This window comes from Pseudophaeobacter sp. 1A09344 (assembly GCF_041008745.1).
GTDB classification, from domain to species: Bacteria; Pseudomonadota; Alphaproteobacteria; order Rhodobacterales; family Rhodobacteraceae; genus Phycobacter; species Phycobacter gallaeciensis_A.
This window is the reverse complement of sequence record NZ_JAXGFS010000014.1, coordinates 1-115343: the sequence shown is the minus strand read 5'-3', so window position 1 is coordinate 115343 and position 115343 is coordinate 1. Positions and strand designations below refer to the sequence as shown.

Here is a 115343-nt window from a genome sequence, read left to right as displayed (position 1 = left end):
TCGATTCAGCCGCCTGACGGAACGCCGGGCTAAAAGGACGCCGCCACCGACGACAATGAGCGTGGTCGGGATCAGGCTGAACAGGAAGACCGACAGGAAAGCTTCCTGAATGTCTTTGATAGGCTCGGCGCTGAGCGCGATCATCATCTGCCCACTGTGCACATTCGCACTCAAGGCAAAGTAGTCTCCGTCTATGTCCGCGGCATCGTCGTCAAACGACACGGCCGCGTATCCATCTCCATCAGACACGAGAGCCGCATTGCCGACATGCAGCCCTCCAGGCAGCACATAACTGAGAATACGATCTTCTGGGGAGGCTGTTTGAGATTGTGACCGGACAAATGCGATCACAGCCGCAGCATTCGGCAATGTCCTGAAACTCGCCATTTCCTGTTCAAGCGTCGCGCGCAGGGACTGCTCTGTATTGTCGCGCACGATCACGTAAGTCGCAGCAAGGCTAACAAGACTTACCAACGCGAACAGCGCCGCCATCGCCAGGGATTGACGCAAAGGCGTCGACGTCCATATGCCGCGGGCAGTTGCCAAGGCTCAGGCCTCGATCCGGTAGCCGGAGCCGCGAACGGTTTCGATCAGCTCTTTATCGAAAGGCTTATCGACCTTGGCGCGCAGTCGGCTGATATGTGTCTCAACGACATTGGTCTGGGGATCAAAGCTGATATCCCACACAGCCTCCAGCAACATCGTACGGGTCTGCACTCTACCCTTTCGCCGCAGAAGATGTTCAAGAAGAGCGAATTCACGCGGCAGCAGGTCAATGCTCTGTCCGGCCCGAGTGACCTTCCTGCGCACAAGATCCATTTCGAGATCGGCCGCACGCAGAATCGTCTCCTCTTGCGTTGCACGCGGACGACGCGCCAGGGCCGCAACGCGGGCCGAAAGCTCCCCAAAAGCAAAGGGCTTGGTCAGATAATCGTCGCCACCCGCATTCAATCCATCGATGCGGTCGTCGACGCCGCCAAGTGAGGTCAGAAACAAAACGGGCGTCTGGTTCTTTGCACCGCGCAGCGTTTTCACCAGGGCCATGCCGTCAAGACCTGGCAACATGCGATCGACGATCATGACGTCGTAGTCGGCAGCACTCGCCTGCAAGAGCGCATCGCGACCGTTTTCCATGAGGTCGACGACATGGCCTTCTTCGCGCAGCCCTTCGGCGACATACGCGCCTGTCGTCTTGTCGTCCTCGATCACCAGAATCTTCATCTTCCGCTCCGTCACGTGCCGGCGGCCCCGGGAGGGGCCACCAGTGTTTTGCCATGGATTTCAGAACTTTGCGACTTACTTGTCGTCGTCGGCTTCGTTCTCGCCATCCTCATCAGCTTCGTCGTTGTCGTTTTCATGGTCGCCATCCATGTCGCCGTCCTCATCGGCAGCAACCGTCATCGAACCATCTGCCAGAGTGTAGAGCACTTCCTGCTCGGATCCATCAGCCATCATGATCTCGAATTCCACGATGCCATTGCCAGCGGTTTCATCATCGAATTCGGCTTCGACGACCTTGCCGCCCGTCTTGGTTTCGACGTCTGCCACGACAGCGGCCACGTTGGGATTCGCACTGAGGAACTGCGCCAGTTCTTCTGCCGACTTGGCGTCCGAGCCGGTCGAGGCGTAGGCCAGCGAACCGGCGAGAACCGACAGGCCAACCAGGCCGGACGTTGCAGCGAGTGCGATCTTGTTGCGTTTCATGGTGTAGTCTCCTTGGTTTCTGGCCGGGACCATCCCGTCCGATGAGACTGATTTATGGAGTGCATATTCATCTCGCCTGTCGCGCGGATTACATCTGTGTTATCTTTGCAAAATACTGATTTTACGAAAAAAAACGGCGGGTCAACCCGCCGTTGCCGTGCATTTTTTTGGTGGTCTTCAGGCCGTCGCAGGCTCGGCCTCAGCAGTGTCCACGCGCACTTCAGCGGCGCGTTTCTCAGCTTCTTCCATCAAGCGCGGACCTGCAAGCCGCAATGCCAGGGCGAAAGCTCCGCCCAGAACGATGGCAAAGCCGACGGCCATGATGCCGAAGCCGAAGCCAGCAAATACGATCAGAGCGATCAGGGCGCTGGCGAGAAAAGATTTGATCCGTTCCATGTGAAGTCTCCTTGTTCCTTCTGAAACGGAATATGGGCAGGCATGAACACGGCCGCCTGACGCAAGAATTACATCTCTGTAATGTCGGGATTTCTCCGCCGAACGCGCCAGTATAGCAGCGCGATCATCAAGAGCAGCGCGGGAATGACCACCATCGCCACCAAGGACAAATGATGCCAAACCCAGGGAACGATCGAGGCATCATGACCAAGCTTGTAAGCCAGCGTAGACCACAAACCGACCCAAAACGCTGCGCCGATCAGATTGGCGATCAGAAACTTTGCCCAGTGCATGCCCGTCGATCCCGCCACAAGGCCGTTCAACTGTCGCAGGAGCACGATGAATCGCGCGGCGATGACCATGAAAGGCCCGTACTTTGCCGTGATCTCCTCCGCGCGCGCGTATTTGTCATGTGTAATGCCAATACGTTCTCCGTGGCGCAGAATTACGACTTTGCCGTATCTGCGCCCTATGAGATAGCCGACATTGTCGCCAAGAACGGCCGCGAAATAGGCCGCGGTCACCACATGCCAAATGCTGAGCTTGCCTGCCCCCGCAGCGGCAGAGGACGCGATCAAAGCACTTTCTCCCGGCAAGGGGAGTCCAAGCGTCTCCAGCGTGATCGAGAAGAAAAGTGCAATCACGCCATATTGCTCGACCAGTGCGAGCAGATGATCCTTGATCCAAAGCATCAGGTTTTCAGGCCTTCCAGTCTTTTTTCTATCGCACGGGTCAGGCCGCCCTGCCCTTCCTCTGGCATGAGCGCCCCCATCGAAAAATAAATCTTCATCAGATCGTCCGCATCCACGCCCGGCACCGCGCTGACCGCATCTTCAGCGACAAAGACCAGCCCGCCGGACATTGGTATCGGTGAGGTTGGAAGATACACGAGCTGCCGCCTGTTACCGTCCACGACATAGACTTCCGGGGAGGTCAGGAGCGCCAGAACCTCGGCGCCCTGCTCTCCACCGAAACGGCACATGACAACCGACATGCCCTTGAATTCATCACCCTTGTCCGCATTCAACATGCGCACGACTTGGCTGACGGGTTTGTAGATTGAGCGCACCAGCGGCACACGCGAAAACAGGGCGTCAATCCAGTTCGCGAGCTGGCGTTTAGCCTGCGCCTTCACCAATACGCCAAGCGCCCAGACGCCCACAAGCGCAATCGCGAGGCCCAGCCAGAATGCCAGAATTGCGTGACCGGGTCCCAGCAGGCTGGAGCCGCCCGACGTAAGGACGTCTCCCAGAATGCTGCCCGGCCCCAAGGCGCCACGCAGTTTGACAACGATCCATTCGATGATCAGGAAAGTCAGGATCACGGGCAAGAGTACGAAGAGCCCCGTTAGGAACGCGCTCGCAATCCCTTTTTCCCAAACATAACGTAATGGGTTCATGTCTTTCCCCATATTTCGTGGCCTTGCTCTCGCTGGATGAGCCTTTTTATCAAATAGCTTGCTGCATACGGCAATACAATTCACGGGCGGCGCGATGCGCCGCCCGTGAAATGAGTGCTGGTATTCCCTTACTTGCTGTCTTCTAGGATAGGGAGTGCGCCGGTTCCGGTCTTGTACTGGGCGACGAAATAGTGCTCGAGCAGGTCAACCACGTCGAGCTCCATATGCGCCCCGAAGGCCAGCTGCGAGGCATCCTTTTCCGCCAGCGCAGTGTTCAGCCCCGCGTGGATCGAATTGAGCGTGTCACGCAGCCCCTTGTCGTTCACTTGCGATTCAAGCGCAGCCCACTGCTTTGCGGACTGATCGATCGTCGCGGACACTGTGCTCCAGTCGATGGTCTTGGATCCGGCCAGGGCACTCAGTTTGAAGCCGGTATAGTCGAGCATCGATACGTCGATCGGCACCGTCAACTTCGAAGTGTCCAGCGTGCCTTCGAGTTGACCGAACCCGTCGACTGCGCGCAATGCGACCGTTTGCCAATCCTGCGCTTCGGCGGCTGCTTCGATCACCTTGAGGTTCGCCGCGACCGTTTCGGCAGCCTTGGCGTTCAGGAGCGGGTGGATGTCGGTCAGTCCCTTCGCAATCATGCCGATTGCTTCTTGCGCGGCACTGCGATCACCGGCCAGCGCGAATTCGGTCAAGTCTTCATGCAACGACGCTACATTGCTGATCGCCTCGTTGCGCGGGTCCGGCGTTTCAGGACGATAGCTCTGGGTCTCCATCACCTGGGTGATCTTTCCCTTGCCGTCCACGACGATCTGGTACCCGACGTTCGCCCGTGTGAATTCGGCAAGTGTCTTGCCTCCGGACAGCTTGTGGGTCGTCACATCCGTGGCGGTCACGTCCGCCGCAAATCCCGCGACTGCGTTCAAAACAGCCGGGTCGACGGGTTTGGTGTCGGCCATTAGAACTGCCGGTGTAAGCATCGCAATGGCGGCAGTGGCCAGAAGAGTACGTTTCATTTGTCTATCCTTTTCGATGTGAGGCAAGTGTTCCTGCCGCAATGCAAATTCGGAATTTAACCTGCATAGAACATGTCGCTTGGATTAAACCTGTGTAATGATGTTTCCGAGTACGGGGATACCGGGGTGGAAATGCGTAATGATCGAACGACTTCAGGAACATACAGCAAACGAGCGAACTTATCTCGCATGGATCAGGACCGCGATCGCGATTGCTGGGTTCGGCGTGCTCATAGAGAAGCTTCCATCAACGCCCAACAATACTTGGGCCGGTCTGGCGCTGGTTTTTCTTAGCGCGGCCCTGGTGCTGATGGCGTCCTTGCGATCCCTTGTGATCCGGAAGCAGATCGAAGGGGATCGGTTAGACCGCGCTTCTTTTGGTCGGATAGAGGTCCTCTTCTCGGCGATGTTGGCCCTGCTCTTATTGACTGTCTTCGTCTTTCTGCTCGGACTTGTCAGAACCGGGTGATACCGGCAGGGATTTCACGATGACATTCTGATAGGCATAGGGAATTTCGATGCCTTCGGCGTCAAACCGTTTCTTGATCCGCTCCGTCAGATCGTATTTGACCCCAGCGGCTATCGCCGGGTCAGCGCACCAGACCCTTAGACTCATGTCCACGCTTGACGCGCCCAGCTGCATGACCGGGCACGCGACGGTCTCTTCCACCTGCTCATGGGCCTCGGCCAACTCCAATGCAACTGCCCGTGCCTTATCGATGTCCGAATCATAGCTGATCGAGAACGGCACGATAGCCATGACACGCGGATGCACGGCCGTCAGGTTGACCATCACCGTGTTCGAAATCACCGAGTTGGAAATAACCACGCGACGGTTGTCGAAAGTCTGCAGAACCGTGTAGCCAAGCGACACATCCTCGACGACCCCGGTCTCCAAACCCGAGGGCGCATTGATCTGTACACGGTCGCCGAGACTGAAAGGGCGATAGAATATGAGGCTCAGGCCAGCGACGAAATTGGCAAGCGTCGATTGCGCGGCAAGACCAATGACGATCGAAGCGACCGACACACTCGCCAGAAGTGCGGTGCCGAGCCGGTCCAGCGCCGGGATCATGTGCGCGTAGAGCATCAGAATCACGATCCAGACGAAAACGCTCGCGACCTTGGACAGGAATGATGCCGCCATGCGGTCAATCCGCTGATCCCGGTCACGCTCCATGATCAATCGGATGGCCCTACGCATAACCCAAGACAGAATGAGCCCGCCCATCCAGAACAGGACAGCCAGCGTCAACGCGCCCGACCAAGTGTCCGGATGAAGTTTTGACAACCAGGATTGCAGCGTCTGCCAATTCATGAGGTACCCCCGGTGCGTACTATTGACGATGAGCACGCTTTTGAAAACACTGACGAAATGAAAAGAACAATTGACAGAAGCTCGCTCTTGAATGCTTTACGCACGGTTCAGGATCGGAGAGCGAGGCGGCAATTCCGCAGTGTTGGAACTTCGCCGGTTGCGATCGAGCCGCCCAAGGATGCGCATGAAACACAGGTGACCTGGTATCGCTATGGACCGGACGGCTACGCCGTGGAGACCTCTCGGCCCGGCACACATGACGGCGAATTGCTTTGGATCGACATCTGCGGGTTGAAGGACCATTTGGCGATCGCAGAACTGGCCGGAGGCGTCGGCCTGAGCGAGCTTGCCATTGCCGATCTGTTCCATCTAGATCAAAGGGCCCACACCGATTTCGATGGTGATCTTGTTCTAACAGTCCTGCGCATGCCCGTGTCCGGGCCTCCCTTCGTTGCCGACCAGATCACACTGCTCCTGGGACCTGATTTCGTCGTGACCCTACGTGAGGGCCCGCGCGACTGTTTCGAGGGTGTCCGCAAGCGCCTTGCAGGCGGGGCCGGGCGCATCCGAGGATCGAGCGCCTATCTCTTCTATGCACTGATCGATGCCATCGTAGATACCTATTTCCCGATCCTGGAACGGTATGGCGATTTGGTCGAAGGGCTGGAGGAACGCATTTTGCAGGAGCCCGGAGACGGTGCTGTACGCGATATCCATCTCCTGAAGCGTGAACTTCTTGATCTGCGGCACGCGCTCTGGCCGATGCGCGAGGCGCTTGCCGCACTGCAACGCGATGACACGCCGCAGGTCGACGATTCGCTTCTACCTTATCTCCGAGATTGTTCCGATCACGCCTTCCAGTTGCTCGACATGGTCGAAGTTTACCGGGAAACGGCCCAAGGCCTTGTGGACCTACAGCTGTCGTCAATCTCAAACCGGATGAACGAGGTGATGAAGGTCCTTACGATGATCGCGACGGTATTCATACCGATGACATTCATTGCCGGACTCTATGGCATGAATTTCGACCGAACTTCGCCTTATAATCTGCCCGAGCTGGGATGGAAGTTCGGGTATGTCTACGCTCTCTGCCTGATGGTCGGCTCCGCCTGCCTCATGCTCTTGGTATTCTTTCGCCTCGGGTGGATAGGACGGCGGTCGCATCGAAGAGATGATATTGACAATGGCTCGGAGAAAGACCCATGACTTCATTTTTTGGCTCCTGGCAGCTGTGGGCAATCCTCGCTGCAGTTTTCGCATCTCTGACGGCGATTTTCGCGAAGGTGGGCGTTTCGGATATAGGATCGGATTTTGCCACCTTCTTGCGCACACTTGTTGTCATGGCGGTTCTTGGCATGATCCTGTGGGCGACAGATCAATACGAACCGCTCGGCTCGATTTCACCCAAGAGCGCGCTCTTTCTCGTTCTCTCCGGCCTCGCGACCGGCGCCTCCTGGGTCTGCTACTTCCGTGCGCTTAAACTCGGACAGGCGTCTCAGGTTGCCCCTGTCGACAAGCTTAGTGTGGTCCTCGTGGCGATCTTCGGGGCGGTGTTTCTGGGTGAGCACCTCTCGCCGACGGGCTGGTTCGGCGTGTCGCTGGTGGGTGCAGGCGCGATCCTGATCGCGGTGAGCTGATTACACATCGGGAACAAAAACGTGACGTTACAAATCTGTATAGCTTTCGTCAGGCAAGCCTGAGGTCGAACCGCCATTTGCATCTCCATCACACCCGAGATGGAGGTTTACATGTCTCGTATCAAATCATTGGGTCGCGCAAGCACTGCGGCCGCTCTCGTTGCCGCTCTCGGCACGACAAGTCTTGTCGCCTTGGCGCCCACGACCGCTCTCGCCGTTCCCGCTGGCGGATATGCCGACCTGATCGAACAGTTCAGCCCGGCGGTCGTTCTCGTAGAAGTCAGCGCGAAAGTTACGCCCGCAGATGCGGAAGGCGGGATGCCGAACGAAGAATTCTTCAAGGAATTCCAACGCCGTTTCGGCGACCAGATGCCTCAAATGCCGGACATGCCAGGTTCGCCTGAACGCCAAGGCCTTGGATCGGGCTTCATCATCTCCAGCGACGGTCTGATCGTCACCAACAACCACGTCATCGACGGTGCGACGACCGTGACCGTCAAGTTTGCTGATGGGTCCGAGCATGAGGCCACTGTTGTCGGGACTGATCCCCTGACCGATATTGCACTTCTGGATATCGAAGGCACCGGCCTGCCGACTGTGGCATTCGGGTCTTCCGACGCCATGCGCGTCGGTGACGAGGTGATCGCCATGGGCAATCCCTTCGGCCTTGGTGGAACGGTCACGACAGGGATCGTTTCGGCCAAAGATCGCAACATCAATTCCGGACCTTTTGATGAATTCATCCAGACCGATGCTGCCATCAACCGCGGCAACTCGGGCGGACCGCTCTTCAATGACCAGGGCGAAGTGATCGGGGTCAACACGGCGATCTTTTCGCCGAATGGCGGCAGCGCGGGGATCGGCTTCGCCGTTCCGTCCGACCTTGTCTCAAAGATTGTCGCAGACCTGCAGGATGACGGTCAGATCGACCGCGGCTGGCTCGGCGTGCAGATCAAGCCTGTGAGCGAGGAAGTCGCTGAGGTTCTCGGTCTCGATGTCGGCCAGGGCACCCAGGTCGAAGAAGTGATCGCGGGCACACCGGCAGAGTCGGCCGGGCTGAAAGCGGGCGATATCGTGCTCAGCTTCGATGGAAGCGACATCAAAGAGGCCCGCGATCTGACCCGTGCCGTGGCAAGCACCGCGCCGGACACCGCTTCAACGATCGTAGTCCTGCGCAAGGGCGAGCGGATGACACTTGACGTCACGCTTGCCAACCGGGCGACCGCACAGGACGCCTGACCTCCGCTTTGCGCCGTCGGGATTCCCCCCTCGGCAGCGTAAAGGTCCCCACTCACGGAGGGCGGCCTGCCCCGGTGCATTTATCGCCGGGGCAGGCTAAAAAGATCAATAAAGACAAACGATTCGAGGGACAGACGTGACGGTTTCAGAAGATATTTCCACCGAAGGGCTATGGGCCCGCATCAAACCGCTGCTGCCCTATCTGCTGACGGCGGCTCTATTCGCGGGCGGTGCATGGGCGCTTTACCACCTTCTGAAACCCGTCAATTTCCATGATGTGGCCGCCCAGATACGGGGCACGCCCTGGCACATCATTGCCATCGCATTATTGTGCACGGCCGGCGGATATACGGCGCTCGTCGGCTATGACTGGTCAGCCTTGCGTTATCTCGACAAGAAGCTACCCCTGCCCGTCATCTTCACCGGCGGGTTTCTCGGATATGCCCTGGGAAATACAATTGGGGCGGGGCCTGTCACGGGCGGTGCAGTGCGATACCGCATTTATTCCGCGCTCGGATTGTCCGCCTACGACATCGCAGGGATCGCTGTATTCGGGTCGCTTGCCTTCGGGTTCGGGGCAACACTGATCGGGTTCGGCGCGCTTGCCTATCACCCGCACGCGCTGGATTCGCTGACCGCCCTCAACGCCACGACAATCCGCTGGGGCTCAGTCGCAATCGTCGCACTCTGCCTGATACTTCTGTCTTTCCTTGCTCTTCGCAAATCCGAGATCATGATCCGAGGGGTTTCCTTGCGGGCACCTTCGCTCAACATCATGTTGGGGCAGATCGTCTTCACCGGTATCGACATTCTCCTGGCCGGGACAACACTCTACCTGTTGCTGCCAGCCAGCGACTTGGGTTTCGCAACCTTCCTCGCCGTGTTTGCCGCCGCCATCTTTGCAGGCGTGCTCAGCCATGTGCCCGGCGGCGTGGGCGTATTCGAGACGGTTATCATTGCCGCCCTGCCCGCCTCAGTTCCAGTCGACCAGGCGGCGGCGGGCCTGCTGCTCTACCGGCTTATCTACTATCTCGTCCCGTTCGTTGCCGCGCTGATCCTGCTCGCCTTCACCGAGGCCCGAATGGCAAGCGGGCGCACCCTCGGACCGGTGATGCAAAGCCTCGCACCAGTCTTCAAGTCGGTCAGCGCCGTCACGCCGCTTGCGATCTCCGCGATGGTCTTTGGGTCTGGTGCCTTCATGCTGGCATCGACCCTCATCCCACCCACCAGCGATCTTGCTCAGGAGTACGAAGATCTATTGCCCTTGGCATTTGTCGAAGGCGGCGCGCTTTTGTCCAGTATCCTGGGTGCGGCTCTCGTGATCATCGCTCACGGCCTGCTCCGCCGCGTCGAAGGGGCCTGGTGGTTGGCGATCGGGGTCCTTGGTGGCGGCATTGCGGCAAGCCTTGCCCATGGTCTCGATTACGAACGGGCACTGGTACTTGGCCTGGCACTCCTCATTCTCGTGCCGACGCGCCGCGAGTTTTACAGGACGACCAGATTGACCCGAAACGTCCTGAGCCCGCGCTGGATCATCATGATGGCCAGCCTTTCCATCGCCGTCATGGCCGTCCTGTTCTTTGCACACAAGGCCACACCTTATGCACACGAACTCTGGTGGCAGTTTGCGGCGGATCAATCGGCACCGCGCGCCCTTCGTGCAGCACTGGTTGGCGTCCTAGCGCTCGCTTTGATGACTCTTGTTTTTGCGCTCAGGCCAGGAGCCTTCTCGCATGATCTCGCGACGGCGGAGGATCTGGAACGCGCACGGGAGATCATCAAGGGGCAGGACGATCCAGAAGCGAACATCGTGCTGACCGGAGACAAGTCGCTGTTGTTTTCCGAAAGCGGGAAGTCGTTTCTCATGTATCGCATACAAGGACGCACCTGGATCGCTCTGCACGATCCCTTCGGCGATCCCGATGAGTTCGCCCAACTCGTCTGGGAATTCCACGATGCCGCCTACGCTGCGAATGCTCGCCCCGTTTTCTATTCCGTCTCGGCGACATCCGTGCCGCTCTGGCTCGACATGGGACTCTCGCTGATCAAGATGGGCGAAGAGGCGGTCGTAAGGCTGCCCGACTTCGGGTTGGAAGGATCGCACCGCAAGAAGTTGCGCACCGCGCATAACCGCGCGCTTCGGGATGGGCTGAGCTTTGACGTCATCCCTGCCCCGATCCCGGCTGAGACGATGGCAACGCTAAAGGCCATCTCCGACGAATGGCTCACATCCAAATCCGGCGGCGAAAAAGGGTTCTCCGTCGGCGCCTTCGATGCCGAGCGTCTGGCGCAATTCCCTATTGCGACCGTTTCGTTCGAAGGCCGGATTGTCGCCTTTGCCAACCTCTGGCTGACCGAGACGAAAGATAAAGCCACGATCGATCTCATGCGCCAGGTCGATGACGCGCCATCGGGACTGATGGATTTTCTGTTCACCGAACTGATGCTGCATTTCAAGGCCGAGGGCTATCGCGAGTTCAGCCTCGGCAATGCCCCGCTTTCGGGCCTCGAGGCACGCCGCGGCGCCAAGCTCACGACACGGCTTGGCGCCTTCGTCTATCGCCACGGACGGCAGTTCTATAATTTTGAGGGCCTACGCAATTTCAAGGAGAAATTCGATCCCGACTGGCGGCCTGTCTACATCGCGCTGCCCCCCCGCGCGAATGTCCTCGGCGTGGCGACGGACGTGGTGTCGTTGATCGGCGGTGGTCTTCGCAGCACGATAGGGAAGAAGAAAGCAGATGTTTGACTGGAGCCGGTCGACAATGCCGTCGGACAATTATGTTCTGCAATGTGAATTTGTTTTGAATTACCCGATACGGCGAAAACTGGAGAAACCTCTTGTCGTCGAATGAGTCCGACTGCCCCGACCAGGGAATTGACCGCCGCGAAGTCCTCTTGGGAGGATTTTCGCTGATCGCGGCGCCCTTTCTTCTGACCGGGCGCGCCTTCGCCGCTGAAGGTGGCGCCCCGCTGCCGATCCCACCGCTGGTCGATGCGGATGGGTCTCAGCCGGTGACGCTGACGGCACGGGCGGGCAGCCACGCCTTCGTGCCGGGAACGCAGACGCCGACGCTTGGATACGAGCTGGATTACCTTGGGCCCACCTTGCGCGTGCGGCGCGGGCGAAGCGCGCAGATCGACGTGGTCAACCGTACCGACGACCAGATCACTGCCCACTGGCACGGCGCCCATGTTCCCGGCACCATGGACGGCGGTCCGCAGCTGGCCTTTGACCCCGGGCAATCCTGGGCGGCTCGGTTCGACGTGCATCACCCGGCGGCGACGCTGTGGTACCACAGCCATGTCCATGGCAAGACAGGCCCGCAGGTCTATCACGGCCTGGCCGGTTTCCTGCTTGTCGAAGACCCCGCGGCACCCAATGGCCTGCCCTCGGACTATGGTGTCAACGACCTGCCTCTGGTGGTGCAGGACCGCAGTTTCGACCGGGCCGGGCGGCTGGTCTACGACACTTCGGGCATGGCGCTGATGGGCGGCGTTCTTGGTGACACGATCTGCGTGAATGGTGCCGTGCAGCCGGTGGCCGACGTGCCAAGAGGCCTGGTGCGCCTGCGCCTGCTCAATGGTTCGAATGCGCGGTTCTACGATTTCGCCTTTGCCGATGGGCGCCGGTTTCACCAGGTCGCCAGCGACGGCGGCCTGTTGCCCGCGCCGGTTGCGCGCAGCCACATCGCGCTGGCCCCGGCCGAACGCGCCGAGATCGTCGTCGATTTCAGCGCGGACACCGCGCCCGTCCGCTTGGTCAGTGCCGACATCGCCCAGGGTGGCATGATGGGCGGCGGCATGATGGGTGGGGGCGGCATGATGGGCGGCGATGCAAGGCCCGGCGGCGCGATCGAGATCATGACGTTCGCGCCCGGTGTCTCGCCCGCAACCGGGCCGGCCATCCTTCCCGCTAGCCTGCCCGCGCCGCCGATAGATTTTGGCGCCCCCGTCCGAACCCGCGACTTCCGGCTGGACATGCACGCGGGCTCGACGATCGGGTCCATGTTCAGCAAGTTGATCGGCAATTCCGGCGCGATCATGGGCATCAACGGCAATTCCTATGACATGGGCCGGATCGATGCCGAGTTGCGTGCCGGCGAAACCGAGCTTTGGCGGATTTCGGCACCGATGATGATCCACCCCTTCCATGTCCACGGGACCTCGTTCCAGGTCGTCTCTCGCGGCGGGCAACGCGTGGACCCGGCGACTGAAGGGTTGAAGGACGTCGTGGTGGTCGATGGACGTGGCGCCGAGATTCTGGTGCGGGTCGACCAGAAGGCCGACGCTGCGACGCCTTTCATGCTGCATTGTCACATTCTCGAACACGAAGACGCGGGAATGATGGCGCAGTTCACGGTCGCCTGATCCTGAAGGCCCCGAGTGTGTGAAAATATCCGTTCCACCTCTTGAGGCTCCAGTAGCTGGAATTACCAGGTAACGAAAAGAACCACAGCAATCCGAATTGCCGTGAAATCACAAAGGAATAGCAAGATGGGTACTGGAATGGGCTTTGGCATGGGGTTCGGCGGCATCTGGATGCTGCTGATCATTGTCCTCGTGGTGTTGGCGATTGCCGCACTGATGAATTACCTGCGCAAGTGACGCAGAAAGAAGGAGATTGGAAATGAGCTATACGATGGATCGAAAACTCGACGGCGCGACCATGGACGCAGCTGACGAGCGCGTGCGCGCGGCGCTGACCGAGGCCGGTTTCGGCGTGCTGACCGAGATCGACGTTCAGGCGACGATGAAGAAGAAGCTGGGCGAGGACATGGCCGACTATCGCATCCTTGGCGCCTGCAACCCGAAGATGGCGCACCAGGCGTTGGGGATGGAGCCGCGCGTCGGTGCGATGCTGCCCTGCAACGTGATCCTGCGCGAAGTCGACGGCGGCGTCGAGGTCTCGGCCATCGACCCGGTTGCCTCGATGCAGGCGATCGACAACCCGGACCTGACCCGCGTCGCCGGGCAGGTGCGCGACATGCTGGCGCGCGTGGTGAATAATGCCTGAAGACGGCGGGAGCCTGTTCGAAGGCCTGCGCGCCTTCAAGAACAAGTTTGACCCCGAATGGCGGTCGCGCTTCGTCGCGGTCCCGCGCGGGGTCACGGCACTGACCGCGCTCAAGGACGCCGCCCTGCTGATCGCCAGCGGCACCCGCGGTATCATCGGAAAGTAGGTAAGAGATATGCACAAGTCAGGACAACGGGTATCTTTCTGGTCCGCCGTCGCGATGGGGATCGGCGCGATGGTGGGGGCGGGCATCTTCGCGCTTCTTGGCGCTGCCGGTGCCATTGTCGGCAGCGCGGTGTGGGTTTCCTTCGTGATCGGCGGCCTGATCGCGCTGCTGTCGGGCTATTCCTTCGGTCGGCTCGGCGCCCGCTACCCTGCCGCCGGCGGGTTGGTCGAATACCTGGTGCAAGCCTACGGAGTGGGCCGGTTTTCCGGCACCATGAGCGTAACGATGTATCTGGGCGCGCTGGTGGCTGTGTCGCTGGTGGCGCGCACCTTCGGCACTTATGCGGTGGCGCTCATGCCTGTCGGCACACCGCAGATCATGGTGTCCGTTCTGGCGGCCCTTGTGATTCTCGCCTTCATGGTCATCAATCTCGGCGGTGCGAAGGCCATGGCGCGGGCAGAAAACATCGTCGTTCTGATCAAGATGTCGGTTCTTGTTGCTTTCGCAGCCATCGGGCTGATTTTTGTCGATCCGGCGCAACTGGCGCCGGCGAGCTATCCACCTGCCCCGATGATCCTCTATAGTGTCGCCATCACTTTCTTTGCCTACGAGGGCTTCCGCGTCATCACCAACGCCGCCGAGGACATGGCAGATCCGGCGCGTACCCTGCCGCGCGCGATCATGACGGCGATCGGACTGGTCATGGTGATCTATGTAGCGCTCGCCATTGCCGTCTTCGGCAACCTGCCACCAGAAAAGGTGGTCGCTGCGCGGGACTATGCGCTGGCAGAGGCAGCGCGACCGGTCTTTGGTCAAGCCGGGTTCACCATCGTCGCTGTCGCCGCTCTATTCTCGACCGCCTCGGCAATCAACGCCGCGCTATATGCCGTGACCAACGTGACCTACGAAATGGCTCGCAAGGGAGAGCTTCCTGCGATCTTCGGCGAGCCCATCGGGCACAGTCGCGAGGGATTGATCGTCAGCTCCGCCACCATCGTTCTGCTAGTCGTGCTTTTCGACCTGTCGGCCATTGCGGTGATCGGCGCGCTGACGATGCTTTTCATCCACATGGTGACCCATATCGGGCATCTGCGGCTTCTGGATCAGACCGGCGCATCGCGCGGCCTCATCTGGCTGGCGGTGCTGGCCAACGCGGTGGCGGTGACGCTTGGCGGCTGGCATCTTAGCACCACAAATCCGGGATTGCTGTTGTGGATTGTCGGCTTTATTACGCTGTCTTTCATCGTTGAAACGGGACTGCACGCCGTGACCGGCCGCAAGGTTACCGCGCGGACACCGGGCCAGCAGACGACCGGGAATTAACGAAAGAAGGCCTATCCGGGATGCCCCACACGCTTGATCAGATCCTGCCCTCGCTGGAAGCGCTTGGACTGTGGTCCTACTGGATCATCGGGCTGGCCTCGATGCTGGAGGCGTTCTTTGCCACCGGCGTCTTCGTGCCCGGCACGCTCGTCGTCGATTCTGGCGGGATCCTGGTGCAGCAGGGCGCGATCGACTTCTTCGATCTTGCCTGGTTCGTGGCCATCGGCTCGATCCTGGGCGGTGAAATCAGCTATTGGGCGGGCGTCTGGGCGCGGCGCGGGATGAACACCCGCTGGAAGCCCGAGAATTCGCCGAGCTATCTGAAGGCGGAGCGGCTGTTTCGGCGCCATGGTGGGCTGGCGCTGGTGCTTGGGCGTTTCGCGGGGCCTGTCTCAGGCTTAGTGCCTTTCGCGGCGGCAGTCGCGGGCATGGAGCGGCGGAAGTTCCTGATCTGGAACATTTTCTCGGGCTTTCCTTATGCGCTGGGGCACGTCGCGTTCGGCTATTTTCTCGGCGACGTCATCACCCGGATCGGCCCCATCGCCACGCGACTGGCGATCTTCGCCGGCGCGGTTCTGCTGCTGTTGGCCGTGCTGTGGTGGCTCATCATCCGTATCGAGCGGATGCTGCCTTTCGTGCTGTCGATCCTGCGTTCCATCGCGCAGGCCGTCGCCACGAACCCCGACGTGGCGGCCTGGAGCGCGCGGCACCCCAAGCTCGCCGGTTTGATTGCCCATCGCTTTGATGCCTCGCGCGCCTCGGGGTTGACGGCGACGCTTCTGGGCGGCGCAATCCTGTACATCCTGGTGATTTGGGCAGGATCGGCGCTGGACTTCCTGATGGCCGAGCCGATCGTGCTGGCCGACACGCGGCTGGCCAACCTGATCCACGCCTTCTGGACGCCCTGGCTTCTGAAGACCGCCGCCCATGTCACCGCGCTCGGCGACTGGCGGGTGGTAGCCAGCCTGATGGTCGCGGCGCTGGCGGGCCTGTGGCTGCGCCGCCGCCCGGACCTGATGCTGGGGCTCACAGCCTCGGTCGCCGGCAACGTGGTGACCGTGGCGCTGCTGAAACGCATATTCGATCGCCCCCGCCCGGAGCTGGCATATTTCGTCGAGACATCCGGCAGCTTCCCCTCGGGCCATGCCGCAATCTCGGTCGCCCTTTACGGGATGCTTTTCTTCGCCGTCTGGCGGTTGGGGCGGTTGGGGCCGATCATGGCGGCGCTTCTGGCCGCAACGCTGGCCTTCGTGATCGGGCTCAGCCGGCTCTACCTCATCGAGCATTACCTCACGGATGTGCTGAACGGCTGGCTGGTCGGTACACTGTGGCTCCTGATCGGGATCGCCCTTGGCGAATGGTGGCGCGAGACGCGCGGCAGCGCAGCCTCACCCGATCCGGGCGCAATGCGCGCCGGGGGCATTGGCCTAGCGGTCGTGCTCGTCCTCTTCGCCGGCTGGCAGATCGCCACCTATGACAAGGCGCGCAACGTGGTGGTGGCGCAGGCTGCCGAAGAGACCGTCGCTGACATCGCCGACCTGTTCGCCTCGGGCAAGGCGCCGAATACGACCGAGTCGATCATCCGCACGCCGCTTGAGCCGGTGAACGCGATCCTGCTCGCCCGCGACGAGGCAGCGCTCACGGCCGCGATGACTAGGACGGGATGGAAGCAGGCCGAAAAGCCAACACTCGGCACGCTTGCCCGCGCCGGCTGGGCGCTCGTGACGGGGCTCGAGGACGACACCGCCCCCGTCACGCCCTACTTCTGGCGCGGCCAGCCCAATGACATCGCGTTTCAGAAGCCCACCCCCGACAAGACCATCCGCAAGCGCCACCACGTCCGCTTCTGGCGCTCGAACTTCGTCACGCCCGGGGGCCTGCGCCTGTTCATCGGGGCCGCGAGTTTCGACGACGGGCTCGACTGGCTGCTTCTGCATCACATCGACCCCAACGTGGATGCGGAACGCGACACGCTTGTAACCGACCTTCGGAACGCCGGCGTCGTCGCACCGCTTGAGATGCTGCAACTCTCGAAGGCGCGGCTGGGCATATCAGTCGCCGGAGACCCCTGGTTCACCGATGGCAAGACGGCCGTGGTCACGCTGAAATGACCTCGGATCGACGCCTCAGTCACCCGACTCTTGCCCCACAGCTTGTTCCGCCATCGGGTGCGTGCCGTCCGCGAGCCGGGGCACCAGATTCGGCGGAACGCGCAGAAACGCAAGAACCGCGTCGGTCAGCCCAAGAATGACCTGATCGAATTTGGCCATCACCGGGTATCGGGCGATGCCCCGCAGCACAACAATGGCGACCGCCGCGACCCCGGCCGAGCCGACCATGTCAAGCGGCCAGTGAACGCCGAGCCAGACCCGCGCCCAGGCGACCGCAAGGGCAGAGCACAGGGCAAGCGACCACCAGATGCGCCGTGCGCCGAAGGCCATCAGCCCGAAGGTCACGGCGAAGAGCACCGTCGCGTGGTCAGAAGGAAACGACGTCTCCGCTGCGTGCGGCAAGAGCTGATGGCCCACGCCCAACTCGAAGGGTCGTGGGTGATACCAGAGCGCCGCGATGGTGAAGTTGACCGCCAACGCAACCACCGCTGCCATCCCGGTGCGTATGATCGCAACCCTCCCGGCGCGGCCGCTCCGCAGATAGCCGAGCGCAAGGCCGATCGCGACTAGCCAGATCAGCCATTCGGCGGCGAGGCGGGCAACGCCCAGTTCCAGAAATCCCGGGGTGGCGGGCCCATTGAGATAGGAAAACAGGATGAGATTGAGATGATCCATGAAGGGTTCATATTTCGGATATGTGGGCGCGACAAACAAGAAATGTTGCAAAGGATCGCCGCCGTTTTTCCGGCGACGACACTTGCCCCCGACGCCGAGATCGTTGCCTATTGCCGAGGCCCTTACTACGTCTATACGCACCAGGCCGTTGCCGCCCTGCGCCGGAAGGGGCTCATCGCCCGCTGTCTCGACGGGGGCTTGCCCGAATGGGGCAAGGACGGAAGGCCGGTGCACCTCGGTGCAAACTGAAGAAACCGCTTCTGGCCGCTTTCAAAACGCTGCCAAAGTCACTTGCGCCTCCGAGCCTCGCGCAGGACCGCTTCGCCGAGCACCAGCACGCACCCGGCAGCGAGCGCCAGACCTCCGCCAATGGGTCCGAGTACCCCCCTGTCCATGAGGATGGCCACCAGAACCACACCGCCGAGGACCGCCAGCGTGAGCCGCAGGTCGGCCACGAACATCTTGAGAAGTTCCTTGAAGACGTCGCCGAGGATGGTCATGCGAGGCTGCTTCCGTAAGTGGTGCGTGCAAGACGCGAAAGGCTGATGCCAGACAGCAGGAACAGCGCCGCCAGAGGCAAGAGCGCAAGATCGGCCCCGGGCCATTCCGCGCCCAGCCCTTCGCCGGTCCAGAAGACACCGAAGGCGGACAGCATGACGCCCACACCGAACTTCAGCGTGTTCTCTGGTACATTCGACAACGGCTTATGAACGGCTGCGCCCACGATCAGGACGAGAGCGCAAGCCGCCAGAGCGCCGAGCGAAGCCTCCCACAAGAGACCCTTGCCGGCGCCGACGGCGACGACGATGAAGGCGACCTCAAGCCCTTCCAGCAGCACCGCCTTGAAAGCGGCGATCCCAGCGATCCACTGCAATGTCTGCGGCGACCCCGTCTGCGCGCGAAGCTCCGCGGTTTCCTCGTCATAGGCCAGGGTTTCATCATGCAAGGCGATGACACCGGCCGAGCGAAGGACGGCTTTCCTGAGCCAGCCCATGCCGAACAGGAGCAGCAGGATGCCGACGACCAGTTGCAGGGCCTGGATCGGGATGAATCGCAGCGCCGGCCCGAGGATCAGGACGACGAGGCCAAGGACCGCGAGCGCCGCCGCGGTCCCGACGATGGCCGGTCGCCATCCCCGCGTGGTGCCGACGGCCAGCACGATGGTGAACGCTTCCACCACCTCGACGATCGAGGCGAGGAAGGCCGCCGTGACGGCGGGAAACAGGACAGTCCAGAAATCCGGCGGCATGAGATCCTCCCCATCTTGCGCTTGACTGCGATCCGGTTGCGACTCGCTTGTGGTAATCACTACATCTTGCTTGTAGCGTTTACAACAGGTATGTAGTGAACATGAGCAAGGCCACATTCTCCGACCGGATCTCCACCCTCGACGCGGCGGTTTCGCCTGTCGAATCGCGCCTCATCGACTGGCTCGCCCGCAATCGCGAGACCGCCCTGCATGCCTCGGCCGCCGAGATCGCCGAAGCAGCGGGGACCAGCGACGCCACCGTGATCCGAACCGCGCGCAAGCTCGGCTATGCCGGGCTGGCCGATCTGCGCCACGCCCTGGCCGAGGATCTGCGCCGCGACCTGACGCTGGCGGACCGCATGGCGAGCGAACTGGCGCAGCCTGGCACGGTCCCGGGCCTGCAGACATCGGCACATGCCTTGCGCGCATCGCTGGACGCCATCGAGGCGCTGGAGGACGCGGTGGTTTCGGACATTGTCGGGACGCTCATGGCCGCGCGCCGGATCCACGTCTTCGGAATCGGGCCGTCGGGTTTCATCGCCGGGTATTTCGCGGCGCAGCTGGGGCGACTCGGCTTCGACGCGCGAGCCCTGTCGCGCACCGGCCTGCAGTTTGCCGACGATCTCGTGGGGATTGGCGTCGGCGACGCAGTCGTGGCCCTGGCCTATGATCGCCCCTATCTCGAGGTGCGGGCTCTCTTCGACCGGGCCTCACGCCTGAACCTTCGCTCCCTCCTGATCACCTCGAACGGGCCGCGCCTTCCCGACCCGCGCGCGAGCATCCTCGTGCGCGTGCCCCGCGGCCGCACAGGCGGTTTCGGCCTGCACGCGGGTACGCTCGCCTTGCTCGAGGGGCTCCTCCTCGCGATTTCGGCGGCCGAACCCGACAGGATGAAGGCGGCGCTTGAGGATCTGAATGCCGCCCGCGAGGCGCTTTCGGGGTCAGGCATGGGATTGTGAAATCTTCGGGCGCCTACTGAAAAGTTACGCTTGAGAGAGGCTTTTGAAGCCTGTCGCTTCTACATGGCAACTGGGCAGTTGATGTTAGCGCACAATAGTTCGAAGCCTTGGCGCCTCTATGCCGACGAAATGGAACGTTGGCCTATTTTGACGCACGGAACGGTGTCAGATAGCGGCCCGCCACATCCGAAAGCGGCCCTGACCTGTGACTTCCCGGACCAAGCCTTTGTTTTCTAGCCACGTCAGGTTGCGCTGAACTGCGGCCCGGCTCGTGCCGGTCATTGCCTCGATCATTGGCGCGGAGACAAGTGGCCACTCCGTCAGCACCTGGCGTAATGCTGGCGGCGTTTTCCCCGAAAGCGTGGCAGTCATTGCCTCCGCCCGCGCCGCCCAAGCTTCGATATCGTCCAAGTGACGCATCGCCGTTAGAATTGCGCTGTCCATCCCATCCAACCAGCGGACCAAACGTTCGGGTGGCAAGCCCGAAACACGCAGCCCCCCTGCCCCGCCCATGGCTAGCGGTGCGAAGGTGGCGCCGCTTCCATCGCTGGCCGCGATCCTGGACGCGGTGACGGCGGCTTCGATCTGTTCGCCGTGCTGTCCGAAGCCGACCAGGCTCCAGAGATGAAAGCCCATGCATGCCCGCGTGATTGGGTGGAGATCGACCGCGGCTGTCATTACGTCCAGCCATCCACCCGCGCGATCTTCGAAACGCTCGGTGCTGTCTTCAATGTTTTCGGGGTCGCGGCGATCCAGGAATGCGGCCAAGTCGACTTTTGGTCCGGGACCGCCTGTCAGGCGCCGAACAGCCTGTCAGGCGCCGAACAGCCCATCCAACCCTTGCCAGGGCATTTGGGTCATCCTGTGCGCCCGAGAGCCGCATCGACACCCAGAGCGCCAGACGATCAGAACTCACCCGATCCCCTGCGAACCAGCTGAGGTCCGCTGCCTCGATAAGAGCGAGGCGATGCCGCCAGCCTTCCGGGCCACGCAGCAGCCGGTCATCCAGAGCACCCAGGCGTCCAGCGACCCGTGCCAGTCGCGCAGCGTGAACGCCTTCTGCCTTTGCCCAGTATTCGATGACAGCAGTGTCGGGCGGTTCCGCCCGTGGCCCAGGAGGCAAATCATCTGGTTCTTCTTCAAGTGGTCCCGGCAGAAACCAGAGATCCTCTTCGTGGGCCTCTTCATCCTCCTCGATGTTGATGAGGGGGTCATTGAAATCATCATTTAAAGCGGATGCTTGGATAATGTGCAAAATACTGTTCTTTTGCACATTATCCAAGTGATTTTGTGGCGGTTGCCTTCGCTCTTTATATAGTCTGCGCGCGCGACTGCCGGTGAAACCTCTCAGATCGCGCTCAGCACAAGGAAACCAAGGGGTTTTGGACGAGCGCGACGAGAGAGCACCTACTTGCATTCGTTTAAAAGCGGTCTTTTAGTAACGGTATATGAAATTGCAAACGGCCCCGTTTTCATGCCCCTGATAGGCTATGCCCGCGTATCGACAGAGGATCAGACCCCCCTGCCCCAGTCTGAGGCCCTGCAAACTGCGGGATGCGTCGAGATCTTCGAAGAGCACGCCTCAGGCGGCAATCGCGCGCGTCCTGTGCTCGCGCGGGTGCTCGAACGCGTCCAGAGCGGCGATACGCTGGTCGTCGTGCGGATCGACCGGCTTGCGCGGTCTCTGTCGCACTTACTGGAGGTGATCGAACGTCTGGAGGCCAAGGGAGCTTTCTTCCGCTCGCTGCAGGATCCAATCGACACCGCCTCCCCTCAAGGAAAATTCACATTGCAGGTTCTGGGCGCCGCGGCTGAGTTCGAGCGCGCGCTAATACGTGAGCGCACAAAGGCCGGGCTTGCCTCTGCGCGCGCCAAAGGGCGCGTTGGTGGCAATCCTGGGCTTCGCACCAAAGACCCCGCCGCGCTGCGCAAGGTGCGGCTGGCACGACAGGACGGCTACATGGAGCGCCTGAACGAAACCGCGCAGGATTGGGTGCCCCACGTGCGACGCCTACGGCCGGATATGGCCTGGGAAGATGTCTTGCGAATCATTAATGGCCCCCTGCCCCACGACCGGCACTGGACCCGAAGCCGCCTACTCCGTGCTGTGAAAGCCTATGTCCGCGACGGGTTTCTGCTAGATGAAGTGCTTGGCCGCGCCGGACGCCGCGAAACCGATGACCGCCTGCCAGCTATCGTGGCTGCCATCAAAGGCTCGGACCCGGAAATCACACTGCAGGCGATCTGCGACCGGCTGGAATCGATGCGTGAGCGCACCCCTCGAGGCCGCACTAGCTGGCAGCCGTCTTCGGTCAAAATGCTGCTTGAGCGTGCGGAAAAGTTGGGGCTCCTCTGAACACGACACTTGTGTTGGCCTGACGGATTGCCACTAAATCTAGAAAGTGCTTGCACGAATCTGGTTGGTCGGGCAATAGTCTCGAAAAATAACGCGCGGTCACATAAAAAACGCGCCCACGGATCGGGGCAGACATGAGCGAAGCAGAACAGGATCTAGATATCGCCATCGGGCACTACGCGGAACTTCTCGCGTCGAACCTGCATGCTCAGCGCGCTGCACACTTCCCACCGGATGCAAAGAAGGTGATGCGCACTTTGACCAGCGGCGAAGCTGCTGAACTCCTTGGTGTCGACCATACCTATCTTCGGAAGCTTCATCGAGAAGGAAAGATCGTTGACGTCGAGACGACGGCTGGAAGTCATCGCCGCTATACGCTCGACGATATCTGGGAAATCCGGCAGACGCTTGAAGGAAACGCAAAAAAGTCTGGAACTTACGTGCCTGGGCGTCGCGACGGTGACGAGCTTCAAGTCATTTCAGTGGTGAACTTCAAGGGCGGAAGCGGCAAAACGACGACGTCTGCTCACCTCGCTCAGCGCTTGGCGCTCAAGGGGTACAGAGTTCTTGCGATCGATCTCGACCCCCAAGCATCTCTTTCGGCTCTTCACGGAATCCAGCCAGAACTCGACCTCATGGAGGGCGGAACCCTCTATGATGCCGTTCGCTACGACGATCCGGTTCCGATCTCCGAAGTGATCCGCAAGACTTACATTCGCGGCCTTGATCTCATCCCAGGCAACCTTGAACTCATGGAGTTCGAGCACGAGACGCCTGCTGCTATCCAGCGAGGCGGAGCGAAAGCGTTCTTCGCGAGAGTTCATGACGCACTCGATAGTGTTGAAGCGAACTACGACGTTGTTGTGATCGACTGCCCGCCGCAGCTTGGTTTCTTGACGATGTCAGCACTTTCCGCGTCCTCGGGCGTCCTCGTGACGGTTCACCCGCAGATGCTTGACCTTATGTCGATGTCCCAATTCCTGCGAATGACGGCGGATCTCCTTGGAGTAATCAGGGATGCAGGCGCAAATCTGCGCTTCGATTGGCTGCGCTTCTTGCCAACGCGATACAAAGTCGGCGACGCGCCACAAACCGAAGTCATCGCCTTCATTCGCGGGCTGTTTGGGAGGTCGGTCCTGACCAATCACATGGTTGAATCGACTGCAATTTCTGATGCCGGCTTGACCAAGCAAACGCTCTACGAAGCTGACAAGAGGGACTTCACGCGTCAGACGTTTGATCGTGCGATCGAATCTATGAACGCAGTGAACGATGAGATCGCTGAAATCATCCAGAACACATGGGGGCGGAATGGCAAGAAAGCCTAAACTTGGCCTGCCGCTGCAGACCCTTCGCAACGCTCCTGACGCTCTTGAAGGGCGCCGACTGCGTGGCGGTGTTTTTGAGATCGATCCGGCGCAGATTGTTACCGAAGGACGGTTGGATGACAGGCTTCAGATTGAAGTTGAGGGCCTGAAGAACTCTATTTCCAAGAACGGTCAGCGTGTGCCTGTCTTGGTCCGCCCACTGGAAGGCGATCGCTACAACCTGATCTATGGCCGCAGACGCTTAGAAGCATGTCGCGAACTCGGTATCAAAGTTCGAGCCATCGTCACAGAGGTTGAGGGTGATCAAGCGCTTCGAGATCAGCTTCTCGAGAACCAAGAGCGTCGTGATCTGAGCTTTATTGAGCGTGCGCTCGTTGCGACGGCACTTCTGGACGGTGATCATTTGGAAGGGGCTGAGCGCACCAATCGAGGTGTCGCCGAAGTCCTTAACCTCCACGAAGCTGGGGTTTCACAACTCTTGAGTGTCGTTCGGACGGTCGGCGAGGAACTCATCCAGGCAATTGGTGCGGCTCCCGGGATTGGTCGCCCGAGATGGGAAGAGCTCAAAAAGGCTTTAGGTGCCTACGACGGTGATCGAGACCAACTGCAAGCCGTAGCTCATGCAGCCAAGTCCGAAAGTTCCGGCTCGGTCGATGAGGTTTCTGAGCGTGCGTTTCTCGCAGTTCTGGCAGCTGCGAAAAGAGCAGAGAAGAAAGCAAGCCCGTCTAGAAAGGGTGTGCCTGCTTTGGCGATCCCCGGTGTTGGAGCTGCGACGGTCAAGACCGGCCGCCAAGGCAAGCAGCTCAAACTTGATCTAACTACGGATGAACCTGATTTTATCAGCTGGTTGGAGGGCAACGCCCCAAAGCTGATTACCGAGCTTCATGAGCGCTGGAAGCGTTCAGGAGACTGAGGAAGAGCAACCAACAAGAAGGAGGCACGATACAGGCAAAAAGAAAAAGGCCCCGAGAAGCTAGCTTCACGAGACCTTTGTAAGGTTTCGCACCGGGATCAGCCCGCTACAAAATCTCAGTTTTCGCACTTCTGAATGTAGCGTTCTGGCCCCTACCCCGCAAGCGCAAAGCGATTCGCGGGCCCTGGAATTTTTGTCTTCGTGGACATTTTCATGGAGTACACACCAATCTCGCCGTTTATGCGGCCGATTTCGCACGCCCATTTGCGCGTCATTGAGCGACCCGAGGCATCTGTTCCAGCCAGACCCGTTAACAAGTGGGAACTCCTGCGCGAGCTCTCCAAGGCGCAAGCGGCCTTTGGGGTCTCGGAACGTGATCTGACGGTTTTGCAGGGGCTCCTCAGCTTCTTTCCGGACGATGCGCTTGGCGGGAACGCCGAGATGGTCGTCTTCCCCTCGAACAAGGCGATCTGTGAGCGCCTGAATGGTATGCCCTGCTCCACGATGCGTCGTCACCTCGCGCGTCTTGTCGAGGCTGGCTTGCTCCAGCGGCGCGATAGCCCCAATGGGAAGCGTTACGTCCGCAAGCACGGCGAAGATCGCGTTGCCTTTGGCTTCGATCTTTCCCCGCTCTACTGTCAGTCAGAGGAGATAGCACGGGCCGCAGAGGCCGTACGTGAGGCTGAGGAGCGCGTCAGGCGCCTGAGAGAGGTCGTAAGCCTCATGCGACGCGACCTCGCGGCCCTCGCCGAGTTCGGAGACGAGATACAGCCCGGCCTAGGCTTCTGGGATCAGCTTCGCGACAAGGCTGCACTCACAGCCCGCGCGCTTCGCCGCAAGCTTTCAATTGAGGACCTCGCGGCCTATCGAGCCGACCTTGAAGCTCTCCTTGACCAGGCACGCAACATCATTGATGGCCCTGAAACAGAAGAAATGAACACCAATGATGCCCATTCTGAGCGTCACCATCATAATTCAAATAAAGAATCTATAGATCTTGAACCTGCTTTAGAAAAAAGCGGGGTGGTGGCGGGTGTGCCAGATATGGACACGGATGAGCCTGTGGCTGACGTCGATGAACAGGACACAAGACACCTGCCAAAGATCCCGCTGCACCTAGTGATCGCGGCATGTCCCTCGCTTAAGACCTTCTACCAAGGTGAGATCCGGCATTGGCATCAGCTCTTCGATGCGGCGTGCCATGTGCGGCCAGCCATGGGAATCAGTGCGTCTGCATGGGAAGAAGCACAGCGGTTCATGGGTCCGGAGCAAGCGTCGATCGTCGTTGCTGCCATGCTGGAACGCTTCGCCGATATAAGATCGCCTGGTGGATACTTGCGAGCTCTGACTGCCAAAGCTGCGGCAGGCGAGTTTTCCTGTGGCCCAATGGTCATGGCATTGATTGGCCGGCGGAACGCGGCTTAACAGCTGTTAAACTCCGATCTCGTGCGGCTGGCATGGCATAACTTAACAGCTGTTAAGTGGGCTCTCGGCACACAAACGGTGTTCGAGAGAGAAAAGTTAGGGGGTTGAGGTGTGGCGGTATTTGAGATCGTGAAAGTGGCTTTCGCCTTCGTCCCGGCGAAGCTCTGATGACGAGGGCATCCCGATCATCATGGCAAAACCTCAGCTGGTGACCATCGCTGCTAGTAGCGCAAAGGCGGCTAGCGAAGAACATACAGAGCGTTGCGCTGCAGCCAACCTAGCAGTTGCGCGCCTCCGCGGCCCCCTGCCCTTTTCGATGTCTGAGATCTGATGATGAATACCCTCAACAATTGGCTCTACGCTATCCGGCGCCTGCTGACGGCGATTTGGGTCCTGGCCTCGGATATTCGCTTGGCCTTCATCGGTGCTAATGCCTGAGAGGTAGGTTGTGGATGTCTGTTGCATGATATCGTGGCTACGGGCCGTAGCGCACAAGGAGCAGACGATCGATGGTTGCCAAAACCGTTTGACCAAGGGCTCGATCCTCGAATTCCCGCGCGCGGGGAAGGGGGAGCCGGTAACTTCTCAGTCACTTCGATAATGGCGACATGGCCAACGAGGCAATCGGTTCCTCAAGCGCAGCAGCTGGTTGCCAGCGGTCCCGCGTTCCGCTGATTTGGTTGTAGTGGACGACGAGGACATCGCAGAACAGCGGTTGCAACGCAATCTCTTGATTTCATGACACCCGAACTCTTTAAAAGAGTGCATTGATGTTGGCTGCGGAATGATCTGATCCGTCATATGGAGGAAAATGATTTAATAACAATAGGTTATTGCGTTTTTTGGTATTCGCGATGAGAAATCATGCCCATAACAGCCTTCATCGACATGATTTCCCTTTCCAGGGTGCCGATCCGCTACATCGACGGGAAGCCAAAGCATCAGCACGCTTTACGAAGAAGTTGGCAGTTGCGGGCCGATTGAGCGGTCTGGGCTATCTCGTGAAGAAGGAACCGCCACAGGTCTAGCCGATGGGCCCTGTGGAAGTTCTGATCCCGTCGTACCAGTACAGTTCGGTGGCGGTTGGGTGTTTCATGGGTTTGGTCCACGAAAAGTAAAAGTGTTCTTCGGGTTTTGTGACTGACGGATGCGGGCCTTTGGGGTCCCTCAGATGGGTCCGGGCCGGATTCCGGTCTGTCTTTCCTGATGAAGGGCATTCCGATGCAAACAGGTGTCTTGCGCGTGTTGCGCGCGACCGCTGCCTCGTGGTGGCGACACAAGAAACCACGCCGAACCGGCCAGACGAGGCAGGCACAGCGGCGCGAGCGGGAGACTGTCCTGCGTGATCTCGGCTATCTGAAGCAGGCGGCGTCATTGCCAAACGCGCATGTGATCTGCGGAGAGGGCGGGACATTCATCCATCTCGGCTGGACCACCGTTTCGACCTTCGCGCCGATCGAGCGCTTTCCCTTGGCCACTCTTGCGGTCGCACGAGGGACCCCGTTCATCGATATCCGACCCGTCACCGATGTCATCGCCTTCGCTAACTTGCCGCGGGTGGCGCGGGACGGATCGGGCGACCCTGAACCTTCGGGTTCCGGCAAGTCCGTCTCGCTGACCACCTACATCGACATGGTCGAAGGGCTCGGCGCGAGGATCCTCAACGATCCGCGGTCCCATCAGTCAGCCTGATCACCATTTCCTCTCACCAAAACTCGAAAGGAGGCCAGCCATGGCCCGATCCCGCACGCCCAAATTCGATGCCTCCGAGGTCATCACAAACGAAATCATCCGCATCATCGAGCGCGGCGTCCTGCCGTGGCGCAAGCCCTGGACCGCAGGTAGCAACTCTCGTCCCCTACGCGTGGGCGGTGAACCCTACCAGGGGGTCAACAACTTTCTGCTGACGATGCGGACCGTGATGGCGGGCCACAGCTCTCCTTTCTGGATGACGTTGCCGCAGGCCAATGCATTGGGCGCAAAGGTCCGCAAGGGCGAGAAATCCTCTGTCGTCGTCTATTACGGCCAAAGCCGGAAAGACGCGGGCGGCGAGGACGACCGCAGCGATGGCGATGATCGCTCCGAGGAAGCCCACATCTTCCGCTTCCAGAAATCCTACCGCGTGTTCAATGCCTGCCAAATCGAGGGCTTGCCCGACAGCTTCTTCCCCGATCCGGAGCCCGTGCCCGAGCATCCTCCGTCCGAGCCAATCCCGCACATGCAGGCGTTTTTCGATGCCATCGACATCACGACCGTCTTCACGGGCACGGAGGCGTACTATTTGCCGCCCGTGGACAAGGTCTACATGCCGTCCATCACGCGGTTCCAGGACCCGCGCAATTTCTACGGGGTGTGGGCCCATGAGCTGGCCCATGCCACGAAAGCCCCCCATCGACTGAACCGTAATTTCGGATTCTCGAAGTATGGCAACACGTCCTATGCGCGCGAGGAGATCGTCGCGGAATTGACCTCGGTGTTCCTGGGTCAGACACTCGGCTTCACGGCGCATACGCTCGAGATGAATGCCGCCTACCTCCACAACTGGTTGCGCGTTCTTCGGTCGGACAAGGGTGCGATCTTCAAGCACGCCGCGGATGCGCAGCGCGCCTGTGACTATCTGATCGCACAATCTGAGGCGGGTAGGGCTGGGCGCAGTGCCGAGGCCGCCTGACCACACGGAGAACGGAGACTCGCATGTCACGCAAGGAACCCAAGACGCTGCGGGTGGCCTGCTTCGAAGACGGCCGCCGCAAGATCATCACCTTCAAACGCGGTGCCTATTGGTGGAGCCCGTCCGAGGGCGCTTACCCGCTCTCGGCGGCACTCGAGAGCATCAAGGAGCAGGGCGGCTGGATCGAAACCATCCCCAACCCGAACTACAGAGCCAGAGGGCTGTTCGGGTAAGGCGCCTTCTGCTTCGGTCCTTCCGCCAAGCAGAAAAGTGAAAGCGGGCTTTGGGAAGGGTGTTTCAACTTCTCAAAGGAGATCCCATGTCCATGACCGTTCAATCCCAGCCAGACCGTCCGGATCAGACCGTGATGGCGGCGCAAAACGACGCGTTTCGCAAGCTCGCGTGCCTTGGAGTGGCGCCCGCGCAGCCCACCCAGGGCCGAATGCATGTCACCCGCTCGCTTATGGAGGCCGGTGACGGCTTCATGGCCGAGGCGGTGAAGGCCACCGGTGCGTTCGATACATTCGAGCCTGAGAATGATCCCGAGGGATGGCACGATTTTGGCGCGGTCGAGATCCGGGGCGAGACCGTGTTCTGGAAAATCGATCTCTATGAGGCAGATTCGGATTTCCGCTACGGGGCCGAGACCCCGGACAATCCTGCCACGACCATGCGCGTGCTGACCATCATGCTGGCGCGCGACTGGTAGGCGAGGGGACACCCCCCAAACCTTACACGTCAAGCAATGAAGGCCCACTGACCCCTCAAAGGGAGAGTGGGCCTTTTGTCGTGGTGATCCCTGAAGCCGGGGATTGGTCACGTGCGTGAGTGCGTCGGCCACACCTCACCAACCTGGAAGGATATCCCATGACCACAAGCTTTGCCCCTCTCACCATCGCCATCGGCGATCTGGTCCCGCATCCCGCCAATGTGCGCAGCAACTCTCCGGAAACCTATGACCCCGAGAACATCGCCCATCTGAAGGCCAGTATCGCTATTCTGGGCCTGCTCCAGCCTCTCCTGGTCCAGAAGCTCGACGGCAAATACGCTGTCCTCGCCGGTGGCCGACGCCATGCCGCGCTGAAGGAGCTGATCGCAGACAAGGCCACCAAGGGGTTCACGGCGAAAACCAAGGTCGACTGCCGCCTCGTGCCGGAAGACTGCGACGTCACCACGGCACTGTCGCTCGCCGAGAACATCACTCAGGCACCGATGAACGCAATCGACGAGTTCGAGGCTTTCGCCCGGATGATGGAGGTCGACGGCCAGACGCCCGAGACCATCGCAAAGACCTTCGGCACCACGGTGGCCGCCGTGAAAGGCCGGTTGCGCTATGGCCTTATCCACCCCGACATCCGCGCCGCGGCCCGGGCCAAGGTGATCACGCTCGACACGATGAAGGCCTTCGCCGAGCACCCGAGCCAGGAGGCGCAGCGCGAGGTCTTCGAGGCGCTCACGAAAGACGGCGGCTATCTGCAGGCCTATACCGTCCGGCAGGCGCTCAAATCCCGCGGGGTGCAAGTCAAAGATGATATTGGGGCTTTCGTGCGCGAAGACTACGAGGCGCGTGGCGGCGCCGTCGCGGCTGACCTTCTTGAAGAGCATTCCGTGCTTGAGGATGCGGCGCTGGTCGAGACCATCTTGCTCGAAAAGCTCGGTGCCGCTGCCGAAGAGGCCCGTATGAGGCTGGGTTTTACCTGGGCCGATGCGATGGTGCGCTGTGACTACGCGACCATGGCCGACTATGGCCGCGTCTATCCCGGCCCGATCGAGCCGGATGAGGCTGCCCAAAAGCGCATCGATGAGATCACCGCCGAGCTTGAGAAATTGCAGCTCGAGATGGAGGATGAGGGGCTCGAGGAGGACGCCTACAACGCCCTTTACGACCGCGTTGACGCTCTGGAAGACGAAGCGCGCAATCTGCAGGAGGCCTACAGCGCCGGGGACCTGGCGCGGTCTGGGGTGATCGCGTCGTGGCAGGGTGGGCAGATCACGCTCCATATGGGCCTCGTGCGCCCGGAGGACACCGTGAAAGAGGAGGGCGCGCGCGGCTCCGCGAGCAATCCGACAGGGGAGGAGGCCCCGGACGCCGGCGAAATCACCTACCCGGCCTCGCTGGCTGAGGACCTCAAGACCGAGCGGGCCATGGCCCTTGGCGCCGCGATGGCGCTGCATCCGGAGGCCACTCTCGATCTGACGCTCTTCAAGCTGGTCAGTGACGTTCTGGCCAGCGGCATGAGTGTCACGCAGGCGATCAAGATCGATGCCCGCAAGGAATACCGCAGCCATGCCAAGATGGACGAGATCGACGAGACCTCGCTCGAGCAAGTGGCGGCGGCCCATGATGCGCTCGACCTTTCTTGGCTCGATGACGCCCGGTCTCCCGCCGATCAGTTCGTGGCGTTTCGCGCGCTGGAGGCAGGGGAGAAGGTCAAGCTCGTCGCCTGTGCCACCGCCAGCACCACGCAGTCCTGCTTTGCCCGGGTCCGCCAGCGCGACAGCCTGATGCATGCGTTCGAGATCGAGATCATGCCCGACATCCGGGCGCATTGGACGCCGAATGCGGCGCTCTTCAACCGCTTCAAGAAGGCTTGGCTCCTGAAGATCCTCGGCGAGGATTTGGGCCTGGCCCAGGAGGCGGTGACGCTGGCCTCGTCGAGCAAGAAGGAGATCGTCGCCTTTTGTGACAAGCTCTTCGCCGAACCCTTCGCCACACTCACGGACGCGCAGCGCGCTGCCGTGGCCGCCTGGTGCCCGCCGATGATGCAGACCGCGGGTGTCGCCTGTGATGAGGCGGAGCCCACTGCGGACACCACGGAGCCTGACAGCGAGGTCGCGCAAGCGGCCTGAGCCATCACGCGACCCGCGCGGGTCGACCATTCCAAACCGAACAGAAAGACATCCCCATGGCTATTCTCAAGTTCTCTGCCTCCGCTGTTGCGGCGCAAATCGCACATGCGCGCGCCTGCAAAACCTTCCTGCCCAACTGGAACGGGCCCGTGGACAGGCCGGCCCTGATCCTCATCGTCGGCAATGGCGTGCATCTGCGCTCAAACGGCATCGATGGCACGACCACCCGCATCGTCACCACCGAGCAGGCCGATCCGTCCTTCGCCTTCGCCGACGGCATGAACCCGTTTCGGGATACCGACTGGATGGCGCAGCGCCGCATGGCATTTCGCGATCTGACCGGCCAGTTCTACACCGACATCCTGGATGACGTGCAGGTGCTCATCGACCGGGGGCGGGGGGCGATACGGCTCGCAACCGATGGCCACAGTATCCGCGTCTTTGTGCGCCGGGCCTCGGACTATCTCATCGGCGGGACCTACGAGGTGCCCTCGGGCCTCGGCGGCACCTTCCGGGTCATCCTCAAGGATGCCTGCGACACCTTCGCGATCGTGCAGAACTGCGGCAATTGCGAGGATTTCGACGCCATGCAGCCCTACCGCGTGCCGCTCGATGCGCTGATGGAAATCGATGACCGGAGGGCGGCGTGATGGGTTGGCTCTTCTACACCGACGGCCGCGTCCAGACCTACGCGGATGAGAAAGCGGAAATCGCCCGGCTCTGCACCTTCGAGAGCGACATGCGCAAGACGGAACTGGTCAAAGCCTGCAAGGTGGGTTCGACTTGGTACGCGGCGGCAAAGGTCACAAATATCGACGGCACCCCTGTCGAAGACACGACCTATGTCACCGATGCGGATGGCTCCATCACTTTCGCCGCCGTATTCCTTACCCGATATGATGACGGCTGCTGGGGCTACAAGGACATGGAGGAAAGCGCGGGACCGGTCGAATCCCGCGCGCCACTGAGCCTATTGGCCCTGCTGTCCGAGCTGAAAGACCCAGACAGCTATGCTCATGCCTGGCGCCAGCGCTGCCAGGACTGGGCTGCGATCCCGGACTACGAGGAAGGCGACAAGATCAAGCTCGCAGCACCTGTGACGCTCACCGATGGCAGTACCTGCCAGATTGTCACCGCGACCCACTACAGGCGCGGGCGGCAAAAGCGCCGCTGCTACCGCATCGAGGAAACTGGTGGGCTCGTACGCCTGTCGAAGGCCTCGCTTGCGGGCTCGGAGCTGCTCAGCTCTGCAAAGGGCGCGGCCAGTCCTGTGCTGGCCGAGTTTATGGCGGGGCGAAATTAGGTCCTGCGCCGGACGGTTCATCGGCCTGCCCGGCGACAGCAGATCCTGCGGCTTATCTTGACATGGCAATGCAAATGCATTACCTATCGCAGGCAGCAAAGACCCCCATTCTTTCAGGAGACTGCCATGACAGCCCTCGCACAAGATGTCTCGAAACTCACGGATCGGTATCAGACGACCGTGCCGGCGGGTGTGCGCAAGCAGCTCAAGCTGGGCAAGGGCGACCAGATTCGCTACTGCACCGAGCCGAGTGGCAGGGTCTATATTGAGCCCGTGCGCAGCGACGAGGAAGATCCTGTGCTCGGCGCCTTTCTCGATTTTGTCGAGGCCGATATCAAGGCGCATCCGGACCGCATTCGGGCGTTCGATGGGGCTTTGCATGACCGTCTTGCAGCACTGGTCGGAGACGTTGACGTCGATCTCGATGCGCCGCTGTCGCTCGAGGATGAATGAGCGGCGATAGCGTGCCCGCTCAAGCGCCCCTTGTCGTAAACGGATGGTCGATTTATGCGCATCCGCTCTTTCTGGACCAACTCGAAGGGCTGATCCTGGAGGTCGAGGCGCGTAAGGCACGCGATCCCAAGACCTGGCGCAAGAAAAATTCCACGAAACGGCTGGCCGCCATCTTCAAGCTGGTCACCGAGGCCATACCGGCAGATCCGGGTGCCGCCGCCTTCCGGCAAGGCGGCACACTCGGCGATCACCGCAAGCACTGGTTCCGGGCGAAATTCTTCCAGCAGTATCGGCTGTTCTATCGGTTCAACAGCGATGCGAAGGTCATCGTGGTGGCTTGGGTGAACGACGACAAGACCCTGCGCGCCTACGGCAGCAAGACGGACGCCTATGCGACGTTCAAAGGGATGCTCGAAGATGGCAATCCACCTGACAATTTCGACGCGCTCTTGAAAGAAGCTGCAGCGGCGGGCAAGCGGTTCGAAACTTCCCTTGAAGCGGTGCCCGATCGGTAAGTGGGCCAGCTTGCTGTGACCCTTTGGCATTATCGTTTACGACGCCCCGCTGGAAGATGTAGCATCGGCTGATAATACGGTCGGAGAAAGCACAATGATTGAGGCGGAAAAGGATAGGCAGCACCTCGGGCTAGAGGAGCAATGCGCGCCTGACCTGACGGGGCACCGTTTCCCAATTGCTGTGCACGTTGCAGACATGCCCCATGGCCTTGGCAAGCTTCTGGATAAAGCTCTCGAGGAGCATTTCCATGGCCGCTGAAGCGAATTCTTATGACGCCTGGTTTTGCGCGCAGGTGCAGGCCGCGCTGGAGGATGCACGCTCGGGAACATCTCAGGTTCAGGTGATGCAGGCCGCACAGGCATTGATTGATGCGAAGCGGCAGGTCGAACCCAAGTCCTGACCAAGCCTTGGAGGTCGGCGCGGTCTGACCCCCGTCACCCTGAAAAGCGAAAGCGGGCTTTTTGTCCTTTGGAACTCAGACCCTGATCCAAAGGAACCCCCATGTCCAAGCCCAAACCGGCAAATCCGGCTCTCTCAATCTCCGACACTGACCTCACCTCTGCCCTCGTGCAGATCGGTGCGGAGGTCGACCACCAACCCCTGCGCAGTTCAGCGCTGGCGCGCATCATGCGCGAGACGTTTCATGGCAGCGATGCCGGCGGCGCCTGGGATTGGCGGATGGCCTACGACCTGATGCAGGCCGCGGCTGTCCAAGTGCTGCTGCGTGGGAACGGCGCGGCAGGTGACATCGCCGCTGCAAAGCTGCTTGCCTCGCGGCTGCTGACGGAAACCCGCCGGTCAGAGCAGCAGATCCGGTTACAGCAGTTTTTCACGCCGCTGCCATTTGCGGCGCTGGTCTTGCGAGCGGCGGCGATCCGCAAGGGCGAGACCGTGCTGGAGCCCTCGGCTGGCACCGGTGCCCTGGCTGCTTTCGCCGCCCGGGCCGGTGCCACGCTTGTGCTCAATGAAATCGACCCCTTTCGCCAGCGCCTCCTGCGGGCGCTCTTCGGCGGCGAGGTCACAGGCCATGACGGCGAGCATATCGATGATCTGCTGCAGACGCCGGTTCTACCCGACGTCGTGGTGATGAACCCGCCCTTCGCCTCCTCGGTCGATCGCTCCCGAGACAAGCACATCGCCGCCAAACATCTCATCGCGGCTGCCAAGCGCCTGGCACCCGGTGGACGGCTGGTGGCGATCATGCCGCCGGGATTCACGCCCGAACGCGATTCCGCGCATTGGTCACGCGCCTGCGGCCCCCTCACGCCGCGCTTGGCACTCACGATGCCGGGACAGATTTATCGCAAGCTCGGCACGTCTGTGGAAACCCAGCTCATGGTCTTCGACAAGGTGTATGAGGACGGCGAGATGATCCGCGCCAGTGTCCGGGACTTGGATGAAGCCCTTCCTTTTGTCGACGCCGTGGCCGCAACCCGGCCCGAGATGCGCCCCGCCCAACGGGCGGCAGCGGTTACTCCTGCGCGACCGACCGTTGCATCATCTGCCCCGCGCAAGACCGCCGCTGCGCCTGTCGCCCCCTCCAAACCCCGGGCCAATGCCGTTGTCCCGCTAACTTTCACGAGACTTGAGACCCCGCGCGACAACACGCCCATCTCGGAAATCTATGCGCGCTACCGTCCGCAGCGGATCGAGATCGCGGGTGCGCTGGAACATCCGACGCCACTGGTCGAAAGCATCGCCATGGCATCGGTCGCGCCGCCGGTGCCCTCAAACACGGGCCGTGATGACTTGCGCCTGCCCGCACGGTTGATCGAGGAGGGACATCTCTCCGAGGCGCAGCTCGAGACCATCGTCATGGCACATGATGCCCATGGGCGCGACCTGCCCGGTCGGTTCACCATCGATGACGACCAGACCAAGCTGACGCGCGCCGATGATGACCCTAATGCACGGGCCGATCGCCTCGGCTATTTCCTCGGCGACGGCACCGGTTGCGGCAAGGGGCGCGAATGCGCGGGGCTCATCCTTGTCAACTGGCTGGCCGGGCGCAGAAAGGCGATCTGGGTCTCCAAATCCGCCACGCTTATCGAGGACGCGATCCGCGACTGGACCGATCTCGGCGGCTCGCCTGCCGACATTCAGCCGCTTTCCAAATGGAAACCGGACCAGCCCGTCCCGATGGGCGACGGTATCCTCTTCGTCACCTACGCCACGCTGCGGTCCGCGGGCAAATGCGGCACCACGCGACTGAGCCAGATCCTCGACTGGATGGGCGAAGATTTTGAAGGCGTCCTCGCTTTTGATGAGGCCCATGCCATGCAGAACGCGGCAGGGTCTGAGCAGGGCAGGGGGGTCAAACCCTCCCAGCAGGGCCTTGCTGGCCTGCGGCTGCAACTGGCCGCGCCGCGCGCCCGCGTCTTCTACATCTCGGCCACGGGTGCCACGAGCGTGCACAACCTCGCCTATGCCGCGCGGCTGGGGCTCTAGGGGCAGGGCCCCGAATACCCCTTCCCAAGCCGCGAGAGCTTCGTTTCTGCGATGGAAGCCGGCGGTGTCGCCGCCATGGAGGTGGTTGCCCGCGATCTCAAGACGCTCGGGCTCTAAACGGCCCGCGCCCTCAGCTTCGACGGCGTGGAGTATGACGTGCTCGAGCACGCGCTCACCCCGGCCCAGATCGAGATCTACGACGCCTATGCGGGTGCGTTTCGCACGATCCACCACAATCTCGAAGCGGCGCTGACAGCGACCGGCGTCAACGACGCCTCGGGAGAGACCAATGCCTCGGCCGCTCGCGCCTCTGCCAAGTCCCGCTTCGAGAGCACGAAGCAGCGCTTCTTCAACCATCTCCTGATGGGCATGAAAGCCCCCACCATCATCCGCGCGATCAAGGAAGATCTGGCGGCGGGCAAGGCTTGCGTCATCCAGGTGGTCTCGACGGGTGAGAGCCTGCTGAAACGTCGACTTGAGACGATGGATCCCGAGGGTGAACTCGTCGAGGGTGCCTTGACGCCGCGCGACTATGTTCTGGGATACCTCGAACAGGCCTTCCCGATTCATGCGCAAAAGCTGGTCGAGATCGATGGCAATATGGTGGCCGAACCGCTCCGCGATGAAACTGGCGCGCTGGTCGTCTCGCGCGAGGCGCTCGCTCTGCGTGACGCGGCCATGATGGAGTTGATGACGCTGGCCCCGATCCCCTCGGCGCTCGACCAGATCCTCTGGGCCTTTGGCGACGAGGCCGTCGCTGAAGTCACGGGCCGGTCCATCCGGCCCCTCAAGGCCGAGGATGGCCACCTCTTCATCGAGAAACGCGCCGCCAGCAGCAATTCGTCTGAGACCCAAGCCTTCATGGACGGCGAGAAGGATATCCTGATCTTCTCCGACGCGGGCGGTACGGGCCGGTCCTATCACGCGGCGCAAACGGCGAAGAACCAGAAACGGCGGCGGCACTATCTTCTGGAGCCCGGCTGGCGCGCGGATGCGGCCATCCAGGGGCTGGGCCGCACGCATCGCTCTGCCCAGGTCAGCGCGCCGTTCTTCCGTGTCTGCACCTCCGATGTGCATGGCGAGAAACGCTTCACGTCGACGATTGCCAAACGCCTCGACCAGCTGGGGGCCTTGACCAAGGGTCAGCGCGAGACCGGCTCGCAGGGCATGTTCCGCGAGGAGGACAATCTCGAAAGCCCGATCGCACGGGCGGCGCTGCGTGGGTATTTCGCCGATCTTGCCGCCGGACGCGCTGAGGCGATGAGCTACGAGAGCTTCACCGACTGGACGGCCCTGCGGCTGATCGACAAGGACTGGGTGCTCCTTGAGGAGCTTCCCCCGATCCAGCGGTTTCTGAACCGGGTTCTGGCCCTTCCCATCCACATGCAGAACGCGCTCTTTGCCGAGTTCATGCGCCGGATCGCTGATCAGTCTGAGCGCGCGCGCGCGGCCGGCACGCTCGATCTCGGCGTGGAAACTCTGCGTGGCGAAAAGATCGAACAGGTATCCACAGAGGATCTCTGGACCTGCCCGAAATCCGGCGCCGTGACGCGGATCATTGGACTTGAAGTCACCGACCCGGTCCATGTGCTTTCGGCGGATGACGCCCTGTCGCGCAATTTCGATAAGCTGCCGATGGTCAACCGCGCGTCGGGTCGCGCGGCGCTCATCTCGGCGCGGCCAATGCAGATGTATGACGAGGACACTGTCACGCTGATGCGCAAGGCGGTGCGGCCAAACGGGTCGAGCTATCTCGAAGAGGCACGGTTTGAGTCCTCGGCTTGGGAAGAGATCGGCAAGCCTGAGTTTGCAAGGCTTTGGGATGAAGAGGCCGCGTCCCTGCCGAAAACCACCACGACCAAGCTCTACCTGCTGACCGGGCTGCTGTTGCCGATCTGGAAGGACATTCCGACCACGAATGAACGCATCTACAGGGTCACGCCTGACGGGGCGACGGCCATGATCGGGCGCACGTTGAGCGAAGAAGGGGCGGCCGCGCTCCGCGCCCGCTTCCTTGTCTCCAACCCGCAAACGCCACAGGAGATGTTGACCGCCGCCCTCGGCACCACCGCACCTGTTGATCTGGGCCGGGGTCTGACCCTGACCCGTCGCCGGGTCGCAGGCGAGATGCGCCTTGAGTTGTGCGGCGTTGACAGGGGCATGATTGATGGCCTCAAGGCCCTCGGCTGCTTCACCGAGATCATCGCCTTCCAGCTACGGGTGTTCCTGCCGCATGGGGACGGGATCGACACGGGAAGCATTCTGGCCCGGATCGTGGGGCAGGAAGCCGCCATGACGTCAGAACAAGCCGCCTGAAAAGTCAAAGCGGGCTTCCGGTCGGGCGGCGTGGATCGGGATTTGGCCGATCTGCGCTTTCCGGGCGCGCGCTGACCAATGCCAGGCCCGGCCCCCCAAATTCAGATAAGAGGACAGACCCATGACCAATCCCCAGATCGACTATGCCGCAATGGCGGCTCAGTGGCGTGCAGAGCGCGAAACCACTCTGAAGGCATCCCGAGCGGAGCTGCTTGCGCAACTACGCGCGCTTGGCATCAGCGAGGTCACCGCCGAATACGAAGGCTATGGCGATTCCGGCAATGTCGAGGATGTGACGGTGCAGCCTGCAGAGGTCCAACTGCCGGAGCCGCTTGCCACCGAGGTGGGCGACTTCGCCTGGTCGCTCGCCTATCACCATCACCCGGGGTTCGAAAACAACGAGGGCGGCTACGGCACGCTGACCTGGGACATAGCAGCCGACAGCATCACGCTCGATCATGCGGACCGCTACGTTGAATGCTCGCATAGCTATGACGAGGGGCTGTGAGATGGCGCATCCGCTTCATCATGCCGAAAGCTCGGCCCGGAAATTCGGCGGGGTGCCGTCTGACTATCAGGCTGTGCACGATTGGTTTGACGCCTCGAAAGAGCATCTCGCGCTCTTCACGCACCGAGCCATGCGCCACCACGCTCAAGGCCTGTTCGAGGCCGAACGTGTCTTCGGCCTGACCCTGACCAATAGCGCAGGTCGAGAGATCCCCGTGCGCTGGATCGGCGAGCAGCATGTCCGCGAAGACTGTCAGGGACGCATTCCGAGCATGGCGGACTGGCTTCGACGGATCCAGCCTGAGCCATGGATGGCAAATGGCCACATCGACCGGCATGTCGGCAATGAGCCCTGCGGCGACCCAAGGGTTGCCTGGGCCTCCGAGGTCGCCGCCGGAAGAACGGTTCTTGGCCTGAAGGATTGGATGGCGGCGCGCGCGACGCAAGCCACGCAAAGCGCCTGACAGCTCTTGGCCGTTTGCCAAACGAATACTGCATGGAAGCCCGGTTGGAAGATCGGGCTTCTTGCGTCGTTTCCCCACCATTCTTCTTGAGGAGGATCGCATGACACTCGAAGACATCAAGGCGGCCGTCGATGCCGGCCAGACCGTGCATTGGGCCAATACCGGCTACGTTGTCCACAAGGACCGGCTTGGGCAGTACCTGATCACCTATGTGCCGAACGGCAGCTGCATCGGTCTGACCGACCGGAGCGGGCACCGGTTGAACGGCAAAGAAGCGGAGTTCTTCATCGCGCGATCGGAGGACGGCGCGGAAAATCCGGGCAGCCAATCAAGACCAGACGGGCAGGAGGGGGGCGTAGCATCCGGAGGCGCGGGGGCACTCCCACTCGGACGGCAGATCTGACCCGTGGGCGGGACTGAAAGGAAAGCAGGCTTTCTGATTTGTGATCCCTCAAGGGGTCGAGAAAGCAATCCCGGATGCGTTGGCAAAAACGTCAGGCACCGGCCAATCCAAAAGGAACCATCCCATGTTCGCAGGAACCCTTACCCGCAATGTCGAGACCGCAGCCGCCGAATACACCGGCATGATCCATTCGACGCGCTTTGACATCGCCATCCAGCTCGAGGCACGGGCCAAGATGTCCGAACGCAGCCCGGATTACGACGTGACGGCGGTCAACAAGTCTGGCCGCAAGGTGCGCATCGGTACGGCCTGGAACGAGACCGGCACGACCAGCGGCAATCCCTACATCTCGATGCAGATCGATGTCGGTTTGGGCCCGTTCCGCGTCAATGCCGTGCAGACGAAGGAAGCGCGCACAGCCCAGAGCGGCGAATTCGAGATCATCCCGCTGGTCTCGAACGGCCTGATGAAATCCGGCTCGATCTCGGGCGAGCTCACCGCCATGGACGCCGACAACGCCTTCACCGGCTACATCGCCAACATGATGTTCGATCTGGAGTTCATGCTGATCGAGAACGATTACAAGACCGAAGACACGCATCCGGACTACCGGATCGAGGTCAGTTCGCCGCGTGGCAAGCCGATCCGCGTTGGCTCGGCCTGGATGGCCAAAAGCAGCCGCACGGGCAATGACTACCTGTCGCTGCTGATCAACACGCCTGATGGCGACCTGCGCGTCAACGCTGTGCAAAACGAGGAGCAGCGCGGTGGCCAGACCTTCTCGATCATCCCGTTCATCGACAGCGGTGAGCAGCCTCAGGACGCGGGGTTGTCATTGGTCGCATGACCAGCGCGCGAGAGAAGACGATCTGAACCGAAAGGGGAGCCGTGAGACCACGGTTCCCCTTTTTCTGTACTGGTGTGGTTGAATGAACCCGGCGTGCATTGCAGACGTTCGTGTCGCCCGCAGCTAGTGCAACCGAAGAGCCCAAACTACCTGATGCTGCGATTTGCAGGAACGGACGCAAAACAGATCAAAGCCGCCATTCGAAAAGAATCTGGCCTGTCCGGTGATGGATGGGAAAGATTTTGCACTTTCTTCAGGTGCTTAAGTGAGAGCGTGTGCACAATGTGTTCATTGTTTGATCGCACTCGATCGTGGTTCGTCGTGCGCTTTTCAGCTCAGTGTCTTCAGGTGTAGGTTACCCAGGGTCGCGATCGCCGCTATTTGTCCATCTCGTGACCGGACGAAACTCGTCCGAAATCTGAAGCGGAATGAACGTCCGCTCGACAATTTGCTTAGCTCTCTGCCAGTCCCAATTGCTTTTGTTTATTGAGGAGGCGGGGTGGGGTCAGCGACCTTCTGTAACGGCAGCATGGCCCTGTTTCCTTGGCCGAATGTCCTCGAGCGCTGCATAGAATGCGGGCAACACCAAAAGGATCAGAACCGTTGCCGCCAAGAGCCCGAAGACGACCGAGATAACGAGTGGCTTGAGCGTCTGGGCCTGGGTCGAAGATTCCAAGAGTAACGGTGCCATCCCCATGATGGTGGTCGAAACCGAGACGAAGATCGGGCGGAACCGCGACCGCACAGCCTCTCCTGCGGCCAGCGCGGCGGAAAGCCCCTCGGCGCGGCGGGCGTTGATAACGCCGACCAGTAGGATGGCGTTGTTCACCACGATGCCCGCGAGCGACGCCGCCCCTACCAGCGACGGCATGGAAATGTTGTAGCCCATCAACACATGGCCCCAGATCACGCCCAGAAACGCCAGCGGGATGGTGATCATCACGATCAGCGGCTCAACATAGCTGCGAAACTGGAAGCTGAGCACGAGGTAGATGCCCACCAGCCCGATCAGGAAGCCGCGCAGGATCGAGGCGACGGTTTCGGCCGAATTGGCGGCCTGCCCCCCGATCTCGAAGGTGAGGCCGGGGGTGGCGGCGGTCCGATCGGGCAGAAAGCCCTCGGACAGCCGCGCGGTGATCGCGTCGGCATTGCCGATCCGGCCGTCCACATCGGCCGCGACGGTCAGCGTGCGCAGTCCGTTGCGCCGCGTGACGGTTCCCCAGCCGCGCGCCTCGTCGATGGTGGCGATGCTGGAGAGCGGCACGGTGCCGCCACCGGGCAGGGCGACTTCGAAAAGGCTCAGGTCGGCGCGGGTGGTGCGGTCCTCATCGGACAGCCGCACCTCAAGATCCCATGCCAGATCACCGCGCCGGATTTCCGCAAGCTGCGTACCGAGGAAAGCCGCGCGAAGTTGGCTTGCCACATCCGTGGCGGTCAGCCCCAAGGCCTCGGCGCCCTGCGACAGGCTCAGCCGCAGCTCGGGTGCGCCGGGGCGCAGGTCGAGGATCGCGTTGCGCACACCGGCATAGGTTTCCAACTCGGCCAGCGTTGCGCGCCCTGCCGCTTCCAGCGTGGCGAGGTCATGGTGGCTCAGGCGCAGTTCCACCGCGATGCCCTGCGGGCCTATCCCCGGCTCGGTCAGGATCATTGAGGACACACCGGGCAGGGCGCCGATTTCTTCGCGCCAGAGCGTAACGATCTCGTCCAGCGTGTTGTTACGCGTCTCGGCGCTCAGAAGGTCGACCGCGACGGTGGCGACATGGGCACCGCTCTCGCCCGCCGACAGGTTGCGGCCCAGCCGGGTGATGCGGCGGATCACCAGCGGTTGCGCCTCGGGCTGTTCGGGGGTCAGGCGGGCACTCACACGGTCAAGCGCGGCCTCCACCTGCGCGACTGCCTCCGTCGTGCGCGTCAGCGTGGTGCCTGCGGGCAGCATCAGCCGCGCCTCCAGCACATCGCCGTCAATCTCGGGCATCGCCTCGCGCTTGACCACACCGCCGCCCAGGGCACCGACGGTCAGGATCAAGGCCCCGATGGCCAGCCCCGCGACCAGCCAGCGGCCTCGGATCGCGGCATCGGCCAGACGACCCACACCACGCTCGCGCAAGCTGTCGAAGCCCGCGTCGAAGCGTTTGCGGAAGCGGGAGGGGGCGGTGTCCTTCATGCCCCCCTTCAGGTGGTGGGGCAGGATCAGGAAGGCCTCGACCAGCGAGGCGGCGAGTGCTGCCAGCAGGACCACCGGCAAAACCTCGAGCACGGCGCCCAACTCTCCTGCGAGGAAGGCCAGGGGCAGGAACACGGCCAGCGTCGTCAGGAAGGACGAGATCACGCCGGGCGCCACGGCCGCAACGCCTGCGGCCACGTTTTCCACCGTGGCTCCCCTAGCCGAGTGAACCGCGATGGAGTCCGCGATCACGATGGAATCGTCCATCACGATCCCGATCGCCATTAGAAGCGCCACCAGTGTCATCATGTTCAGGCTGAGTCCGGTCAGCGCCATCCACATGAAGGCCCCCGCAAAAGCCACGGGCAGGCCCATCGCGGCCCAGATCGCGAAACCGGGGCGGAAGAACAGGCTCATCACGATGACGACCAGCACAAGCCCGATCACCCCGTTCTGAACCAGCATCACCAACCGGTCGCGGATGATGGATGTCACGTCCTGCACCACCTCGACCGAAATCGTTGTGGGCAGACGGGCGCTTTCCTCGGCGACTAGCGCGGCGACCCCGTCGAGCACACGCAGCGCGTCGGCATCGAGTGCCTTGGCCACGTCGATCACGATGGCGGGAGTGCCATCGACAAAGGCGCGCTCCTGTGGCGGCTCGAAGCGTTCCTCAATCACCGCAACATCGCCCAGCGTAAGCGTCCCGCCATTCGGCAAAACCAGCACCGGGATTGTGGCAAGGGCAGTGGCCGTGTCGCGTTCGGCGGTGAAGCGCAAGGTCAGGTCCGCGCCCGGCCCTTCGAGCGTACCGGCGGGCAGGTCGATATTCTGCGCGGCGATGGCGGCGGCCAATGTGGCAGGTGTCAGGCCGTGGCTGTCGAGTACGGCGCGGGTGGCGGCGATGGTGAGTGTCCGGGTGCCGAGGCCCCCGCGTGTCACGCGGGCGACGCCGGGCAGGGCCGTCAGTCGGTCGGACAAGCCGTAGGCATAGAGATCCAATTCGCCCAACGGCAGATCGCCCGAGATGGCGACCGATGTCACAGGATCGGAGCGGTGCAATTCGCGCACCACCGCAGGATCGGCGCGGTCGGGAAAGCTGTCGATGGCCGAAACCTCTGTGCGCAGGGAATTGAGGAAGCGCAGCGCGTCATTGCCCGGCGCCATAGTAGCCACGGCGCGGGCGCGTCCGGTCTGCGCGGTACAGGTGAAGGTTTCCAGCCCTTCCACACCCTGCACCCCGTCCCAGAGCGGCGCACAGATCGCGGTCTCCACATCCTCGGCGGCGGCCCCGCGATAGGGCACGGTGATCTCGGCCTCAACCGCGCGGAAATCTGGGAAGGTTTCGCGCAAGAGACCCGGCGCGGCAAAGGCACCGGCAGCGAGAAACAGGAGCAGCAGCAGGTTGCCCGCCGTTGGGTGGCCGGTGAACCATCGGATCATTGCAGGGCCTCGACAGGCGTCAAGGACATGCCGGGAATGGCCGGCGCGATGTCGTCGATCACGACGCGGTCGCCGGGGGCGATGCCTTGGGCAATGACGATGCGACCGTCTTGCGCAAAGGCTGCGGTGACGGGGCGCAATTCCAGCAGATTATCGGGACTGAGGATCCGCACCATGCCCATATGAAACGCTGCCTCGGGGATTGCTATGACGTCGGTGAGGGATGCGCCCGAAAAGGAAAGCTGCACCTGCATGTTGGGCACCAGCGGCAGGCGCCGGGGCGGGTCCGCGCCTTCATAGGGATCATCGACCCTCACCACGACCGGCACGGTGCGCGCGCGGGCATCCAGCGCGCCCTCGATCCGGACAACACGGGCGGTCCAGACTTGGTTCGGGTCTGACAGCGGGCTGAGCGTCACGTCGATCTGCGTCGCGGGCAAGTCGCGCATCATGTCGGCAAGGGTGGTGCTTTCAGGCGCATTTCCCACGAGGCGGCGAAAGCTGTCGATTGGCAGATGCGCCACGACCTCGGCCGCCGCAATCCCGTCGGCACGGATCACCACCTGGCCGGGGGCGACTGTCTGAAACAGCTCCGCATTCACCTCGGTCACGCGCAAGTCGAACGGCGTCGTCAGGGTCGTGCGGACGAGCGCTCGGCGTGCTCGGTCGATGGCGGCCCCGCTGCGCGCGACCTGTGCCGCGATCCGTGCCTGGCGGGACGGGATAAGCGCTATCGCGTTTTCTAGTTCCGCGACCGTGCGGCGGGCCAGTAGCGTGGCACGCTCGGCCTCATCGACGCGCGATTGCGGGACTGTGCCCTGTTGGGCCAGGGTCCGCGTGCGCGTAAGATCTGCCTCAGCAAGCGTCAGTCGCGCACGTTCCAGATCGAGGATGCGGCGTGTGTTGTCGGTCTCCGTTGCAAGCTGCGCCTGTTCGGCGTGCAGCGCCGCAAGGTCTGCCTGCGACTGCGCCAACGCGAGCTCGTAGTCCGCAGGGTCGATCCGCAGCACCTCGGTTCCCGCCGGGATCAGGCGGCCGGGTTCCAAGTCGGAGTGCCGCCAGATCACTTCGCCTTGGACTTCGGCCACGGCGACCCAGGTGTCGGCTGCCCGCAGGTTGCCCCACGCCGTGGCGGTCGGGCGTAGGTCAGCTGCCGCGACAGTCATTACGCGGACCGGCAGGGCGGATCCGCTGCCCTCGATCTGGGCCGGTCCGGGTGCCGACGAGATCATCCAGACCGCCGCGGCAATGCCGAGCGCAATGGGCGGCAGGGCGAGGAGAGGGGCGAGTCTCATGGGATCAGCCTTGCGCCCGGCGCATCCGCGCCAGCGTGCCGTCGCGCAGCAAGAACTGGTGGTAGAGCGCGCCGACGACATGCAGCGCGATCAGCGCCAGCAGGGCAATCTTCAAAACGTTGTGGCCTTGCGCCGCGGTCTCGACCCGGCCAAACCACGCGACCGAGCCGCTGAGCGGCATCAGGATCATCAGTGCGTATAGGCCGACATGGGTGAGCTTGGCGAGGATGCCTTGCAGCTTGTTGGCCTCGATCGCCGGAGGCACGCCGTGCCGGGCGCGCAGCGTCAGCCGCCACAGCGCGAAGATCAGCACCAGCGCGCCGCCCGCTACATGGGCCAGCACGAGCGGGTCGAACCCAGCTTCGAGCCCGTCGGTGACGCGGTCCCAGGCGGCCGACATCGCGTCCTTGAAAAGGTATTGCTGCGCAATCAGCGCGAAGACGAGCCAGTGCAGCGCGATCTGCGGTCGGGAATAGCCGGTCGGGGCGGTTGTGACGGGCATGGCGGGGGTCCTTTCGGTCTGAGCGCGCGACTCGGGATAGAGGTTGCGGTTGCCAATAGTGTATGTTAGTGAGTTATAACTAACAAGAGGTGTTGCATGTCCGGTCGTCAGAGCGCGGAAGAGCGAAAGACACAGATCGTGGCCGAGGTGCTGCGACTGGCCGATGAGATCGGACCGGACCGGCTCAGCACCACTGATGTCGCGCGTGCCGTAGGCCTCAGCCAGCCCGCGATCTTCCGGCATTTTCCGACGAAGGGCGCGCTCTGGCTGGCGGTGGCCGAGGATATCGCGGACCGCTTGCAGGAGTCCTGGGCTGCATCCGAGGCTCAGGCCGCCGGGCCAAAGGCGCGCCTGCGGGGACTCATCGGTGCGCAGTTGTCAGCCATTTCCGCAACGCCCGCCCTGCCGTCGATCCTGTTCTCGCGCGAGTTGCAGGTGGACAATCCAGCCCTGCGCGACGTGTTTCGCGGGCTGCTGGGCGCATTTCAGGGCCGCCTTGTTGCAGTGATCCAAGATAGCCAAGCGACCGGGGATCTGCGCCGCGACGTCAGTCCTGAGGATGTCGCGGTCCTTCTGACCTCGCTGGTGCAGGGTGTCGCGATCCGCTGGACGCTTGGCGCGCGGGGCTTTGCGCTCGTGCCTGAGGGGTTGCGGCTGTTTGACGTAAAGATGGAACTTCTACGCGCGAAGGAGGGCTCTTGCGATGCCTAGAACCAGTCTGACGCTCCACATTGCGGGCGGTGTTGCGGTTGCCTTTGGTATGCTGACCGTCTTTTCTGGCGTCAGAACATTGCTCGGATCAGCCGACATGGGGGTAGTCGTACCCTTCGTGCTGTGGTTCAACACGCTGGCCGGGCTCGCCTATGCCGTCGCGGGCCTTGGCCTGTGGCAGGGGCGGCGATGGGCCTGGCCCCTGTCGCTGGCGATCTTCGCGGCAACGCTGTTGGTCTTCGCGGCGTTCGGTTTGCATGTGGCGCAGGGTGGAGCTTTCGAGATGCGAACCGTTTTCGCCATGGCCCTGCGCAGCACGGTATGGTGCGGCATCGCGCTGGTGGCGCTTCAGGCGCTTTCCGGGCGGTAGACGCAATCGGCAAGGGTGCTGCGGTTGAGATCAGCCACGAAGGCCGCTTCGGCATGGGCCAGTCGCGCCTTCAACCGGCAGTGCGGGGTCAGGGTGCAGGTGTTGGTGTCGGAGGCGAAGCACTCCACCAGCGCCTGATCGGCCTCGAGCACCGCCACCACATCGCCCAGCCGGATGTCCTCGGGCGCGCGGGCCAGCATCGCGCCGCCGCCGCCGCCGCGCCGGGTTTCCAGAAGAGCTGCCGCGGCAAGCGCTGAGATCACCTTGGCCAGATGGTTGCGCGAGATACGGAACTCGGCGGCTAGGTCGGCGACCGTGAAGGCGCGATCGGGGGTGTCCGCCATGCGCATCAGCACGCGAAGTCCGTAATCTGTGAAGGACGTGAGGCGCATGGTCGCGCTCCTGATTTGGTATTTACAATGCGTATTACTGTGGGCTAATCGGTAAATCAAATGCCAATTCATTTTTTTCCGACGATTCATCACAGAAGGGATGTGCCATGCACGACAATGCCACCGCCGCAGTGCCGCAGGAAAACGGCGCCCTGATCGACCACATCCTGACCAATTATCACGAGATGCACCGGGCGGACCTTGCCTCGCTCGTGCCCTTGGCCGAGCGCGTCGAACAGGTTCACGCCGATGATCCAGACGCCCCGAAGGGTCTTGCCCGTACCCTGGCCACGCTGGCGCACGAGATGGAAGACCACATGACCAAGGAAGAGACGATCCTGTTCCCTGCCATGCGCGTGGGCGGCGGTGCGGGCATCGAGCACCCAATTGCGGTCATGCGCGCCGACCATAACGATCACGCCGAGACCATCGCGCGGATCCGCAAGCTGACAGGTGTTCTGACACCGCCAGAGCATGCCTGCGGCTTCTGGCGGTCGCTTTATGGCGGCACGGCGACGTTGCTTGACGAACTGGCCGCGCATATCGCGCTGGAGAACAATGTGCTTTTCCCCCGGTTCGAGCCGGCAAGATGACCAAAGGCGGGACATATGCCTCGCCGCCTTGCACGGCTGCCGAGGTCTATCCCTCGGTTTTCCATTCGCTGGACGTTGACCTTGGAAAGGGGCGTGATGTGTCGTGCGTGGGCGGGATGGAACAGGCGCAGCCAAGCCAGCAAAGGCCATGTTGCATTGTGCGGCCGTCAGGATCATCTAGCCCGTTGCCGGATGCGCCCGCTACGCCTTTTTTGCCCGCCATATCCGACACCTGATGGATGTAGCCGACAGGACGCAAAAGACATGAAAATCGAGATGAAAGATGGTCAGCCGATTGTGGATGCGAAAGACGTGGCAGACCTGCTGGGCCTAAGTGCCGCTGAGGTTCAAGCCAAGATGCGCGCTGAAGAGATCACAACCCGGTTCGAGACCGGAGTGGACGAGGATGAAGGCCGCATCCGTCTGACATTCCTTTACAAAACCAAGACAGTGCGCCTGATCTGTTCGGAGGACGGAACGGTTCTCAAGACGCTGCGCACGGATATCGGAGGCCGCTGATGGCACAGACATCGGCAGAGCAAATGCGCGCATGGCGAGGGCCTGCGCTCTTTAGCTACGGGTTTCGCCCCTTCTTTCTGTTCGGGGCGATCTGGGTCGTGGTGGCGATGCTGGTCTGGTTGGCGGCTTTGACGGGCGCTATCGACCTGCCGACACGATTTGACCATGTCTCGTGGCACGCGCATGAGTTCCTGTTCGGCTATCTGGGGGCAGTGTTGGCTGGCTTTCTGCTGACAGCGGTTCCGAACTGGACCGGGCGCCTGCCGATCGTGGGATGGCGCTTGGCTGCGTTGTTCGGCCTATGGGTCGCAGGCCGGATCGCGGTGTTCTATTCCGCCCATTTTTCCATCATGGTTGCACTGGTTGTCGATCTGGCCTTCCCCCTGGTTCTGGGGGGATTGATCCTGCGTGAGATCGTGGCAGGCAAGAACTGGCGGAACCTGATCGTGCTGGCGATGCTTGCGGTGTTCACGCTGGCCAATGGTCTGTTCCACTTTGAGGCGCTAAGCGGCGATTATGCGGCGCAGGGGCTTGGCCTTCGTTTGGGGCTTGCGACAGCTGTGATGATGATCGCGGTGATTGGTGGCCGGATCATCCCGTCTTTCACCCGCAACTGGCTGGCCAGAACCGACAACCCTGCGCGTCCGGCACCGCCGATGCAGCGGTTTGACAAGCTGGTTTTGCTGTCGAGCATCGTGGTTCTGGCCCTCTGGGTCGTTCAACCGTTCGAGAGAGTGACGGGCATCGCCCTTATCCTCCTTGGCGTTCTGCACCTTGCGCGCTTGCTGCGCTGGCAGGGGCATCACACACTCAGCGAACCCCTCGTTTGGGTGCTGCATGTCGCGTACGTCTTCATCCCGATGGGCGCTTTTGCCTTGGGGCTTGACCAACTGGCGGGCAATCCCGGTACGGCGGGCGCGCAGCATCTGTGGATGGCGGGGGCTGTTGGTGCCATGACATTGGCGGTGATGACACGCGCCACGCTGGGGCATACCGGGCAAAAGCTGACGGCAAACAGGGCCACCGTCGCGATCTACCTGTGCCTGTTCGGGGCCGCCCTGGCGCGGCTTTGGACATCGGTTTGGCTGGAAATGAGCTACGTTTCCGGCACCCTGTGGCTTTTGGCCTTCGCAGGATTTGCCCTCAAGTATGGACCTGCGCTCTTGCGCCAGAAACCAGAGAAAGCGGCATGACCTGGGCAGGGTTTGCCTGGATATTCGCGCTGTTCTTCGCAACGCATTCCGTCCCGGTTCGGCCGTCCATCAAGTCGCGCATCACGGCGAAGATTGGCCCTCGAGGATTTGGGATCAGCTATTCGATCCTGTCTATCGGAATGCTGACCCCGCTCATCTGGTCAGCCGGGAAAGCGCCATATGTGGAGCTTTGGCCTCAGGCGGTGTGGCAACGGCATGTTGTGCATCTGGGAATGCTGATCGTCTGCCTGATCCTTGCATTCAGCATTGGACGGCCCAATCCGTTTTCCTTTGGTGGCGCGAGAAACGACCGTTTTGACCCAACACGTCCCGGTATCGTGCGTATCACGCGGCATCCGATTTTGCTTGCTTTGGCATTGTGGGCGGGGCTGCATCTGTTGCCAAATGGCGATCTGGCACATGTGCTTCTGTTCGGTGTGCTGGGCAGCTTCGCAATTGTGGGGCGCGCGTTGATCAATCGTCGCAAACGGCGCGAGATGGGGGCAGGGCGGTGGAGCGATCTGAATGCCGCCGTTGGAAACGCCCGTGTGATCAACAGCCCTTTGTCTTGGGCCGGTGTCGCCGTGCGGATCATTTCGGCGATCGCCGGTTTTGCCGCTTTGCTGGCCTTGCATCCCGTTGTGATCGGGGTTCCCGCCCTTTGAACAGATAACGCCGCGCCTTGAATAAGCGCGACGCTTTTACTGCGCCTGTTCTCACGAAGCGCGAGAGTAGCGGACGCCCTCTGGAATGTGTTGATCGAGGACGGACGCAATGATCCGTGTCAGCGGGCGACCCTCCGGTGAAATACTGATCCGGTGCCCCTCCAGCTGTGCCAAGGGTGAAAATCGCGCCGTCATGTCGTCGAGATACGGCAAAAGCCCGAAGGCTTTCGGCCCAAGTTCGGCAGCCAGATCATCCAAGTCCAACGCGAACGTACACATAAGCTCTTCTATCGCCCGCGCGTGCAGGTGATCGTTTTGCGTCATCGCATACCCGCGCGCGCCGGGAAACACGGCTTCAGCGATCCTTTGTTTGTAGGCCGCTGTTGCCGGGGCATTCTGGACATATCCGCCTGGAAATCGCGAGATCGAGGATGCGCCAAGCCCGATCAGGGTTTGGCATGTGTCGGCTGTATACCCCTGAAAGTTCCGACGCAGGCTACCGGTGTCCAAAGCCAATGCAAGCGCATCGCCGGGACGCGCGAAGTGATCGATACCGATAGCTGTCAGACCAGCTTCGACAAATCGTTCGCTTGCGCGCGTTGCAAGCGTAAAGCGGGCCAGATCGTCGGGCAGAGCCTCTTCCTTGATAAGCTTTTGCCGCTTCGACACCCACGGCACATGCGCATAGCCAAACAGGGCTACGCGATCAGGGGCAAAGGTCAACACCTTGCCGATGGTGTCCTCGATCCGCGCCAGGGTTTGATGCGGAAGACCGTAAACCAGATCGGTGTTCAGCGACGTGATGCCCGCTGCACGCAGGTCATCGACACAGGCGCGCGTCACATCAAAGGGCTGCAATCGACCAATGGCTTGCTGCACCTCTGGATCGAAATCCTGAATCCCGATGGAGGCTCTTGTCATCCCTTTGGCTGCCAGAGCATCGATTTTCGCAAGGTCCACCATAGTCGGATCAATCTCGACCGAGAATTCAAAATCATCGGCTGGCGGAAACACAGCTCTGATTGCCTTGGCCAGACGGTGAATCAGCGCTGGGGACAGAATGGTCGGCGTTCCCCCACCCCAATGCAAACGCCCCATGCGGAGACCATCTGGCACTGTACAGCGCACCATCTCAAGTTCCGCTTCAAGCGTCTCGATATAGCTTTCGACCGGCCCAAGCGTTTGGGTGCCCTGCGTGTGACAGGCACAGAACCAGCACAATCGCTCGCAGAAGGGGATATGAATATACACCGACACCGGATCGTCCGGATCCAATGTCTCAAGCGCAGTTTTTTGAAAGGCAGCGCCGGTGTTGGGTGAAAACACCGCGGCCGTCGGATAAGACGTGTACCGGGGCACGCGCGCGTCGAAAAGGCCAAGCGCCTTGAGTGTATCGATATGTTCCATGCACCGATCTTGCGGCATATGCAGATCAGGCTCTTTGCCGTAGATCAAACTTCTCGCTGAAACAAATGGGCTTTTCGCAAGTTCGGTCTGGTGCGTGCACAAGCACCGCTTGGTTTTTTCATCGAGCCATGAGGGTCATTTGTCTTTATCTTCGATCCAAGTTTTTGCCGCAACGGCGCGCGGAAGGCCCAAGGGACCAATGGCGAGCAGGGCGACTTGCTGAATCGCTGCAACCTCAATGCCTTCGGAAACTGCACGACGCGTATGCGAATGCACAGCACCTTCCGAGCCCGCACCGACCGCAAGGGCAAGCTTGACCAGTCGCTTTTCGCGATCAGTCAACGGGCCGGCATCCGCGCAGGCTTTGCCGAGGTCGGAATATGCAGCCCAAATGTCGGGGTGTTGTTCGGCAAGGTCGCCAGCGGCACCGGGCATGGATTTGGTCATGTCTTTTTCCTCATGTTGAATGGTCATCGATCAAGGGATCGGGTTTCGCGAATAGCTCCAGGTCAGCCTGATCACCGATCTTCACACGTGTCCCGGTTACTGTGACGCTGTAGGGCTGAAGGCCTTTGATCGCACGGCTCAAGTTTTCGGGTGTCATTCCCAGAAAAGACGCCAGTCGACGTTTTTCGAAGGGCAGTTCGAATTCGGCACCTTCGCCCGCTCGTTTCTGTTGCCTTAGCAGGAAATTTGCCAGGCGCTCGAGCGATGTTCGGAGCTTGAGATCCTTTTGAGATTTGACGACTGACCGGTAGCATTGGGCAAGCTCGGCCACTATCGCTCGCGCGAAGGCGTTATCGGCGTCAAATACCTCGCGCACATCCTGACTGGGGATCAAGGCAACCCGGCTTTTCTCAAGTGTGCGGGCCGACATCAGGTAAGGTGCGTCCCGGATTGTTGCCGCAAGAATGAACGTTGAGATCGGACGCACAGTTGCCATACTGGTTTCGCGACCGCTCCAGCTGGAAAAGAGGTCGATGGATCCCGACAGAACAATGTGAAGGAAATCGCTGGGATCCCCTTCGCTGATGAGTTCAATTTGCGGCGGAAAATTCTGCACGTATGCACCGCGCATGAGCAACAGGAAATGCTCATCCGCCATGTCTTCGAAAAGATGGAGCTCCCGGATGTCCGGGTAGTCCGACTCGGGCATCCCTAAACGCACCTATTTATTCCTCTTGATATTTATCAAGCGTGCGATTGACAAAAGTCAATACTTGACTTGATTTGCGTTTTCTTTGTTCTTGATAACCCGCGGAGCCGATCATGACAAATTTCCGCAAGTAATTTATATTGCTGCACTTTTCCCGGTATTTTGATCTGGATCAAGCATGAACCGTGCCTCGCTCATGCATTTTTGCATCCAAGGCTGACATTGGCGAAGAGCCGATGCAGAGTTTTGGAGGGACAGCACATGCACACACTCGATGGCGTCTCACGCTCGGACCAATACCGAGCCTTGGGGCTAAGCACTTTCGCATTCACGGTCTGCTTTGCCGTGTGGACGATTTTTTCCATTATCGGGGTGCAGATCAAACAGGATTTGGGTCTGAGCGATACCCAGTTCGGTTTGCTCGTCGCTACGCCGATTCTGACCGGATCGATCAGCCGGATTTTCCTTGGCGTTTGGACCGAACAATTCGGCGGGCGGATCATGTTTCCGCTGCAAATGTTGATCACGGCCGTGGCCGTCTGGTTGCTGACCAGCGTTCAGACCTACGAGATCTTCCTTCTTGCGGCCCTCGGCCTTGGCCTTGCCGGTGGTTCTTTCATTGTCGGCGTCGCCTATACCTCGCGCTGGTTCGAGAAAGAGCACCAAGGCACGGCTCTCGGCATCTTCGGGGCCGGTAACGTGGGTGCGGCCGTGACCAACTTTGCGGCACCCTTTCTTGTTGTTGCCCTTGGTTGGGAAGGGACGGCACGCGTCTATGCAATCGTCCTCGCGGTTGTGGCTGTGCTTTTCTACCTGCTCGCCAAGACCGACCCGGTCCAGACGGAGCGCAAACGCACCGGTGCAGGCCCGATTTCCGCTGGTTCCATGCTGGAACCGCTGAAGAACATCCAGGTTTGGCGTTTTGCCACCTACTACTTCTTTGTCTTTGGCGCCTTCGTCGCGCTCGCGAGTTTCCTTCCGCGCTACTACGTCGGCGCTTACGGGCTAGAGTTGACCACGGCAGGTGTTTTTGCCGGTCTCTACTCCCTTCCCGGTTCGGTCTTCCGCGCCCTCGGAGGCTGGATGTCCGACAAATGGGGCGCGCGCTTTGTGATGTACCTGACCTTTATCGGCTCGCTCGTGATCTTGTTCGTGATGAGCTACCCCGAGACCAGCTACGTCGTGCAGGGCATCACGGGACCGATTGAGTTTAACTTCGGGCTTTCCGTTGGGTTCTTTGTCGCGATGACCATCATACTCGGTTTCCTGATGAGCCTCGGAAAAGCTGCTGTCTACAAGCACATTCCTGTCTACTACCCGCACCACGTGGGTTCAGTCGGTGGCCTTGTCGGCATGATCGGGGGTCTTGGCGGCTTCTTCCTTCCCATCTCGTTCGGCATCTTGCTCGACTTGACCGGGGTCTGGACCGCGCCGTTCATGCTGCTCTTCATTATCGTCGCAGTGTCCACAATCTGGATGCATATTGCCATCCGTCGCATGGAACGAGCCCGGCACCCCGGCCTCGCCGAAGAGAAGTACCTCTCGGATGTCCCGCACGAACCTCACCCCGCACCGCAGCCAAAAGCGGCACATGCCGGACGATCCACCACGCAACCTGCGGAATGAATTGAAACGTCAACGGGCCGCCTGAGCGGCGGCCCGGCACAGCAACCCTGCGCCTGAAAGGACCGATCCCATGGCGATTACAGATACAAATGCCGGTCAGAAGGGCCATACTCTGATCGACTGGCGCCCCGAGGACGAGACCTTCTGGAAAGAAAAGGGTCACGCCATCGCGACCCGGAACCTTTGGATTTCGATTCCCAACCTGCTCTTGGCCTTCTCGGTTTGGATGGTCTGGTCCGTGGTTGTGGCCAAGATGCCCGCGATTGGTTTCGACTTTTCTGTCAGCGAACGCTTTTGGCTGGCATCACTGCCTGGACTGTCCGGGGCAACGCTTCGCATTTTCTACAGCTTTATGGTGCCGATTTTCGGTGGCCGGAAATGGACAGCAATATCAACCGCCTCATTACTACTTCCGGCAATCGGCATCGGTTTTGCCGTCCAGGACCCAGAAACCAGCTATATGACGTTTCTGATCCTTGCGCTGATGTGCGGTTTCGGCGGCGGCAACTTTGCGTCCTCAATGGCGAATATCGCTTACTTCTACCCCAAGAAGTCGAAGGGCAACGCACTCGCTTTGAATGCGGGCCTCGGCAACCTCGGTGTATCAGTCATGCAGTTCCTCGTGCCGGTCGTCATTACCATGGGCGTCTTCGGTGCCATTGGCGGAGAACCGCAGCAACTGTCCGATGGTGGTCAGCTGTTCATTCAGAACGCCGGGTTCATCTGGGTGCCGTTCCTCGTCGTCAGTGCAATCGCCGCATGGTTTGGGATGAACGATATTGCAGATGCGAAATCATCCTTTTCTGATCAGTCTGTGATTTTCAGCCGCAAGCACAACTGGATCATGTGTGTGCTCTATACGGGTACATTCGGCAGCTTCATCGGCTATGCCGCTGGCTTCCCACTGTTGATGCGCACACAGTTCCCTGAAGTTGATGTGCTGAAATATGCCTTTCTCGGGCCGCTTGTCGGAGCGTTGAGCCGCGCAGCAACGGGCTGGATTTCCGACAAGTTCGGTGGCGGGCGTGTGACCTTCTGGACATTCCTGGCCATGATTATTGCCGTCTTTGGTGTCATCAGCTTCCTGCCCACCACGCCTGAGGCGGCGGATGGCAGCTTCTGGGGCTTCTTTGCTTGCTTCATGGCGCTGTTCTTCCTGACCGGTGTCGGCAACGCATCCACCTTCCAGATGATCCCGTCGATCATGAAACAGGAAGTGCCGCGGCTCATGTCGAACCTCGATGCAGGCGCGCTCCAGAAGCAAACCGAAATGGAAAGCGCGGCGATCATCGCCTTTACCTCGGCGATTGCAGCCTATGGCGCGTTCTTCATTCCGAAGATGTACGGCACCTCGATTGCCATGACCGGAGCACCGAACGGTGCGCTCTGGGCCTTCCTCGGCTTTTACGCGGTCTGCGCTGTGATCTGCTGGATCTTCTACAGCCGCAAATCCGCGCCGGTTCCTTGCTGAGCCATTAACCCCTTGCCGCGCCGCAATGGCGGCGCGGACCACCGCTTTTAGGAGACAGCAAAATGAGCCATCTGCTCGACAGATTGAACTTCCTCCAGTCCAAGGAACTCGAACAGTTTTCCGACGGATTTGGGAAAGCCACGAATGAAAGCCGCGATTGGGAAGACACCTATCGCAACCGCTGGCGGCACGACAAAATTGTGCGGTCTACCCACGGAGTGAATTGCACGGGGTCCTGCAGTTGGAAGATCTACGTCAAATCCGGGATCGTTACCTGGGAGACGCAGCAGACCGACTACCCGCGCACCCGCGCCGATCTGCCAAACCACGAACCACGCGGTTGCGCACGTGGTGCGAGCTACAGCTGGTATCTCTACTCTGCGAACCGGGTCAAAAACCCTCTCGTGCGCGGTCGGTTGATGAAAATCTGGCGCAAGATGCGCGAGACGATGGAGCCGATCGAGGCCTGGACCAAACTGCAGGCTGATCCGATCCTGCGCGCCTCTTACGTGGAAACACGCGGCAAGGGCGGCTTCGTGCGCGCCACTTGGGACGAGGCGACCGAAATCACGGCGGCCGCAAACGCGTATACGGCCAAGACCTATGGCCCCGACCGCGTCTTTGGCTTCTCGCCGATTCCTGCAATGTCGATGGTCAGTTATGCGGCCGGGTCACGCTATCTCAGTCTGATGGGCGGCGTCTGCATGTCGTTCTATGATTGGTACTGCGACCTGCCGCCTGCCTCGCCCATGACCTGGGGCGAACAGACAGACGTGCCGGAAAGTGCCGACTGGTACAATTCGGGCTATTTGCTGCTTTGGGGCTCCAACGTGCCGCAAACGCGGACACCTGACGCCCATTTCTATACTGAGGCACGCTACAAGGGCACCAAGTCCGCCGTCATTTGCCCCGATTATTCCGAGGCCGCCAAGTTCGGCGACGTCTGGCTAAACGCCAAGCAGGGCACGGATGCTGCCCTGGCGATGGCCTTTGGCCACGTCATCTTGCGTGAATTCCACTTGGACCGTCAGGCCGAATACTTCGAGGATTACACCCGCAAATACTCGGACTTCCCAATGCTGGTGAAGCTGGACGAAAAGGACGGCAAGCTGGTGCCGGGCCGCTTCCTGAGAGCCGACGATCTGGACGGCAAATTGGGTGAAAACAACAACCCGGAATGGAAAACTGTTGCGTTTGATGAGGCCTCCAAAGCCTTTGTCGCACCCAACGGGTCTGTCGGGTATCGCTGGGGCGAAGACGGTGAATGGAACCTCGAAGAAAAGGCGAAAGAGGCCGAGACCAAGCTCAAGATGAGCTTCGTTCTGGAAGAAGACCATGACGATGTTCTGGGCGTCGACTTTCCCTACTTTGGTGGCGAGGCGTTCGGCCAATTCAAGACAGATGCCGATCACCCTGACGTTCTGACCCGCAACATCCCGGTGAAAAAGATCAAAACCGAAGATGGCGAGATTGCGGTCGCGACCGTGTTCGACCTGTTCTGTGCCAACTACGGCTTGGACCGTGGTCTCGGCGGTGACTGGGTCACATCGGACTATGCCAATGACATGCCTGGTACGCCTGCTTGGGCCGAGAAGATCACTGGCGTCCCGGCTGACAAGATCATCCACGTGGCCCGCGGATTTGCTGACAACGCAGAGAAGACGAACGGCAAGTCGATGATCATCATCGGGGCCGCGATGAACCACTGGTTCCACATGGATATGAACTATCGCGGTGTCATCAACATGCTGGTGATGTGTGGCTGTGTTGGGCAATCCGGCGGTGGCTGGGCACACTATGTGGGGCAGGAAAAACTGCGCCCGCAGACCGGCTGGCAACCTCTGGCCTTTGCGCTGGATTGGAACCGTCCTCCGCGGCACATGAACTCGACTTCAGCATGGTATGCGCACACGGATCAGTGGCGCTATGAGACCCTTAAAGCAGACGAGATCCTGTCACCCACAGCGCCCGAGGGCGACTGGGACATTTCCCTGATCGACTACAACATCCGCGCCGAACGCATGGGCTGGTTGCCGTCTGCTCCGCAGCTCAAGACCAACCCGTTCGAAGTAGCCAAGGCGGCCAAGGCGGTGGGCAAGGAAATCCCGGCCTATGTGGCCGAGAACCTGAAGTCCGGGGATCTGGAAATGTCCTGTGAGGACCCGGATAACCCTGCCAACTGGCCGCGCAACTTGTTCGTGTGGCGTTCCAACCTGCTCGGGTCTTCGGGCAAGGGGCACGAATACTTCCTCAAGCACCTGCTTGGCACCGATCATGGTGTGATGGGCAAGGATCTTGGCGAAGACGGCGGACAATTGCCCAAGGAGGCTAAGTGGCATGAAGATGCGCCGCGGGGCAAGCTGGACCTGCTTGTGACCATCGACTTTAGGATGAGCACGACCTGCGTCTATTCCGACATCGTTCTACCAACGGCCAGTTGGTACGAAAAGGACGACATGAACACGTCGGACATGCACCCGTTCATCCACCCGCTGCAAGCGGCGGTCGATCCGGCCTATGAGTCCAAATCCGATTGGGAAATCTTCAAGGCAATCGCCAAGAAATTCCAGCAGATCGCGCCGGGCTATCTGGACAAAGAGACAGATATCGTCGCCCTGCCGATCCTGCACGACACCCCTGCGGAGATCGCGCAGGACCAGGTGAAGGACTGGAAGAAAGGCGAATGCGACCTGATCCCGGGCAAGACCGCCCCTGCTTTCGTAGCGGTCGAGCGGGACTATACCGCGATCTATGACCGCTTCACGGCGCTTGGCCCGATGCTCGATGAACTCGGCAATGGCGGCAAGGGCATCACTTGGAACACCGAGGACGAGATCGACAACCTGTCGGCTCTCAATGGCGTGCAACTGGACGGCGCGGCAGCGGGACGCCCAAAGATCGAAACGGCCATTGACGCTTGCGAAGTCATCCTGATGCTCGCACCTGAGACGAACGGCAACGTCGCCGTGAAGGCTTGGGAGGCTCTGGAAAAAGCCACGGGGCGCGAACATGCGCATCTGGCTGAAGGCGAACATGGCAACAAAATCCGTTTCCATGATATCGCAGCTCAACCGCGCAAGATCATCTCCAGCCCCACATGGTCGGGCATCGAGTCGGAGAAAGTCAGCTACAACGCGGGCTACACAAACGTCCACGAGCTGATCCCGTGGCGGACCCTGACAGGGCGGCAACAGCTTTACCAGGATCACCTCTGGATGCGTGCATTCGGCGAAGGCTTCATGTCCTACCGCCCGCCCGTCGATCTGAAGACCATTACGGCGGATGTGCAGGATGAGGGCGACAACCTCGTTTTGAACTTCATCACGCCACACCAGAAGTGGGGCATCCACTCCACCTATACCGACAACCTGTTGATGCTGACGCTGAACAGGGGCGGTCCGGTGATCTGGATCAGCGAGAATGACGCCAAGAGCGCCGGGATTGTCGATAACGACTGGGTGGAGCTTTACAACACCAACGGTGCCCTGACGGCGCGCGCGGTTGTCTCGCAGCGGATCAAGGACGGCACAACGTTCATGTATCACGCTCAAGAGAAGATCGTGAACACGCCGGGCTCTGAGAAGACCGGGAACCGCGGGGGTATCCACAACTCTGTGACCCGCGCTGTTCTCAAACCCACACACATGATCGGCGGCTATGCCCAGCAGTCCTACGGCTTCAATTACTACGGCACCGTGGGATCGAACCGGGACGAGTTCGTCGTTGTCCGCAAGATGAAGAAAGTGGACTGGCTCGACAAAGAAAAGAGCTGGGAAGCACCTGCACAGGAGGCAGCAGAATGAGAATCCGCGCACAAATCGGCATGGTGCTGAACCTCGATAAATGCATCGGGTGCCACACATGCTCTGTCACTTGCAAGAACGTCTGGACGAGCCGGGACGGCGTTGAATACGCTTGGTTCAACAATGTCGAAACCAAGCCCGGCACGGGATATCCGACCGACTGGGAAAATCAGGATCGCTGGAAAGGCGGCTGGGAACGCACCAAGGCAGGCAAGTTGCAGCCCAAGCAGGGCAGCAAATGGCGCATCCTGTCCAACATCTTCGCCAACCCGTCCATGCCCGAGATCGATGACTATTACGAGCCGTTCGATTTCGATTATGACCACCTGAAATCAGCCCCGGAAATGGAGGCGTTCCCGACGGCGCGCCCCCGTTCCAAGATCACCGGTGAGCGGATCGAGAAGATCGAGAAAGGTCCGAACTGGGAAGAAATCCTGGGCGGTGAATTCTCCAAGCGCTCGCAGGACTACAACTTCGAGGGAATCCAGAAGGAGATCTACGGGGAATACGAGAATACCTTCATGATGTATCTCCCTCGGCTCTGCGAACACTGCCTGAACCCGGCATGTGCTTCGTCCTGCCCATCGGGCGCGATCTACAAGCGCGAAGAAGACGGCATCGTACTGATCGACCAGGAAAAATGCCGTGGTTGGCGGATGTGTGTATCGGGCTGCCCGTACAAGAAGATCTATTACAACTGGGAAAGCGGCAAATCCGAGAAATGCACCCTGTGCTACCCCCGGATTGAAAGTGGTAACCCAACCGTCTGTTCTGAAACTTGTGTCGGACGCATCCGGTATCTGGGCGTCATGCTCTATGACGCCGACAAGATCGAAGATGCGGCGAACATGGAGGACGAACAGGATCTCTATGATGCGCAACTGGGCGTGTTTCTTGACCCCAGCGACCCTTTCGTGATTGAGACAGCCCGCGCCGACGGCATACCGGAGGACTGGATCAAGGCGGCACAGGAAAGCCCGATCTGGAAGATGGCGATGGAGTGGAAGGTCGCCTTCCCGCTGCACCCTGAATACCGGACGCTGCCGATGGTGTGGTACATTCCGCCACTCAGCCCGATCCAGAATGCCGCCGAAGCCGGTGCCATCGGGACGGACGCCGGCATGCCGGACGTCAAGAACCTGCGTATCCCGGTCAAATACCTCGCCAACATGCTGACCGCAGGAGATGAAGAACCTGTTGTCACGGCGCTCGAGCGTATGCTGGCGATGCGATCCTATATGCGCTCCAAGACGATCGAAGGGGTGGTTGACGAAGCCATCGCTGCGCGCGTCGGCCTTTCTGGCCGCGTGATTGAGGACATGTACAAGATCATGGCTCTTGCCGATTACGAAGACCGCTTCGTCATCCCGACAACACACCGTGAACAGGTGGAAGAAGCCTATGACCTGCGTGGCGGCTGTGGATTCACTGACACCAACGGATGTGGCGGTGGCTCAACGAAGGGCTCGCTTTTCGGCGGCTCCAAAAAACCCCTCAAGATGCCAACGGAGGCGATGTGATATGGACCGGACCTTAAAAGCACTATCACTCATCCTGAGCTACCCGACGCGTGAGTTGCAGCAGGCGATGCCCGAAATCGGCGCCGTTCTGGCCTCGGACATACGTCTCACAGCAGCAGCCCGTCGGGCGTTGCGCCCGCTGGTGGAGGAGCTGACCGGACGCGACATCTATGACCTCGAAGAGCAGTTCGTCCTGCTTTTCGACAGATCGCGCACCTTGTCGCTCAACCTGTTCGAGCACGTGCACGGAGAAAGCCGGGATCGTGGCGGCGCCATGGTCTCGTTGGTCGAGACGTATCGGGAGGGCGGGTTTGATCCCGTCACCTCGGAACTCCCGGATCACTTGCCTGTTTTGCTGGAATTCCTGTCGACGCGTCCCTTCGCAGAAGCACAGGATACTCTGGCGGATGCAGCCCATATCTTTGAGGCGCTGAACGCCCGGCTTGTCCGGAGGGAAAGCCCTTATGGCGCTGTATTCGCCAGCCTTTTGCAATTGGCCGGGGTGAAAGCCGATCAGGACGCTGTTGCCGAGATGCTCGCGCAGCCTGACGATGATCCGACCGATCTGGAGGCTCTCGATGAGGTTTGGGAAGATAGCGAAGTGCTCTTCGGCCCCGATCCCAATGCTGGATGTCCCCAAGCGCGCGAAATGCTCGCGCAGATGGATCTGCCCGTTAACCCCGCACCGCGACACGCGGCTGAATAGGGAGACAAGACATGTTCTCGAACTTTGATATCAACTTCATCATCTTCGGCATATTGCCCTATGCAGCGCTGACCATCCTCGTTGTGGGATCAATCGCCCGCTATGACCGCGACCAATACACGTGGAAAAGCTCCTCTAGTCAGCTACTAAAGCGCAAACAACTGATCTGGGGCTCGATCCTGTTTCATGTTGGGATCATCACGATCTTTTTTGGGCACCTCGTTGGCCTGTTCACACCGGTCTGGGTGCTTGACGCACTAGGCGTGCCATATTCGCTCAAACAATGGATGGCCGTGATTATTGGCGGCCCTGCGGGTATCGCGGCCTTGATCGGTGCATCCCTGCTTATGCATCGTCGTCTGACTGAGCCACGGATCCGTGCAACGTCCAGCCGGATGGATATCACCATCATGGCATTGATCTGGTTGCAACTGGCCATTGGCCTGCTGACAATCACGCAGACCCTGCAACACATGGACGGCTCCGAGATGGTGCGTTTCATGAACTGGTCGCAGAGCATCGTCACTTGGAACATAAATGCATGGGTCACAGTGGTAGACGTGCATTGGCTCTACAAGTTGCACATCTTCCTTGGCTTGATCATCACGGCGCTCTTCCCCTTCTCGCGGTTGGTTCATATGGTTTCGGGCTTTGCAGCACCGTTCCGGTACCTTTTGCGGCCTGGCTATCAGATTGTGCGCTCGCGCCGTCAGAAAGCGTTGCCAAAGCGTGCCGATACCAAAGCGACACCGGCGGAGTAAAGCAAATGAACGCAGCACTCTTTCCTGATCTGGTCGTCAACGGCGAGCTTGTTCCCCACTCCCTGATTGCTGCGGAGACGCAGAACCAGGACGCGCCGAAAGGCAAACCTGGTATTGCTTGGCGCAAAGCGGTCAATGCCGTGGCGATCCGCACCTTGTTGTTGCAAGAAGCGCGGTCCCGCAGCGTCGAGGCAAAACCCAATGAGGTCGGCCCAGGGCGGTTTGAAACTGATGAGGAGGCCCTGATCAGGGGCCTCCTAGAGGAGGCGATCGATGTTGTTCCCCCAACCGAGGAAGATATCGCATCCGAATGGAAAAAAGATCCGACGCGCTTTCGAACACCGCCGCTTTGGGAAGTGTCCCATATCCTGTGCGCCTGCGATCCGCGGGACGAAGCAGCAAGCGCCAAAGCGCTCGCCCGAGCCAAGGAGCTGCTTGCCTTGGTGCTGGGTGAACCAAAGAGCTTCGCGGCACTGGCCGCGCGCGAGAGCGATTGCGGGTCCAAGACCTCAGGCGGGACGCTCGGCCAACTTGGCCCGAACGACACCGTTCCTGAGTTCGAGGCTGCCCTGCGTCACCTTGCTGAAGGCGAGATTTCGACAGAGCCGGTTCTGACCCGCCATGGCTATCATATCATCCGAATGGATGCGGTTGCGTTGGGGCAAGTCCTGCCATTCGAAGCCGTTCGCGGGAAAATTTCTGAAGCAATGGAGAAAGCAGCTTGGGCGCGGCAGTCCCATACCTTCATCACTCAATTGGTTGAAGCCTCAGATATCGAGGGGGCAGACCTGAGCATGGTCTAACTGGGAGGAGAGGACGATGGGAAAAGATCCTGAACGACTCTTGAGAACGGCAAGAGGTGAGGCTGCGGATGTTTCCAACTTGGACAATCCACTAGACTTCATCGCCGAAGATCATATGCGCGAACGGGAGGTCTGCGCAGTGATCGATCGGATTGTCGCCTCTGCATCCATGGAACGCGCGGAGATCGACCAAGTCCTCACCTTTCTGGAAGCGCAACTGCCGCAACATCTGGCTGATGAAGAAATTGATCTATTTCCGATGATGCTGAAACGCTGCGAGCCGGAAGATGAAATCGACAAGGTGATCGACAAGCTTCAATCTGATCATGGCCATGCCATCGCCGACGCGCCGGCGATTGTCGCGATCATCAGAGGTTTCGATAAACCTAGCTCGCGGCCCTCCCAATCGGATTGCGAGCAAATGAAGGATTTCGCCCATCATGCCCGCCGCCACTTAATTCTCGAAAACGCGGTCATCCTTCCTATCGCCCGGGCGAGACTGACCGACGAGGATCTGAACACAATGAGAAGGCACATGCTGGAGCGCCGTAGTCTAACGCCCACGCTCGGAGAATGAGACATGCTGAATGACCTTCTTGACCGCAACGTGAAATGGTCTGAACAGAAAAACACAGAAGAACCCGGTTATTTTGCACGTCTGGCAACACGGCAATCGCCTGAATTCTTCTGGATCGGCTGTTCTGACAGCCGGGTGCCTGCCAATGTCGTCGCAGGCCTCGATCCAGGCGAGGTGTTTGTGCACCGCAACGTGGCAAATATTATCCATTCGTCGGATATGAATATGCTTTCGGCGCTGGAGTTTGCCGTAGATGCGCTCAAGATCCGCGAGATCATCGTATGCGGTCACTACGGGTGCGGCGGGGTCAAGGCGGCGACCGAAGACCTGCCCCACGGCTTGGCGGACCACTGGCTTGAACCGATCCGGCGTCTTGCCCGGGCCTATGCCGTCGATTTGGCACAACAGGGCGATGACGAGGCACGAAGAGACAAGCTCGCGGAACTGAATGTGGTGGAGGGCGTTCGCCGGGTGGCTGAGACGCCCATTCTTCAACGGGCCTGGCGGGAACGCGTCAACATCCGTGTCCATGGGCTGATCTATGGCCTGAAAGACGGACGGCTTCGCGATCTGGATTGCACAGTTGGGCCGGGCCATTTTCAGGCGGAGGCCGCGCAATGACCGTCATCCAAAAGATTGAAAGCAGCGCTTGCGGGTGTGACGATCTCGTGCCTCAGGGTTCACTGATCAGTATTGATGAGGGGTTGGCCCGGATTGCGCGCCTGACAATGGCTGTTCCTGAAACCGAGCATGTCCCGCTAGCGCAAGCCGTAGGGCGGGTGCTGGCAAAACCTGTGCAGTCGCTTGGAATGGTTCCGCCTTTTGATAATGCCGCCATGGACGGGTACGCAATCAATACGGGCGACCTATCTGGTGAAGGGCCGTGGGAATTGACAGTCGTAGGGCGCGTTGCAGCAGGGCATGTCTCGAGCAACACGCTCAAGCGCGGGAGTGCGATCCAGATCTTTACAGGCGCACCTCTTCCAGACGGTGCAAACGCTGTCGTGATGCAGGAGCAGGTTTTGTGCACTGGCACCCATGTCCGTTTGCACGATGCCGTCAAACGGGGCGCTCATGTTCGCCGCGCCGGCGAAGACATGGCGAGGGGAAAGACGATCGCTCCAGCGGGACGCCTTCTCACTCCGCGAGACATCGCGGCCTGCGCGGCCGCCGGGCACGCTGAGGTGTGCGTCACACGACGCATCCGCGTAGCTCTCGTGGTCACCGGGGATGAGGTCGCCCAGCAAGGTGAGGCGCGGGGCGCCGCTGCGATATGGGATGTGAATACGCCGATGCTCTGCGCCGCGCTGGCGACGCCTGACATTGAGCTGTGCAGCGTCCGAGTTGCATTCGACACGCTCCCCGCGCTGCGCGCACAACTGGACGCTCTGTCGCAACAGGTGGACCTGATCGTTACGACTGGTGGTATATCGGTCGGCGAAGAAGACCATGTGAAGCCAGCCTTGGCTGAGCTTTCCGCCAAAATTGCCTTTAGCGGCGTCGCGTTAAAGCCCGGCAAGCCAGTGTCGTTTGGACATGTTGGGCGAGCGGTCTGGCTTGGACTGCCCGGTAATCCACTGTCTGCTTTCGTGACGTGGCAAATCTTCGGTTCAGCCCTTTGCAGGTTCCTCAGCGGACAAGCGCAAAGGCCCGCCCGCCGACGACATGTGGTATTGCAACATACGCTTCATCATAAACCGGGCCGATGTGAGCTACGGCTGGCGCGCCTGACGGGCTTTGATAGCGCGGGACGAGAAATCGCTGAATTCGCGGAGGCAACTCATTCGGGTAGGGTGTCACTGCTTCCTGAAATGGACGGCTTGCTTTTCATTCCTGCCGACACCGAGGAATTGCCCTGTGGTGCATTGGTGGAGTTTCACCCTTTTTGAAGGACGAGGACAACAAGATATGAAGATCGCTTACACAATGGCTCCAGGCAGGGGAGATACCGACCTTCTGCTTTCACGGCTGGCGGGCAGGCTCGCTTCGCAAGGCTACGCAACCTGCGGCACAGTTCAGATCAATACGGATCGTGCAAATGGCCCGTGCGACATGGATGTGCAGGTCTTGCCAGACGGCCCGGTTCTGCGCATTTCACAAGATCTTGGATTGGGCTCTAAGGGATGCAGGCTGGACCCCGCTGCGTTGGAGACCGCCGTCGGCCTGGCGGAGGCGCGACTTGATCCAAATGTGGACCTCTTGATCATCAACAAGTTCGGCAAGCATGAAGCCGATGGTCGCGGCTTCAGAACCATCATTGCCACAGCGCTGGAGCTTGAAATTCCAGTTCTCGTGGGGGTCAACGCTCTCAATCTGGCAGCATTTAGAGAATTCGCCGGCCCAGAAGCCGCTCATTTAGAGCCATCTGAAGCGCAAATTCTTCAGTGGTTAGCGATGGTTTTGAGACCTAGGCAGGATGTTACTCGAGTGCTTCCTGTACCCGCCTAGTGCATTTCTCAAAATGTGCGAACGGCTTTGATTTAACACAAGACAGATTCGGGATCTGAGAACGGTTCGATGCGGGAACAAAGGTCGTGCAGATTTGCCTGTTTCAACCGGGTACAACTATGAACTGGAAGCGAGTTCTGTGACTTGTCCGCCCATGGAGGAGCGGACAGACTTTCTCGCTGGATCAGGGTCGTACCCACCAGAGGCGTGCAACTTGTGTGCAATCCAAAGTGAAGATCCGGAAAGCGCACGAAAGCAGCCTCTAACGGAAACGCGGCGAATTCACCCTATGTCCCGCGACTGGTTTGTCTGAACGGCATGCAGCGAAAGCACGGTCTTGGTTCCAGCCAGAACAACGCCCATGAACGGCTGGTATGGTGAAATCCGCTGTGCCGCCGTAAATGCTACGCCGCAGGCGCGAGGGTTTTCTGCATCAGCAAACATCAAAAACCGAATGTCGGCAGAGTCCGCATCTTTCCTCTTCATCTCGAGCGCAGCGAAGGTCCGGTCTTGAGATTTTTCGCAGTAGATGGCTTTGAAGTTAGTCTGCGAACACCTGTCTTGCCGACGCGAGCCTCATCCAGTCCCGACCGCCGAATGCGACGAGAGCGAGATAAACAATTCCGGTATCTAAATCCGGTTTGAATACGATGGTCAGTCGGTGACCTGCGCCGCCATGGCGCACGAGCCATCCGTCCAGCTTGCCGCTGAGGCGAGCACCGGATTTTGGCTTTTCGGCAATCTTCTGGATAAGGGTATCGATTTCATCGAGCCTGCGGCTTGCTGCAGCAACGTCACCGTCAGTCACGTCGACAATATGATCAACGATACCGATAAGGTCCCGTTCAAAGAACGGATGCCTGACAAAACGCATCAGGTCTTCTGAGCCATCGCCGCAAGATGGGCCCGGGCGCCTTTAGTGACGTCGGCGGCATCGCCGACGGGTTCCCATTGATCGAGAGGCAGAGACAGACGACGCTCTAATTCTGCTTCGAGCAGAGACCGTTCACGATCTCGCTCTGCCTTGGCCTTCGCCAATTCACCCGAAACAGCCGCGCTCATATTTGGGTACTCTCCAGCTTCGACCAGTTCCTTGGCAAATGTGTAGGCCGTGTCGGTGAAACTGACGGATTGCTTTTGAACGCTCATCGCGGACTCCTTGGTGCTCCAACAGACTACCGAATTTTGCCGCTTCTGGCAAGCAAGTCAGGCGGACCGAGCGAAATGCGTCAACAGCCTTCCGGCCTCCCCAGCTCGCCAGCCATGTCGCAGGGGAGAACGGCCCTTCGGTCCGTCGCGCATTCGGCCATGCGGCCTCACCGCGGCGTCGCACCCGGCATCCCGGTTTGCCCGCCTCGCGAGCACGTCCCTCCCCGGCCGCTCCGCCGGATTGCGCTCTGGTCTGTTTTGGCCTGAGGCCAAAACGATCCCGCCGCTCCATCCGTCTCCCGCGTCCGGTCGGGCCGTTTGCCTGCTCAGGTCGGGCAAACCTACCGTCAAAACACACACACATGAGTGCGGAAGCATATCCTCCGGATGGCCCCCAAATCAGCCCGCGTCAAGGATCGCAAAACTTTTCGGCGAGGGCGGAGCCTGTGGCATGGGGCGGTCCCGTGCGTGAGGGTGCGCGTGTGTCGGGTGCTGCGCGCGGAAAACTTTTGCGCCCGGCAAGCCGGCGGCTGCGCCGTCCCTGACCCGGGCAGATTCGGAAACCAGTCATTCGGCCATGCCCCCACACTCACGTGGTGGCCTAGAAACCGAACACTGGAGACCAGACATGGCTTACGACACTGCAAACACCTACGAGACCATCGAGCTTTTCGGACTGACCGAGAAGGACGCACAGCTCCCGATCCCGGAGGATCACATCCTGACCGACCGCATCATCCGCGAGAGCTTCGAGGCTCTGCTTGGCCCGCTGCGCGGAACCGGGCTTGAAGCCGAAATCGAACCGCTGGCCCATGGGCTGGCGACGATCCTGCAGCGGCGCAAGGTGGCGCTCGGCAAGGAGGTCGACCGCACAGCCGACAAGATCGGCGCTCTGGCAAAATCCCACGATGGATCGGAGATCGCCGAGACCGCGCTCGAAGAGGCGCAGGCGCGTTTTCTGCAGTTGCGCGAGATCATCAGCGCCATCGAGGTGATGAGCGAGGCGGCGGCGGAATGCTACGAGGTCGAGACGGGCCACGCCTTCATCCCGGCAGCCGGGTCGCGCGCAAGCGTCCGGGCGCAAGAGACCGGGGCGGTCTTCGAGGCACGGCAGCTGCTGGAGCAGCACGATCGCGAGACGGCTGCGAAGTCGAAGGTCGAGGGGGTGCCCCTGATCGTCTCGGGCGCCACCGACTGGACCGATGTTGATGTGATCTTCAACACGCTCGACAAGGTTCGCGAACGGATCAAACAGAACCGCAATCAGGAGATCTTCCTCTGCCACAAGGGTGGCAAGCACGGGGCGGAGATGATTGCGGCTCGGTGGGCCCGGGCACGGGGTGTCGCGCAGGCGCGCTTCGATCCGCGCTGGTCCGCGCATGGGCGGGCGGCGCCGTTCAAGTGCAACGACGAAATGCTGGACGACAAGTTCGCCGCGACGGGGGTTGTCCTCTTCGGCGGCAACGGGGTCGCGCTGAACCTCGGGCAGAAGGCGGAAGCGAAAGGCCTGACGGTCATGCGGGTTGCGGACCCGGCGAAGAAGACTGCGCAGGATTGAAGAGAGGGGGTCGCGCTTGGCGCGGCCCTTTCGTCATGTCTCATGGCGCGTGCGGTCGGTCACGCGTTATCGGCAGCTCACGGCGGCCAGCACCGTTATCCCTCTACCCAGTCCGTCAGAGTGTGGCCCATCCGCATCGGTATGGGCTGGGGATGGTGCGCACCTCACGCACATCGTCAGCATCGCAAGACACGAAGGCTCGAAACGTCGCACTTGAGGCTAAAGACTTGCGCGTCCCTCGGGTGGTGTTTCGGAATATCGCATCCACGCGGGCGGGCTCCGTCAGCACCCCGGCCAGGCTCGGCGGGACGCGGATGGTGGCGGCTGCGTGATGGCAAGGGTCATCCGGATCACTCCTTTTTGCTCATAGATGTGGATCGCACGGGGTCGGCCCGTCCGTGCCCTCAGCTCATGCTTCGGCAAGCACAAATACGGCTTCCACGGCTAGCCGCGGACCCTCCGCATTTGCGCTTGCGACCGGGCCTCCTGCCCCCGTGCTGGGTGATCCCCATCGCAACAAGGAGTAACCCAAATGACCAACCACTGCGTCGCTACCGTCCCCGTCAAGTTCACCGATACCGATGGCCAGGAGCGCACCCGTTTTCAGCGCGTGGGTGCGATGTTCCGCAACACCCGCAACGGGGACGGCTCGGAGTTCTTCAGCCTCAAGCTCGACTTCCCGGTCGCGGTCTCGGAGCTGGTGATGTTCCCGCCGAGCGCGAAAGATCCCCAGGACTAAATCCTCTGACGAGGATGGGCCGCCCCAGGACGATCTTGGGGCGGCCCGATCCCTGTTCCAGGGATGCCGGTCCCTACGCGTTCAACGGACGCACTCCGCCCGGAATGATCAGGCCGCGACAGACCGGCCAGTCAGCCTCAAGGGGGCCATCCACAAAAACCTATCGGCCAAGGCCTCCCGGTTTTTGCGGCAGAGATTTGGCAAGCCAAATCTGGCCCTCCTTGACCCTGCCTGTCCGCCCTGTCGGAGGGGTTTGCGCCCGCCCGCGGTTCCGTCCGAACACATGGGTGTTCGGCCAGACCCTCGGGCGGGGCTGGCGGACGGGACCCCTAGGACAGGTGGTGCAATCGGTGGTGAGGGCGGCAGAGCCGCGTCCCTGCGGGCAGCGGGGGAAGCGGACACCAAGGCTGCCTGAGCCTGAATGCGACGTAAGTATATAATTGACAGCTTGGTATATTATTGTAAGGTAGAGGCAGCCTTGGTGGAAGGTGGCAGGAAATAGGGGGTCTTTCTTCCGCATGTCCCGAACAAAACGCCTGACAGAGATCGAGAAGATGCAGATCGTCCGCGAGGCCGCGGAGGGTGTGTCGACGTCCGAGCTGGCTGAGCGTTTCGAGGTCACATCGCGGGCCGTGCGCTACGTCCTGAAAGCTGATGCCGAGCGCCAGGCCGATGCCGCGATCCCGGTCTCAGCAGTCAGTGTGAAGGTCACGGCTGCGGAGCTGGCGGCGCTCGACGAGGTGTTGGCGAAGGCGGGGATCGAGAGCCGGGCCGAGGGGTTGCGGCGGCTCATTCAGGCGGCGGGTGGCGTGTTTGTCCCGGACGCGCAGATGGCGGCTGAGATGGCGCGCTATCGCGCCTCGCTGCACGAGGTCGGCAATGGGGTCGCGCAGATCGCCAAGCAGATGACGCAGGCCAACCGGCGGGGGCAGGGGGCAGGGGGCAGCACGAGTGCCGAGTTCACTGAATTGCGCCTTGCACAGATGCGCGGGCTGGCGCGGTTCATTCTGGATTCCGCTGACGAGATCGACCTGCTGCTGCGGCGTCGGCGCGACGTCATGCAGCTGGAGGCCACGGCCGCGCTGAGGGAGTTTGCCCATGCGGCTGAATGATGCTGTCCATGCCGTCACGGGCGAGGTCTTTCGGGATGGCTGGAGCCGCGTCCGGGGCTCGATGCAAGGGCTGCACGTGGCCAAGCAGACCCAGCTTGTGCGCGCGGCAGCAGGGCATCGGCCGGCGGTCTTCAAGGCAATCCGAAGCGGGGGCACGCACACGAAATCGCAGCTCGCAAACCAGCTCGATTACCTCACGACCAAGTCCACCCATATCGTGGACAGTAGCGGGTTCCTGGATGGCAAAGCGAAGCTCGAGGCGGGTGACATCAAGGATCTGACCGAGCGCTTTGCCAAGCGGTGGGATGCGGGCTTCAAGCCCAAGCTCGGACAGACCACCCACATGCTCATGTCCTTCCCCATCGGCACGCGCGGCGAGGATGTGCGCGACATCGCGACTGATGTGGCGGAGCGGTTTTTCCAGACCGACGAGGGGCATTTCGACTACATCATCGCAGTGCATGAAGACCGCGATCACCCGCATGCGCATCTGGTGCTGAACCGTCGCTCGCAGGAAGGCGAGTTCTTCTTTCTGGGGCGCAACCATCGCTTCAACTATGACGACTTCCGGCTCGCCATGGTCGAGGAGGCCGAGAAGTACGGCGTGCGGCTGGAAGCCACGCGGCGGGTGGAGCGCGGCGTCGTGCATTACCCGGCCCGGACCAGCGAGATCTACGCCGCGAAAGAAGAGGGTCGCGCGCCCCGCGAGCGCGAACGTGTGGGGGCCGACTTGACCCGGACGCTGGCGGAGATCGCCAACACCAGAACCGTCTACCATTCGCTTGCCGCGGAGGCTTCGCGTGAAGCCCGCGAGGATATTGCCGCGGCACTCTTCCGCGCGGGCGAGGTGCTGGCGCATGGCGGACAGATGGACCGAACAGGAGATGTGTATATGGCCGAGGATCAAAGCTTCGAGGATCTGAGAAGCCTCTATGCGGAAAAGCTCGCGCGGGTGCAGGGCATGATCGCAGAGAAGTCTGACGCGGAACGTCCCGTGCTGGAAAAACGTCTCATCGAGATCCAGACGCAGGTCCAGCACATGCAGCCTCTCGGATTGCGATCATCCACGCTGTCAGAGACCCCCTCGGAGGGTGGGATCTATTCCGAGGCCAATATCGACACCAACCAGCTCGCGCGTCTGGCTACGCCCGACTTGAGATCGCGGATTGACGCGGCACTACACGGCACCGGGGTCAGCACATCGGAAGTGGTGGCCCGGATCGAGACCGGGGCCGCGAATGCCGCGCTGGAGCATCAATGGATCGCAGATGATCTCTCCAAGGTGGCTGAGGCGCGCGATCTGAACCTCGAGCGCCGCGCCGATCTGGAACAGGCGCGTGACATCCTGAATGACGTGCATGTGGAACTTGGCACGCTGTTGGAGCGCGAGAACGTGCTGCGCCGGGATGGCGTCATGGAAGCGGAACCGATCAGCGAGCGGTTCCATTATCACCGGGACGCGGTCCGGGCGATGGAAGGGACAATCCGTCAGCAGATGCGCGCAGAGGGCCTGACAGCGCAGCGGATCGAAGACCGGGACTGGGAGGTGGTCTCAAAGGCAGAGCGCCGGATTGAGACGGAGCAGCGTGCATATCTCGAGGCACACCCGGATCTGCTCGCACGCCCCGGCGATGTGATTGACCGGTCTGAGCCTTACAGGGAGACCATTACCGATGCGGCCCGCGCCAGCGAGATCACCCGCGAGGTCGACCGGATCATGGAGGGACGCGATATCCGCACGCCCGTTGCAGATGCTGTCACGGATGAATTCAGGGAGCGCTATCCGGACATGCCGTCCCACCTCGCCCGCGGGCTCGGCGCGACCTATGCCGCTGTCGTCGAGATACGGGACACGGAGGCCATCAATCAGGTCCGCCGCGAAAGCGAGTTGCGCGACGGACTTGGGGTTGGCACGCGCGACGACATCCTCGCGGCCCGCGATGAAACTGCACCGCTGTCTGACCGATCCGGCCGCCTCTCAGACGAAATCGCGCGTGTTCTGGACCATGAGCGGGCAGGGGAGTTGTCCGCGCCCTTCGAAACCGAGGCGGAGCGGGACGCCTTCCGCGAGGAGATCGCGCGGGTGCTGGACGTGCGCCAACTCGACCGGCTCACATCCGGCGATGCCGATGCGCTGGACAAGGTTCTCGAGGATCGTCTCGACCGGCTCTATGTCGCCAAGGTCTATCTGCAATCCGATGCCGCCACGGCCAACACGGAGGCCTTGCGCCAGGTGGTCGATGACCTCGCCGATGCCGAATACGAAAAACACCGCGCGACAGACGTGGATGGCGAGACCGAGCGGGGACAGGTCCATTGAGCGCCGCCATGGGAAAAGCGCGGATCGCCACGGGCGTCCTTCTGGTGACGCTTGTGAGTGGGGCCATGGGCTATACCATCGCCTCGGCGGTGCTGACCTACCAGGATCTCGGCTTCGGGGCCGAGATCGACTTTGCCTATATCGCGCAGAACTACATGGCGATCCTGGACCGCCGCCCGGAGGATGCCCAACTCATTCACCTGATCATCGGCAGCTTTGCCGCCGCCGGCCTGATGCTGAGCCTCGCCCTCTCGGGATCGGCCCTCACACGGTTTGGCCAGACGCATTGGCAGAGTGCGCGCGAGATGAAGGCCAATGGGTTTTTCGGGGCGCCCGGGACCGGGTTCATCCTCGGCAAGCTGGGGACGCCTGGCTCTCGCGCCAATTACATTTGCTCGAAGGTTTTCCCGCATGCGCTGATCGTGGCGCCCACGGGCCGCGGCAAGACCACGGGCTTTGTCATTCCGAACCTGCTGACCTGGCAAGGCTCCGCCGTGACGCTCGATGTGAAGGGCGAGTGTTTCGAGGCCACGGCCCGGCACCGCGCAGCCCAAGGCGACAAGGTCTATCGCTTTGCCCCCACCGATTGGGAGGGCAAGCGCACGCATCGCTACAACCCGCTCCTGCGCATCTTTGAGCTGAAAGATCCCGCGCGCCAGCAGATGGAATTACAGCTTCTCGCAACGCTCTTCCTGCAGAGCGACAATGACCGGGTGCAGGGCCTCCTCAAGGGTGGGATCGATCTCTTCGTGGCAGCAGGCCTGCTGGCCTTCCAACGCAAGCGCCCCACCTTGGGCGAAATCTATCGGATCGCCGCCTCGGGCGGGAACAAGCAGAAGGAATACTTCGCGCGCGGCCATGAGGTCGATAACAGGGCCGCCAAGTTGATCTTCACGCGGCTGGCCTCAACCAACAACGATACGCTGACCTCTTACGTCTCGCTCCTGATGACATCGGGGCTCGATCAATGGCAGAACCCGGCCATCGATGAGGCGACAGCGGTGTCGGATTTTGATTTCCGCACGATCCGGAAAAAGCCCTTTTCGGTCTATCTCGTCGTCCAGCCGCTGATGGTCAAACCCCTCGCGCCGCTGATCCGGCTGTTCTTTTCCGATCTCCTCTCCGCCATGCAGGAGAAAGACCCCGGACCTGACGAACCCTGGCCCGTGATGATCATGCTCGACGAGTTCAACCGCCTCGGCAAGATGCCCATTGTGGTCGAGAGTATCGAGACCTTGCGGACCTATCGCGGACATTTGGCCGTCGTCACCCAGACCATCCCCGCCCTCGATGAAATCTACGGCGAGAACACCCGCCGCGCTCTGCAAGGCAACGCCGGCGTGAAGCTCTACCTTACGCCCTCGGATGAAAAAACCGTCGAGGAGCTGAGCAAGGCGGTCGGCAAGACCACCAAAACCGTCATCACGCGCTCTCAGTCTATCGGCAAGAACCCCTTCGAAGGGCGCAGCCAGTCCACACGGACCGAAGAGAGCTCTCTGCTACCCGAAGATGAGGCCCGCCGCCTGCCGCTCGACGAGATCGTCATGGTGATCGATGCGCAAATGCCGGTCCGGGCGAAGCGGATCCAGTATTTCGACGACCGGCTGTTCAAGGCGATCTACGCGGCGCAGACAGGCGAGTTGCCGTTTCCGGAGCCGGGGGGAGGCGGATCACAGGGTACGCTGCCGCTGAGTATGCGCGCCATGCCGATGACGCCGCCAGCGAAAGGGTCAGGCGGATCCGAGGCCGATATCGAGGCAGCAGACCAGGCTGCTGCAGGTCAGCCGTCAGCGCATGTCGTGCCAAAGAAGACCGCGCCCGTCGTTCAAGCCGTCATCGCTGAGGAACAGCGGCAGATGGAGATGGATTTTGAGGGCCCGGTCGCGGATGCCGAGACCACGAGCGTCGTGGGTGAGGCGCAGATGCGTTCCGCCGTCGATGGTCTCGATATGTTAGAGGCAACTATGGAGCGGAGCAAGAACGGCGTACGAGAAGGGATCTAGTTATCATATTGGTTCGTAGTCCGTTTTCGCGCGCTCAAGCCGTGCACCTACGGTATCCAACCCCCATCGACGATCAAAAAAGAATTCCAGCGCTTTTCTGGTTTCGACACGGAGCCATTCGCCTTCAAAGCCGAATTCACGTCTGACGACCTTTGCTTGCTCATCTGAAAGTCCTGTTTTTGGTCGCAGCCAAATGATTGCTCGAGTATTCCAGTCCACGTCCTCCGGCAGAGGCTTGTCTATGGGTTTCTCCTCGAACGAGCTGTCAGGATCGATGCGGATCGGGAGGTAGTTCCGATATTCACCGCGTTTGAAACTGTGGGCACGCAAGTGCACGCTTTCACCATCGGACGTGAAGCGGGTCGGTGCGATCCACTGCCCTTCGTCGGCACCGGACGACATTGATGTGTATCGGACGTGGACGGCGTTCCCCGACCTGATTGCTTGATGAAGAAACGCGATGGTCCTTTGATCTGCCTTCCGTTCCGGTCGCGGCAACGCGGACGAAGGCGTGTCTTCATCGACGCCCGCCAAGATATCGAATGCTTCGGTCAGGCCGGATGGTGCCAATGCCTCGTGCTCGCTCGCAGCTATGTATGTCTTTCGCACCGGATCATAGGTCGGCGGTGAACTGTGCGCGAGACCAAGATAGACACGGAAGTCCAGCGCTGCCTGCGCGGTCGAAATACCGAAGTGGTCGATCAGATCCTTGCGGTTTGCCATACCCCGCCAAGTCAGGCAGCGGTCCAGAAAGATCAGGCGCTCTCTCTGCGCATGTTTGAGGTCGTCGAGCTTCATGTGCGCATCCCTACCTTGACTCTGGCCTGTATGTCCATCTAGAAAATATACGAATAAAAAATATACGAGTTATTGCCATGAGGATTCTCCACACCGCCGACCTCCATCTCGGGCGTCAGTTCAACGGGATTCCTCTTGATGCCGATCACGCAGCAATTCTCGACCAGATCGTTTCGGCGATCACCTCTCGCGACGTTGATGTTCTTGTAATTGCAGGAGATATTTTTGACCGGGCTGCCCCGCCGACGTCTGCCGTGCGACAGTTCAATGGGTTCTTGGCGCGCGTTGCCTCAGAGACCGACGCGGCCGTGGTGATGATCGCCGGCAATCACGACTCTGGTGATCGAATCGCATCCATGGCGATCATGACAGACACACGACGCGCTTTGATACGTGGGGCTATCAGTGCGGACGAGAAGCCGCTGTTACTTACGGACGCCCACGGACCTGTGGCGTTCACGGGGTTGCCGTTCGCCTACGAGTATGCCGCCCGTGAATGTTTTTCCGACGAAGCTCTCCACGCGCCCGAGGACGTTCTCGCCGCTCAGGTGGCTTGCGGTCGGCGTAACATTCCCGATGGTACGCGTTGGGTCGTCGTTTCGCATGCTTTCGTAGCCGGGGCTTCGAGCAGCGAAAGTGAACGACCTCTCACTAGGGTCGGCGGCATCGAGACCGTCAGTTCGGCCGTGTTCGAGGGTGCCCACTATGTGGCTCTTGGCCATCTGCACCGGCCGCAATCGGTTGGTGCCCCTCATATCCGGTACTCGGGATCGCCATTAGCTTTCGGGTTTGATGAATCTGACTGCCAGAAGTCGATGAGCCTCGTCGAGATCGATGCAGTCGGGCAAACCACGATTGAGATCATTCCTTTCACACCCATTCGCCAAGTGCGCGTCTTGAAGGGACGTCACGCAGAACTTCTCCTCGCAGATCGATCTGACGATTTTATCAAAGCCGTGCTTACCGATGATGCGCCTGTGATCGATGGAATGAAGCGCATCCGCGACGTGTTCCCGAACGCCTGTGAACTTATCTACGAGCGGGATGAACAGGCGCAAGAAGTAAAGTCTTTAACGGGACGTGCCCTGGCGGTCGCGAACCCTGTCGAAGTCATTGGCGACTTCGTTGAACACGTGCGGGACGAAGGGTTCTCAGAGAAGGAACTGGAGGTCGTAGCGTCGGCACTCGGTCGCCTGTGTGAGGCGGAGGATGTCCAATGAGACCGGTTCGGCTAACACTTCAGGCGTTCGGTCCCTATCCAGGTCGGGTGGTTATCGACTTTCGGGATGCCGTCGAGGCGGGTCTTTTCGGCATCTACGGACAAACAGGATCAGGTAAATCGACCATCTTCAGCGCGATGACCTTTGCGCTCTTTGGCGAAGCGGCGAAGGCAGAGCAAGACGCTCCTTCGTTGCGCTCGGATCACGCAGATCCGGATATAATAACCGAGGCGGAGTTCGTGTTCGACATTGGTGAGCGGCGATATGTTGTGCTTCGCCGACCCGACCAGATGCGGCCCAAGGCACGCGGTGAAGGCGAGACGCGGAGCGCACACGAAGCTTACCTGTTCGATGCGACCGGAATGGCGCTGGACGCAATCACAGATGCGGCACGGGGCAAGATCTTGGCCGAGAAGAAGGTGCGCGACGTCGACGCGGCTGTTGTTGAGATGCTTGGATATGGCTCCGAGCAATTTCGCCAGATCGTCCTCCTGCCGCAAGGGCGCTTCGAGAAATTCCTTTCGGCCAAGACGAAAGAGCGCCTCGAAATCCTGCGAGAACTCTTCGATGTCTCGCTGTACGAGAAGCTCATGGCCGATCTCAAGTCGGCAGCCGATGAGGCTGAACGGCAGGTGCGGGATGAACGTGCGCTATGCGCCAGACAGCTCGCCGCAGAAGGATTCGAAAGCACTGATGCACTGATTTCGGGCATCGAAGCCGCAACTGGGAAATGCGCAGAGCTACGCGCGAACGAAGAAACCGGGAAGGCGACGGCGGAAGCTGCCGAGAAAGCAGTGCGTCAGGCGGAGGCGATCGAAGAAAAATTCGCGACGGCCGAAAAGATGAACGAACGGCTTCGCGCACTTGAGGCGCAGAAGGGCGATGTCGAGACGCTTTCTGAGCAGGTCCGACAAGCCGAGCGCGCACGCGGTCTGATCGATGTCGAGGAACGAGTAGGGGATGCCGAACGTGAGGTTGGTGAAGCCGAGGGTGCGCGCAAGAAGGCTGACGAGGCCAGCGAGCTTGCTTCCAGAGAAGCAGAAAAGGCGGCAGAGGCGCTCCGGCGCGAGGACGATCGTGCCGATGAGGTCGAAACCCTGCGCCGGAGAAGTGATGAACTGGAGAGGTATGGTCGAATCCTCGAGGCAGCGGCCGATAGCAATAAGGCAGTCGAAACCGCGCTGAAAGAGCAGCGAGACGCCGACAACGCTTTTCAGGCAGCAAAGGCACAACTGACCGAACTGCAGGAGAAGCGCACCTCGAAAAGCGCAGAGCTAAAAGCTGCGCGCGAAACGGAGGCGAAGCGCGCCGAGATCGCGGATCGGCGCGCAGAACTCGAAAAACGGCATCTGGCAGCCAAGTCCTACGAGGGCGCTTTGCAGGATGTCGCAACGGCTCAGGACGCTGTCGCAGAACAACTGCGGACGTCGGAAGCTGCGGCCGGAAAGGCCGAGAAGGCGCGAGATGATTATGAGACGGCCGAACGGGATCTAGCGGCAGCACAGGCGCTTCACCTCGCGACGAGATTGGAAGCAGGGTCGCCATGTCCGGTCTGCGGCGCAACCGAACATCCTGCGCCGGCGACTGGCGAGATCGGTAGTGCCGGCCTGGACAAGGCATTCCGAGAGTCACGAGAAGCATGGCTGGCCGCCGATCGCGAAGCCCGGCAAGCCGGCGAAGCACTGGTCGGCGTGCAAGCGACGCTTGACGAGCGACGGAAACGCTTGTCCACCCTTGAGCCGCCAGAGGCGCGTGCGGACGTCATCGCGGCGCAGATCGGTCGTGAGGACGCAGCACTCGCAGCGCTTGGTCCCCGGGTCGACATCCTTGCCGCGGAGGCCGGGATTGAGGAACTGGGACGGCAGGTCGAGGAACTGGAGCGGAAACGCGATGAGTTGCGGGACAGCTTCGATGAGCGGCGGAACAAGGCTACTGAGGCCAAGGCGACTCGCGACGGCAAGCTTGCCGAGGTGCCTGAGGACCTGCGCGATGTCACGGCGCTCGCGGCCACACTGAAGAAGGTGACCGAGTCGCTGGAGTCACTTCAGGCGGCGCGGATCGCGGCAGACAAAGCGCTGAAATCCGCGCGCGAAATGGCACTCGGCGCGGATAAGGATATTGAAAGCGCAAATAAGGCGCTCGTGGACTGTAAGGCGCGCCATCAAAAGGCGGTTGAGGTCTTCCGGACGAGACTGGCTGGAGCTGGCCTCACAGCAGAGGCCTTTCAGTCTCTCAAGTCAGCCATCGAAACTCTCAATGAAGATAGAGAAACGGTCGAGACCTACCGGCGTGAGCACAAGAGTGCGTCTGATGCAGTCACAGATGCTACCTCTGCGATTGAAGGCATGCCCCGGCCTGACATCGAAGCGCTGCGGGAAACGCACCAGACCCATGCTGAGGCACTCGGCAGGGTGACCGAAGAACGCATCGCCGCCCAGACCCGTGTCGATCATTTGGATCGGCTTAGAAAGGGGATTGAAGAGACGCTGCGCAAGCTTGACGAAGCCGAAGCGGTATCAGGCCCGCTGCGCGGACTAGCTGCGCTGGTGAACGGGCAGAACTCGCAAAGACTGACCCTGGAGACATTCGCGATAGGCGCGATGTTCGACCAGATTCTGGAAGCGGCAAACTTACGCTTCGGCCCAATGACAAACTATCAGTATAGTCTTGAGCGCGAGATGGAGAATGGAGGGCGAGGTAAGCGAGGCCTTGGAACACAGGTGTTTGACGCGCACACCGGGAAATCACGCGCTACAAGCACACTCTCAGGCGGCGAGACGTTCATTGCAGCACTCGCTCTCGCACTGGGTCTTGCCGACGTGGTCGAAGCGGCGAGCGGCAAGGTCCGGCTCGACACGATTTTTATCGACGAAGGGTTTGGAAGCCTCGACACCGAAAACGGGTCCGGCACGCTCGACCAAGTCCTACAGGTCCTCAACTCTATCGTCCGACAGAACCGTGCGGTGGGTCTGATTTCGCATGTACCGCTCGTCCAGGAGGCGATCCCAAACGGCTTCTATGTCAGAAAAGGGATGTCTGGGAGTAGTATTGAGGAAAGGGGAGTGGTCTGATGGTTCCTCGTTGGTTTCGACGGCGAGCTCATTCGCGGCGCTTGCCAAATGGTGGCACTACCGACGTTCGAGAAAGCTGGGTCTTACTGTCTTCTTCGAATGCAAAGCGCCAGCGCAGTTTCCGGCATCAGTGCCCCATATGCGGTGCAGACGTGGTCACGGTCCGTATGCCCAATGGTGGCAGCGCTCATTTTGAGGGCGCGAAGGGATTGTATAGGATCAAGCACCCATGTTTGCATGTTGGCGAAGGTTTGAGCCGAGTGCGTGACACGAACACGCCTGACCTCTTCGAAAACTGGTGAAATGTGCACCCCCACTGGGGATTCGATTGTTCTAGCAGAGAAAAATCGCCTAGAGGTTGAGAGGCGGGCGCCGTTCTCTTGAGATCGAACTGGCCAGTTAGGAGATTTTATTGATGAGTCTTGTATGGAAGGTTTTTCGCGTTACATTTTTTTTAGCGATTTATTTCTTTGCTGCTTTGTTAATTATTGCACTTGCATTGCAGTCATGGTCGGACGGCAGCCAAGTTCTTTTTGCATTGGGAGCGCCCATCTTTTTGGTTTGGTGGCAAGAAAGGCGGCGATCTAGAAAAATTGCCGCTACAAATGGCGGCGCAAAGAGTTCGGAAACAACAGAAACGAATTCAGCGCTGGTAGCGCCTCCAAATGCATATGAAAAACGTGTCGAGCGTGAACGCGAACGAACTCGCGAAGCCAATGTTTCCAGAGCATCGGCTGCGACTCAAGCCTATTCCCCACCGAAGCAGGACTACGCTGAGATCGTTCGCGCTGGAAAGTCTGCGGCGCCAGCTCTTGCGGCAGCCGCTGAAAGAAAACAATCTGGGCGAGTTGCATCGAGCAGGTCGTCCCGAACAAAGAAAAGCGGGTGGGTCCCCTCTAGCGAAACAGCTAGCGTCGCCGGTCGCAACATCGGCGGGATGGTCTATGTTGGCACGCCTCCCTTGCTGAACTCTTACGGGTATCGCGACAAATGCCGAGCCTATATCGATCCATCCCTGCCGGTCGCGCGCTCGGGCAGGGACAAGGCTGGCGATGGCATGCCGTATTGGCCCGGATACTCGGATATCTCACCCCAGTGTCGAGCAACCTACTTGGAGTGGTTGGCAACTGGGCGAAGCGACGCCTCCTATAACCCCGGCTACATGTTCCTGTACTTCTACGGGCTGGAGCGTCGCTTCTTCGTCGATCAGTCGAACGAAGATGCAAAGGAGATCGTCCAGGAAGTTCGGCGGCTGCAGTCACTCTACCCTGATAACCATTCCGTCAGGCGGTATTTGGGCGAGTTCCTCGATATCGCAATGATTGCCGAAACCGACCTTGACGCTATCGAGCCGATTTTCGAGAAGCAGGGCTGGGAACTTCCGTTCTCACTCAAATACGCAATCGGAGCCCAGATCGACAAAGGCGAGAACCTGACGGCTGACTGGTTGCTGAGTTGGTTCATCTGCCATCCGGAAACAAATCTGAGAACTCCCGCGACGCGGTGCCGTGACGAGTTCGCCGCTCTTTTCCGTATGCGGTTTGATCGGCGTTTTCCTGATGGGCTCAAAGTGACAAAACCCCGGAAATCACTCACGGCATCCTATCGCGCCGCCTCCAGCGAGTTTCAGGGGTCTGCCAACCCAACCGTTGATGGCAAGCCGGTCCCGGATATTTCCGGCCTGCGCAAACCGGTCGAGATTGCCCAGGAGTTGGCTGACGAGGTGATGAACGATCTCGACAAGCTCAGTCGCTTCTTGGGCCGAAATCCTGATGGTCGCGGAAGCGTTGAAGCGCATGCCTTGCTGCCTTCTGAACTGTGGGATGCCTTCCCATCAGAGGAAATGGACCACTTGAAATCTTGGGCAAGCGATATTGTCGATCGGGGGGGATTGGTGCCGCTTGAGGAGGTGATCGGGCGTCTGGAGGGAGAAACGAACGAGAAGATCGGGAAACGGCAAATGACTGGAGCCGCCGACGCGCTCGCGCGCCTCGGTTTCGGTCTGGCACCCGACCCTCGGTTTGCTCTCCGGTCGCCCAAGGCGGAGGAGCCCGTTGTGCTTTTTAGTCTGGGTGAACCCATCGAAAGACTGGAGGAAGTTTCCGACAGCTATCGAAGCGCCTTGATCGAATTGGCACTTGGGTCGTTCGTCGCCCATGCGGATGGTCGCATCGCGGAGCCTGAACGCAGGGCGTTGGAAGATCAGGTTTCTGCCGCGACCCTCAGCGATCAGGAACGCCGCAGGCTGCGTGCAAACCTTGAATGGTTCCTAGCCGTGCCACCGGACATGGCGCTTCTGCGACGGAAACTGAAGGAGGTGGGCCAAGACAACCAGGCCGCCATGCGGGCAGCGCTGGTTGGTGCAGCACATGCCGATGGCATTATTCACTCCGACGAAGTCGCAAGCATCGAGAAAGTCTACAAGGCTTTGGGCCTTGATCCTGCGCTGGCCTACTCGGACCTGCATGCTGGCGAAGTTTCGGATGGTCCCCGCACTGTTCGTGCGTCGCAACCAGGTCGCCCGGGCGAAGCGATACCCGAGCTTGAAAAAGCCAGCGGACCCAAACTCGACGCGTCGCGGATCGCAGCAATCCGTTCGGACACTGAGCGCGTGTCGTCTGTCCTTGGGCAGATTTTCGACGTCGAAGAGGAAGAAAGTGGTGCGTCCGGGCCCGCCAGCCAAAGCCAGCTGGCGGGGCTTGACTCGAAACACGGCGCCCTTGTCCTCGAACTAGTTACTCGTGAGCATTGGTCTGAAACGGAGTTCGAGACGATCTGCGCCTCGCATGGCTTGATGGCGTCCGGGGCACTGGAAGTCGTGAATGAATGGGCTTTTGAGACCTACGATGAAGCGCTTCTCGACGAGTATGATGGATATGACGTGTCTCCGGAGATTGCGGAGGCGGTAAAAGAAAAGATGAGTGCGGAGGGCAGGGATGTCTAAGTTGAAACCACGTGAACGCGATGCAATCGTACAGGCGCTTCGGGCCGGGGTCGTGCCCAAGCTCGGTTTGCGCCATATTCAGGTCGGCCGCGTCCGGGAGATTGAAGAGCTCGTCAAGGACATGGACCGGATATCAGATGGCGGATCGGCGATCCGGTTCATCATCGGGGAATACGGATCGGGCAAGACGTTCTTCATGAACCTGATTCGCCTCGTGGCCTTGGAGAAAGGCCTGGTCGTGATGTTCGCGGATCTGGCGCCGGATCGCCGCATTCACGCGACCGGCGGACAAGCTCGGGGGCTTTATGCGGAGATGGCCCGAAACCTCTCGACGCGGACAAAGCCCGATGGCGGGGCATTGGCCAGCGTGGTGGAACGGTTTGTCAGCCAAGCTCACCGAGATGCTGAAGAACGGGATTTGCCCACTGGGACCGTCATTCGTGAACGCCTTGGCCACTTTGAAGAACTTACCGGAGGGTTTGAGTTCGCCGAAGTCATCCGTCGATATTGGGAAGGCCATGAGACCGGCGACGACGAGTTGAAATCCGCAGCCCTGAGATGGCTGCGCGGCGAGTTCGCGACACGCACCGACGCGCGCAAGGCGCTTGGTGTGCGAACGATCATCGACGACGCCAGTGTCTATGACCATCTGAAGCTTATGTCGGCATTTGTGTGCGAGGCCGGTTACAAAGGCTTGCTCGTCGGCCTCGACGAGATGGTGAACCTCTACAAGCTCACCTCGTCGCAGGCCCGCAATGCAAACTATGAACAGATCCTCCGGATCCTGAACGATGTGCTGCAGGGTAGCGCCGAGAACCTCGGATTTCTCATGGGTGGAACCCCGGAGTTTCTGATGAACACCCGTCGTGGGCTCTATAGCTACGAAGCCCTTCAGTCGCGTTTGGCCGAAAATACCTTCGCGCGAGACGGATTGGTCGACCTTTCAGGACCGGTTGTCCGGCTCGCCAGCCTGACCCCTGAAGACCTTTTCGTACTTCTGGCCAATGTCCGGCGGATCATGCAGGACGATGCCAGTGTTGTGCCGGACGCCGCACTCGAGGCATTCATGGCGCATTGCTCGGACCGGATCGGTGAAGCTTACTTCCGCACCCCGCGCAATACGGTGACGGCCTTCGTGAACCTGCTTTCCGTGCTCGAGCAAAACCCCGGTGTCGAGTGGAGCGATCTGATCGAAAAGATCGAAGTCTCCGAAGACCTCGGCGAAGACATGACCGAGGTAGACGAGTCGACTGGTGCCCAAGACCCCGGTGACGATGATCTGATCAGCTTCAAGCTCTGACGCCGATGAGCAGTGCGTTCGACAAACTGGCGAGACCTGTGCAGAAATGGATACGCCAGCAAGGATGGCGCGAACTTCGCGACATCCAGGCGCGATCCATCCGGACGATCTGCGAGACCAATACCGATTTGATCGTTGCGGCGTCCACGGCGGGCGGAAAGACCGAGGCGGCGTTCCTGCCGTTGATTTCACAGGTGCTTGACGAGCCGTCCGACGGCACCGGCTTCGACCTGCTCTACATCGGTCCGCTGAAAGCCTTGATCACGGACCAGGCCATGCGGCTGGAGGGCATGTGCCAAGAAGCAGAGCTTCCGGTTATTCCCTGGCACGGGGATGTCTCGCAATCCGTCAAGACGCGGGCGTTGAAATCTCCGAAAGGGATCCTGCTGATAACCCCAGAGTCCCTTGAGGCGCTTTTAATTCGTCGCGGTTTGGAAATCCCTCGCCTGTTTGGGGCCACGCGGGCGGTCGTTATCGACGAACTGCACACAGTCCTGGACAGCGAACGCGGTGTTCAGCTTCGTTCACTGCTCACAAGGCTCGAGCTTGCGATAAAGCGGCCAGTCCGTCGGATAGGTCTGTCAGCGACGCTGGGGGACATGGACCTCGCCAAGGCCTATCTTCGCCCTGACGCAGCAAGCTCTGTCCAGCTGATCGAAGCAAATGGCGGCGAAGCTGAATTGAAGCTTCAGCTTCGCGGCTACCTCTCAGGCGATGAAGATGACAATAGTCCATCCGCAACTGACGCCATAGCAGCCCATCTGTTCAAGCATCTTCGAGGCAGTGACAACCTGGTCTTCGCCGGGGCGCGCCAACGGGTCGAGATTTACGCAGATCGGTTGCGGGAGCTTTGCGAACGGGAGCACCTGCCACAGGAATTCTATCCCCACCACGCGAGCCTCTCCCGAGAACACCGTGACTTCGTTGAGCGGCGCTTGAAGGACCCTGCGAGACCGACAACCGCAGTATGCACGTCAACGCTTGAGCTTGGAATCGACATCGGTGACGTGACCTGCGTGGCTCAAATCGGTGCGCCATTCAGCGTTGCGGCTTTGCGACAACGGCTTGGCCGGTCAGGCCGGCGTGAAGGACAACCGGCCATTCTCAGGCAGTACGCTGTCGAAGCCAAATTGACGCCGGAGAGCAGTTTCGTGGATCGTCTTCGCCTCGGCCTGATTAGGTCCATCGCGATGATAGACCTGTTGCTTGAAGGCTGGTGCGAACCACCAAAACCGCAGGCGCTTCATCTCTCGACGCTCGTCCATCAGATACTGTCAGTCATCGCGCAGCGCGGCGGTGCGTCCGCAAGTGTGGTATACAACGTGCTCTGCCGCGAAGGCCCCTTCCGAAAGGTCACGACCGGAGTCTTCGCAGATGTGTTGCGTGCAATTGGACATCCAGAAACCGGCTTGATCGAACAGTCCGGGAGCGGGCTGTTACTTCTGGGACCGACAGGCGAAAAGCTGGTTGAGCATTACAGCTTCTATGCGGTGTTCCAGACACCTGAGGAATTCCGTTTGGTTGCAGAGGGGCGGGATCTTGGAACCCTGCCGATCGACAATGTTCTTGCGCCTGGGATGCTGCTGATATTTTCTGGGCGGCGTTGGGTGGTTCAAGAGATCCATGATCTTGAAAAGGTCATCGTGGTCAAACCCGCGAAGGCCGGTGTGCCTCCTGTCTTCGGCGGAGATGCGGGGGACATTCATGACGAGGTGATAGACCGGATGTTCACCGTGCTGGAGGGGGATATCAGTCCACCCTACATGGAGCCCGTTTCGCTAGCGATGCTTGACGAAGCGCGCGCCCACTATGAGCGACTCGGGTTCCGGACCAAGAACATCCACAGTCTTGGCGAGCATGCATCGATCATTGCAACCCGGGCTGGGACGGTTAAGACGTCAACCTTGGCGCTAGCGCTCAGAAGTATGGGGTTCTTGGTCGAACAGCATGACGGGTTTCTGATGGTGCAGACCGGGGACGAAACACCAGATCTACGCTCAGTGCTGGCAGATATTCGATCTGGCGAACCCGTTGATCTGTTCGCGGGAGCAGGTAACTTCATGTCTGAGAAGTTTCATCCGTACCTGTCGAAGCCGCTCTTGGAGTTGGATGCAGCCAGTTCGAAGCTTGTTCCTCAAATTCTTCCAACGTTGGTTGAAAGGATAATTCAGGCATGAGCGGTGGGAAGCAGAGGTTGTTTCCTTGCATGCTCTGAGCCGCTAGGGCCAAATGCAATGGCCTTTTGGGGCGCAGAGATCATTTGGAGAATGTCGTGGCTGATAAGCTGAACATAAATTTAAGATATTGCTATGGAATTGGAAAACTCGAGGCAGAGCTGGAGTTTAAGCACAAAGGCTACGCGATCTACGCTCCAAACGGTGTTATGAAAACATCGCTTGCGAAGACAATGATGGACCTTTCGGAAGGCAATTCGCCGAAGGACCTGCACTTCCCGAATCGCGAACCTACTTGTGAGATCACCCTGAATGGCGAAGCCATTAAGAAAGAGGAAATTTTCGTCGTTAAATCCTACGATGACAAATTCTCTTCAAGTCAGGTGTCCACTCTTCTTGCGAACGCCGAACTCAGAGCGAAGTACGAGGGAATCCATCAGTCGATTGGCGAAGCAAAGAAGGCTTTGGACAAAGCTCTCAGGAACGCTGCGGGGTTTGGAGAAAGATCACGGGAAAACTTAGACCCGATTATAGAGGATGTATTTGGCCGCAGCTACTATGAGGCACTTTCTGCGATTGAGGACGAGCTCAACGAACTTCATCAATCGGACCTCGGCAAAGCCGACTACAGAATCCTGTATGACCCAAAAGTTCAGCAATTCCTTGCCAGTGAAGATGTGGCGGCTGCGGTCGAAGACTTTGCGCAAAAGTATGACGAGATAACCGAACAATCGCCAATCCTTCGAAGGGATTTTCAGTATCACAATGTCGCCCAGGTTCAGCAGCAGCTCGAAGCGAACAACTTTTTTAACGCTGGACACAGCATCAGCTTGGCGGATGAAAAAACGGATCAGAAGGAAGAGGTTTCATCGGACCAATCTCTTCGCGAGCGAATCGAAGAGGAGAAGCTTCGCGTCTTGAACGATAAGGCGGTGGCGAAGAAATTTGACACATTCAATTCAAAGCTCAAAAACAAGGAGCTGCAGGCTTTCCGAGATTATATCACAGATAACAAACACCTTCTGCCCATGCTCAACGACCGGGAGGGCCTGAAACGTGACCTTTGGATGCAATATCTTCGGGCTGCACTTGATGAATACAAAGCGCTCGTATCCGAGTATCGAGCTGGTCAAAGTGCTCTCGCTGAAATCATCGCAGACGCGGACAGCAGCAGAGGTGATTGGGACGCTGTAGTGGCAGACTTCAATCGTCGCTTTCTCTACCTGCCGTTTGAACTTTCCGTTGAAAATAAGGCCGATGCGATCCTCAAAGGAAGTGCTCCTTCGATTGCTTTCATCATCAAAGATTCAGGTGAAGAGAGGCGTTACGCTTCATCCGAAAAGCAAGAGCTGCTCCGAGCGCTAAGCACAGGTGAAAGTCGCGCACTCTACATCCTTGATATCATGTATGAGGTGTTCGTGCGATGGAAGAACCGCACCAAGACCCTCTTTGTCTTTGACGACATTTCTGACTCGTTTGACTACAAAAACAAGTTCGCGATCATTGATTTCTTAGAGGATGTGACCAAGACCGAAGACACTAATTTCCTTGCCATCGTTCTGACTCACAACTTCGATTTCCTTCGAACAGTTTCAAGCAGAGATATCTGTCCAGCACATCAGTGTCGGCTGGCGTTTCGATCTGATGACGGGATCAAGCTTGAGCCATTCGAGCGGACGGACATCCAGAGTCCGTTTCGTAAGTGGCAAGGCAGGTTGGCCGAACCGTCAGTTCTAATTGCCTATATACCGTTCTTACGTAATTTAATCGAATACACGCTTGGCCCCAAAGATGCCGATGGGAATCCTAATGCTGACTACCTGCAGCTTACCAGGATGCTCCACTTCAAAGATGAAACGGAAGCCCTCACCATCGAGGATTACAAGGACGTGTTCGAACGCCATTTGGCCGGGTGTACATTCCCCGATGTTGATCTGACGCAGCCAGTTATTGAGCATCTTTTCGCGACCGCCGATGAGTGTGAAAAAGTTGCCGATGGCATCAATCTTGAGCACAAGATCGCTCTGTCAATCGCGATCAGAATGCGAGCCGAGCGATACATGGTCGCAAAGATCCGTTCTGCGGAGGCTGAATATGATGTTTCGAATAAACAAACAGGGAAAATATTTCAGAAATTCAAAGACTTGTTTAATAACGAAGCTGAAAAAATAGGCCTTCTACGCCGGGTCAATCTAATCACGCCAGCAAACATACATCTCAATTCCTTTATGTATGAGCCAATCTTAGACATGGGCATGGCCGAGTTAGTGACGTTGTACCAGAACGTAAAGTCAGATTTGAACTAGGCGTGATCGGAATGCGTTTTGCACTTTTGAATGGTCAACGAGTTGAGGCGACGCCTGGTGCCTTGGGCTACTGCCCAGGCTGCAATGCCGCCATGCTAGCTCGATGCGGTACCAAGAAGGTCTGGCATTGGGCGCACAAAGGCCGCCATCATTGTGATCATTGGTGGGAAAACGAAACCGAGTGGCATCGCGACTGGAAGAACCGGTTTTTTACCGACTGGCAAGAGTTGCCAGCTCGCGATGAAACTGGCGAGCTTCATATTGCGGATATCAAAACACCCTATGACCTTGTGATCGAGTTCCAGCACTCTGCTATCAAGTCGGATGAGGTAAGAAAGCGCACAGATTTCTACGGTCAAGTGATTTGGATTATCGATGGAACCCGCCGCCCAACTGATCTGACCCAATATGAACGGATGCTGTCAGAAAACTATCCGGAACGGTTCGACGGCGTAGATATCTACACCGTTTATTGCGAGGAAACACGGCTTCTCAAAGAATGGGGATCATTGGGCAAGATTGTCGGATTTGACTTTGGCGGCGAAAATCTATGCTTGCTGACAGCCGCACAAGGCAGAAGCCGCTATCTCTTCGACTTCCCAAAGGTGGAGTTCGCTAGGTTGATTTGTGAAGGGAGGCCGCTGCCAGTGGTTCAGTTCGCAGAACCCACCCAGCGTGGTTATCGAAGGCGTAGAGGATTCTAATAAAAGTCAGGCGGTAAGCAGTCGTTCTTGCTGGCAATCCTATTTTAATATAGTCAAACCTTTGGATATGCATACAGCCCGTGGCAGATCACCAGCGATACCTTTGCGGTTTTGGAGGGTTTTTCACATTTGCCCGTCACCGCCGCCCCAGCCTTCCCAACCGGGCCAGTTGAGCCAGCATTTGAGACCCTGCCCCAGGTGACCCAGTGCCACTTGCCTGTCCGGTCTGCCCCATGCCTTGCCGCACTGGCATCTGCTGCACACCAAAGAACTGCCGCGCTCTAAGGGCGGCATATTCCGCGCCACTGGCACCGCCGATCAGATAGCGGTTGTAGGCCTGCTGGCTGCCCATGGCGGCGCGGGCGAAGCTGTAGCCCCCGCCGAGACCTCCGGAGAGGGCGGGCATCATGATGTTGCCGGAGATCGCGCGAACGATGAAGGGCGTTGCGATGATGAAGCCCTTGGCCATGAGCACCATCATGAAGAAGGGAATGAGCGCGCCGATGTTTGAGGCGCCTTCCGGATCGCCAAGCTCGCCGATGAGTGCGGAGGAAACGCCGGTGATTGTCGCGAACACGCCGGCGACGACGATGGGGTAGAGCGCAAAGGAAACCAGCGCCGACAGCCAGCGCGCGAAGTAGTCTTTGGTCACCTCGAAGAGTGTCAGGAATATCATGACCGGCGCGATCCCGATCAGAAGCGCGATCATCAAACGCGAGGCCACGAGAATGAAGGCGGCCAGCCCGCCGAGGATGGAAAGCAGCAGCACCCCGACAATGTCGAGCATGGCCCCTGCCATCCAGTTCAACTCGGAACCAGCGGCATTCAAATAGTCCCCCAACTCGGCGATCAACCGGTCGAATTCTTCGGCGAAGGTACCAGAAGGGCCGGGAGTCCCACCACCGACCGAGGCCACGAGCGCCCCTGCAATGCTGTCGATCCCGGCAAGGATGGCGGATGAGAGCGCGTTGAACTGCACCCAGTTAGTCGCGAATATCCCGATCAGTCCGATCTTGACCGCGAGCCAGAATGCCGTGCGCCCGTCCATCGCCTTGTACTGGTAGATCATGTTGAGGAACACAAGGATCACCACCAATGTTGTTCCCAGCACCAGAAGCGTGCCGACAGTAGCTGCAACGGAACCGAACTGGGTTTCCGCCGCGGTGTCGAGATAGCCTTGGGAGGTTTCAACGAAATATGTGACGACGCTCATCGGGGATCAGCCTTACCAATTGCCCGCAGCGTCGCAGATGGCTTTGGCCTCGAGGCGAACGTCGTTGGCGCGTCGATTGTAGGTTTCGGAAGCTTCCAGCATTTCCCAGCGTTCGCCACTGGCGTGGCGCTCACGAAACACCGCCTCAGCTGCGTCCCAAGATGGGAACCGGGTCTCGCAATCGCAGCTGCCGGACTCGACAATCCGCTCGAGGTTTTGGGCGCGATAGATGTCCTGGACCAATACGCGCTGATAGGCTTGGCGCAGGGGGATTCCTTGCATCCAGCTGGGCTCAGCGGGCCGGTCCGGACAGACGTTGAAGCTGCGATCGAGCGTCGGCACTAGATTGCGCTCGGCGAAGGCGGGGACAGCCAGTAGGCTCAGGGCCACTCCGGTCAAAGCAACGCTTAGCCGTGCCAGCCTCATGCCGTGGCTCCGATGGTGGTCGTTTCGCGTTTCAGGAAGACCGTGTGCCCAACATTCGCGAATTCCGAGGAGCTGATCGACACCACCTCCCAGCCTTCCGCACCTTTGGCATTCAGGCTGGCTTGCATGTCGGCAAGGCTGGTTTTGCGGGTCATGGGAAAGGACAGGATAACGTATTCAAAGGTCTTCATAGGGAAGTTCCAATCTCATTAGCGCCGGGGAGGTAGAATTCCGTGATGCCGCGTTTGCCGTCATGCCGGCCTGCCTGGATGATCACATCGATCGAATTCTCGATGTATTGGATCATGTCGGCATAGGTCATCGGGATCTCGGTCTTCAGTGCTGCGATCGCAAGCCGCTGCACGGCCAATTGCGGGGTTTCGGCATGCAGCGTGGTCATGGACCCGCCGTGGCCGGTGTTGATGGCTTCCAGAAAGGTCATGGCCTCCTTGCCGCGCACTTCGCCCAGGATGATCCGGTCGGGACGCATGCGCAGCGTGGCGGTGAGAAGCACATCGGCGGTCTGGAATTCCGCGTCGCGATTGGCGATGAGGGTCACTGCATTTGGCTGGGTCGGCAGCAGCTCGGCGGCTTCTTCGATGGTCACGATGCGTTCCTCGGATGGCACGTGAGATAGGATCTTGCGCGCGGCCACGGTCTTGCCGGTGGAGGTGCCGCCCGAGACGATCATGTTGAGTTTGTTCTCGACGCAGAAGGCGAGCGCGTCATCGATCAAACCCGCGGCCACCACGGCGCGCAAGGCGCGCTTTTTTTCGACGCGCAGGTCTTCGAGCTTGCGCTCTTTTCCGTAGAGGAAATCGAGTGCGATGCCCTCGAGTGGCAGGCTCGAGAAGAACCGCAGGCTGATCGACATGGCCGAGAGCACGGCGGGCGGGGTGATGACCTGTGCGCGGATCGGGCGCCCCTTGTAGGTGATCGAGACCGAGACGATGGGGCGGTCCTTGCTCATCGTGGTATTGGCCGAGGAGGCGATCTGGTTGCCGAGGTCCCTGACCTGAACGCCCGTAAGCCTCTGGTCCAGCGCGCGCATGAAGTGATCGCCCTGGAATTCGCCCCAGCAGGTGCCATCAGGGTTAATACAGATCTCGATGACATCGTCGCGAGCGGCGGCGTCGATCCGGTCGAGCGAGGTTTCGAGATAGCTCAGCGACATGGGCTCAGAATATCTCCAGATCGCGGTCGACCATCACTGTCACGCGGGCCCCCTGGTCGACATAGATGACGGGTCCGATGGAGAGGTAATCGCCAATGACGCTGTCCGTGGCATCTGCCAGATCATCGCCAACGTCTTCGAGAACGTCGGCGGCAGTCTCATCCTGGACCTCGGAGGCGGCGGCACTTGGCGCGGCCGAAATCAGCGAGATCAGGGCGGCCGACCCGAAACGCTCGGCAAAACGCGTGTCCACGAAACCGGTGACGCCAGAACGGCCCAGTTCATCACCTCCGAAGGAGCTGATCTGGACGGTTTGGCCCGCGGGCAGGATGATCCGGTCCCAGGCGATCGTGACGCGGCGCTGCGCGATATCGACGCCAGCGCGGTAGCGCCCGACGAGACGGGATCCGCGGGGGATCAACAGGCGCGCGCCATCGACGCTGTAGACGTCCTCGGACACCACGGCACGGGTCTGGCCGGGCAGGGAGCTGTCGAGGGCGGTTTCCATGACGGCCTGGATCATGGTGCCCTGTAGAATCGTGTTGGAGGGATTGGCGATCACCTCGGCCTGCGTCACGGTGGAGGGCAATGCACCGTTCAGCACGAAATCCGTCACCTCGCCGAAGGTGCGTTCGGTCAGAGCCGTTTCACTCGCTCCTGAGGCACCTCCAAAAGCGATGGTGGGAGAGGCGATGCGCCGCTCCTGGAAGGCGCGTTCCTCCGCGGCGCGGCGCTCCAGCTCGGCCATGCGCCGGGCTTCTTCCTCGCGGCGCAGTCGCTCTTGCTCGCGTGCGCGCAGCTCATCCTCCGTGGGGCCCGCTGGGGCGGGTTGGGGCCGGCTGGCCTCGAGTTGGGCCAGTTCCAGATCCATGCGGAGTTGCTCAAGGCTGCGATCCCGCGCCGTCAGTTCGTCCTGAAATCGTTGCTGTGCTGCTTCCGAGGCGGCTTGTAGCGCCGCGATCTGAGCAGTCAGCGCGTCAATTGCCTCTGCGGCGGCGGTGTCTTCCTCGACAACTGGTTCAGGGGCGTTGCGCAACTCCTCGATCTGGGCCTGCAGGGCGGTGATCTGCGCCAGAAGCTCGGCGTTGGGCTCAACGGGGTCTGGTCCGACGAACACAACCTCGGGCTCGGGCGGGGGCAAGGTCTCGATAGCGCCAAAGCCATCCCCTTCGTTTTGGAAGACGTCCGGGGTGGCCGTCGGCAAGGCTTCCTCTTCGTCGGGCTGTGAGAGGAGATAAAGCAGGGCACCACCTGCGCCGATGACGAGGACCACGATCAGCGCGAGAAGGGGCGACCGGCGCTGCGCCGCCGTGGGGGCGCGGGCACTGCCTTTCTCAAGGGCGGCGAGGCGTTTTTCCAGCTCGGTGTTCCCGGTATCGCTCATGAGGCGGCCTCCGCGGGCGGGATCGCCTCGATGCAGACCACCTCTTCGCCAAGTCGCAGGACCCATTGGCGGTCTACGCCGCTGACGCGGATCACGCCGTCTTCAGGGGTTTGCGTGTTGACCGTGCGCTCGCGGCCGCCCGCGTAGCGGAAGATCGCTGGCACAGGTGCGTTCCGCGGAAACGCGAAATACGTGAACGTCCCGTCATCCCAGACGCGGGTCGGGGTGAACTCGGTCCGCGCGCTGGCACCGTAATTGTAGTTCGGCGCTTGGGCGGCGATGGCCCGGGTCGGGCGCGCAGCGTCCTCCGGATAGCGGAACTGCACCACGTAGAAGGTTGGGCTGCGGACCTCGTGGACGTTGAAGTAGTAGCTCCGGCGGTTCGTATAGACTGTCACATTGGTATGCACCCCGCGCGCGACGGGCTTGATCGCGAAGGCCTGCCCGCCCGGCACGCCATCGATCTCGAAGCCCTCGGTGTCGCCCGCGATGATCGAGCGGATGCTTTCACCCTCACCGAATTCGACCGTGGTGACATGGGTAAGCGAGACGCTGAGACGGTAGACCTGACCCTCCTGGTAGGTGGCCAAGCGCACTCGGCTGTCGTTGGGACCGCCACGCGGGATGGCTTCGGCAGAGGCGAGGCCGGGCAATAGGGCAATGACAAAAATAAGCGATCTTATAAACAACAACGTCAGTTCTCCAATCTGTCGGAGCGGATGGAATATTCGAGGACGGTGAAGCCGAAGGGATTGGTCCAGACCTCATCGATGGAGCGGCGGGTCTCGGGACGGAACTCGAAGAGAAGGGTCGCGGTGAAGAGCCCGGTTTGGGTGCCGTTAATGGACGTCAGGCGCTTGCGCAGGCGGACCGTCGCGCGGTTGGTTCCGATCCGGTTGATGCTGAGGATTTCCACGTCGAGCCGGGCGTTCGGCCCGTAGACTGTCGGCGGGTAATTCTCGTTGGCGCTGTTCCAGATTTGACGCAGCCCGCTTTCAGCGGCCCCATCCGAGCGGCGCAGGACGCTGCGGATGCGCAGATCGTTGTCGAGCTGGTTATAGACCTCCCGGCCGGTCACATAGCGGAACACCTCCGCCTCGATGATCGCCTGGTTGGCGGTCACCGAGGAGGCGCCCACCGAGGCTTCGGGGAGTGCAAAGCCGGTGGCGGGATCATAGGGGACAACGACGGGGGGCGGGTCGACATCGAGGATTGCGACTGCGGCAGCGCTCAGGCATCCGAGAATGCCGAAGATGAGGCCGATGAGCCCAAGGCGTTGCCAGAGCCGTTCGCGGCGCAGGGCACCATAGACCAGCTCTTCTTCGATGATTTCCTGTTCACTCGCCACGCGTTACACCCCAAGTCAGTCTGCGCGCAGATCCGGCAGCGTGAAGTCCATGAAGCGCTGCTCCTCTGCGATGGTGGCGGCATCGATCACACCGCCGGTGCCGTCGCCCACGGTCTGCACCGCTTCGAGCTGCCACATCGCGACCAGCGCGATCGCCAGTTCCGCCGTGACACGCGTGTTGAGATCGATGCTTTCCTTGAGTTCGTCCATGTCATCGATCAGCCCGACGAGCCGGTCGATGCGCTCCAGCGATTGGCCGGCATCCTCATAGCTGTTCTGGGCCGCGGCCGAGACCAGGGCGCCGGTGGTGGCCTGCGTCGCCACGCGGTTAGCGCCCGGATTGCCGCTGGTGGCCATTTCCGAGAGGGTGTCATCGTCAAATCCGAGATCGGCCAGTACCCGGTCCATCTGGGTTTCGATCTCGCCCGCGCCGGAGCCCGACAGGCCAGAGAAATCCCCAGTCTTGATCGCCTCAATCGTGGCGAGGATGTCCCCGAACTCTTGGTCGAGCAGACCGTTCAACTCGTCTTCCATTTCCGTCCGGATGATTTCGGGAAGCTCGGCGAGGCGGGTGAGGGCCTCGTAGGTTCTTTGCAGCTCCGCGAGTTGATCCGTGAGAAGGCCGAGCTGTTCGCGGAGCTGCGTCAGCTGCTCGTTTTGCAGGATCTCGTCTTCGATCATCTGCCGGAGCTGCTGGATGTTTTGCGCGATGTTCTGGGTGTCGACGACGGGCACGCCTTGCGCGAGGGCAGGGGATAGGGCGCCAAGATGCAGACCAACCCCAAGTGTCGTGGCCAATGCCGTCCTCACGAGCAAATCTCTCATCAGTCTATCTCCCTGATCGTAAAATCCATGAACGTGCCTTCGGCCATGCGGGCGCTGGCCTGGGCCAGCTCCTCGGCAGAGAGGACGCGAGTGCGGGCGGCCTGAAGCCGGATGCGGGCGGCCACGAGACGCACGAGTTCGGCGCGGGCATAAGTGTTGAGCGCAACGCTCTCCTGCAGATCCTCGGTCTCGGAAATCCGCTCGACGATATCCGCAATGCGCAGCGCGGCCTGCCTGATCGCCGCATGAGAATTGTTGCCATAGAAGGCCGCGCCGTGCCCGGTGATTGAGAGGTTCGCATTGGCGAGAAGTGCGGGGTCGATCGTGCCGAGCGCTTCGATCCCACCGATGCGGCCCAGGTAGAGATTGTAGCGCTCCGGGATGACCTGGACGTAGTGCTGGGTTTCGGCAAAGGGCGGCACGCCACCATATTCGAACACCCGGCCGGGTCCGGCGTTATAGGCCGCGAGCGCGTTGATGATATTGCCATCGAATGTGTTTAGTTGCGCTGCTAGATAGCGCGCTCCGCCATGCACCTGCAGGTAGGGGCTGTCGTAGTACTCCGGGTTGATGCCGAGATCGCTGGCGGTACCGGGCATGATCTGGGTGAGACCATAGGCGCCGACGGGAGACCGTGCCCCAATGGTGAACCGGCTTTCCTGCCAGATGAGCGCTTGCAGCAACGCGCGCCACTGGACGGGTGAGAGCCCTGCGCGGCCAACGCCGGCAAAGCCGCTGGTCTCCTGAGCCACGCGGATGATGAGCTGCTCGATGGTCTCAGACGTATCCCCGAACATCTGCGCACCGCCGGGATTGGGGTCGATGTCGGCATTGCCATAGACCGCCTCGACTGACCGGGCCGGATCCCCGCTGCCGCTTTCCAGCCCCGAGACCATAGCTGGCAAGCCCTGACCGCCGAAGCTGGTTTGGGCATCGAGGATGCGTTGCAGGGTTTCCAGTTGCTCGCGTTCGATCTCGGCAATGAGCTCGCGCACGGCAAGCTTGTCCGCCTGAACGGCCAAGTCAGCCTCGCGATCGCCAGTCTCGACGATGTCACGCGCGGTCAGCCCACTGTCATTGGTCGGCACGCCTTGGGCGAAGCTGAGACCGGGCAGCAGGCAAAACGCCAGGATATGAGGCAGGCTAGACTTCAATGTCGCCCTCCGGGGTGCCAAGGGGCGTGAAGCTGCAATCAGGTGCTGTGGGTGCCGTCGAGGCCAGGAAGGTGAAGCAATTGGCCTGCGGTTCCTGATACTGGGCGCAGGAGGCCAAAGCGCCGAGCGCGGTGAGAAGCAACAAAATGCGAGTCATGAAAGTCTCCAGAAGTCTGGGCGGTCGCGGTAATCGGCGCCGACAAGCGCCTCGCCTTTTTCCATGCCGCCAAGGATGGTGAGATTGGGCCCAAGCGCGCTCAGATCGGCATCGACGACGATGGAGCCCTGGTCGTCTCGGATGAGGGCGAGACGGCTGTCGCTGCCCGTGTTGAGAAGGACGTCGAGCTCCTTCTCCGTGAGGTTCAGCATGGCGTAATCCGCAGGCTGCGCGCGGATATTGGGCAGCAGGATCTGCGTCGGAACGGCTTCGACAATGGTCTTGCCGGTCCGGGTGCGCTCGAGCTGGCTCGCGTATTGCGTCATTATGACCGCGACAGTGTTCTGCTTGCGCGCGGTCACCAGCCAGTTCGACAGCCGTTCGGCGAAATAAGCATTATCAAGCGCCTTCCAGGCCTCGTCGATCACGATGATGGTGGGGCGGCGGTCCTCGATCTCGCGCTCGACCCGGCGGAAAAGATAGGACAGGACCGCCATCCGTTCCTTGTCGGCCTCGCTGTCGAGAATGCCGGTCAGATCGAAGCCCACGACATCGCCCTTGAGCGAGAACGTGTCCTCGAGGCTCTGCCCGAAGATCCAGCCGTAGCGGCCGTCTTCGGTCCACTCAAGCAGGCGCTGGTGCAGATCGCCGCCATCATCGGTGGACACAAAAAGCGATGCGAAATCCCGCCAGTTCCGCAGGGCCGGATTGGAGGCCTGGGCATTCTGGCGCACGACTTCCTGGATGCGGTTGGTCTGTGCGGGCGTCAGGGGCTTGTCAGCGCGGTAGAGCAGGGTGGCAAGCCAATCCGAAAGCCAGGCGGTGCCGCGGGCATCGGTCTCTGTCCAGAGCGGGTTGAGGCCCGTGGGCTGACCGGCGTTCAGGGACGCGTAGCGCCCGCCATTCGCGCGGACCGCCATCTCCATACCAAGACGGTAATCGAAGACGAAGACCCGCGCCCCTGCTCGACGAGCTTGGGTCATCAGGAAGGCCGAAAGCACCGATTTGCCGGACCCGGGCCGTCCCATGATCAGCGTATGCCCGCTGGTGGGTTCTTTCTCGGGGCTGCCTTGCTCGTGATAGGAAAACCGGTAGGCGCTTTGTTCGGGCGTGGGCAGATAGGTGATGACCCGGCCCCAGGGGGTAAGTGCTGCGGGTTTTCCGAGCTGCGTCCGGTGGAAGGCCGCGAAATCCGCGAAGTTGCGATTGGTGACGGCGCTGGCACGCACGCGCTTGGGCTGGTTGCCGGGATGCTGGCTGAGGTAATGCGCCTTGGCGGCGACCCGCTCGCCAATCATCTTCACGCCTTCGGTTGCGGCGGCGTTTACGATCTCCGCGCTGAGTGTCTGCAGCTCTTCGAGCGTGTCGCAGAAGAGCGTCACGACCATATGGTGTTCGCCGAAGCTTTGGCGCTTGGCCTCGAGATCATCGGCGGCGATATCGAGGGCTTCCATGAGCGAGAGGGCCGCGTCCTGGCTCGCCTGCATCTGGCGCTTTTGCCGCTTGATGCGGCCCGCCATGAGGTTCGAATTGATCGGCGTGAAGGAGTGGGTGACGATCATGTCGACCGGTAGGTTCAGCATGTCGAACATGGTGCAGGAGGTGCCTTCCGAGTATTCCCCGACGGTGAAGCTCTTGCCGTAGCGGTGGCCCACGACGCCCTCGGAAAGCTCGAAATGGTCGCCGTGAAACGTCACGCGGGTATTGGCGACGTTGACGGACAAAAAGCCGTAGGTGTTGGCTGGGTAGAGCGGCAGCTCGGTGCCCGTGTTGAGCGCGCCCAAAAATCCCACCAACTCTCCCGATCCGGCTGACAGCAGGCGTGGCTTGAGCTCGGTAAGCCCCGAGAGGAAGACGTTCACGGCCTCACCGAGGCGCTGCAGGCGTTTGCGGGTCTCCTCCTTCAGTCGGTCCGGCGCGCTGCGGCTCAGGAACGGCAGGAGGCTTTTCGGGGGCGGGCGGTGAATGACGGTGAGCGTCAAGGTCTTGTCGCGGAGCCCGCTGGTCTCGAGTTTCGCGCGCCAGCGCCGGTCAACCTCGCCTGCGAAGCTGTCCTCACGGATCGGGTCGAGATCAGGTTTGATGGCCTTGGAGACCTTGTGGACGTAATAGCTGAATTCCGGCCCGAGCTGCGCGACGATGCGGGCAAAAAGCGCCGTCACCTTGTCGAGATAGGCATCGTCCGTCGTGTAGCTGTTGATCCCCTCGAGCCGAATGCAGCGGAAGAGTTCGTTCACCCGCGTCCGCACGGTCTGGTCATCGACGAGGCTCACATAGGGCAGCATATGCGCAAGGCGGGTCTCGCGCGCATACCAGTCTGGCGTCATTGTGCGGGGATCGATCGCTGGATCATGGGCGTCATCACGGGGCATAGCTGTCCCCGCCATGGATGCTGCGGTTGCGCGTGGGTGGCGTCTCCTGCAGCGCCGTCATCATCACATCGATGAAGCGCGGATCCCAGTCCGCGGCCTTCCAAAGCACGGGATAGAGCAGGGCGGCGACAGCCAGCACTGCGACGTGCTGGACCCAGACAAACAGGAGCACCGAACCGAAGAGCCAGACCATCGCGTACATGATGGGCAGGCCCAGAAGCTTGGGCGGGCGCACGAGGCCGAGAAAGAGGGGCGAGCGCTCAGCCACCGGCAAACACTGCAGCAACGATTGTGGGGGCGGCCGCAACACCAGCGATCCCGACGAGGACCCAGAGGGCTTGGCGCAGGTCGATGATGTTGAAGAACCAGCTCAGGAAGACGCCCAGCACGGCCAGCGTCGCGATGACAACGCCAAGCGGACCGGTCAGCGCATCGACAATGCCCTGCAACAAGCTCTGGATCGGGGAGAGATCGATGCTTTGCGCAAGCGCAGGCTCTGCGACGAGCAGGAATAGCGCCAGCGAGGCGACAAAGAGGTTTGAAATCTGTTTCATGAATTTGATCCTTCCAATCGGGCTACGACAGCCATGACGCGGGCCACGTGGTTCTGGGTTTCTCGGTAGGGGGGAACGCCGCCATACTGGCGGACCGCATCGGGCCCCGCGTTGTAGGCCGCCAGCGCCAGATGCGGATCTCTGAAGCGCTCCAGCATCATCGCGAGGTAGCGGGCGGAGCCGTCGAGGTTTTGCAGCGGATCACGCGGGTCGACGCCCAGATCACGCGCCGTCGCTGGCATCAATTGACCAAGGCCAATGGCACCTGCACTTGAAATCGCATCCTGCCGGTAGGCGCTCTCAACCTCGATATTGGCCCGGTAGAGGGTTAGCCAATCGCGAACCGAGAGCTCCGCGCCGCGTAGCCCGGGATGCCCGGCATAGCGAAAGGCGGTGGCCTCGATGGCCGTGAGGATATCGGCGCGGGGCAGGGGCGCAGGCCGTGAGAGGGCTGCCAATTGGATGTCGTCTGGCTCACCATCCCGTTCGCCAAAGATTGCCAGCTCATCGGCCGCTGAACCTTGTCCAATGCCGTCATTGTAATTGCGGGCAAAGCTGTCCTGGGAGCGGGATGGGGTCAGAGAGCCGTCGCTCTCCATGACCAGCACCATCTGCGCGGAGGCAGGTGCTGCGACCAGCCAGAGGCAGACGAGGTTAGTAGTCAGCGCCCTTGTCTGATGGGGCTTTGTCTGACGGCGCAAGTTTGTGCGTACGGCTTGTCCCCGCCTCAAGCGGCAGGTCGATATGTGCAAAGCCAAGGCCAATGAAGAATGACACCACGCCAGAGATCGTCTTGAACTCGCGGATCTTGATATCGTTGTAGGTCGTCCGCGTGCGGGCGGTGACGAGGAGCTTTTCCACGCCCTCGTCAGAGACAACACGCATGATCCAGACCCCGTAATAGCTGGGGCCTTTCTTGTGTGCCGACTCTTGGCACAGGATTTCTGCGCTATAGCCGCTTTCCACGAGTTCGCGGAACCTGGCTTCCGTAACCACATTTGGTGCTTCGATGTCCCAGTTCATGGCCCGGCTCACGCTTTCTCCAATGGCGCGACCCCAGGCATTCCTACTTGAAGCCCAGAGTTACGATAGTATATTATCAGCCGCAAGATGTAATATCATGCATTGGCTGTAGTTTGGTTACGCAAACACTAGTCACGGCCAGTGTCCGCGATCAAGGAGATAACAGGTTTGAGAAACCCAAGGTTGACATGCCTGCTCCCATTGCAAGCTATAGTCCTTCTAATCTGCGTTCCCGGGCCGGTTTTGGCGGAATCCTGCTTTGCGCCATCCCGTCCTTTCCTGCCAAGCGATTCGCAGGCGGCGCGGGACTATGCGGATATCATCCGCGGCGACTTCGAAGATTACATTCAGGATATCCAGAGCTACTTCCGTTGCCTCGACGGTGAACGGGCCCGTGCCTTCGAGGAAGCGAGGGAGGTCAGTGAGGACTACGGCCGATTTCTGCAATTGGTAGGGGATTGATGGGCAGCTTCGGGAGCATCAGACTTGCAGCCCATGGAAACCAGACGCCGATAACACCCTCAAATATCTACTTTTTAGATAACAGATTTCATCCGCTAGCGACGTCACAAAAGGTATGTGACGCGTGGCAAAGACAATCAGAAGCACGGGACAGGTGGCACTCTGCCAGGCATTGGTCGACGCCCGCATCAAGGCGGGCCTCGGTCAGGAGGACTTGGCGATCAAGCTCAAGTGCCATCAATCCCTCGTGGCGCGCATTGAAAGCGGCCAGCGCCGGGTCGACGTCGTCGAGCTGGTCGTTCTGGCGCGCGCCATCGGCTTTGACCCCTTTGAAGTTCTGGCGATCGTTGAAGCCGCCACGGAGCCCGACCACAGGATTTGAAGCCAATGAATTGTTGAGAACACGGGAACCCATTTTCCCGGTCTGATGATCATTTCCCCATCAAAGACCAGTTAGCCAACATCAACGAAGCCCGGCGCGCGGTCGTAGTGAACGCTCTGCAACCCCACGCCGCAATTCGCAGCGCCACAGTGCAGGAAGTCAGTAAACAGTGAACGAAGATAAGGGTGAGGGCGTCGCGATCGCCAATCTGATCGGGACCGATGGGTGCAGTGTTGTTGGTTGGGTTTATCGCTGGAGGACAGGCTCACATGCGGTGATGTGGGGCGTCCAAGGGCCCCAGCCGGTATCGGAAACCCGGCCGGATATAAGTGACGAACAGAAGCAAGAAATCGACTTCGATGCGCTGACGAGGATCGGAAGAAGCGACGACGGGTGAACAGAGCGAACCCGCGGTGTTTGCCTAAACGCCAAACAGCATGTGGACCGCGAAGCGTATGCGGTGCGGTCGTGCAAGCCAAAGAAGCCGTCTTCCATGACAAATCTACGTGGCGGCAGGTCAGTAGTTCACCTGCTCGAACCCGTAGTTGCCGTCATAGTCACGCCAATCGACGAAGACGGATCGGTGATAAATGCCAGGGCAATGCTCGCCCCAACGTTCAAGTCCCACATGGGCCTCGGGCATGGCAGTTATCGAAGATCGCTGCCATGAGAAATCGCCTTGGGTCCCGTAGGTGCCGAGGACCACGGTCGCGCTTCGGTTACAATCCCCATCGCGCCCGGACTCGTGCTGTCGTGCATACCGTACATCGAAGACGCGGATGGACCGCACGAAATTGAACTCTGGCCCGCTGATATCGATGTCCGCGCGGTCCTGAACGAGCCGCAGGGCGAGGTCGGTGGGAACGAGATTATCTACTAGCAAGGATTGAAGCGGTCGACGGCTGTCCGTTCGGTACAAGGCTTCAAAGATGCCGCCAGCGTTGTTTTGTAACCGATCGTTCTCGTAGGAGGCGCCCATGGGACAGCGCCAGATTTGCAGCGGTGGTTCGACCGGCCAAGGTGTAATCCGCCGGATAAATTCGGCGCGGGCTCGGGCGCAAGGGACGGAAGCAGGCCAGCCGCCAGACAGGCACAAGAGGATCGCGCAATCGATCGGGTATGTCTGCGCGCGGGCAGGTATTGGCAGCGAAGAACCTGTCACGGTCAAAGCGACTGCGACCGAGGGGAGGAGCTTCTTGAGTAAATGGCGCATGCTGTGGAGCCTCCGTGATAGGAGTTCAGCATACATACAATAATATACTATCGCAACGCTAAGTATAAAGTCGCATAATGAAGTTTATGTAAAATAAACATCCTCTACCTCAAATTTACACCACATGGTAGGTGCAACTTTAGGCTAACGTGGTTGACCTGCCCCCCGCTGGTCCCTGGCTCATTACGAGAGTCTGCGGGTTTGATTTTGGTAGTCGTCGGTTTCGGGCTTGGCAAGCGCGGCGGGCGCGGAGCCCTCAAATAGCTCAAGCGCCTGCCGCGCTTGCTTTGGCGTTCTGTTCCCCAGCGAAGAGTGCGGCCTGACGTTGTTATTATCGTAACGCCACAGCGCCAGTTTGCGGCGGGCATCGTCCAGGGTATCGAACAGCTCTTCATTGAGGAGTTCGTCCCGCAGACTGCCGTTGAATGACTCGATGAAGGCATTCTGCTGCGGTTTTCCTGGGTCGATGTAATGCCAATCCACGCCGTTCCTGTCGGCCCACTTCAGGATTGCCTGGCTGGTGAATTCCGTGCCGTAGCACGTCGGGAAGAAGCGCCGCAGAGAGGTTATGGCCACGCGCGCAGCCCCCAAATAGCGTAGCGGGTGGCCATAACCGGGTCTCAGGTCTCAACAGTGGTTTTGCGTAAACCACACCGCTGAGGAGACCGGCTATGACCGCTACCCATTCTATTGCTTCGACCGTGCTGGTCGCCATCGACATTTCCAAGCACCGGCACGAGGTGCTGATTAGCATTCCCGGCAAGAAGCGCCGTCGCCGATTGACGATCACAAACACGCTGGAGGACTTTCAGCGCCTGGCCACTTCTCTTGCCAGCTACGAACTGCCGGTACGGATCGGGTTCGAGGCGACCGGTAATTATCACCGCCCTCTGGCACACCATCTTGGCCAAGCCGGGTTCGACCTGAAGCTCATCTCTTCTGTCGGATTGGCTCGGACGCGCGAGGCCTTACATAACAGCTGGGACAAGAACGATCCAAAGGACGCCCAGGTCATCCTGCACATGCTGGAGATCGGAGCGGTGCAATTCTTCCACGACCCACTGGTCACCGGCACCGCCGACATTCAGGAGCTCTCCAAGACCCACGAGATCGTCTCGCGTTCGAAGACCGAGCTGTGGCACCGGATCCTGACACATTACCTACCGCTATACTTTCCCGAGGCGGAGCGTTTCCATCGCAGTTCGCGGACCGATTGGTTCCTGGCGTTTCTGGAGAAGTACCCGACGCCGCACATGATCTCGACCATGAGCAGGGATGCTTTCATCGCCGATGCGTGGCAGGTAGTCGGTCGGAAGGTCTCCAAAGAACGCCTGCTTTCAGATATTTACGCCACGGCCGTTAGCTCGGTCGGCCTGCCGGTTCATCCAGATTCCGATGCCGTTCGTATGTTTCGTCTTGTACTGGCCGAAGGGCGCAGCCTCGTCCGCCAACGCAATGAGATCGAGGCTCGGGCTGTCGAATTGTTATCTGATCACCCCGACTACCAGCTTCTGACGACCATCCCAGGCATCGGTCCGATCAACGCGATGACGATCCTGGCCGAGGCAGGCGACTTGCGTCGGTTCCGGCACCACCGCCAGTTTCTGAAGTTCTGCGGGATGGACCTCGCCACCGTGCAGTCCGGCATGTTCCGCGGTCAGAGTAAAATCTCGAAGTACGGTAATGCCCGGCTGCGACGCACGCTCTGGATGGCAGGACAGACGGCCGTGCTGAAGCGGACCAACAGTTTCCGCGACAAGTTCGAGCGATACATCTCGAAGGATCGACACAATGCCCATCTGCGTCGCAAGGCCTACACCGCGATCGCGGCCAAGATGGCGCGCACCGTACACGCCGTAGTCAAACATGGCGAACCCTATCGCCCCTTCTTTGAGGGGGTGAGCCCAGGCGGAAGGACCTCTCTCTGACAAGAGCCGTGGAGGCAGTTCGCTGACCTCGTAGATAATGTTCGGGCTTTCTGCTTGGGATTTCGGATCTCGTCTTAAGGACGGTGAAGGCCGCCAGCGCGCGTACGTTGTGTTTGCTATGGGAGAGACCACTTCTTGACGGCAGAGCCCGTCTGGGCAAATCTAACAGGGTATCCGGTTCGCCGGATGCCCCATGACCTGCTGACCTAAGCAGCCAGAATTTCCCGACATAGGACGTTATCGCTGACAATGCAAGCGGGTTTTCCGTAGATCCGGACCAGCGCGTCCAGCTCCCGGGCAACGCGCTCACCTGAAATGCTGGTGTCCGCGGCCAGGCACAGGTTTTCCCGGCAGCAGTCATCGTTCACGGCCAGGATACGGAACTTCCGCGAGGCGCCGAAGCTGTCCGCCAGGAAGTCCAGGGACCAGCGCTGGTTCGGCCGTGTGGCTTCGGGCGTCGGCGTGCGTGAGCCCCGGGCGCGTTTGCGGCCCCGCCGCCGCTTCACCGCAAGGCCTTCTTCCCGGTAGAGACGGTAGAGTTTCTTGTGGTTCATGATCATGCCTTTGCGCTCGAGCAGCACGCCGATCCTCCGGTAGCCGAACCGGCGGCGTTTGCCAGCAATCTCCTTCATTTCCTGGCGGATCTCGGGATGGTCAGGCGGGCGTTCGCGCCGGACCGTCTTGGGGTCGACACCGACAAGCCGACAGGCCCTGCGCTGCGAGATATCATGATCCCGCATTGCATTGAGCGCTGCCTCTCGCCGCTCTTTCGGTGTCGTTAGCTTTTTCCCAGCAGGTCTTTCAGAACCACATTGTCGAGCATCGTATCTGCCAGCAGCCGCCTCAGCTTGGCGTTCTCATCCTCCAGCGCCTTCAGCCGTGCGGCCTCCGACACCTCCATGCCGCCAAACTTGGACTTCAGCTTGTAAAAGGTCGCCGGGCTCAGGCCGTGCCGACGGCACACCTCCGCCGACGGCATCCCGGCATCCTGCTCTTTGATCATCCCGATGATTTGCGCCTCGGTGAAACGGCTCTTACGCATTCGTCTGCTCCTACATAGGTTGGGCAGACTCTACTTCATGGTGAGGGATTTTGCGGGGGGCAGGTCACTTCCTAACCGGGATCGCCGCGATTGCAGCGTCACCACTCTCAAGTTCGCATCAGCCCATGTGCCACGTATTTTAACGGGGTCAAGCCCACCAATAAGCCATCGGCAACTGCCCCTCCGGTGAAGTATAGCACAAGCTGTTTGTCCCGCGCACAGGCGGGCTGCGGCCAAGAACGTTCCTAAGAAACAGCCGGTTCGGGCGGAACAGGTGCCAAGGCGTAACCCAACGTCTTGGCACGCCGCTGGAGGTTGGTGAGAACGCGCTGCCGGTGCCTCTCGTCGTATGCTGCCGCGCCCTGATCCTGATAGGTCATACCGTGCCGGATGGCGTTGTAGAACAGGACGGCGATCTTGCGGGCGGTGGCCGTCACCGCCTTTTGCTTCCCGATCCGCGCCGAGAGGCGGCGGTAGAAGGCACCCAGGGCGGTGTCGCTGCGTCCAATGGTCGTGGCAGCTAATCGCAACAAGGCCGCCGCCCGGCTTGAGGAGCGCCGCGTCTTTGAAGACAGTAGTTTGCCACCAGAGATCTTGTTGCCCGGCGCCAGACAAAGCCAGGAGGTGAAGTGCTTCGCCGTCTTCCAGGCGCGCAGATCGGTTCCGCACTCGGCCACCAGCTTCAGCGCCAGCGAAGGACCGAGACCGTGGATCTGGGTCAGGTCGGTTCCCAACACCCCATAGAGCGCTGCCCGCACGTCGAAGGCCGGTGCATTGACCTGCCGACCTTTGATACGGGCCTTCGGCAGCGGCGGCAGGTCTTCCACTGCCTTGACTGTCAGTGCGGCAACAGCCTCTTCCAGCCTGTGATCGGATTCCTGGATTTTGGCTTTGTAGACGTCGTAGAGGTCGAGCGACTGCGCCAGGGCGAAGACGTGTTCCGCCCGGTCATTGCCCACAAGTGCTGCCCGGATCGTCTCAGGCGAGGATTTGCACCGCACATCCCGGTGTTCGGCCAGCATGTCCGGATCGCGCTCACCCGCGACGATGGCACGGATGATCTTCATGCCGGTCGCGCCAGTGATGTCGGAGACCACGTGATGCAGTTGCAGGTTCATCTCCATCAGGGCCTTTTGCATGTGCTGAATATGGGCGGCCGCATACTCGGTCAGCCGCTCGCGCTGGCGCATGTAGGCACGCAATGTCGCGATCTCCGCGTCGGGGCGGAAGCTGCCGCGCAGAAGGCCATAGGAATGCAACTGGCGCAGCCACCCCGCATCGCTGACATCGGTTTTGCGGCCGGGCACGTTCTTGGCGTAACGGGCGTTTACCAGGATCACCTCGAAGCCTCGCGCTTCCAGGATCTCGAAGGCCGGTATCCAGTAGACGCCCGTCGACTCCATCGCCACGCTGGTGACGCCACAGTCCGAGAACCAGTCGGCCAAGGTGTGAAGGTCTTGGGTGAACGTGCCGAAGGCGCGCACCGGCATGTCACAGCTGGACGGATTCACCGCAGCCATATGCATCGTTGAGCCAATATCGATCGCGGCCGCATTGGGGTTGACCATCTTCAAATCCGGGTGGTCGCCGGTCGTGGACTTGGGCATGACATCTCCTCCGCTCAAAACGAAGGGCGTGGGCCATGCAAGTTCGTCATCTTCCTAACCGGGATCACCACGACAGCGGTGTCACCACTCTCAAGTGCGCATCGACCCATGTGCCACGTTTTTTAACGGGGTCTGACCCTCCAAAAAGCCATCGGCAACTGCCCTTCGGGCGCAACATAGCACAGGCTGTTACTACCGCGCACAGGCGGCCTGCGGCCCGGAACGGTTTTTTAGGATGTCGCGCTCCTGTTTCAGCACTGCGTTCTCGCGTCGCAACCGCTTCAACTCAGCATGCACGTCGACCGAAGCCTCGACCGGATCACTGGCATCCCGCTCGCGACTGAGCCATCGCGTCAATGTCGAAAGTCCAATCCCCAGATCTTCCGCGATCTCCCGCCGCGTCCGACCGCTGGTCAGTGCCAGTCTGACTGCTTCCCGCCGAAACTCCGGCGTCGGTCTGTTGCCATTTCCCATAGAACACCTCCTGGTTCCTCAGTTGGTGCTCTCCACTTTTTCAGGGCAAGTCCAGTCTTCCCCATCAACGGCCGCCTGCGAGATGAGTGCCTCAACGAGCACCTGTTCGCAAACCTGCGCCACGCCCGGGAGCTGATCGCGTCTTGGCGTGACGATTACAATCACCATCGCCCCCAAACGAGCCTCGACGGGCTCACTCCGTGGGAGTATCGCCAACGGTCAACAGAGGACCAAACACTGAACAGAGCGAACTAACAACCGGGGACTCAAAGGGGAGCAGGTCATCCGGTTTGCGCCATTTGGAAGTTTGTATGCCCCAGCGATGGTCAGCATTGACCTCTCGGCAATACATGTGCCGAGATCTCCAGCGTTCCGTGCCTGAAGTTCAAGAATACAGTTGGATGGTCGCCTGCGTCGAGGTCTTGTTTGAGATCAGTCAACCGCGCGCCGATGTGGGAACTTGAGAGGTCAAGTACTTCCCCTTCATCCACGCCAAATCCATTCTGCGTGATCGTCGAACCCTCGAGATCTTTGAAGTATAACTCACCACCCGAAGACACATCGGATGCGACCCCATCTAGGAACACCATCTCGGCCGAATTGTTCTCGAACACCATCTCAATATCAGCATCGCTACCTTGAGGACCGCTGGTAACGCACAGTTTGCTTACGTAGACGCCGTGAAGACCTTCCAAGGACTGCTCGACGCCATCCGCGTGTGCAGGCAGAACAGTTACTGTCGACCAAATTAGTCCCATCACCAAAGCTTGCCGGGCAAAGCGCATCATGAAGTTCCTTCGATTTCAGAGAATTGTGGGCGACTACTCCACTGCTTCACGCTCAAGCCATGGATTGCTCTTCCACATTTCATCAAGAAATTTTCGTACTCTCTTGATCGCAGTCTGACATCGGAAGAATTTTGGTAATAGAGAATGAGTTCTCGGAAAGGACTGGAAAAATCTTTGAAGGCCGCAATGACTGCCACCAAGGCGCCAAGTGACAATCGGCCTTCAATAACAAGCCAGCCGCCAATCGAGTAAAGCAGAAAAGGCGTCAATGACATCAGAAAATTACTGATTGCCTTTTGCAAATACTTCGCGCGCTGCAATTCAAGTCTCGTGTTTCTAAGCTTATGGGCCGCTGAGAGTGTTTTGCGAGTGATGTATCGGCCAGATACATCACCGGTTTGCTCCCCGAGAACGTCTCCGAATGCGCGAACAGCACGAATGCGGGCTCTCATCCGTTTGTTTACCCATCTTTGCAAAATGGGTATGATAAACAGTTGAACAGGTACTAATGTCATCGCTGCGGCTCCCAATATCGGGTCTTGGATGAACATGAACAGCAGGACAGTGACTAAGGTGCCGCCTTGAAATACAGGCGTCGCCAGAACATCTCCTGCAAACCCGCCGATAGGTTCAATTTCACTTGTCGATAGTGGGATGACTTCGGTTCTACGCTGGCCTTCCGGTGCGCGGCGCCATGCCCGGTAAAGCACCAGGCGCAGCCTCAAAAGCGTTCGTTCTCCGATCTCCCCCTTCTTGATGTTAATACAATACTTGATCGCGCCGCTCACGATCAGGGCAATAAGATACAAGATAGACAAGAGGCCAAGAAACTCTAGCTGTGTGTATTGAAAGTGAAAAACATCAACGGGGAAATGGTTTGATTCGATGGCTCCGTTGACAATACGTTTTGGTAGTTCAAGTGTCGCATACAGAACTGGTTGTGCTAACAAACCAAGGAAAATAACGGTAACCTGTTCATGCCAGCGCAGCCCTATCAAGCGGCGAACAAGAGCAAACTCCATACGATCTTCAACGGAAAACAGCCTGTTTTGAACTACACTTCTGGTAATCTGGACCAGGAATATTAGGAAACATAGTAGCGTAGCGAGAGGCGCAACCACCAAAACAAGTTGCAGCACCACATGCAGCCATTGGGGAGGGTTTTCAATGATGCGAAATCCTATCAAGTCCGCAATATGATGTGTCCAGCCCAAAAGACCGGAAATTGTAAACGCGTCGATTTCCAGAGCCGTACTCATTGGGTGTCCTTAAATCGGCCGGCAGAGGAGCGGCCCTGGAACCTAAACATCGCGTCTATTGCTTCATAAGCTCTGTTACGATGTATTTTCCGTTGATTTTCTCAACGACAAAATGAATTTGAGTACCTTTACGAAGACCTTTCATCATCGCAGGCTTTGCAACTGCATAACCCATTTCCATCGCTGGCATGTTGATGTTTTCGAGTGGGCCATGGTTGATTGTCACCACATTTGATTTGCGATCCAGATTCGTAACGGTGCCCATCGACATGTCGTGGTTACCGCCGGCCAATGACGCTGTTGCAGCAATTGCCAATGCGGCTGCGAGTGAGAGAATCTTCATGTTTTGTTTGCTCCTTTGTGAGGCAAAAAATCGGTTTCTAGAGTCGAGGCTTTCTTGATTTCAAAACAGGCAAGCTCTGAGTTTTGGCTGAAAATCACCGAAGAATTTCACTCTGACTACCGGGCTGAGCCCGACGGCTCTGTTTAAGTTGGCAGTGTGAACGGTCCTGGCATTTCTACCTTTAATACCCAGTGCCTTGCTTGGCTTTTAGCCGTGATCACCTAATGATAGTAGAGCTAATAATCCCAAACAAATCAATACTACTAGGTCAGTTAGAAATGTATCAATTTGTAAGGTTTACACGGACGAGTACCATCTATAACCGTAGCTTGAAGCCCCGCAGAAAGAGATCGATGCAGTCCGGAATGATAACCAAGATACTTGGCGTTTTGTCGCTCGCTCTTTTTGTACTGACCGGCTTTCCAACCGCGTCTGTTGCCGTTGAGGCCAAGCCTCTGACATACACCAAGGTTTGTGCAGAAGCGAGTTCAGCGCACACTTCGGTGGTCAATGATCCGAATGAGCACCACCACACCAGTTGCTTTGGATCGATGGCACATTGTTTGATTGCGGCCACAACGATATCGACGCTTTGTGCGCCAAGGCCGGAGCCAACCTCGGGGACCCCAAGGGTCGCGGAATTACAATTGAACGAGAGTCGTGTTCTGGAGGTTAAATCCCCTCCTCCGCGTTTCTGAGTACCTTTACCTCTCTCAGATGTTGCCGCGCGTATAGGTATCAGCATTAGCGCTTTGACAGTGCATTTGCATAATTTGCTGCCGGTTACCGGTAGAAAATTTCAACATCTTGATGAATCAACTCGGCCATTCTGACGACCTTCAGTTTGGCAAACTCCAATAATTTGACCACTAAGGAGAAGAAAATGCGTCTCTTTAACGCCAGTTTTCTTGCACGCTCAGACACTGCGCTAAGTACATCGGAGCATTTGTCGGGTAGCCTTTCTCGGCGACAATTCGGTTTGGCTGCCGCGGCGGCTCTTGCAATGCCATCTGCTTTGCAGGCTCATCAAAACCCGACGATTACATCCAAAGGAACGTATGACATTACAGTCGATCGGGTGCGGATCGATACGGGCGACTTCCGTAAGACGGGTGTCGGTTACAACAATAGCCAGTTCCCAACCGTCCTCCGTTTTAAGGAGGGTGAAGAAGTCACGATCAACGTCAAAAACAATCTAAACGAAACCACCTCCATTCACTGGCATGGGTTGATCCTACCGTTTACTCAAGACGGCGTACCTGGGATTAGCTTCAACGGAATCCCCCCCGGGGAGACCTTCACCTATCGGTTTCCGATCACCCAGGCTGGCACCTATTGGTTCCACAGCCATTCCGGGTTCCAAGAACCCGACGGTGCTTACGGGGCCATTGTGATCGAGCCTCGCGGAGGTGAACGGGTGCGGGCAGATCGTGATTATGTCGTTCAGTTGGCAGACAATCACCCGCACTCCGGCAGGAAAATCATGCGCAACCTCAAGCGAATGCCTGACTACTACAATCGGTCGCAGCGCACGCTCCAAACACTCGTAAAAGACTCGCGCGCTGACAGTCTGCAAGCAGCCCTGCAGGAACGCGGGATGTGGGGCAGAATGCGCATGATGCCGACCGACATCGAGGACGTTCAGGGGTTCACGGCGTCAATCAACGGCTGGAGCACCTCGCAGAACTGGACCGGCTTGTTCCGTGCGGGTGAGAAAGTTCGACTGCGTTTCATCAACGCGTCCGCGATGACCTATTTCGATATGCGGATTCCGGGGCTCAAAATGACTGTGGTCCAAGCGGACGGGAATGATGTTAAGCCGGTCACGGTAGACGAACTCCGTATTGCTGTCGCCGAAACATACGATGTCATCGTTCAGCCGCGTGAGAACAAGGCTTACAGCATTATCGCGGAATCGGTGGGACGTACCGGTATGGTGCGGGGCACTCTTGCACCAAGGGAAGGTATGGCGGGCGCTGTGCCGGCGATGCGGTCGAAACCGCTTCTCACCATGGCCGACATGGGCGGTATGATGGGTGGTATGGATCACTCCAACATGGCTGGCATGGATCACTCCAACATGGCTGGCATGGACCACTCCAACATGGCTGGCATGGATCACTCCAACATGGCTGGCATGGATCACTCCAACATGGCTGGCATGGACCACTCCAACATGGGCGGCAGGTCGGAACCCAGCAGTGTCGACCCCTCCTATGCCAATGGCAGTGGTTTGATACCGAGGGCCTACAATGGTGGGAAATTCCTGTCCTATGCCGATCTCACGGCTGCGCGGCCCAAATACAAGTACAGGAAGCCGTCGCGCACCATCGAATTGCGTCTTACGGGGAACATGGAGCGTTACATCTGGTCGATCAACGATGTTAAATTCAATGATGCGGAGCCGATCGTCCTGAAGTACGGAGAACGCGTGCGCATTCGCTTCATCAACGAAACGATGATGGCGCACCCGATGCACCTGCACGGTCTTTGGTCGCTCGTGGATATGGGCAAAGGGTCTCGCAACCCAATCAAACATACCGTCAATGTGAACCCCGCCATGACGGTGGACATAGATGTAGAGGTCGATGAGCCTGGTCAATGGGCGTTCCACTGTCACCTCTCATACCACGCTGATGCTGGCATGTTCCGCAAAGTCGTAGTGCGCGGCAGGCCGGCATAAGTGCCTCGAATACGAAGGGAAAGATCAATGCAAAACATAAAGATAGCTAGCGCTGCAGGCATGATACTTGCAGCCGCTTCGGCGGCTCAAGCCGAACCGCTCATCTACGGGTTTCAGGCAGAGCGGTTGGAATATCGAGACGGTGACAACGGCGAAAACGTCTTTGTATGGGATTTCGATTTCGTCGTTGGAACAGACGATTTGAAGCTCGTTTGGCGGAGCGAAGCCGAAATCGCGGAAGGATCTGGCGACTTCGAAGGCTTGGAAAACCAGTTGCGGCTGCAGTTCCCGATTTCGACCTTCTTTGACGGTGTTGTCGGTGTCCAGGCAAGTACACCCGATGGTTTACCGGATCGGTATAATGCGGTGTTAGGCTTTAAAGGTCTTGCTCCTGGTTTCCTAGAGATTGATGCTGACTTCTATTTATCCGATCACTCGTTCTTTCGCTTTGAAGGGGAGTATGAGGGTCTAATTACAAATCGGCTCATCTTGACGCCCAGCATCGAATTGACGGTCCCTCTTGAGGATGATCTTGCTTATGATCAAGCGTCAGGTGGTGCAACAATGGAAGCCGGGTTGAGGCTTAGTTATGATCTGGTTGATCGTTCTTTCTCACCTTACATAGGGATAAACTACGAAAAATCCTTTGGTGGGACGGCTGATCTTATTCGTGCAAGCGGAAAGGAAAACGGCGTTACCTCTATTGTTTTTGGGACGCGCCTGATGTTTTAACGCTAAACCGCCCCTTCTGAACTGAAGGGGCGGTTCAATCTGCCTGTATCAACAGTTGGTCGCAAGTTGATCTATGAAACAATCTGCATCTGTGCTGGAAACGGAAGACTAAGATTGTACGTGAATTGACTTTCTCTTATCAAACTCCTCGATTTCAGGTGAGCCTGCTCTCGAACTGAGGAAACTGAGCTACTCCCCGATCGTTGGACAGGATCTGGCGTAGTTTAAGCTACTCTCTGCCGCTGCTGACCAGGTTGGGTTT

General features: G+C 59.9%; 105 protein-coding genes and 6 pseudogenes (1 of these 111 running past the window's edge). 66 read left to right on the top strand and 45 right to left on the bottom strand.

Going from position 1 to position 115343, the window contains the following annotated elements:
* From SM765_RS20035 to SM765_RS20005, 7 genes are all read right to left on the bottom strand, one after another.
* Window positions 1–546 carry the 5' portion of a sensor histidine kinase gene (locus SM765_RS20035; protein WP_368981771.1) on the bottom strand. It extends 825 nt beyond the left edge of the window, so the window shows 546 of its 1371 coding nt (coding positions 1–546); the start codon lies at window positions 544–546; its stop codon lies beyond the left edge, outside the window.
* 3 nt (window positions 547–549) lie between these two features.
* Window positions 550–1221: a winged helix-turn-helix domain-containing protein gene (locus tag SM765_RS20030; protein WP_368981770.1), complete on the bottom strand. Its 672-nt coding sequence runs from the start codon at window positions 1219–1221 to the stop codon at window positions 550–552.
* A gap of 75 nt (window positions 1222–1296) precedes the next feature.
* Entirely contained in the window at window positions 1297–1704 is a 408-nt protein-coding gene (locus SM765_RS20025; RefSeq protein WP_368981769.1) for a hypothetical protein, read from the bottom strand.
* A 177-nt stretch (window positions 1705–1881) separates the two neighbouring features.
* Complete coding sequence (locus SM765_RS20020) at window positions 1882–2100, bottom strand: hypothetical protein (RefSeq protein ID WP_368981768.1); 219 nt, start codon at window positions 2098–2100, stop codon at window positions 1882–1884.
* A gap of 68 nt (window positions 2101–2168) precedes the next feature.
* Window positions 2169–2792: a DedA family protein gene (locus SM765_RS20015; RefSeq protein ID WP_368981767.1), complete on the bottom strand. Its 624-nt coding sequence runs from the start codon at window positions 2790–2792 to the stop codon at window positions 2169–2171.
* Window positions 2792–3511, bottom strand: coding sequence for a DUF502 domain-containing protein (locus SM765_RS20010; RefSeq protein WP_368981766.1), 720 nt, complete (start codon window positions 3509–3511; stop codon window positions 2792–2794). The genes SM765_RS20015 and SM765_RS20010 overlap by 1 nt, the downstream gene beginning before the upstream one ends.
* A gap of 116 nt (window positions 3512–3627) precedes the next feature.
* Complete coding sequence (locus SM765_RS20005) at window positions 3628–4521, bottom strand: hypothetical protein (protein ID WP_368981765.1); 894 nt, start codon at window positions 4519–4521, stop codon at window positions 3628–3630.
* Between the two features lie 139 nt (window positions 4522–4660).
* Here SM765_RS20005 and SM765_RS20000 point away from each other — a divergent pair, with 139 nt between their 5' ends.
* The gene (locus tag SM765_RS20000; RefSeq protein WP_368981764.1) at window positions 4661–4990 is read left to right on the top strand and encodes a YidH family protein; all 330 of its coding nucleotides are present in this window, start codon (window positions 4661–4663) and stop codon (window positions 4988–4990) included.
* On the opposite strand, the gene SM765_RS19995 is transcribed toward SM765_RS20000, so the two are convergent.
* Window positions 4943–5839: a mechanosensitive ion channel family protein gene (locus SM765_RS19995; protein ID WP_368981763.1), complete on the bottom strand. Its 897-nt coding sequence runs from the start codon at window positions 5837–5839 to the stop codon at window positions 4943–4945. The genes SM765_RS20000 and SM765_RS19995 overlap by 48 nt on opposite strands.
* Window positions 5840–5851: 12 nt before the next feature.
* Between SM765_RS19995 and corA the strand changes: the two genes are divergently transcribed.
* The 9 genes from corA (at window position 5852) to SM765_RS19950 (ending at window position 17332) form a co-directional block, all read left to right on the top strand.
* A complete protein-coding gene (gene corA, locus SM765_RS19990; protein WP_368981762.1) occupies window positions 5852–7045 on the top strand; it encodes a magnesium/cobalt transporter CorA in 1194 nt (397 codons plus the stop codon).
* Window positions 7042–7476, top strand: a complete 435-nt coding sequence (locus SM765_RS19985) for an EamA family transporter (protein ID WP_368981761.1) — start codon at window positions 7042–7044, stop codon at window positions 7474–7476. Before corA ends, SM765_RS19985 begins: the two co-directional genes overlap by 4 nt.
* Before the next feature lie 111 nt (window positions 7477–7587).
* Entirely contained in the window at window positions 7588–8715 is a 1128-nt protein-coding gene (locus SM765_RS19980; RefSeq protein WP_368981760.1) for a Do family serine endopeptidase, read from the top strand.
* A gap of 136 nt (window positions 8716–8851) precedes the next feature.
* Window positions 8852–11464: a bifunctional lysylphosphatidylglycerol flippase/synthetase MprF gene (gene mprF, locus SM765_RS19975; RefSeq protein ID WP_368981759.1), complete on the top strand. Its 2613-nt coding sequence runs from the start codon at window positions 8852–8854 to the stop codon at window positions 11462–11464.
* A 92-nt stretch (window positions 11465–11556) separates the two neighbouring features.
* A complete protein-coding gene (locus SM765_RS19970) occupies window positions 11557–13086 on the top strand; it encodes a multicopper oxidase family protein (RefSeq protein ID WP_368981758.1) in 1530 nt (509 codons plus the stop codon).
* Between the two features lie 259 nt (window positions 13087–13345).
* Window positions 13346–13732, top strand: coding sequence for a DUF302 domain-containing protein (locus SM765_RS19965; protein WP_368981757.1), 387 nt, complete (start codon window positions 13346–13348; stop codon window positions 13730–13732).
* On the top strand, window positions 13725–13898 hold the full coding sequence (locus SM765_RS19960; RefSeq protein WP_368981756.1) for a hypothetical protein: 174 nt from the start codon (window positions 13725–13727) through the stop codon (window positions 13896–13898). Before SM765_RS19965 ends, SM765_RS19960 begins: the two co-directional genes overlap by 8 nt.
* Window positions 13899–13907: 9 nt before the next feature.
* On the top strand, window positions 13908–15221 hold the full coding sequence (locus tag SM765_RS19955; RefSeq protein ID WP_368981755.1) for an APC family permease: 1314 nt from the start codon (window positions 13908–13910) through the stop codon (window positions 15219–15221).
* A 20-nt stretch (window positions 15222–15241) separates the two neighbouring features.
* The gene (locus SM765_RS19950) at window positions 15242–17332 is read left to right on the top strand and encodes an LssY C-terminal domain-containing protein (RefSeq protein ID WP_368981754.1); all 2091 of its coding nucleotides are present in this window, start codon (window positions 15242–15244) and stop codon (window positions 17330–17332) included.
* A 15-nt stretch (window positions 17333–17347) separates the two neighbouring features.
* On the opposite strand, the gene SM765_RS19945 is transcribed toward SM765_RS19950, so the two are convergent.
* Entirely contained in the window at window positions 17348–18007 is a 660-nt protein-coding gene (locus SM765_RS19945) for an undecaprenyl-diphosphatase (protein WP_368981753.1), read from the bottom strand.
* Here SM765_RS19945 and SM765_RS19940 point away from each other — a divergent pair.
* Complete coding sequence (locus SM765_RS19940; protein WP_368981752.1) at window positions 17999–18256, top strand: hypothetical protein; 258 nt, start codon at window positions 17999–18001, stop codon at window positions 18254–18256. The two genes, SM765_RS19945 and SM765_RS19940, sit on opposite strands and share 9 nt — an antisense overlap.
* A gap of 38 nt (window positions 18257–18294) precedes the next feature.
* Here SM765_RS19940 and SM765_RS19935 read toward each other — a convergent pair whose 3' ends face one another.
* Window positions 18295–18507: a hypothetical protein gene (locus tag SM765_RS19935; protein ID WP_368981751.1), complete on the bottom strand. Its 213-nt coding sequence runs from the start codon at window positions 18505–18507 to the stop codon at window positions 18295–18297.
* Complete coding sequence (locus SM765_RS19930; protein WP_368981750.1) at window positions 18504–19256, bottom strand: COG4280 domain-containing protein; 753 nt, start codon at window positions 19254–19256, stop codon at window positions 18504–18506. The genes SM765_RS19935 and SM765_RS19930 overlap by 4 nt, the downstream gene beginning before the upstream one ends.
* A 101-nt stretch (window positions 19257–19357) precedes the next feature.
* Here SM765_RS19930 and SM765_RS19925 point away from each other — a divergent pair, with 101 nt between their 5' ends.
* Window positions 19358–20215 carry a MurR/RpiR family transcriptional regulator gene (locus SM765_RS19925; RefSeq protein ID WP_368981749.1) on the top strand — a complete coding sequence of 286 codons (858 nt, stop codon included), beginning with the start codon at window positions 19358–19360 and terminating at the stop codon, window positions 20213–20215.
* 165 nt (window positions 20216–20380) lie between these two features.
* Here the strand turns inward: SM765_RS19925 and SM765_RS19920 are convergent.
* A pseudogene (locus SM765_RS19920) lies at window positions 20381–21461 on the bottom strand (helix-turn-helix domain-containing protein).
* A gap of 228 nt (window positions 21462–21689) precedes the next feature.
* Between SM765_RS19920 and SM765_RS19915 the strand changes: the two are divergent.
* The 19 genes and pseudogenes from SM765_RS19915 (at window position 21690) to SM765_RS19825 (ending at window position 41015) form a co-directional block, all read left to right on the top strand.
* The gene (locus SM765_RS19915) at window positions 21690–22571 is read left to right on the top strand and encodes a recombinase family protein (RefSeq protein WP_368981748.1); all 882 of its coding nucleotides are present in this window, start codon (window positions 21690–21692) and stop codon (window positions 22569–22571) included.
* 134 nt (window positions 22572–22705) lie between these two features.
* A complete protein-coding gene (gene repA / locus SM765_RS19910) occupies window positions 22706–23899 on the top strand; it encodes a plasmid partitioning protein RepA (RefSeq protein ID WP_048535388.1) in 1194 nt (397 codons plus the stop codon).
* On the top strand, window positions 23883–24812 hold the full coding sequence (gene repB, locus SM765_RS19905; RefSeq protein WP_368981747.1) for a plasmid partitioning protein RepB: 930 nt from the start codon (window positions 23883–23885) through the stop codon (window positions 24810–24812). Before repA ends, repB begins: the two co-directional genes overlap by 17 nt.
* 213 nt (window positions 24813–25025) lie before the next feature.
* Entirely contained in the window at window positions 25026–26237 is a 1212-nt protein-coding gene (repC, locus tag SM765_RS19900) for a plasmid replication protein RepC (protein WP_368981746.1), read from the top strand.
* 1206 nt (window positions 26238–27443) lie between these two features.
* On the top strand, window positions 27444–27929 hold the full coding sequence (locus tag SM765_RS19895; protein ID WP_368981745.1) for a hypothetical protein: 486 nt from the start codon (window positions 27444–27446) through the stop codon (window positions 27927–27929).
* A 40-nt stretch (window positions 27930–27969) separates the two neighbouring features.
* Window positions 27970–28908, top strand: coding sequence for an ArdC family protein (locus tag SM765_RS19890; protein WP_368981744.1), 939 nt, complete (start codon window positions 27970–27972; stop codon window positions 28906–28908).
* Between the two features lie 23 nt (window positions 28909–28931).
* Window positions 28932–29141, top strand: coding sequence for a DUF6330 family protein (locus SM765_RS19885; RefSeq protein WP_040182663.1), 210 nt, complete (start codon window positions 28932–28934; stop codon window positions 29139–29141).
* Between the two features lie 86 nt (window positions 29142–29227).
* Window positions 29228–29617 carry a DUF3768 domain-containing protein gene (locus SM765_RS19880; RefSeq protein WP_274656556.1) on the top strand — a complete coding sequence of 130 codons (390 nt, stop codon included), beginning with the start codon at window positions 29228–29230 and terminating at the stop codon, window positions 29615–29617.
* A 158-nt stretch (window positions 29618–29775) separates the two neighbouring features.
* Window positions 29776–31758, top strand: a complete 1983-nt coding sequence (locus tag SM765_RS19875; RefSeq protein ID WP_368981743.1) for a ParB/RepB/Spo0J family partition protein — start codon at window positions 29776–29778, stop codon at window positions 31756–31758.
* A gap of 56 nt (window positions 31759–31814) precedes the next feature.
* Window positions 31815–32408, top strand: coding sequence for a hypothetical protein (locus tag SM765_RS19870; protein ID WP_025042408.1), 594 nt, complete (start codon window positions 31815–31817; stop codon window positions 32406–32408).
* Entirely contained in the window at window positions 32408–33061 is a 654-nt protein-coding gene (locus tag SM765_RS19865; RefSeq protein ID WP_368981742.1) for a DUF6927 domain-containing protein, read from the top strand. The genes SM765_RS19870 and SM765_RS19865 overlap by 1 nt, the downstream gene beginning before the upstream one ends.
* 126 nt (window positions 33062–33187) lie before the next feature.
* Window positions 33188–33514, top strand: a complete 327-nt coding sequence (locus SM765_RS19860; RefSeq protein ID WP_005668772.1) for a type II toxin-antitoxin system PrlF family antitoxin — start codon at window positions 33188–33190, stop codon at window positions 33512–33514.
* On the top strand, window positions 33511–34029 hold the full coding sequence (locus tag SM765_RS19855) for a type II toxin-antitoxin system YhaV family toxin (protein WP_368981741.1): 519 nt from the start codon (window positions 33511–33513) through the stop codon (window positions 34027–34029). Before SM765_RS19860 ends, SM765_RS19855 begins: the two co-directional genes overlap by 4 nt.
* 248 nt (window positions 34030–34277) lie before the next feature.
* Window positions 34278–34430: an antitoxin PaaA2 family protein gene (locus tag SM765_RS19850; protein ID WP_009819682.1), complete on the top strand. Its 153-nt coding sequence runs from the start codon at window positions 34278–34280 to the stop codon at window positions 34428–34430.
* 101 nt (window positions 34431–34531) lie between these two features.
* A pseudogene (locus tag SM765_RS19845) lies at window positions 34532–38794 on the top strand (strawberry notch-like NTP hydrolase domain-containing protein).
* 121 nt (window positions 38795–38915) lie between these two features.
* A complete protein-coding gene (locus tag SM765_RS19840; protein WP_012187349.1) occupies window positions 38916–39302 on the top strand; it encodes a DUF6878 family protein in 387 nt (128 codons plus the stop codon).
* 1 nt (window position 39303) lies between these two features.
* Entirely contained in the window at window positions 39304–39765 is a 462-nt protein-coding gene (locus SM765_RS19835; protein ID WP_012187348.1) for a DUF6915 family protein, read from the top strand.
* A gap of 100 nt (window positions 39766–39865) precedes the next feature.
* Window positions 39866–40168 (top strand): hypothetical protein, encoded by a 303-nt coding sequence (locus SM765_RS19830; RefSeq protein ID WP_012187347.1) that lies wholly within the window; start codon window positions 39866–39868, stop codon window positions 40166–40168.
* Between the two features lie 124 nt (window positions 40169–40292).
* Complete coding sequence (locus tag SM765_RS19825; RefSeq protein WP_037240043.1) at window positions 40293–41015, top strand: DUF736 family protein; 723 nt, start codon at window positions 40293–40295, stop codon at window positions 41013–41015.
* A 505-nt stretch (window positions 41016–41520) separates the two neighbouring features.
* Here the strand turns inward: SM765_RS19825 and SM765_RS19820 are convergent.
* From SM765_RS19820 to SM765_RS19810, 3 genes are read right to left on the bottom strand one after another with little or no spacing between them, the layout of a single operon-like run.
* Window positions 41521–44622: an efflux RND transporter permease subunit gene (locus SM765_RS19820; RefSeq protein ID WP_368981740.1), complete on the bottom strand. Its 3102-nt coding sequence runs from the start codon at window positions 44620–44622 to the stop codon at window positions 41521–41523.
* Window positions 44619–45917 carry an efflux RND transporter periplasmic adaptor subunit gene (locus tag SM765_RS19815; RefSeq protein ID WP_368981739.1) on the bottom strand — a complete coding sequence of 433 codons (1299 nt, stop codon included), beginning with the start codon at window positions 45915–45917 and terminating at the stop codon, window positions 44619–44621. Before SM765_RS19815 ends, SM765_RS19820 begins: the two co-directional genes overlap by 4 nt.
* Window positions 45918–45921: 4 nt before the next feature.
* Complete coding sequence (locus SM765_RS19810; protein ID WP_368981738.1) at window positions 45922–46419, bottom strand: cytochrome b; 498 nt, start codon at window positions 46417–46419, stop codon at window positions 45922–45924.
* Between the two features lie 96 nt (window positions 46420–46515).
* Here SM765_RS19810 and SM765_RS19805 point away from each other — a divergent pair, with 96 nt between their 5' ends.
* Both SM765_RS19805 and SM765_RS19800 read left to right on the top strand, forming a co-directional pair.
* Entirely contained in the window at window positions 46516–47130 is a 615-nt protein-coding gene (locus tag SM765_RS19805; protein WP_368981737.1) for a TetR/AcrR family transcriptional regulator, read from the top strand.
* A complete protein-coding gene (locus SM765_RS19800) occupies window positions 47123–47500 on the top strand; it encodes a hypothetical protein (RefSeq protein ID WP_368981736.1) in 378 nt (125 codons plus the stop codon). The genes SM765_RS19805 and SM765_RS19800 overlap by 8 nt, the downstream gene beginning before the upstream one ends.
* Here SM765_RS19800 and SM765_RS19795 read toward each other — a convergent pair.
* On the bottom strand, window positions 47479–47892 hold the full coding sequence (locus SM765_RS19795; protein WP_368981735.1) for an RrF2 family transcriptional regulator: 414 nt from the start codon (window positions 47890–47892) through the stop codon (window positions 47479–47481). The genes SM765_RS19800 and SM765_RS19795 overlap by 22 nt on opposite strands.
* A gap of 107 nt (window positions 47893–47999) precedes the next feature.
* Here SM765_RS19795 and SM765_RS19790 point away from each other — a divergent pair, with 107 nt between their 5' ends.
* The 4 genes from SM765_RS19790 to SM765_RS19775 all read left to right on the top strand — a co-directional run bounded on the left by SM765_RS19790 (window position 48000) and on the right by SM765_RS19775 (window position 50862).
* Window positions 48000–48485: a hemerythrin domain-containing protein gene (locus tag SM765_RS19790; RefSeq protein WP_368981734.1), complete on the top strand. Its 486-nt coding sequence runs from the start codon at window positions 48000–48002 to the stop codon at window positions 48483–48485.
* A 264-nt stretch (window positions 48486–48749) separates the two neighbouring features.
* The gene (locus SM765_RS19785) at window positions 48750–49004 is read left to right on the top strand and encodes a DUF6522 family protein (protein WP_368981733.1); all 255 of its coding nucleotides are present in this window, start codon (window positions 48750–48752) and stop codon (window positions 49002–49004) included.
* The gene (locus SM765_RS19780) at window positions 49004–50197 is read left to right on the top strand and encodes an NnrS family protein (protein ID WP_368981732.1); all 1194 of its coding nucleotides are present in this window, start codon (window positions 49004–49006) and stop codon (window positions 50195–50197) included. Before SM765_RS19785 ends, SM765_RS19780 begins: the two co-directional genes overlap by 1 nt.
* Window positions 50194–50862: an NnrU family protein gene (locus tag SM765_RS19775; RefSeq protein ID WP_368981731.1), complete on the top strand. Its 669-nt coding sequence runs from the start codon at window positions 50194–50196 to the stop codon at window positions 50860–50862. Before SM765_RS19780 ends, SM765_RS19775 begins: the two co-directional genes overlap by 4 nt.
* A gap of 51 nt (window positions 50863–50913) precedes the next feature.
* On the opposite strand, the gene hemN is transcribed toward SM765_RS19775, so the two are convergent.
* The 3 genes from hemN to SM765_RS19760 all read right to left on the bottom strand — a co-directional run bounded on the left by hemN (window position 50914) and on the right by SM765_RS19760 (window position 53425).
* Window positions 50914–52269, bottom strand: a complete 1356-nt coding sequence (gene hemN / locus SM765_RS19770) for an oxygen-independent coproporphyrinogen III oxidase (protein WP_368981730.1) — start codon at window positions 52267–52269, stop codon at window positions 50914–50916.
* Window positions 52270–52404: 135 nt separating this feature from the next.
* Entirely contained in the window at window positions 52405–52716 is a 312-nt protein-coding gene (locus SM765_RS19765; RefSeq protein WP_368981729.1) for a carboxymuconolactone decarboxylase family protein, read from the bottom strand.
* Between the two features lie 10 nt (window positions 52717–52726).
* Entirely contained in the window at window positions 52727–53425 is a 699-nt protein-coding gene (locus SM765_RS19760; protein ID WP_368981728.1) for a cyclic nucleotide-binding domain-containing protein, read from the bottom strand.
* A gap of 261 nt (window positions 53426–53686) precedes the next feature.
* Between SM765_RS19760 and SM765_RS19755 the strand changes: the two genes are divergently transcribed.
* From SM765_RS19755 to SM765_RS19705, 11 genes are all read left to right on the top strand, one after another.
* The gene (locus tag SM765_RS19755) at window positions 53687–55051 is read left to right on the top strand and encodes an MFS transporter (protein WP_368981727.1); all 1365 of its coding nucleotides are present in this window, start codon (window positions 53687–53689) and stop codon (window positions 55049–55051) included.
* Between the two features lie 70 nt (window positions 55052–55121).
* On the top strand, window positions 55122–56522 hold the full coding sequence (locus SM765_RS19750) for a NarK family nitrate/nitrite MFS transporter (protein ID WP_368981726.1): 1401 nt from the start codon (window positions 55122–55124) through the stop codon (window positions 56520–56522).
* A 62-nt stretch (window positions 56523–56584) separates the two neighbouring features.
* Entirely contained in the window at window positions 56585–60325 is a 3741-nt protein-coding gene (locus SM765_RS19745) for a nitrate reductase subunit alpha (protein ID WP_368981725.1), read from the top strand.
* Window positions 60322–61845 (top strand): nitrate reductase subunit beta, encoded by a 1524-nt coding sequence (narH, locus tag SM765_RS19740; protein ID WP_368981724.1) that lies wholly within the window; start codon window positions 60322–60324, stop codon window positions 61843–61845. The genes SM765_RS19745 and narH overlap by 4 nt, the downstream gene beginning before the upstream one ends.
* Window position 61846: 1 nt before the next feature.
* Complete coding sequence (gene narJ, locus SM765_RS19735; protein WP_368981723.1) at window positions 61847–62551, top strand: nitrate reductase molybdenum cofactor assembly chaperone; 705 nt, start codon at window positions 61847–61849, stop codon at window positions 62549–62551.
* 11 nt (window positions 62552–62562) lie between these two features.
* Window positions 62563–63312, top strand: coding sequence for a respiratory nitrate reductase subunit gamma (gene narI / locus SM765_RS19730; protein ID WP_133344071.1), 750 nt, complete (start codon window positions 62563–62565; stop codon window positions 63310–63312).
* Window positions 63313–63317: 5 nt separating this feature from the next.
* Window positions 63318–64115, top strand: coding sequence for a peptidylprolyl isomerase (locus SM765_RS19725; protein ID WP_368981722.1), 798 nt, complete (start codon window positions 63318–63320; stop codon window positions 64113–64115).
* A 16-nt stretch (window positions 64116–64131) separates the two neighbouring features.
* Complete coding sequence (locus SM765_RS19720) at window positions 64132–64692, top strand: hemerythrin domain-containing protein (protein WP_368981721.1); 561 nt, start codon at window positions 64132–64134, stop codon at window positions 64690–64692.
* A 3-nt stretch (window positions 64693–64695) separates the two neighbouring features.
* On the top strand, window positions 64696–65313 hold the full coding sequence (locus SM765_RS19715; protein ID WP_368981720.1) for a carbonic anhydrase: 618 nt from the start codon (window positions 64696–64698) through the stop codon (window positions 65311–65313).
* The gene (locus tag SM765_RS19710) at window positions 65310–66581 is read left to right on the top strand and encodes a molybdopterin molybdotransferase MoeA (RefSeq protein ID WP_368981719.1); all 1272 of its coding nucleotides are present in this window, start codon (window positions 65310–65312) and stop codon (window positions 66579–66581) included. Before SM765_RS19715 ends, SM765_RS19710 begins: the two co-directional genes overlap by 4 nt.
* Window positions 66582–66600: 19 nt before the next feature.
* The gene (locus SM765_RS19705; protein WP_368981718.1) at window positions 66601–67140 is read left to right on the top strand and encodes a DUF2478 domain-containing protein; all 540 of its coding nucleotides are present in this window, start codon (window positions 66601–66603) and stop codon (window positions 67138–67140) included.
* A 541-nt stretch (window positions 67141–67681) separates the two neighbouring features.
* On the opposite strand, the gene SM765_RS19700 is transcribed toward SM765_RS19705, so the two are convergent.
* Window positions 67682–68014 (bottom strand): type II toxin-antitoxin system RelE/ParE family toxin, encoded by a 333-nt coding sequence (locus SM765_RS19700; protein WP_348408710.1) that lies wholly within the window; start codon window positions 68012–68014, stop codon window positions 67682–67684.
* A complete protein-coding gene (locus tag SM765_RS19695) occupies window positions 68014–68289 on the bottom strand; it encodes a hypothetical protein (RefSeq protein ID WP_348408711.1) in 276 nt (91 codons plus the stop codon). Before SM765_RS19695 ends, SM765_RS19700 begins: the two co-directional genes overlap by 1 nt.
* Before the next feature lie 628 nt (window positions 68290–68917).
* Between SM765_RS19695 and SM765_RS19690 the strand changes: the two genes are divergently transcribed.
* From SM765_RS19690 to SM765_RS19670, 5 genes are all read left to right on the top strand, one after another.
* The gene (locus SM765_RS19690; RefSeq protein ID WP_368981717.1) at window positions 68918–69847 is read left to right on the top strand and encodes a DUF2493 domain-containing protein; all 930 of its coding nucleotides are present in this window, start codon (window positions 68918–68920) and stop codon (window positions 69845–69847) included.
* A 532-nt stretch (window positions 69848–70379) separates the two neighbouring features.
* The gene (locus SM765_RS19685) at window positions 70380–70586 is read left to right on the top strand and encodes a hypothetical protein (RefSeq protein WP_368981716.1); all 207 of its coding nucleotides are present in this window, start codon (window positions 70380–70382) and stop codon (window positions 70584–70586) included.
* Window positions 70587–71104: 518 nt separating this feature from the next.
* Entirely contained in the window at window positions 71105–71698 is a 594-nt protein-coding gene (locus SM765_RS19680) for a transposase (protein ID WP_068240781.1), read from the top strand.
* Entirely contained in the window at window positions 71685–74018 is a 2334-nt protein-coding gene (locus SM765_RS19675) for a relaxase/mobilization nuclease domain-containing protein (protein WP_368981715.1), read from the top strand. The genes SM765_RS19680 and SM765_RS19675 overlap by 14 nt, the downstream gene beginning before the upstream one ends.
* 8 nt (window positions 74019–74026) lie before the next feature.
* Window positions 74027–76021: a type IV secretory system conjugative DNA transfer family protein gene (locus tag SM765_RS19670; RefSeq protein WP_368981775.1), complete on the top strand. Its 1995-nt coding sequence runs from the start codon at window positions 74027–74029 to the stop codon at window positions 76019–76021.
* A gap of 3 nt (window positions 76022–76024) precedes the next feature.
* On the opposite strand, the gene SM765_RS19665 is transcribed toward SM765_RS19670, so the two are convergent.
* Entirely contained in the window at window positions 76025–76819 is a 795-nt protein-coding gene (locus SM765_RS19665; RefSeq protein WP_043754087.1) for a BrxR family transcriptional regulator, read from the bottom strand.
* 77 nt (window positions 76820–76896) lie between these two features.
* On the opposite strand from SM765_RS19665, the gene SM765_RS19660 reads away from it, so the two are divergent.
* From SM765_RS19660 to SM765_RS19630, 7 genes are all read left to right on the top strand, one after another.
* Entirely contained in the window at window positions 76897–78039 is a 1143-nt protein-coding gene (locus SM765_RS19660) for an exonuclease SbcCD subunit D (RefSeq protein ID WP_043754083.1), read from the top strand.
* A complete protein-coding gene (locus tag SM765_RS19655; protein WP_368981714.1) occupies window positions 78036–81110 on the top strand; it encodes an AAA family ATPase in 3075 nt (1024 codons plus the stop codon). Before SM765_RS19660 ends, SM765_RS19655 begins: the two co-directional genes overlap by 4 nt.
* Window positions 81111–81525: 415 nt before the next feature.
* Window positions 81526–84054, top strand: coding sequence for a tellurite resistance TerB family protein (locus SM765_RS19650; RefSeq protein ID WP_082917322.1), 2529 nt, complete (start codon window positions 81526–81528; stop codon window positions 84052–84054).
* The gene (locus tag SM765_RS19645; protein ID WP_368981713.1) at window positions 84047–85354 is read left to right on the top strand and encodes an ATP-binding protein; all 1308 of its coding nucleotides are present in this window, start codon (window positions 84047–84049) and stop codon (window positions 85352–85354) included. Before SM765_RS19650 ends, SM765_RS19645 begins: the two co-directional genes overlap by 8 nt.
* 5 nt (window positions 85355–85359) lie before the next feature.
* Window positions 85360–87531 (top strand): DEAD/DEAH box helicase, encoded by a 2172-nt coding sequence (locus SM765_RS19640; protein WP_043754075.1) that lies wholly within the window; start codon window positions 85360–85362, stop codon window positions 87529–87531.
* 95 nt (window positions 87532–87626) lie between these two features.
* A complete protein-coding gene (locus tag SM765_RS19635) occupies window positions 87627–89834 on the top strand; it encodes a hypothetical protein (RefSeq protein ID WP_043754170.1) in 2208 nt (735 codons plus the stop codon).
* An 11-nt stretch (window positions 89835–89845) separates the two neighbouring features.
* Window positions 89846–90538 (top strand): competence protein CoiA, encoded by a 693-nt coding sequence (locus SM765_RS19630; protein ID WP_368981712.1) that lies wholly within the window; start codon window positions 89846–89848, stop codon window positions 90536–90538.
* A gap of 136 nt (window positions 90539–90674) precedes the next feature.
* Here SM765_RS19630 and SM765_RS19625 read toward each other — a convergent pair whose 3' ends face one another.
* The 15 genes from SM765_RS19625 to SM765_RS19555 are packed head-to-tail and all read right to left on the bottom strand — an operon-like array spanning window position 90675 to window position 102168.
* On the bottom strand, window positions 90675–91751 hold the full coding sequence (locus tag SM765_RS19625) for a TrbL/VirB6 family protein (RefSeq protein ID WP_064260170.1): 1077 nt from the start codon (window positions 91749–91751) through the stop codon (window positions 90675–90677).
* 12 nt (window positions 91752–91763) lie between these two features.
* A complete protein-coding gene (locus SM765_RS19620) occupies window positions 91764–92177 on the bottom strand; it encodes a hypothetical protein (protein WP_043755080.1) in 414 nt (137 codons plus the stop codon).
* A complete protein-coding gene (locus SM765_RS19615) occupies window positions 92174–92368 on the bottom strand; it encodes a DUF4177 domain-containing protein (protein ID WP_064260169.1) in 195 nt (64 codons plus the stop codon). The genes SM765_RS19620 and SM765_RS19615 overlap by 4 nt, the downstream gene beginning before the upstream one ends.
* Window positions 92365–93351, bottom strand: a complete 987-nt coding sequence (locus SM765_RS19610; RefSeq protein WP_368981711.1) for an ATPase, T2SS/T4P/T4SS family — start codon at window positions 93349–93351, stop codon at window positions 92365–92367. Before SM765_RS19610 ends, SM765_RS19615 begins: the two co-directional genes overlap by 4 nt.
* A 4-nt stretch (window positions 93352–93355) precedes the next feature.
* Entirely contained in the window at window positions 93356–94735 is a 1380-nt protein-coding gene (locus tag SM765_RS19605) for a TraB/TrbI/VirB10 family type IV secretion system protein (RefSeq protein ID WP_368981710.1), read from the bottom strand.
* Window positions 94732–95427 carry a TrbG/VirB9 family P-type conjugative transfer protein gene (locus tag SM765_RS19600; protein ID WP_368981709.1) on the bottom strand — a complete coding sequence of 232 codons (696 nt, stop codon included), beginning with the start codon at window positions 95425–95427 and terminating at the stop codon, window positions 94732–94734. Before SM765_RS19600 ends, SM765_RS19605 begins: the two co-directional genes overlap by 4 nt.
* A 2-nt stretch (window positions 95428–95429) precedes the next feature.
* The gene (locus SM765_RS19595; protein ID WP_368981708.1) at window positions 95430–96083 is read right to left on the bottom strand and encodes a VirB8 family type IV secretion system protein; all 654 of its coding nucleotides are present in this window, start codon (window positions 96081–96083) and stop codon (window positions 95430–95432) included.
* Window positions 96084–96098: 15 nt separating this feature from the next.
* Complete coding sequence (locus tag SM765_RS19590) at window positions 96099–96908, bottom strand: type IV secretion system protein (protein ID WP_368981707.1); 810 nt, start codon at window positions 96906–96908, stop codon at window positions 96099–96101.
* A complete protein-coding gene (locus SM765_RS19585; protein WP_368981706.1) occupies window positions 96908–98062 on the bottom strand; it encodes a lytic transglycosylase domain-containing protein in 1155 nt (384 codons plus the stop codon). Before SM765_RS19585 ends, SM765_RS19590 begins: the two co-directional genes overlap by 1 nt.
* Window positions 98052–98219: a hypothetical protein gene (locus SM765_RS19580; RefSeq protein WP_368981705.1), complete on the bottom strand. Its 168-nt coding sequence runs from the start codon at window positions 98217–98219 to the stop codon at window positions 98052–98054. The genes SM765_RS19585 and SM765_RS19580 overlap by 11 nt, the downstream gene beginning before the upstream one ends.
* Window positions 98216–100591, bottom strand: a complete 2376-nt coding sequence (locus tag SM765_RS19575) for a VirB4 family type IV secretion/conjugal transfer ATPase (RefSeq protein WP_368981704.1) — start codon at window positions 100589–100591, stop codon at window positions 98216–98218. Before SM765_RS19575 ends, SM765_RS19580 begins: the two co-directional genes overlap by 4 nt.
* Window positions 100581–100859 carry a VirB3 family type IV secretion system protein gene (locus tag SM765_RS19570; protein WP_368981703.1) on the bottom strand — a complete coding sequence of 93 codons (279 nt, stop codon included), beginning with the start codon at window positions 100857–100859 and terminating at the stop codon, window positions 100581–100583. Before SM765_RS19570 ends, SM765_RS19575 begins: the two co-directional genes overlap by 11 nt.
* Window positions 100852–101145: a TrbC/VirB2 family protein gene (locus SM765_RS19565; RefSeq protein ID WP_368981702.1), complete on the bottom strand. Its 294-nt coding sequence runs from the start codon at window positions 101143–101145 to the stop codon at window positions 100852–100854. The genes SM765_RS19570 and SM765_RS19565 overlap by 8 nt, the downstream gene beginning before the upstream one ends.
* Entirely contained in the window at window positions 101142–101756 is a 615-nt protein-coding gene (locus SM765_RS19560; protein ID WP_368981774.1) for a lytic transglycosylase domain-containing protein, read from the bottom strand. Before SM765_RS19560 ends, SM765_RS19565 begins: the two co-directional genes overlap by 4 nt.
* Before the next feature lie 43 nt (window positions 101757–101799).
* Window positions 101800–102168: a hypothetical protein gene (locus tag SM765_RS19555; RefSeq protein WP_368981701.1), complete on the bottom strand. Its 369-nt coding sequence runs from the start codon at window positions 102166–102168 to the stop codon at window positions 101800–101802.
* Window positions 102169–102378: 210 nt separating this feature from the next.
* Here SM765_RS19555 and SM765_RS19550 point away from each other — a divergent pair, with 210 nt between their 5' ends.
* Complete coding sequence (locus tag SM765_RS19550) at window positions 102379–102630, top strand: hypothetical protein (protein WP_490363106.1); 252 nt, start codon at window positions 102379–102381, stop codon at window positions 102628–102630.
* A 124-nt stretch (window positions 102631–102754) separates the two neighbouring features.
* Window positions 102755–103012, top strand: coding sequence for a helix-turn-helix domain-containing protein (locus SM765_RS19545; protein ID WP_073038001.1), 258 nt, complete (start codon window positions 102755–102757; stop codon window positions 103010–103012).
* Between the two features lie 517 nt (window positions 103013–103529).
* Here SM765_RS19545 and SM765_RS19535 read toward each other — a convergent pair.
* Both SM765_RS19535 and SM765_RS19530 read right to left on the bottom strand, forming a co-directional pair.
* Complete coding sequence (locus tag SM765_RS19535; RefSeq protein ID WP_290559369.1) at window positions 103530–104225, bottom strand: hypothetical protein; 696 nt, start codon at window positions 104223–104225, stop codon at window positions 103530–103532.
* A gap of 183 nt (window positions 104226–104408) precedes the next feature.
* Window positions 104409–104816: pseudogene (locus SM765_RS19530) on the bottom strand (integrase core domain-containing protein); the annotation flags it as partial.
* A gap of 80 nt (window positions 104817–104896) precedes the next feature.
* On the opposite strand from SM765_RS19530, the gene SM765_RS19525 reads away from it, so the two are divergent.
* Entirely contained in the window at window positions 104897–106153 is a 1257-nt protein-coding gene (locus SM765_RS19525; RefSeq protein ID WP_368981699.1) for an IS110 family RNA-guided transposase, read from the top strand.
* A gap of 236 nt (window positions 106154–106389) precedes the next feature.
* Here the strand turns inward: SM765_RS19525 and SM765_RS19520 are convergent.
* From SM765_RS19520 to SM765_RS19510, 3 genes and pseudogenes are all read right to left on the bottom strand, one after another.
* Window positions 106390–107195, bottom strand: a pseudogene (locus tag SM765_RS19520) (IS3 family transposase); the annotation flags it as partial.
* A 245-nt stretch (window positions 107196–107440) separates the two neighbouring features.
* On the bottom strand, window positions 107441–108802 hold the full coding sequence (locus SM765_RS19515; protein ID WP_274831103.1) for an IS110 family RNA-guided transposase: 1362 nt from the start codon (window positions 108800–108802) through the stop codon (window positions 107441–107443).
* Between the two features lie 228 nt (window positions 108803–109030).
* Window positions 109031–109276 (bottom strand): annotated as a pseudogene (locus tag SM765_RS19510) (transposase); the annotation flags it as partial.
* Window positions 109277–109342: 66 nt separating this feature from the next.
* Between SM765_RS19510 and SM765_RS19505 the strand changes: the two are divergent.
* Window positions 109343–109531 (top strand): annotated as a pseudogene (locus SM765_RS19505) (integrase core domain-containing protein); the annotation flags it as partial.
* Window positions 109532–109602: 71 nt separating this feature from the next.
* Here the strand turns inward: SM765_RS19505 and SM765_RS19500 are convergent.
* From SM765_RS19500 to SM765_RS19490, 3 genes are read right to left on the bottom strand one after another with little or no spacing between them, the layout of a single operon-like run.
* The gene (locus tag SM765_RS19500) at window positions 109603–110064 is read right to left on the bottom strand and encodes a hypothetical protein (protein WP_274831104.1); all 462 of its coding nucleotides are present in this window, start codon (window positions 110062–110064) and stop codon (window positions 109603–109605) included.
* On the bottom strand, window positions 110061–111323 hold the full coding sequence (locus tag SM765_RS19495) for an ABC transporter ATP-binding protein (protein WP_274831105.1): 1263 nt from the start codon (window positions 111321–111323) through the stop codon (window positions 110061–110063). Before SM765_RS19495 ends, SM765_RS19500 begins: the two co-directional genes overlap by 4 nt.
* Before the next feature lie 55 nt (window positions 111324–111378).
* The gene (locus tag SM765_RS19490) at window positions 111379–111666 is read right to left on the bottom strand and encodes a copper-binding protein (RefSeq protein WP_274831106.1); all 288 of its coding nucleotides are present in this window, start codon (window positions 111664–111666) and stop codon (window positions 111379–111381) included.
* 883 nt (window positions 111667–112549) lie between these two features.
* Here SM765_RS19490 and SM765_RS19485 point away from each other — a divergent pair.
* Both SM765_RS19485 and SM765_RS19480 read left to right on the top strand, forming a co-directional pair.
* Window positions 112550–114349 carry a copper resistance system multicopper oxidase gene (locus SM765_RS19485; protein WP_368981698.1) on the top strand — a complete coding sequence of 600 codons (1800 nt, stop codon included), beginning with the start codon at window positions 112550–112552 and terminating at the stop codon, window positions 114347–114349.
* Window positions 114350–114376: 27 nt separating this feature from the next.
* Entirely contained in the window at window positions 114377–115081 is a 705-nt protein-coding gene (locus SM765_RS19480) for a copper resistance protein B (RefSeq protein ID WP_274834323.1), read from the top strand.
* The last annotated feature ends 262 nt before the right edge of the window (window positions 115082–115343 follow it).

Excerpts from the sequence above, each read along its gene's own strand:
- SM765_RS19495 (WP_274831105.1), bottom strand. The coding sequence starts at position 111,323 with ATGAGTACGGCTCTGGAAATCGACGCGTTTACAATTTCCGGTCTTTTG.
- narI (WP_133344071.1), top strand. The coding sequence starts at position 62,563 with ATGTTCTCGAACTTTGATATCAACTTCATCATCTTCGGCATATTGCCC.
- SM765_RS19480 (WP_274834323.1), top strand. The coding sequence starts at position 114,377 with ATGCAAAACATAAAGATAGCTAGCGCTGCAGGCATGATACTTGCAGCC.
- SM765_RS19955 (WP_368981755.1), top strand. The coding sequence starts at position 13,908 with ATGCACAAGTCAGGACAACGGGTATCTTTCTGGTCCGCCGTCGCGATG.
- SM765_RS19980 (WP_368981760.1), top strand. The coding sequence starts at position 7,588 with ATGTCTCGTATCAAATCATTGGGTCGCGCAAGCACTGCGGCCGCTCTC.
- SM765_RS19500 (WP_274831104.1), bottom strand. The coding sequence starts at position 110,064 with ATGATGCGCTTTGCCCGGCAAGCTTTGGTGATGGGACTAATTTGGTCG.
- SM765_RS19805 (WP_368981737.1), top strand. The coding sequence starts at position 46,516 with ATGTCCGGTCGTCAGAGCGCGGAAGAGCGAAAGACACAGATCGTGGCC.
- narH (WP_368981724.1), top strand. The coding sequence starts at position 60,322 with ATGAGAATCCGCGCACAAATCGGCATGGTGCTGAACCTCGATAAATGC.
- SM765_RS19525 (WP_368981699.1), top strand. The coding sequence starts at position 104,897 with ATGACCGCTACCCATTCTATTGCTTCGACCGTGCTGGTCGCCATCGAC.
- SM765_RS19890 (WP_368981744.1), top strand. The coding sequence starts at position 27,970 with ATGGCCCGATCCCGCACGCCCAAATTCGATGCCTCCGAGGTCATCACA.
- SM765_RS19860 (WP_005668772.1), top strand. The coding sequence starts at position 33,188 with ATGACAGCCCTCGCACAAGATGTCTCGAAACTCACGGATCGGTATCAG.
- SM765_RS19645 (WP_368981713.1), top strand. The coding sequence starts at position 84,047 with ATGTCTAAGTTGAAACCACGTGAACGCGATGCAATCGTACAGGCGCTT.
- SM765_RS19695 (WP_348408711.1), bottom strand. The coding sequence starts at position 68,289 with ATGAGCGTTCAAAAGCAATCCGTCAGTTTCACCGACACGGCCTACACA.
- SM765_RS19665 (WP_043754087.1), bottom strand. The coding sequence starts at position 76,819 with ATGAAGCTCGACGACCTCAAACATGCGCAGAGAGAGCGCCTGATCTTT.
- SM765_RS19960 (WP_368981756.1), top strand. The coding sequence starts at position 13,725 with ATGCCTGAAGACGGCGGGAGCCTGTTCGAAGGCCTGCGCGCCTTCAAG.
- SM765_RS19830 (WP_012187347.1), top strand. The coding sequence starts at position 39,866 with ATGACACTCGAAGACATCAAGGCGGCCGTCGATGCCGGCCAGACCGTG.
- SM765_RS19840 (WP_012187349.1), top strand. The coding sequence starts at position 38,916 with ATGACCAATCCCCAGATCGACTATGCCGCAATGGCGGCTCAGTGGCGT.
- SM765_RS19655 (WP_368981714.1), top strand. The coding sequence starts at position 78,036 with ATGAGACCGGTTCGGCTAACACTTCAGGCGTTCGGTCCCTATCCAGGT.
- SM765_RS19815 (WP_368981739.1), bottom strand. The coding sequence starts at position 45,917 with ATGAGACTCGCCCCTCTCCTCGCCCTGCCGCCCATTGCGCTCGGCATT.
- SM765_RS19630 (WP_368981712.1), top strand. The coding sequence starts at position 89,846 with ATGCGTTTTGCACTTTTGAATGGTCAACGAGTTGAGGCGACGCCTGGT.
- SM765_RS19605 (WP_368981710.1), bottom strand. The coding sequence starts at position 94,735 with ATGAGCGATACCGGGAACACCGAGCTGGAAAAACGCCTCGCCGCCCTT.
- SM765_RS19745 (WP_368981725.1), top strand. The coding sequence starts at position 56,585 with ATGAGCCATCTGCTCGACAGATTGAACTTCCTCCAGTCCAAGGAACTC.
- SM765_RS19620 (WP_043755080.1), bottom strand. The coding sequence starts at position 92,177 with ATGAGGCTGGCACGGCTAAGCGTTGCTTTGACCGGAGTGGCCCTGAGC.
- SM765_RS19610 (WP_368981711.1), bottom strand. The coding sequence starts at position 93,351 with ATGTCGCTGAGCTATCTCGAAACCTCGCTCGACCGGATCGACGCCGCC.
- SM765_RS19950 (WP_368981754.1), top strand. The coding sequence starts at position 15,242 with ATGCCCCACACGCTTGATCAGATCCTGCCCTCGCTGGAAGCGCTTGGA.
- SM765_RS19615 (WP_064260169.1), bottom strand. The coding sequence starts at position 92,368 with ATGAAGACCTTTGAATACGTTATCCTGTCCTTTCCCATGACCCGCAAA.
- SM765_RS19535 (WP_290559369.1), bottom strand. The coding sequence starts at position 104,225 with ATGCGCCATTTACTCAAGAAGCTCCTCCCCTCGGTCGCAGTCGCTTTG.
- SM765_RS19750 (WP_368981726.1), top strand. The coding sequence starts at position 55,122 with ATGGCGATTACAGATACAAATGCCGGTCAGAAGGGCCATACTCTGATC.
- SM765_RS19875 (WP_368981743.1), top strand. The coding sequence starts at position 29,776 with ATGACCACAAGCTTTGCCCCTCTCACCATCGCCATCGGCGATCTGGTC.
- SM765_RS19965 (WP_368981757.1), top strand. The coding sequence starts at position 13,346 with ATGAGCTATACGATGGATCGAAAACTCGACGGCGCGACCATGGACGCA.
- SM765_RS19865 (WP_368981742.1), top strand. The coding sequence starts at position 32,408 with ATGGGTTGGCTCTTCTACACCGACGGCCGCGTCCAGACCTACGCGGAT.
- SM765_RS19580 (WP_368981705.1), bottom strand. The coding sequence starts at position 98,219 with ATGACTCGCATTTTGTTGCTTCTCACCGCGCTCGGCGCTTTGGCCTCC.
- SM765_RS19765 (WP_368981729.1), bottom strand. The coding sequence starts at position 52,716 with ATGACCAAATCCATGCCCGGTGCCGCTGGCGACCTTGCCGAACAACAC.
- SM765_RS19760 (WP_368981728.1), bottom strand. The coding sequence starts at position 53,425 with ATGCCCGAGTCGGACTACCCGGACATCCGGGAGCTCCATCTTTTCGAA.
- SM765_RS19755 (WP_368981727.1), top strand. The coding sequence starts at position 53,687 with ATGCACACACTCGATGGCGTCTCACGCTCGGACCAATACCGAGCCTTG.
- SM765_RS19660 (WP_043754083.1), top strand. The coding sequence starts at position 76,897 with ATGAGGATTCTCCACACCGCCGACCTCCATCTCGGGCGTCAGTTCAAC.
- SM765_RS19625 (WP_064260170.1), bottom strand. The coding sequence starts at position 91,751 with ATGAGCGTCGTCACATATTTCGTTGAAACCTCCCAAGGCTATCTCGAC.
- SM765_RS19800 (WP_368981736.1), top strand. The coding sequence starts at position 47,123 with ATGCCTAGAACCAGTCTGACGCTCCACATTGCGGGCGGTGTTGCGGTT.
- SM765_RS19880 (WP_274656556.1), top strand. The coding sequence starts at position 29,228 with ATGTCCATGACCGTTCAATCCCAGCCAGACCGTCCGGATCAGACCGTG.
- repC (WP_368981746.1), top strand. The coding sequence starts at position 25,026 with ATGGAGTACACACCAATCTCGCCGTTTATGCGGCCGATTTCGCACGCC.
- SM765_RS19700 (WP_348408710.1), bottom strand. The coding sequence starts at position 68,014 with ATGCGTTTTGTCAGGCATCCGTTCTTTGAACGGGACCTTATCGGTATC.
- SM765_RS19940 (WP_368981752.1), top strand. The coding sequence starts at position 17,999 with ATGATCCATGAAGGGTTCATATTTCGGATATGTGGGCGCGACAAACAA.
- SM765_RS19640 (WP_043754075.1), top strand. The coding sequence starts at position 85,360 with ATGAGCAGTGCGTTCGACAAACTGGCGAGACCTGTGCAGAAATGGATA.
- SM765_RS19995 (WP_368981763.1), bottom strand. The coding sequence starts at position 5,839 with ATGAATTGGCAGACGCTGCAATCCTGGTTGTCAAAACTTCATCCGGAC.
- repA (WP_048535388.1), top strand. The coding sequence starts at position 22,706 with ATGAGCGAAGCAGAACAGGATCTAGATATCGCCATCGGGCACTACGCG.
- SM765_RS20000 (WP_368981764.1), top strand. The coding sequence starts at position 4,661 with ATGATCGAACGACTTCAGGAACATACAGCAAACGAGCGAACTTATCTC.
- SM765_RS19490 (WP_274831106.1), bottom strand. The coding sequence starts at position 111,666 with ATGAAGATTCTCTCACTCGCAGCCGCATTGGCAATTGCTGCAACAGCG.
- SM765_RS20010 (WP_368981766.1), bottom strand. The coding sequence starts at position 3,511 with ATGGGGAAAGACATGAACCCATTACGTTATGTTTGGGAAAAAGGGATT.
- SM765_RS19855 (WP_368981741.1), top strand. The coding sequence starts at position 33,511 with ATGAGCGGCGATAGCGTGCCCGCTCAAGCGCCCCTTGTCGTAAACGGA.
- SM765_RS19935 (WP_368981751.1), bottom strand. The coding sequence starts at position 18,507 with ATGACCATCCTCGGCGACGTCTTCAAGGAACTTCTCAAGATGTTCGTG.
- SM765_RS19710 (WP_368981719.1), top strand. The coding sequence starts at position 65,310 with ATGACCGTCATCCAAAAGATTGAAAGCAGCGCTTGCGGGTGTGACGAT.
- SM765_RS19515 (WP_274831103.1), bottom strand. The coding sequence starts at position 108,802 with ATGCCCAAGTCCACGACCGGCGACCACCCGGATTTGAAGATGGTCAAC.
- SM765_RS19820 (WP_368981740.1), bottom strand. The coding sequence starts at position 44,622 with ATGATCCGATGGTTCACCGGCCACCCAACGGCGGGCAACCTGCTGCTG.
- SM765_RS19705 (WP_368981718.1), top strand. The coding sequence starts at position 66,601 with ATGAAGATCGCTTACACAATGGCTCCAGGCAGGGGAGATACCGACCTT.
- SM765_RS19780 (WP_368981732.1), top strand. The coding sequence starts at position 49,004 with ATGGCACAGACATCGGCAGAGCAAATGCGCGCATGGCGAGGGCCTGCG.
- SM765_RS19720 (WP_368981721.1), top strand. The coding sequence starts at position 64,132 with ATGGGAAAAGATCCTGAACGACTCTTGAGAACGGCAAGAGGTGAGGCT.
- SM765_RS19795 (WP_368981735.1), bottom strand. The coding sequence starts at position 47,892 with ATGCGCCTCACGTCCTTCACAGATTACGGACTTCGCGTGCTGATGCGC.
- SM765_RS20020 (WP_368981768.1), bottom strand. The coding sequence starts at position 2,100 with ATGGAACGGATCAAATCTTTTCTCGCCAGCGCCCTGATCGCTCTGATC.
- SM765_RS19680 (WP_068240781.1), top strand. The coding sequence starts at position 71,105 with ATGTCCCGAACAAAACGCCTGACAGAGATCGAGAAGATGCAGATCGTC.
- SM765_RS19850 (WP_009819682.1), top strand. The coding sequence starts at position 34,278 with ATGGCCGCTGAAGCGAATTCTTATGACGCCTGGTTTTGCGCGCAGGTG.
- SM765_RS19885 (WP_040182663.1), top strand. The coding sequence starts at position 28,932 with ATGTCACGCAAGGAACCCAAGACGCTGCGGGTGGCCTGCTTCGAAGAC.
- SM765_RS19690 (WP_368981717.1), top strand. The coding sequence starts at position 68,918 with ATGGCTTACGACACTGCAAACACCTACGAGACCATCGAGCTTTTCGGA.
- SM765_RS19925 (WP_368981749.1), top strand. The coding sequence starts at position 19,358 with ATGAGCAAGGCCACATTCTCCGACCGGATCTCCACCCTCGACGCGGCG.
- SM765_RS19565 (WP_368981702.1), bottom strand. The coding sequence starts at position 101,145 with ATGAAACAGATTTCAAACCTCTTTGTCGCCTCGCTGGCGCTATTCCTG.
- SM765_RS19895 (WP_368981745.1), top strand. The coding sequence starts at position 27,444 with ATGAAGGGCATTCCGATGCAAACAGGTGTCTTGCGCGTGTTGCGCGCG.
- SM765_RS19915 (WP_368981748.1), top strand. The coding sequence starts at position 21,690 with ATGCCCCTGATAGGCTATGCCCGCGTATCGACAGAGGATCAGACCCCC.
- repB (WP_368981747.1), top strand. The coding sequence starts at position 23,883 with ATGGCAAGAAAGCCTAAACTTGGCCTGCCGCTGCAGACCCTTCGCAAC.
- SM765_RS20005 (WP_368981765.1), bottom strand. The coding sequence starts at position 4,521 with ATGAAACGTACTCTTCTGGCCACTGCCGCCATTGCGATGCTTACACCG.
- SM765_RS19790 (WP_368981734.1), top strand. The coding sequence starts at position 48,000 with ATGCACGACAATGCCACCGCCGCAGTGCCGCAGGAAAACGGCGCCCTG.
- SM765_RS19485 (WP_368981698.1), top strand. The coding sequence starts at position 112,550 with ATGCGTCTCTTTAACGCCAGTTTTCTTGCACGCTCAGACACTGCGCTA.
- SM765_RS19675 (WP_368981715.1), top strand. The coding sequence starts at position 71,685 with ATGCGGCTGAATGATGCTGTCCATGCCGTCACGGGCGAGGTCTTTCGG.
- SM765_RS19870 (WP_025042408.1), top strand. The coding sequence starts at position 31,815 with ATGGCTATTCTCAAGTTCTCTGCCTCCGCTGTTGCGGCGCAAATCGCA.
- SM765_RS19785 (WP_368981733.1), top strand. The coding sequence starts at position 48,750 with ATGAAAATCGAGATGAAAGATGGTCAGCCGATTGTGGATGCGAAAGAC.
- SM765_RS19985 (WP_368981761.1), top strand. The coding sequence starts at position 7,042 with ATGACTTCATTTTTTGGCTCCTGGCAGCTGTGGGCAATCCTCGCTGCA.
- SM765_RS19685 (WP_368981716.1), top strand. The coding sequence starts at position 70,380 with ATGACCAACCACTGCGTCGCTACCGTCCCCGTCAAGTTCACCGATACC.
- SM765_RS19670 (WP_368981775.1), top strand. The coding sequence starts at position 74,027 with ATGGGAAAAGCGCGGATCGCCACGGGCGTCCTTCTGGTGACGCTTGTG.
- SM765_RS19835 (WP_012187348.1), top strand. The coding sequence starts at position 39,304 with ATGGCGCATCCGCTTCATCATGCCGAAAGCTCGGCCCGGAAATTCGGC.
- hemN (WP_368981730.1), bottom strand. The coding sequence starts at position 52,269 with ATGGAACATATCGATACACTCAAGGCGCTTGGCCTTTTCGACGCGCGC.
- SM765_RS19715 (WP_368981720.1), top strand. The coding sequence starts at position 64,696 with ATGCTGAATGACCTTCTTGACCGCAACGTGAAATGGTCTGAACAGAAA.
- SM765_RS19555 (WP_368981701.1), bottom strand. The coding sequence starts at position 102,168 with ATGAACTGGGACATCGAAGCACCAAATGTGGTTACGGAAGCCAGGTTC.
- SM765_RS19930 (WP_368981750.1), bottom strand. The coding sequence starts at position 19,256 with ATGCCGCCGGATTTCTGGACTGTCCTGTTTCCCGCCGTCACGGCGGCC.
- SM765_RS19560 (WP_368981774.1), bottom strand. The coding sequence starts at position 101,756 with ATGGTGCTGGTCATGGAGAGCGACGGCTCTCTGACCCCATCCCGCTCC.
- SM765_RS20025 (WP_368981769.1), bottom strand. The coding sequence starts at position 1,704 with ATGAAACGCAACAAGATCGCACTCGCTGCAACGTCCGGCCTGGTTGGC.
- SM765_RS20015 (WP_368981767.1), bottom strand. The coding sequence starts at position 2,792 with ATGCTTTGGATCAAGGATCATCTGCTCGCACTGGTCGAGCAATATGGC.
- SM765_RS19775 (WP_368981731.1), top strand. The coding sequence starts at position 50,194 with ATGACCTGGGCAGGGTTTGCCTGGATATTCGCGCTGTTCTTCGCAACG.
- narJ (WP_368981723.1), top strand. The coding sequence starts at position 61,847 with ATGGACCGGACCTTAAAAGCACTATCACTCATCCTGAGCTACCCGACG.
- SM765_RS19810 (WP_368981738.1), bottom strand. The coding sequence starts at position 46,419 with ATGCCCGTCACAACCGCCCCGACCGGCTATTCCCGACCGCAGATCGCG.
- SM765_RS19575 (WP_368981704.1), bottom strand. The coding sequence starts at position 100,591 with ATGCCCCGTGATGACGCCCATGATCCAGCGATCGATCCCCGCACAATG.
- SM765_RS19650 (WP_082917322.1), top strand. The coding sequence starts at position 81,526 with ATGAGTCTTGTATGGAAGGTTTTTCGCGTTACATTTTTTTTAGCGATT.
- SM765_RS19825 (WP_037240043.1), top strand. The coding sequence starts at position 40,293 with ATGTTCGCAGGAACCCTTACCCGCAATGTCGAGACCGCAGCCGCCGAA.
- SM765_RS19590 (WP_368981707.1), bottom strand. The coding sequence starts at position 96,908 with ATGAGAGATTTGCTCGTGAGGACGGCATTGGCCACGACACTTGGGGTT.
- SM765_RS20030 (WP_368981770.1), bottom strand. The coding sequence starts at position 1,221 with ATGAAGATTCTGGTGATCGAGGACGACAAGACGACAGGCGCGTATGTC.
- SM765_RS19725 (WP_368981722.1), top strand. The coding sequence starts at position 63,318 with ATGAACGCAGCACTCTTTCCTGATCTGGTCGTCAACGGCGAGCTTGTT.
- SM765_RS19945 (WP_368981753.1), bottom strand. The coding sequence starts at position 18,007 with ATGGATCATCTCAATCTCATCCTGTTTTCCTATCTCAATGGGCCCGCC.